Source organism: Mycobacterium conspicuum, from assembly GCF_010730195.1.
In the GTDB taxonomy this organism is placed as follows: Bacteria; Actinomycetota; Actinomycetes; order Mycobacteriales; family Mycobacteriaceae; genus Mycobacterium; species Mycobacterium conspicuum.
This window is the reverse complement of sequence record NZ_AP022613.1, coordinates 3,593,766-3,708,285: the sequence shown is the minus strand read 5'-3', so window position 1 is coordinate 3,708,285 and position 114,520 is coordinate 3,593,766. Positions and strand designations below refer to the sequence as shown.

The following is a 114,520-nucleotide window of genomic DNA, read 5'->3' as shown; positions in this document are numbered from 1 at the left end:
CGCCGCGATGCGTCCGTTCCTGCTCGTAGCCAGCTTCGTGAATCCCCATGACATCGTGCTGTTTCCGACCTGGGCGCTGCGCGGTCCGGTGCGGCCGTCACCGCTGGACCCACCGCCGGTGCCCGCCGCACCCACCGCCGACGAGGATCTGTCGACCAAGCCGGCGGCGCAGATCGCCTTCCGCGAGGCCTACTACTCGGGTTACGGCCCCGCGCCCGCGATCAACCTGACCTATGACCGCTACGCCCAGCGTTACCGCGACCTGTACTACCGGCTGCACGCCGAGGTCGATGGTCCGATCGACCGGGTGCGGCGGGCGGTCACCGACGGAGGGTCCACGAACGCGGTGCTGGTGCGCACGGCCGATCACGGCGATCTGCTCGGCGCCCACGGTGGGCTGCACCAGAAGTGGTTCAACCTGTACGACGAAGCCACCCGGGTGCCGTTCGTGATCGCGCGCATCGGCGCGCAGGCCACGACGCCCCGCGTGGTGACCGCGCCGACGTCGCACGTCGACGTGGTCCCGACGCTGCTGGGGGCCGCGGGCGTCGACGTCGACGCGGTCGCGGCGACGTTGGGGGAGTCGTTCTCCGAGGTGCACGACCTGCCCGGCCGCAACCTCATGCCGGTGGTGGACGGCGCTGATGCCGACGAGGCGCGGGCCGTCTACATCATGACTCGCGACAACATGCTCGAAGGCGATAGCGGCGCTTCGGGTCTGGCGCGCCGCCTCAAACGGACGGTGAATCCGCCTGCGCCGCTGCGTATCCGGATACCCGCGCATGTAGGCTCGAACTTCGAAGGTCTGGTGGTGCGCGTCGACGGTCACCTGTGGAAGCTGGTCCGCACGTTCGACGACCCGGGCACCTGGACCGAGCCGGGGGTGCGTCACCTGGCGGCCAACGGGCTGGGCGGCGACGCTTACCGGACGTCGCCCGTCGACGATCAGTGGGAGCTCTACGACCTGAGCCTGGACCCTGTCGAAGCCGTCAATCGCTGGACGGATCCGAATCTGGACGAGCTGCGTGGGCACCTGCTCATGCAGCTGAAGCAAGTTCGAGCCGATTGCGTGCCCGATCGAAATGTTCCGTGGCCCTACGCATCTCGCCGGACGTCGAACGCGGTGCCGTCAAGGCTGGCAGGCCTGCGGCGGCGGCGTTGACTCTGCGGCCATGGTGACAAAGTTCGAGAAGACCCCGCCCTCACCGCAGAGTCAATGCCGTTGTCGCCGAAGGCCTTATGACCGCATCCGGTCGATGAGGTTCGACAGCACGACAATGCTCTCGCTGCGCTCGATGTCGGCGCTGGCGCGGATGCGCTCCAGGGCTGCCTCCAGGTGTTGCATGTCGCGCGCGAGGACGTGCAGGATCGCGTCGGAGGTGCCCGTCACCGTCGCGGCGCTGACCACCTCGGGCATGTCCACCCACGCCGCGCGCAACTGATCGGGCGCGATCGTGCCGTGGCAGTACACCTGGACGTAGGCCTCGGTGTTCCAGCCCAGCGCGTTGCGGTCGACGACGGTGGTGAAGCCCTTGATCACGCCGGCATCGAGCATCCGGTCGACGCGGCGCTTGACGGCCGGCGCGGACAGGTTCACCTTTTCTCCGATCTCGGCGAACGTCGCGCGCGCGTGCTCGGCCAGTTCGGCGAGGATGCGCTCGTCGCTGGTGTCCAACCGGTACATCGGCCCTCCCGCTCTCTCCGCACAACAAATCGCTGGATATTCCACTGTAGCGCAATAAATCTGCCCTAGGCACGCAATAGCCGTCGTTTGCTTGTGCGATGACCGCTAAATATCGTTGATTCATGACGGATTTCTATGTCGCTGCCGTCGCCGAGGCCACGAAGCGCAGCCCCTCGCCGCGCCGGTATGCCATGACGCCGCCGACCTTCTTCGCCGTCGAATACGCGATCAACCCCTGGATGGACGTCGGCGCGTCCGTCGACCACGCCGCCGCGCGGGCGCAATGGGAAAGCCTGCGCCAGACCTACGTCGAGCTCGGCCACGCCGTCGATCTGGTCGAACCGGTGCCCGGCCTGCCCGACATGGTCTACGCGGCCAACGGCGGGTTCATCGCCAACGACATCGCCGTCGTCGCACGCTTTCGGTTCGCCGAGCGCGCCGGCGAGTCGAGGGCGTACGCCGCGTGGATGGCGTCGCGCGGGTATCGGCCGGTGACCACCCGGCATGTCAACGAGGGGCAGGGCGATCTGCTGCTCGCCGGCCAGACGGTGCTGGCGGGTTACGGCTTCCGCACCGACCCGCGCGCGCATGGCGAGATCTCGTCCATGCTGGGCATGCCGGTGGTATCCCTCGAACTGGTGGACCCGCGCTTCTACCACCTCGATACCGCACTGGCCGTTCTCGATGACCACACGATCGCGTACTACCCACCGGCATTCAGCGCGGCGGCGCAGCGACGACTGTGCGCGCTGTACCCCGACGCCATCGTGGTGGGCAGCGCCGACGCCTATGTGCTGGGACTGAATGTCGTCTCCGACGGTCTGCATGTTGTATTACCCGCCGCCGCAACGGGTTTCGCCGAGCAGCTCGCGGATGCGGGCTTCGAACCGGTCGGCGTCGATCTGTCCGAGCTGCTCAAGGGCGGCGGATCCGTCAAATGTTGCACCTTGGAGGTGTTTGCGTGACCATTCTCGGGGCTCGCCCGGCGCTCGAATCCGAAGCCGCCATCGATTTGGTGGAAAGGCATGCGGCGCACAACTATTCGCCGCTGCCGGTGGTCGCGGCGAGTGCTCAGGGCGCGTGGATCACCGACGTCGACGGTCGCCGCTACCTGGATTTTTTGGCCGCCTACTCCGCGGTCAACTTCGGCCACCGCAACCCCGAGATCACCGCGACCGCGCACGCCCAACTCGACAGCGTGACCCTGGTCAGTCGCGCGTTTCACTCCGACCGGCTCGGGCCGTTCTGCGCCGCGCTGGCGCGGTTGTGCGGAAAAGACATGGTGCTGCCGATGAATTCGGGTGCCGAAGCCGTCGAGAGCGGCCTCAAGGTCGCGCGCAAGTGGGGGGCCGACGTCAAGGGCGTGCCCGAGGGCCGGGCGAACATCGTCGTGGCGGACAACAACTTTCACGGCCGCACGATCAGCATCGTCAGCTTCTCGTCGGACCCGGTCGCGCGCGGCGGATTCGGGCCGTTCACACCGGGATTCCGCTCGGTGCCGTTCGGCGACGCCCAGGCGCTGGCCGCCGCCATCGACGAGCGCACCGTCGCCGTGCTGCTCGAGCCGATCCAGGGCGAGGCGGGCATCATCGTCCCGCCCGACGACTACCTGCCGGCCGTCCGCGCGCTGTGCCGCCAGCGCAAGGTGCTGATGATCGTCGACGAGATCCAGTCGGGGCTGGCTCGCACCGGCTATACGTTCGCGTGCGACCACTGGGGCGTGGTGCCCGACGTCTACCTACTCGGTAAGGCGCTCGGCGGCGGCGTGGTTCCGCTGTCCGCGGTGGTGGCCGACCGCGACGTCCTCGGCGTGCTGCATCCCGGCGAACACGGCTCGACGTTCGGCGGCAACCCGCTGGCCGCGGCGATCGGCACCCGCGTGGTCGCCATGTTGGAGCGCGGAGAGTTCCAGGCCCGCTCCCGTGAGTTGGGTGTGCGCCTGCACGCGCGGCTGCGGGGACTGATCGGGCACGGCGTGACGGCGGTGCGCGGGCTGGGACTGTGGGCGGGCGTCGACATCGACCCGACGCTGGCGACCGGCAAGCAGGTCAGCCTGCGCTTGGCCGAGCGGGGCGTGCTGGTGAAAGACACCCACGACTCGACGCTGCGGTTCGCGCCGCCGCTGGTGATCACCGCCGAGGAGATCGACTGGGCGATCGCCCAGTTCGCCGCCGTGCTGAGCCAGGCCTGATAATCGGCTGATGCTGAAAGAGCAGATGCTGCGGCGCCGACCCGTGTCCGACGCCGCGACGGCGCAGGAATCTTCCGAGAACCTCAAGCGCAGCATCGGCACCTTCCAGCTGACCATGTTCGGGGTCGGCTCGACCGTGGGCACCGGCATCTTCTTCGTGCTGTCGCAGGCCGTGCCGGAGGCCGGCCCGAGCGTCATCGTCTCGTTCATCATCGCCGGAGTGGCGGCCGGGCTCTCGGCCATCTGCTACGCCGAATTGGCTTCCGCCGTACCGGTTTCCGGTTCGTCCTACTCCTACGCCTACGCCACGTTGGGTGAAGCCGTCGCGATCGGCGTGGCGGCCTGCCTCCTGCTGGAATACGGGGTGTCGACGGCCGCGGTCGCGGTCGGTTGGAGCGGATACGTCAACAAGCTGCTGCACAATGTGACCGGATTCCAACTGCCGCACGCGTTGTCGGCGGCGCCGTGGGACGCCGACGCGGGCGTGGTGAACCTGCCGGCGGTCATCTTGATCGTGCTATGCGCCGTGCTGTTGATCCGCGGCACCCGCGAGTCGGCGATCGCCAACGCGATCATGGTGCTCATCAAACTCGGTGTGCTGGGCATGTTCGTGGTGATCGCGTTCACCGCCTACGACCCCGGCCACCTCAAAGACTTCGCCCCGCTCGGCGTCGCCGGAATCGGTTCGGCGGCGGGCACGATCTTCTTCTCCTTCATCGGCCTGGACGCCGTCTCGACCGCCGGCGAGGAGGTGACGAATCCGCAGAAGACCATGCCGCGCGCGTTGATCGCCGCGCTGCTGATCGTCACCGGCGTCTATGTTCTCGTCGCGCTCGCGGCGCTGGGCACCCAGTCCTGGCGGGACTTCGGCAACCAGCAGGAGGCCGGGCTGGCCACGATTCTCGACAACGTCACGCACGGCGAGTGGGCCAGCACCATTTTGGCCGCGGGCGCGGTCATCTCGATCTTCAGCGTGACGCTGGTGACCCTCTACGGGCAGACCCGCATCCTGTATGCGATGGCGCGCGACGGGCTGCTGCCGTCGCGCTTCGCGACCCTGAGCCCCCGCACGAAGACCCCGGTGACCAACACGGTGATCGTCGCGATCACCACGTCACTCCTTGCGGCGTTCATCCCCCTGCAGAATCTGGCGGACATGGTGTCCATCGGGACGCTGACGGCATTCATCGTCGTTTCCGTCGGCGTCATCATTCTGCGGGTGCGCGAGCCGGACTTGCCGCGCGGGTTCAGGGTTCCCGGTTACCCTGTCACGCCAGTGCTTTCGGTGCTGGCGTGCGGCTACATCCTCCTCAGCTTGCACTGGTACACCTGGATCGCGTTCACCGGCTGGGTGGCGGCGGCGCTGGTCTTCTATCTGATGTGGGGCCGCCACCGCAGCGTGCTCAACGATGTAGTTGACAGCCGCTAGTTCAGCGCGGCACCTGCACCAGCGGCTGGCCACCGATCTGGCCCCAGCACCCCGCCGGGTCGCGCCCGTTCTTCACCTGATCGTTCAGGCAGTTGAAGATCGCGATCCGCAGATCCGGTGGCGGTTGGTTGGCGCGCTGTTCCGCGGCCAACCGGTTTTGCTCCGCGGTCTTGACGTCCTGCTGCGCGTTGATCGTTTCCTGAACCTTCTGGTTGTAGGCGTCGATGCGCTGCTGGGTCGGCTGGTCGTAGAAGATGCGCGGGATGCGCACGTCGAGGATTTCGATCTCCGATCCCACCGCGTCCTGCAGGTCCTTCTTGACCTGAGCGGCCATCGCCGGCAGGTCGGCGCCCTGCGCCGGCGCGGGCATCTGTGGCACACCGCCTGGCGCGTTCGCCGCCGCGGCCAGCATCACCTGCGGGTTGAACGTGGCGAACACCTTCGACAGGGCGACCTGTGCCTGCCGGTCCACCAGTTGCTCCTTGATCGTCTGGAAGACGTTGGCGCCGCCGTAATCCTGGAACAGTTTCGGGGCCGCGCCCTCGCGCAGCCGCCAATTCAGGTTCTCGTCCACGTAGGCGTTGGAGTTGTTGGCCAGCCGCACGTTGATCGCGGCCGGATTGCCGTTCGCGCCCCTGCCCGCGCTGGCGTCGTCGTAACTGGTGGATTCGAACGCCTGCAGCTGTATCGCCTCCGACAGCTCACTGACCTTGCGCCACGGCGCATGCCACACGATCCCGGCACCGTGCACCCCCACCGGTTTGCCGAACTCGGTGATGATGCCGACGTTGCGGGTGTCCACGCGGTCGTAGGAGCTGATGAGAGTGAACAGCACGCCGAACAACACGGCGGCGGCCGTAATGCTCCAGAGCCTCCTCCGCCGCCCCTGATCGACGAACACGCTCCCGATGAGCACAGCGATCCCCAACAAGAAAAAGAGGATCGCGATTATCCACCATCCAGGCATGACGCTCCTTCCTTGGAAACCTGAACTAACGACGCGCAGCCGCGTTGGCCGCCGCCTGAGCCTTTCGCAGGGTGGTCGCGACGTCGCCGCGGCCGAGGAACATTTCGTTGAAATAGCTTTGCAGCGCCTCATTTCCGGCGGCGAAGCCGGCGCCGCCGGGGGCCGCTATGCGCGGGCCGTCCAGCACGGAGAAGAAGGGTGTGACGTCGACGCCTTTGGCGGCCCAGTAGCTGTGGTAGACCGGTTGCGCCGCCAGCACGGCGGGGATCGCCGCACCGTCACGGCCCAGGTAGGCGTTGCCCTCGGCGCTGCCCATCCAGGCCAACACCTTGCGCACGGCGTCAGGATGTTTGGACGCCGAATTGCCTGCGGCGGCAATGCCATTGGTGACGCTCACCCGCCCCTTCGGCCCGGTCGGCAGCATCGCCACACCCCAGTGGAAGGGGGCGTAGCGCGCCACCGGTTCCAGGTTGTAGGTGCCGGATTGGAAGAGGGCCATCCGGCCGGCCAGAAATTGGTTGCGGGAGAAGTCGCCGTTGTCGTTGGTGTCCGAGGCCGGGGGCGCGACGTGGTCGTGGTTGATCAGACCGACCAGATAGCGAAAGGCCTCGATCGCCGGCGGGTTATCGAACGCGAACTCGTCGCCGCGCTGAAAGACGCCGCCGGCCGAACCGATGTAGTTGAGGTAGATGGCCTGGGCATCGTTGCCCGCGTTGTAGGCCCATCGCCGCACTCGGCTGCCGTCGAAACCCGGTGTGTCCGCCGTCTTTCCGGCGGCATCGACGGTGAGCCGCGCCAGCATCGGGCGCAGGGTGTCGTCACCGCTCGGGCTCCACCGCAGGGTGTTCAGCTGCGCGGGATCGACCCCGGCGGCCGCGAGCAGGTCGGCGTTGTAGAACACCGCGATGCCGGCGTCGGTCAACTGCGGCACACCCCACAGCGCCCCGCCGCGGGTGAACTGGTCCACCACGGCCGGTTCCCAGGCCGAGGCCGCGTCCGGACCCAGCGTCTTGCCGATGTTCATCAGGCGGCCGCTGTCGGCGTAGGCCGCGAAATAGGCGTTGGACAGCCAGAAGATGTCGTCGGCGTTGCCGCCGGCGACGTCGGTGCGCAGGGTATTGAAGTAGGTCGAGTAGGCCACCATTCGGGTGCGCACCTCGATATCGGGATGTGCGCGGTTGAATGTGTCGAACGACTGCTGATATGCCTGCGCGATCGGTTCGGCCCAGATCCGCACGGTCACCACGATCTTCGCGCCGTGTGGCTGTCCCACCCGGTCCATGAACACCGCCGTCGCGCCCAGCAGCGCCGCGAGCAGCGCGAGCGCCGCGGCGAATAGCGTCGAATAGCGCGGCCGGCTCACGGTTTGCGTCCAGATTGCCATGAGGGTCGTGGAATGGTGAAAATTACAGCCCTGGGGGCAATCTCGGCGCACCTTGTTCTCATTTGAGCCCCGAAACCACGATCGACGCGACGATGTGCCGCTGGGACGCCACGAACAGCACGATCAGCGGGACGATCGCGATCGTCGTCGCCGCCATCACCAGCGTCCACTGGGAGTTGAAGCGCGACTGCAGATCTGCGGTCGCCACCGTAAGCACCCGCCACTTGTGGCCGCTGGTGATCACCAATGGCCACATGAAGTTGTTCCACTGCGAGACCACGGTGATCAACGTCAGGGCGGCCAGCACCGGCCGGCTCGACGGGATCACCACGTGCACGATCACATCTAGGGGGTTGGCGCCGTCGAGGTGCGCGGCGTTGATCAAGTCATCGGGGATGAGGCGAAAGTGCTCGCGCAGCAGGAAGATCGCGTACGGGGAGCCGAACATGAACGGCAGCACCAACGCCCAGAACGTGTTGCGCAGGCCCAGCTGCGCCATCATCAGATACAGCGGCACCACCGTGACCGTCCCGGGCACCATCAGCGTCGCGATGTAAACCCAAAACAGCGCGTCCCGTCCGGGAAAACTCAACCGCGCGAACGCGTACGCCGCCAGCACCGAAAAGGTCAACTGGCCCACCAGAATCACCGCCGTCATCAACGCGGTCACCGCCGCGGCACGGCCGAACCCGGCCCCACCCAGGTCGCCGTAGTTGTCCAGGGTCGGCGGTCGCGGCAGCTGCAGCGGTGTGCCCGTGATGAACTGATGCTTCGACGTGAACGAGGTGAGCAAGCCAAGTGCGAACGGCACCAAGGTGATCAGCGTACCGAGCGACAAGCCGGTGTAGACAACGGCGTTGGGCAGGCTGGTGAGGTAGCGGCTGGGGCGACTAGGTGAGGTCATAGCTGATCCGCCGTCGAAAGTACATGTGCTGGACGAGGGTGACGCCGACGAGGATGACGAACAGCACCACCGCCATCACCGACGCACGCCCGATCGCCGCCGCGCCGAACGCCTCGGCGTAGATGCGATGTGCCACCAGGTCGGTGCGGCCCCTCGGCCCGCCGTCGGTGAGCGCGTAGACGGTGTCGAAAACCTGTGCGGTGCTGACGATTCCGGTGACCAGCACGAAGAACATCGTCGGCCGCAGCATGGGCAGGGTGATGCGCCAAAACCGCTGCCAGGCGTTGGCGCCGTCGGTGCGCGCGGCCGCGTGAATCTCGTCGGGGATGGCCAGCAGGCCCGCCAAGAAGGACAAGGCGACATAGCCGACGTTGGCCCAGACGACCACCGCCGACACGACCGGCAGCGCCAGGGTGGGGTCGGAAAGCCATTCGATCCGATGGCCCAGCACGGCACTGACCGCGCCGTCGGTAGGCGCCAAGATCCAACGCCACAACACCGCGATCGCCAGCGGCGCGCAGATCCAGGGCAACACGTACAGGGTGCGAAAGACCGGGGTGCCGGGGAGTTGGCGAGCCAGCATCGAGGCGGCCAGCAGCCCCAGCACCGTCTGCGCCGGGACCACGATCGCCACGAAGATGGCCGTGACCACCAGCGAGTTGACGAAGTCGGCGTCGACCAACACCGACCGCCAGTTGTCCAGGCCGACATAGCGCAGCGGTCCGAGCAGGTCCCACCGATACAGGCTCAGCCAGATCACCACCAGGATCGGCAACAGCAGAAAGACCAGCACCCCGAACAGGCTGGGTGCCAGCAGGGCGTAGCCCAGCGCGGTGGATCGGCGTGGCGCGTCGCGCATGGGTGTATTAAAGCCGGTCATTAGGGTGGGCTGGGTGACACCAGACCGGGGGATCGATGCCGACTTCCTGGACCTGCCGCGTGGCCAGCTGGCCGAGGCCGCGTTGTCGGCGGCGACGGCGGCCGGCGCCAGCCACGCCGACCTGCGGATTCACCGGATCAGCACCGAGGTCAACCAGCTGCGCGACGGTGAGCTCGAGACGGCGGTGATCAATCGCCAGGTCGGTCTGGCGGTGCGGGTGATCGTCGACGGCACGTGGGGATTCGCCTCCCACGCCGAGTTGGCGCCGTCGGTCGCGGCCGAGACCGCGCGCCGCGCGGTGCACGTGGCCACCACGCTCGCGGCGCTGAACGCCGAACGGGTCGAGTTGGCGGACGAGCCGGTGTACGCCGACGCCACCTGGGTGTCGAACTACCGGATCGATCCGTTCGACATCTCCGGGGCCGACAAGATCGCGGTGCTGCAGGACTATTCCGGGCGGCTGCTGGCCGCCGATGGCGTCGATCACGTGTCGGCCGGGCTGACGGCCGTCAAGGAGCAGACGTTCTACGCCGACACGTTCGGATCGTCGATCACCCAGCAGCGGGTGCGGGTGCTGCCGTCGTTGGAAGCGGTGACGGTGGACTCCGCGGCGGGAAGCTTCGATTCGATGCGCACGTTGGCGCCGCCGATGGCGCGCGGTTGGGAGGTGCTGGCCGGCGACGAGGTGTGGAACTGGACCGACGAACTCGCCCAGTTGCCGTCGTTGCTGGCCGAGAAGGTGAAGGCGCCCAGCGTGACTCCCGGGCCGACGGACCTGGTGATCGACCCGACCAACCTGTGGTTGACGATTCACGAATCCATCGGCCACGCAACCGAATACGACCGTGCGATCGGCTACGAGGCGGCCTACGCCGGAACCTCGTTCGCCACCCCCGACAAACTGGGAACCATGCGCTACGGCTCTCCGGTGATGAACGTGACCGCCGACCGCACCGTCGAATTCGGCTTGGCCAGTATCGGATACGACGACGAGGGCGTGGCCGCGCAAAGCTGGGACCTGGTGCGCGACGGGGTGTTCGTCGGCTATCAGCTGGATCGGGTGTTCGCGCTCAAGCTCGGGCAGCCGCGCTCCAACGGGTGCGCGTATGCCGACTCGCCGCATCACGTGCCGATCCAGCGGATGGCCAACGTGTCGCTGCAACCTAGCCCCGAGGACATCAGCACCGCGGACCTGATCGGCCGCGTGCAGGACGGTATCTACATCGTCGGTGACAAATCGTGGTCGATTGACATGCAGCGCTACAACTTTCAGTTCACCGGCCAGCGGTTCTTCCGCATCCGTGACGGTGTGCTGGATGGTCAGCTCCGCGACGTCGCGTATCAGGCCACCACCACCGATTTCTGGAATTCGATGGAGGCCGTCGGCGGCCCGTCGACCTGGCGGCTGGGCGGCGCGTTCAACTGCGGCAAGGCCCAGCCCGGACAGATCGCCGCCGTCAGCCACGGCTGCCCGTCGGCGTTGTTCCGCGGTGTCAACGTGCTCAACACCCGAGCCGAGGGCGGCCGATGATCACCCCGCAGCACGTCGTCAACCTCATCCTGGAGGAAGCGGCCAAGGCCGGCCGGGCCGACGAGACCATGGTGCTGGTCACCGACCGGGTCGGGGCGAACGTGCGGTGGGCGGGCAATTCGATGACCACCAACGGGGTGTCGGTCAGCCGCAGCACGACCGTGATTTCGATTGTGCGCCAAGGTGGTAGCGCCTTTGTCGGGACGGTGGTGTCCGCCGAAGTCGACCCGCGCGTGATACCGGGGCTGGTGGCGGCGTCGCAGGATGCGGCCCGGTCTGCGCCGGAGGCCGGCGACGCGGCGCCGTTGCTCGCCGATGCCGGGGTGCCCGCGGACTGGGACGCGCCCGTGCCGGGCATCGGTGCCGAGGTCTTCACCGACGTGGCCTCCTCGTTGAGCCGGGGTTTTCGCGGCGCCGACCGGCTGTACGGCTTTGCGCACCATAGTGTTTCGACGACCTTCCTGGCGTCGTCGACCGGGCTGCGGCGCCGTTACACGCAGCCCACCGGCGCGGTGGAGATCAACGCGAAACGCGGCGACGCGAGCGCCTGGGCGGGTGTCGGGACGCCCGATTTCGTCGACGTGCCAACCGATTCGCTGCTCGAGGACTTGTCGATGCGACTGGGTTGGGCTTCGCGCAGTGTGGAACTGCCCGCCGGTCGCTACGAGACGATCATGCCGCCGTCGACGGTGGCCGACATGATGCTCTACATGGCGTGGTCGATGGCCGGCCGGGGCGCGCAGGAAGGGCGCAGCGCGTTCTCCGCACCCGGCGGCGGGACCCGGGTAGGGGAGCGGCTCACCGACCTGCCGCTGACGCTGTTCTCTGACCCGATGGCGCCCGGGCTGGAGTGTGGGGCGTTCGTCGCCACGAGCCACTCCTCGGAGACGGTGTCGGTGTTCGACAACGGCATGGAGGTCGGCCAGGTCGATTGGATCCGCGACGGGGTAATCAATGCGCTGGCGTATCCGCGGGCCACGGCCGCCAAGTTCGGCGAGAAGGTCGCGGTCGGGGCCGACAACCTGGTGATGACGGGCGGCTCGGCCGATCTGGCCGACATGATCGCGGCCACCGAGCGCGGGCTGCTGCTGACCACGCTGTGGTACATCCGCGAGGTCGACCCGACCACCCTGCTGCTCACCGGGCTGACCCGCGACGGCGTTTACCTCATCGAGGATGGCGAGGTGACCGCGGCGGTCAACAACTTCCGGTTCAACGAGAGTCCGCTGGATCTGTTGCGGCGGGCGACTGAAGCCGGTGTCAGTGAGAAGACGCTGCCGCGCGAATGGAGTGATTGGGCCACCCGGGCGGCCATGCCGTCGCTGCGGATACCCGATTTCTATATGTCGTCGGTGAGCCAGGCGCAATAATGCTGTGGTGCTAGATCAGCTGGTAGCTCTTTCTCCCGGTGACGGTCGTATCACCGGGTTGGTGCGCACTGTGTGCGCGCGGACGCTGTCTCTGCCGGCGTTGCCGGCCGAAATCGTGGTCGAGGAACCGGGCTCGGAGGCCGAGGCCGTCGTCGCCGAATTCGCTGAGCAGTTCAGCACCGACGTCTCGGCGATCACCGTCGATCAGCGGTCGCGGTTGTTTAAGGCGTTGGGGGACAGCACCTTTGGCGTCGTGGTCGCCATGTACATCGCCGACTTCGTGCCCCGGGTGCGGGCCGGGCTGGAAGCGTTGGGCGTCGGTTCGGAGTATCTCGGCTGGGTCTCCGGCGCGGTCGACTGGGACCACACCTCCGAGCCGTCGAGCGTGGTCTTCGACGACTTCCTGCCCGCGGTGGCCCGAATGCGCGCGCTGGACCCGGTCACGTCCGAGCTGGTCCGGCTGCGCGGAGCCGCTCAGCACAACTGCCGACTGTGCAAGTCGCTGCGGGAGAGCACCGCGCTGGACGCCGGCGGCTCGGAAACGCTGTACGGCGACATCGAGAACTTCGAGACCTCCACGCTGCTCGACGCCCGGGCAAAAGCAGCGCTGCGCTATGCGGATGGGTTAATTTGGACCCCTGCGCACCTCGTCGCCGATGACGTCGTCGGGGTGCGCTCGGGGTTCTCCGACGACGAGGCCGTCGAACTCACCCTCGACGTCATGCGTAACGCCAGCAACAAGATCGCCGTGTCGCTAGGCGGTGACGCCCCGAGGGTTGAGCACGGCACGGAGCGTTACCTGCTCGACGTCGACGGCCACACCGTCTTCAGCTGATCGTCACCATGATGCACCGGATGCAGATCACGCTCGAGGATGAGCAGTATTCGCGGCTGGTCGCGGAGTCTGCGCGGTCTGGTTTGTCGCTGGGCGAGCTCATCCGGCGCGCGATCGATCGGGCGTACGGCGACGGGTCCGCCGCCGAACGGATGCGGGCCCTTGAGATGAGTTTTCAGGCGTGGTCGGGCGAGATTGACTCGGCGGAGTACGTCCACGGGATGCGCCTCGGCCTCGGCCGCTAGATGGTCGTCCGGGACGCCTGACGCACGCCCTGCTCGACACCTCAGCCCGTCGCTGCGTGCGGTCGCATCCCGGGGTGGGGACGGCCAACTATCTCATCGCGGCGACCGTGTCCGGCCAGTTGACAATTGGGTACGTTGACTCCGTGGCTTTTCGCAGGTTCAGCCCCTACCGCGGCCGTCGTCTTCGCTGGGACGAGGCGCTCTTCGAGCGCATGGCCATGTCCCGCGCCGGCTCCTACCTGGGAAAGTTCGTGGCGCCGCGCGTCGACAAGTTTTTGATACCGCGAACCAACGGCCACCTGAGCACCATGGGGCGAGACAAGGTCGGGCTTGTCACGACCACCGGCGCCAAGTCGGGACGGCCGCGTCCGCAGCCGCTGGCGCTGCTTGACGACGGTGACGGCTCGCTCCTTGCCATCGGATCGAATTACGGCCGCGAGAAGCATCCGGGGTGGAGCGCTAACCTGCTGGCGCACCCCGAGTGCACCGTCGAACTCAACGGTCCGCCGCGGCCCTACCTGGCCGAGCTGCTGGATGGTGACGAGCGGGCGGCCGCGTGGGCGACGGCCGTTGATGTCTACGCCGGATACGAGAACTACCGCGTGAACTGCGCACCTCGGCAGATCCGAATTTTCCGGCTTCGCCCGTCGGCTGGCGACAACGGTCAGGGAACCTGACGCTAAGGTCGAACCCGGCAAGCATCAGGGGCGGTAGCTCAGTTGGTTAGAGCCGCGGACTCATAATCCGTTGGTCGCGGGTTCGAGCCCCGCCCGCCCCACTAGCCCCACTAGACCCACCCGCCCCACCCGCAAATACCAGTTCAACCTAGCGCTCTGTCAAGACCCCGAAATCAAACCTCAGGTAACGCACGGGACTGAATCGGAACGAGATGGAGCGAACATGCAGCTAAACCGGCATTTTGCCTGTTCGAGGCGGGGTTTGAATCCCCTTGCCGCCCCAAAAACCGTGCTAATTGACCGATTCAGTGCATGCTAATTGACTGATTCAAGGCCTGCTAATTGTATGATTGAGCCTATGCGGTACGCCAGACGCATCATCGACGACGAGCTGGATGAGCTGTTCGGACAGATACCGGCGATCGCAATCGATGGCCCGAAGGCAGTGGGGAAGACGACGACAGCCGAGCAGCGAGTCGTCGGCCTGCTCAGACTCGATGCAAAGCCCAACCGTGAGGCGGTGCATGCCGACCCGGGTCTTCTGTTGACTCGGCCGCGGCCACTGCTCGTCGACGAGTGGCAGAAGGTTCCCGAGGTGTGGGATGTCGTGCGGCGTGCTGTCGACGACGATCCGACCGGTGGCCAGTTTCTGCTTGCCGGGAGTGCGTCACCCCGTCAGGGGGCGACGGCCCACTCCGGCGCGGGGCGTATTGGGCGGCTGCGGATGCGTCCCATGACCTTGTCGGAGCGGGGGATCGGGTCACCGACGGTCAGTCTCGGCGAATTGCTCAGTGGGGAAAGGGTTCCGCTCGATGGGGTGGCGGAGGTCCGGTTGGCCGACTACACGCACGAGATCGTGGCATCGGGGTTCCCGGGCATGCGGTCTCTGGGTGCGCGAGCATTGAAATTCCAGCTCGATTCCTACCTGCGGAATGCCGTCGATCGCGACGTGCCCGAGCAGGGGCTCGCCGTTCGTAAGCCTGATGCCATGCTGGGCTGGTTGCGCGCCTACGCGGCGGCCACATCGACGACGGCCAGCTATACCGCAGTGCTCGACGCGGCCACAGCCGGTGTCAGTGACAAGCCGGCGCGTTCAACGACCATCGCGTACCGCGATGTGCTCACTCAGCTATGGCTGCTTGACCCGGTGCCGGCTTGGGGTCCCGCGGCAAACCCGTTGGCGCGCTTGGCCCAATCGCCGAAGCATCATTTGGCCGATCCCGCGTTGGCGGCGCGTCTACTCGGTTTGTCCGTGGATACGCTTCTCAGCGGTCAAGGCAGGCCGATCGGGCCTCAGGCTGGTGGCATGCTCGGGCATCTCTTCGAATCCTTGGTCACGCTTTGCGTACGGGTTGCCGCGCAGGCCGCGCAGGCCACTACCGGCCACCTCCGGACACGCAACGGTGATCACGAGATAGATCTGGTGGTGGTGCGCGATGACGGCAAGGTGCTCGCTGTCGAGGTGAAACTGGCTGCAACAGTCGAAGATCGAGATACCTCGCACTTGCGCTGGCTGGCCGACCACCTGCGCGCGGACCTGCTTGACGCGATCATCATCAATACCGGGCCCAACGCTTACCGTCGCCCCGACGGCATCGGCGTGGTCCCGCTGGCCCTGCTGGGTCCGTAATGGGTCGAAACACCAATGGCGGCCTTCGTTTGCGACGAGTCGATAGGACCAACGGCGGATGGCTCTTGCTGGTCTATCGCAGGGCGTGCGGCCTGGCGACAGTCAGGCACGCTACCGACGCCATCTACAAGTCAAAATTGGTTGCTGGTGCCTCCTCAGGGCCCCTGCCGCTCCTGGCAATCTCGGGACCATGTGTGCGCGGTTTCTCCGCGCAGGATAAGCGATGCATGCCATCGGATCCGAACACTGGCACGATAGGTCCGCGCGCCGCCGTCTGCACCGCAGTTGCGTCGCCAGTCCGCACACAGGCCGCAGGAGTCTCGACCACACTCTTCAATCCTCGGCACGTTTCGGCAGCGTATTCCTTTGTGCCCGTTTGTATTACCGTCGTTTGACGGCGCATATCATGAAGCATCGTCAAATCCCATTTCCCCAGGTGGGACGCTCTCATAATCCGTTGGTCGCGGGTTCGAGCCCCGCCCGCCCCACTTTTCGAGCCCCACTTTTCGAGCCCCACTTTTTCGAGCCCCACTTTCGAGCCCTTCCTTCCGAGCCCCACTCCAGAGCACCAGACACCGCACCGGGTTGCGTGCATCGAGCTGCGGATCACGGTAACGGTGCACGGACGTCCCACGGCGGTCCTTCTTGCCGTCGACGATCTGGAATCGCTTGAGGAAACGATTGCGGTGCTATCCGACTCAGCGGCGCTGCGTGCCTTCGGTGAGGCCGAGGCGGAGATCGCCCGGGGAGAGGGTGAGGACCTGGACAGCCTGACGGCAGCTATGCAAGCACGCCGAGCCAGGACGTGACCGACCGGCGATATGGGCTGATCATTGCGCCGACTGCGAGAAAGCAACTGGCCGAGCAACTTCCTGAATCGGTCGCATTCGCTACCAATGAGTTCATCATCGGCCCGCTGCTCGATACTCCGCGTCACGTGGCAAGCAGCTCCGGCGTCCCCTGAATGTTCGCTATTGCGCACGACGCGGCACCTATCGCGTCCTCTACAAAATTGACGACGAGCGCCGGCAAGTCAGCGTGATAGGCGCATTCAGCCGTGCGGATGCCTACCGTCGCCGATGACAGCAGCTGCGGCACTGCGACCCGCATCCGGGACAGCGGCCCGCACCCCTTCGCCATTCCGCAGGAGTCTCACCGATCCCTATCAATCCTCGGCACATGTCGGCAGCGTATTCCGTTGCGCTCGTTTGGATTACCTTTGCTAAGGCACACATCGTAGAACGTCGTCTAATCCCGCGTCCGCAGGTGGGACGCCCACATGGTCCGTGGTCTCACTGATGACGCGTCTCCTATCGAGTTCCTATCCAGGACCGCGGGCAAAGACGGGATCGAGGGCTAAGGCGACCAGAGCAATGTGGTCGTCGAGATTCTCCTCGCAGACGGATTCGAGCCGTTCTCGGCGGCGCCATGCGGCCCATTTCGCTTGCCCGACCGCGCCGTAACCGGCAAGGTGCGGTGCGACGGGTTCGAGAGTGATGCCGCGATGGCGTGCGATGGCTCGTGCCGAGTGGAGCAGCGCATCGGGGTCAATGCCTTTGTGGGCGAGCTGGACGATGTCGACGTAGTCACGCCAGCGGGTGCTGGTGATTCCGCGCTCGAGGATCGTGACGCCCTTCTCGGCGATGCTGGTCTCGGGCGCGTAACCCAGCAGCGTGATCGGGTCGCCGAGGATTCGTTCGACCGTCACTGCCCGGGGCGGTGGCACGATCGGGTCTCCAGCGGATACATCCCAGGCCACGGCACCCTTCCACGGTCCGATTGATACGGCGACCCGTACTCGAAGACCTGGGTAGTCGGACTGCTCGCGGATCTCCTGCACAGTGATCGTGTCGAGGTTGAACACCACCCCGTCGTCGGCGTCGGTCGCGGCGATGTCGCGGACCACCTGGGCGAGATGTTCGGCGGTGACGCTGGCATTGACGGCGTTAGCGTCGGCGTCCTTGGTCGGGCGCCGTACACCGTAGGCGGCCAGCAGGATTCCGCCTTTGAGGACGAAATCGCCGGCGTGAGAAGTGCGGGTGAGTCGGTCCAGGAATGATTCGAGCGCGTGCCGGATCAGGTATTCCTGGGTGGGTGCGCCGGTGCCACTGCTCGCCGCTGCGGAGCGGGCGACGGATTGGATTTGGCGGAACACTCTGTCGCCGGAGCTCACGCCAGCATGTCCAATGCGTGCAGGAGCGGGGACTTCGCCCGCGGGAGGTGGGACGCGACGTCGATCAGCCGAGCCGGTTTGCCGCCGCGGCGCAGCCATTCGCGCAGCGCGTCGCGTGCCAGTTCGTATCCGATCTCGCTGCGAAGCCGAAAGGCATCGGCGATTGACCGTTCAGGAGAGTAGATCCCGATTGTCTGATCCGATCCTGGGATCGCGATTTCTTCGCGTTCAATCTCGAAGCTGGCGCGGTCGAAGTGATGCCATGCGATCGCACCCGTGCTCGCCGGTGTCCGTGACCCCCGGGGGATCGCGACGTCCAGCTTGGTCGGGATCGCGTCGGTCAGGTCGTAATGGGCGAGCGCGGAGATCAGGCAGATCGTGGCGTCCGGGCGCCGGGTTGCTGCCTCGAGCAAGTCCCAGTCTGCAGAGGAGGCATCCGCAGGCAGGTAGATACCGCGTGCGATGCGGTCCAACCGACCGGCACGCGCACTCCGGTAGAGAGCGCTGCGCGACAGACCGGCCTGGCCTGCAGTGCTCGGCGTCAGGGCGTCCATCGGACCCGGCCTCCTTTCCCAAGCCCATGGCACGAAACGTTTACAGGTAATCATAGCTGTAAACGTTTTATTCCCACGGTTCTGGCGACAAGTTTGGCGGGCCCTCGCCAGAGCATCGGCCGATCCGCCCAGCCTTGGCGCAACTTCGAGTGTGTCCTAGCCGTTTTATTCGTCGCCAATGAATAAGAATCGATGGAAAACCTTGGGTTCTCTACAGGGCCACTTCGCGGCTAAATACGTTGCGGCACAAGAAGATATCGCAAGCACCGAGTTCGATCGTGAAGTGTCTTCTGGAAATCCGTTGGTCGCGGGTTCGAGCCCCGCCCGCCCCACTGTATTTCACCTGGTAGATGGGTTTTTCGGCTAATGGATCGGCTCCGCCGGCCTCCCGGCGCGGCGTCGTTCGTGGCGCGAGGGGATGGCTGTGGCGTTGGTCGGGACAGCTACGTCAGCCCGATTTGAGCCGGCTGTAACGCCTGCCCGCGATCCAACAAACGCCCTAATCACCTCGTCCTCCTAAGACAGAAACGGTCGGCCGTTCATTGAAGGGGCTGTGCGGTCGTCGGCCCAGTTCGCAAGGTCACCGCAAAAGTATCGGGACGCGGTGTAGATGCGGGCAGGTTGTCAAGGTCGTGAACCGCTATTCGCAGCCAATGCCATTGCCGTCTCGATCAAGGCCGTAGATGTCCTTGCCGACGACAGTGACAGGACCCTGGACGTAGGCCGGACCATTACCGCTACCGCCCGCGCAGTCCACGTCACTTGCGATCGGAACGCAGGCCCCGGAGTAATTGGGGTCGCATGACGAGCTCGGGTTTTGCGGTATGTGCGTTACTTCGCCGAAGGCCCGCGCAGACGACACATCGCCCGTATCGGCGTTCACTGCCGGAGTAAACGTAAGTCCCATCGCGAATGCAATTGTCAACGCTGCCAATCTGCCCATGGTGGCGGATCGTAACCTCGACCATTGCTGTCTGTTGGCATTTTCCAACGGAACTTTGCGGGCCACCTGCCTTCGCCGCTGTCACGCCAGCACCATGTAGTTGCGCAACCGCAAGCCAGGGCGTTGCCGCCCCAATCGCCCTAGCATCGCGGCTACGATTCGTCGTCACCGCGCGACAGTCAACGGAATCAACTCCGCGTGCACCGTGCGGCCGAACTTGGACCGCATGAGTCGGTGCGCCAGGGGCACCAGCACTCCATGCAGCACCGGATACTTTTGCCGTAGCAGACGTGCCGCCTTTCGATACTCAGCCCCATCCAGCAGGCGAACGTCGCCAGGTTGCGCCGATCCCGTCGGCTTTCCCGATCCGGTCGCTGGACCGAATTCGACGTTCGGATTACGTTGAATCCGGCGCACTTTGATCGCCTTCTCGAAGCTGCGGAAGTAGGCGCGGTTGCCATCCACGACAATGCTGATCGGACTGGAGCCGGGCGTGCCGTCCTTGCGAAAGGTGGTGAGGCTGATGGTCTTTTGCCGAACGAATGGTGCCAGCGTCTGATTGGCTGCGGCGCCTACGCTGCCCAGGACGTAGCCAAGTTGGCGCAGCCGCAACAGAAACGCCACGACCAGGGCCACCGACACCGCACCCAGCGCCCACGCCTGCGCGACCGAACCACCGAGGTCGAGGTCCGTGAAGTGATTCACGGTGTGCACGGTGTTGGCCACAATGAATCCGGCGAGGGCGGTGGCCAGCGCGTCCGCCCATATCAGCGCGAGCAGCAGCGTGACACCCAGGCCTAACTGGAACGCGCCGAGGTCGTGCAGGAAATGCAGGTGCGTCTCAAAGCCGACGGCACGAGCGAATGAGCCCGGTTCGATCAGACACCAGACCCCGATCCCGGCGGTGAACACCCCCGCCAGCGCCGTGACCGCGACCAGGTATCCCCGCGCCAGAGCGCCCACGCGATTCATCATCCCGCTCCTTCACAATCCGTGTTTGTCGTCCTCGATCGCTAGACGGCGTAGGGCGCCCACACGTGACATCGCGATCGACAGGGCGCTGTGTGCCCTTGGCCAGGGGGAGAACCGAGGAACGTTAGCCGCCGTGCGGCGTCCGGCCTCGAACCAGCAAACACGCTGCTTGCGAAACTGCAGTACGGGTACTTGTCAGAGCACGATGGCTGAAACGCCCTCCCGCAGCGCCGACGGCATCGACCCTTGTGTGCGCGTTTACGGGACGCGGGTTAACAATCTGCGAGGTGTCGACGTCGCCGCGCCCCGTGACGCGCTGGTCGCGTTCACCGGGATCTCCGGATCCGGCAAATCGTCGTTGGCCTTCGGGACCATCTACGCCGAGGCCCAGCGCCGCTACTTCGAGTCGGTCGCTCCCTACGCACGCCGCCTGCTACTGCCCACCGGCGCGCCAAAGGTAGACGACATCACCGGGCTGCCGCCCGCCGTCGCGTTGCAGCAGCGTCGGGGTTCGGCGACGTCGCGGTCGACGGTCGGCACCGTCACCACCCTGTCGAACCTGCTGAGGATGCTGTTCTCCCGTGCCGGGACCTACCCATCGGGGGCCACGGAACGACTGGACTCCGATGCGTTTTCCCCGAACACCGCGGTTGGCGCGTGCCCCGATTGCCACGGGCTGGGTCGAATCCATCGGGTGACCGAAGAGACATTGGTGCCAGACCCGTCGCTGACCATCCGCGAAGGCGCCGTTGCCGCGTGGCCGGGCGCGTGGCAGGGCCAAAACCTACGCGACATCCTCGTCACGCTCGGCTACGACATCGATAAGCCATGGCGGAAACTTCCTAAGCGCCAACGCAATTGGATTCTGTTCACCGATGAGCAGCCAACGGTCGAGATCAATCCGGCGCACCACCCCGTGCAGGCCGATTATTACTACAACGGCACGTTCTCCAGCGCGGAACGCCACGTCCGCCACACGCTGGCCAACTCCCATAGCGCGAAGATGCGCCGGCGCGTACTGCAATTCGTCGACACAGTCGAATGCCCCGTCTGCGACGGTTCCGGGCTGCGGCCGGAAGCGCTGCAGGTGACCTTCGCCTGGCGCACCATCGCCGACTACGCGGGCATGCCGTTGGTCGACCTCGCTGCCACGTTGCGCCCGACGGCCTCCCGCACCGATGCCGCCGCCGCGTACGCGTCGACGAAATCCGGTGAGCTTACCGAAGTGGCGACCATGATCGCCGCCGATCTCGTCGCACGGCTGCAAGTACTCATCGATCTCGGCCTGGGCTATCTCACGCTTAGTCGCCGCACGCCGACGGTGTCGCCCGGCGAGTTGCAGCGGCTGCGGCTGGCCACTCAACTGCGCGCCGGCCTGTTCGGCGTGCTTTATGTGCTCGACGAGCCCTCGGCCGGACTGCACCCGGCGGACGCCGAACCGCTACTCGACGTGCTGGATCGCCTACGGCGCGCGGGCAATTCGTTATTCGTGGTCGAGCACGACATGGATGTGGTACGCCGTGCCGACTGGATCGTCGACGTCGGACCCGGGGCGGGGGAGCTCGGCGGGAACGTGCTTTACAGCGGCCCGGTGCCGGGACTTGCCGACGCCGAGGAATCGGTCACTCGCAGATACCTTTTCGACGGCGCCAGCCCGGCGCCCCGTCAACCCCGCACCGAGTCCGGGCGGCTGCGGCTGCGCGGAATCTGCTTCCACAATCTGCGCGACCTGGACGTGGACCTGCCACTGGGTGTGTACACCGCCGTCACCGGAGTGTCCGGTTCGGGCAAGTCGACGCTCGTCGTCAAGGTCCTCGGTGATGTCGTAAACAGACACCTCGGCACGGGACGAACACCCGAGCCGACCGAATCCGACGACGACGAAACCGACACGGAGATCGTCGATCTCGATCACGACGCGAGCGTCGGCGTGACGGCCGAGGGGGTCGAGGAGATCAACCGGCTGGTCTCGGTCGACCAACGCCCGATCGGACGCACGCCCCGCTCGACGCTGGCGACCTACACCGGCTTGTTCGACGCCGTGCGCCGAGAATTCGCCGCGACCCCGAAGGCGCGGCGCCGCGGCTGGACAGCGGGCAGATTTTCGTTCAACGTGGCCGAAGGTCGCTGCCCCACCTGTCAAGGGGAGGGGTTCGTGTCGGTCGAATTGTTGTTCCTGCCAGGCACATACGCCACCTGCCCAGAATGTCAAGGAGCGCGTTACTCCGACGAGACACTCGAGGTGCGCTATCGCGGCCGTACGATCGCCGACGTGCTCGCGATGACCGTCGATGAGGCCTCGGAGTTTCTTGCCGACGTCGCCAACGCAGCGCGGAGCCTGACCACGCTGCGCGAGGTCGGACTGGGATATCTCCGTCTCGGACAGCCCGCGACCGAACTGTCCGGCGGCGAGGCGCAGCGCATCAAGCTCGCGTCCGAACTGCAAAGGCCGCGGCGAGGGCATACGCTCTACGTCCTCGACGAGCCGACCACCGGGCTGCACCCCGCGGACGTGGATCTGCTCGACCGCCAACTGCACCGCCTCGTCGACGCCGGCAATACCGTGGTGGTGGCCGAACACGACATGCGCATGGTCGCGGGTGCGGACTGGGTGATCGACCTGGGACCGGGAGCCGGTACCGACGGCGGACGGGTCGTTGCGGCCGGCACGCCTCAACAGGTGTCATGTGCCAAACACAGCCGCACGGCGCCGTATCTGGCGAAACGGTTGGCGCCATCTGCGAGTCGATAACAGCGATTCGCCGTCCATCCCGTTTGGGCGTAACAGCACGCGCAAACACTCTGGATGTATGGTCTCTCAAAGTTATTGCACTGCAAGCGCACCCAACGTTAACGTGGAGGCTGGACGTAGGCGGCGGCCCTCGGGTTCCAAAACGCTTGTAACGGTACGCTGCCCTGGGCGATACCAGGTGCCGTGGGCTTAGCCGACTGGCGCTTGCGCGGAGGCATTGGACGAGAAGGCAACCGGAATGACACAAGAGCACGATAATTCGAGCTTGGACTGCTGAAAATGGACCGGCCACTCATTGCCCTGCAAGTCGACGACTCCACACCCGGGCGTGCGCAGCGCGGACCAGCGGACCGAATAGATGCTTGACGAGCGTCGCGACGGCGCGGTGGCGTGGCTGACATTCGACCGTCCGCAGCGCCTTAACGCGTTCACTGCCAACGGATATCAGGAGCTGCGCGTCGCGCTGCAGCGCCTCGCGAGCGACGACACAGCGCGAGCCGTTGTGCTGACCGGTCGTGGACGCGCCTTCTCGGCCGGAGCCGACCGCTCACTCCTCGACCCCGCGACACCAGAAAGTGAGCGGAAGCACGCCGGGGACCAATTCTTCCAACTCCTCGATGTTCTTTCTAGCTTCGATAAACCCTTGCTCGCCGCCGTCAACGGTGTCGCGGTCGGATTCGGCTGCACCCTGCTGCTGTACTGCGACCTGGTGCTCATCGCCGAAACCGCCCGGCTGCGACTGCCTTTCACCGCACTGGGCATGGTGCCCGAGGCGGGCAGCTCGGCGCTTTTGGCTACGAGAATGCCGTGGGCAGAAGCAATGTGGTCGATGCTGTCCAGTGAATGGATCGACGCGGCCACCGCGCTTAAGACCGGCCTGGCCTGGCGCGTGGTTAGCGAGGCCGAACTCATGGAACAGACCTCTTCCGCGGCGGCATTGATCGCCAAGCATGATCCGCGGGCGGTCGCGGCTACCAAGAGACTGATGACTAGTGGACGGCGCCGGGAGGCGCGCGAAGCGATCAAGCGAGAGCTCGCGGAGATGCAAGCACTACGAAGTGATTGATAGGCCCCGATAGCTACGAGCGTGCATAAAAATGAGTCCTGTTCCGCCGCGCTTGCGTTTCATAGCTCGGGCTGTGAAGCCCGGACCATCTCGGTGTAGTTTAGAGTGACTAACGTTACGTCTGAGCTAACTGGTTGAGTAGCCTTGCCCCTGGTTAGGAAAGCGCCCATGACGACCACCGAGCCACGGAGAGAGTCGCTCGATCCTGAGGTGCGCCCAACCGCCGACGAAAAACCCGGCCCACAGCGCGCCCATAAGAAGGGGCTCCTGAGCCGTTTCTGGCTAATATTCACGATCCTGGCTGTGGTCGCGGTATCGGGCTTCGTCGTCCACCGCCTGCACGGCGTCTTCGGCGTTCACCCGGGTTCGTTCGGTGGTGGCTCACCCGGTGACGTCATCGACGAGTTCAACGCCAAGACCATCACGCTCGAGGTCTGGGGGTCACCGGGCAGCACGGCAACTATCAACTATCTCGACGAGAACTCCCACCCGCAGCAGGCCCTCAACGTTCCGCTGCCCTGGAACACGGTGTTGAAGTCGACAAAGCCTGGGATCCCGGCCAACTTGATAGCGCAAGGAGACGGCAGTTGGATTGCTTGCCAATTCGTGGTGGACAACCACGACGGGCGCGGTGCCGTCATTAAGGCCCCGAACCGCTCGCCCGCCAACGAAACGGTCAACCCCTTCGTCTATTGCTTGGACAAGTCCGCGTGAGCGAGACCACCGAGGTCGCAGCCCGCGTTGATCAGCCGCTGATCCCGCCGTTCCTGCCGCGGATGATCCATCGCCTCGCGCTGCCGATCGTCTTGATCTGGCTGGGCATCGTCTTCGTCACCAACACCATCTCCCCGCAGCTCGAAATCGTCTCCAAGAAGCAATCGGTGTCGCAGAGCCCTACAGACGCGGTGTCGTTCCAGTCGATGATGCGCGTCGGGTCGACGTTCAAGGAGTTCACTTCCGACAGCTCGGCGATGATCCTGCTGGAAGGCGACAAGCCGCTGGGGGCTGAGGCGCACCACTACTACGACGAGATCGTCCGGCGACTCGAGCAGGACAAGAAGCACGTCCAGCACGTGCAGGATTTCTGGAGTGATCCGCTGACTGCCGCGGGCTCCCAGAGCCACGATCAAAAGGCCGCGTACGTCCAGGTCTACCTCGCCGGCAACATGGGCAGCGCCGAGTCCGGCGAATCCACCGATGCCGTCCGCAAGATCGTCAATTCGGTGCCGGCGCCGCCGGGGATCAAGGCCTACGTCACCGGGGCGGGTCCGCTGTTTGCCGATCAGTCTCACGCGGGTCAAAAGGGCGTCCTGCTGGTCACTCTGGTCACGTTCGCGGTGATCATCGTGATGCTGCTGTTCGTCTACCGGTCGGTGGTCACCATGCTGATCATGCTGGCCATGGTCTTCATCGAGTTGCTCGCGGCCCGCGGTGTCGTCGCCACGCTGGGCAATTACGGCATCATGGGGCTCTCGACGTTCGCCAACAACATGCTGGTGCTGATGGCGATCGCCGCCGGAACTGACTACGCGATTTTCGTGGTCGGCCGCTACCACGAAGCCCGGGGTCTGGGGGAGACCCGCGAACAAGCGTTCTACACGATGTTCCACAGCACGGCCCACGTCGTGCTGGGTTCGGGGCTGACCATCGCCGGCGCGATGTACTGCCTGAGCTTCTGCCGGTTGCCTTATTTTGAAACGCTCGGCATACCCTGCGCCGTCGGGATGCTGGTCGCGGTCCTCGCCGCCTTGACCCTGGCGCCGGCGATCCTGACCGTGGCGTCGTTCTTCAAGCTGCTGGATCCGAAGCGAACGCTGCAGACCCGGGGCTGGCGACGCATCGGCACCGCCATCGTCCGCTGGCCCGCGCCGGTTCTCGCGGTGACCATCGCCATCGCTTTAGTCGGTCTGCTTGCGCTGCCCGGCTACAAGACGGACTACGACACTCGCCACTTCTTGCCGTCCGACACCCCGGCGAATGTCGGGTATGCGGCCGCCGACCGGCACTTTAACCAGGCTCGGCTCAACCCCGAGCTGCTGATGATCGAGACCGATCACGACATTCGTAACCCGGCTGACTTCATCGTCCTGGACAAGGTCGCCAAGGCGATCTTTCACATCCCCGGTATCGGCCGGGTGCAGACGATCACCCGCCCGTTGGGCACGCCGCTCGACCACAGCACCCTCGGTTTTCAAATGGGCGCACAAGCCGCGGGGCGGCTCCAGACCCAGCACTATCAGGACGAGCAGGCGAAAAACCTGCTGAACCAGGCCGACGAGCTCAAGAAGACGATGGCGTTGCTGCATCAGCAGATGCAGGTCACCCAGGACCTCAGCAACACGACACACGAAACCACCAGGCTCACCAAAGAAACCGTGCAGATCACCGAGCATCTGCGCGACGACATCGCCAACTTCGACGACTTCTTCCGGCCGATCCGCGCCTACTTCTACTGGGAAAAACACTGCTTCGACATTCCGATCTGCTGGACGCTACGGTCCATCTTCAATGCGCTTGACGGCATCGACCAGGTGGCGGAGAACATCGTGAACCTCAGCGCGAATCTGGACAAGCTGGACGCGATTCAGCCCAAGCTTGTGGCGCTGATACCCCCGCAGATTGAGAGTCAGCAGCGCAACCTCGACACCATCATGTCGAACTACGCGACCACCATGGGCCTCAACCAGCAGGCGCGAGCGCAGGCCGACAACGCCACGGCCGAGGGAGACGCTTTCGACAAAGCGAAGAACGACGATACGTTCTACCTTCCGCCCGAGGCATTCAAGAGCCCGGACTTTGCCCGGGGCCTCAAACAGTTCATCTCGCCGGACGGGCACGCTGTCCGGTTGATCATCTCGCATGAAGGCGACCCGGCGACTCCGGAAGGCATCAGCCACATCGGGCCGATCAAGCAGGCCGTGCACGAGGCCATCAAAGGCACGCCGTGGGAGGGCGCCAACGTCTACCTCGGCGGCACCGCCGCGACGTACAGGGACATGCACGACGGCTCCAACATGGACCTGATGATCGCCGGAATCTCCGCGGCCACACTGATTTTCATCATCATGCTGATCATCACCCGAAGCGTCGTGGCGGCCTTCGTGATCGTCGGTACGGTGTTGCTGTCGCTGGGCGCCTCGTTCGGACTCTCGGTGCTCCTATGGCAGTACATCCTGGGCATCAAGTTGCACTGGATGGTGCTGGCGATGGCGATCATCCTGCTGCTGGCGGTCGGCTCGGACTACAACCTGCTGCTGATTTCGCGGTTCAAAGAGGAGATCCACGCCGGACTCAAGACGGGGACGATCCGCGCGATGGCCGGTTCGGGCTCGGTGGTGACCGCCGCCGGCCTGGTGTTCGCCGCCACCATGGCCACGTTCATGTTCAGCCCGCTGCGGGTGATGGCCCAGGTCGGTACGACGATCGCGCTGGGCCTGTTGTTCGACACCTTGATCGTGCGGTCGTTCATGACACCGTCAATGGCCACCTTGCTCGGACGCTGGTTCTGGTGGCCGCAGCACGTGCGTCCCCGGCCGGCCAGCACCATGCTGCGACCGTACGGACCGAGGCCCGCCGTGCGCGAGCTGATCCTCAACGACGTTGACGAAAGCCCGCCGGGCGGACTGGTCAAAAGGCGATAACGGCGATGAATGCCCACACCGGCGTCGACGCGGGCAGCTAACGGTCGGCGTGGATTTGGGCGAATATGTTGGCCGCCTCAGTTTTTGGGTTCCAGCCGGCCAGATCGCCGGGGCGCAAGGTTCTTTCGCGGTCCCGCTGGGCCACGACGTAGGACCCGGTCCTCGATAGCTCAAGGATCAGACTTCTTGAAGTCGTTGCGCGCCAACGCCTTTGAGTGGCCCTTGACGGCATTCGAGGTCACGGACCACGTCGTCACGTCATTGGTGTCAGTGATCGCCAAGCTCGTTGCAGCCGGGCCCGGATAGCGGTACCAGCGTCTTGAGACCGTGGCACTCCAGGCAAAGCCACGAGTCGGCTGCCGGGGCCTTCGGCAGCTACTCAGACGAGATTCTGTGAAAGATCTGTGCAAAGCCGACCATTGGCTATACGATTTGCCCATCCGGACTGTACCGACGCTTTGTTCTCGAATCATGCGACCGGAGGGGGAAACTGTGACGTTGCTAAGCATCGCACCGGACATCATGGCAGGGGCGAGTCGAGACCTGGAGGGCTTAAGCTCCGAACTGCGCAGCGCTAACGCGGCGGCGGCGACCCAAACAACCGCGGTCGCGGCCCCAGCCGCTGATGAGGTGTCGGCGGCCTTCGCGGCACTTTTGAGTTCGCACGCTGAAGGATTCCACGCCCTCAGCGCCAAGGCGGCGGCCTTTCACGACGAGTTCGTGAAGTTGTTGAGCGGGTCGTCCGCGCAGTACATGGGCACCGAGGCCACTAGCGCGGCAAGTGTCCTCGGCATTAATCTCCCGAATCTCAATCTCCCGAGTCTCAATCTCCCGGGTCTCCACCTCCCGAGTATCAATCTTCCGGGTATCGGTCTCCCGGGCATCCCGCTGCTCACCGAGGCCCTCGGCCTAACTGGCGGCTTCAAGACCCCGTTTGGTCCGTTGAACTTTTTGACGGGGAGCGGGAGCGCAACCATCTTTTCCAACGGCAACTTGCAGGGTTCCTTGACAGCAGGTCTTTTCGGTCGTCCTTCCCTGGGCTTGACGTTCGATGGGGCCCCGGTCAGTGGGTCCCTGCTCGATCCCGCCGCGGGGTTCACGGAGGCCCTGACAAGCACTGGCACCCTCAGGACTCCGTTTGGTCCCCTGCAGGTGTTGACGGCGAACGGGACCGCAACGCTCCTTCCCAACGGCCATTTGGACGTTTCCCTAACCGCACACGTTCCGCTTTCTCCCCCGTTCTACTTGTCGGTCGCTGCGGCCCCGGTCAGTTCCACCACCGGGCTCGAGGAGGCCCTGAGCGCAACCGGCTTTATCAAGACTCCGTTTGGTGCCCTGACCTTGTTGACGGCGGACGGGACCGCAACCGTCCTTCCCAACGGGGATTTGGACGCTTCCATAGTTGCCCGCGTTCCGTTGCTTCCTGCGTTGTCGTTGTCGATCACTGGGGTTCCCTCGGGCATTCTTTGACCTTGTTGACGGCGAACCGCGGAAACGGTAGGGGCCACTGAGATCGTCACGGACTGTCCGCCATTGCTTCTTACGCGTCGCAGCCATCAGGCCTTCCTCGCTGCCGCAGCTCTGCCTATCGGGGGCAGCTGCCTAGCGAGCCATGCCCGTGTGCCGGCGACGGTCAGGCCTTGCCTAGCCACGTCGCTCAGCAACGGCTCACCCGCAGCGGCCGCGGCGCGAAGCTCGTCTTCGGTGTACTCGACGACGCGGCCGTCATTGCCGGTCCACGCGGTGACCGACTTTGCGAGTTCGGCTATCTGTTGCTCCCACGTCGCCGAGTTCCACTGGCGGCCAACGTGATCAGGCTTCGATGCGCGCACCAGGAACAGGTCGATGTCACTGCCCAGAGTCATCCGACCGGTCGCGGCTGATCCGAACACAGCCGCATACTTGGGCGGCTCGCCCCACGCCTCCAGGTGTGCTTTGAGGCGGTCCAGGAATGTTGCGGTCAGCCGCGACAGCGCCAGGATCGGCTCTGCCGCAAGATGTTCGGTGTTGAGGCGGTAGGTGTTCGTCCTGCCGACCCGATCATGGATTACCACGCCCTGGGCCGTAAGACGGGTGAGGACTTTGCGGATACCCTCGCCTGATGCGGTGGTCAGGATGCGTTGGATCTGGGTGATCGTGAACGTAACCTCGCTGGTCGCCAGAACGCCGAGTACGTCGCCGTCCAACGTCGGCGTCACCGTCGCGAACGGCCGGTTCAGCTGCATTTCGGGCACCTCCTTGTTTGCAACTAAAGTTGGAGTATCACAACTATAGTTGGGATTGTACGCCTTCGGGCGTGCGTCTTGTCCGTTGTGACCGACTGTTCGAGTGCCTGAAAGTCCCCGATCCGCAGACCGATTCCGCTCACGGTCAGGGGTCCGGCGGAATATGGTGAGGGCTCGGAGCCGCCCCAATAACTGACGGGAGCCGCAGATGTCGACCTTCCTGATCACAGCACCCGAGGTTTTGGCCGCGGCGTCGGCGGATCTGAGCCGAATCGGAGCGGCGGTCAAGGAGGTTGGCGCATCGGCGGCGCCAGCCACGACGGGGATCGCCCCGGCGGCCGCGGATGAGGTGTCGGCGGCCATCACCCGGTTGTTTGGCAACTACGCGGCGGATTTTCAGGCGCTTAGCGCGCGCACGGCAGCCTTTCATACCGGGTTCGTGCAGTCGTTGTTGCATAGTGCGAGCGCCTATGCGGCCACCGAAGCCGCCAACAATCCGTGGCTGCAGACCCTCGAGCTGGATCTGCTGGGCGTGATCAACGCGCCCGCTTACGCATTGACGGGGCGGCCGATGATCACCCTCAAGGCGCCCGCGTCCGGAGTGCCGCTGAGTGAGAACCTGTTGATCAATCCCGGCTTCGAAATCGCTGACCCGTCGACGTCCGGCTACAGCGGGGTGACCGTCCCGGGCTGGACGGTGACCGGCACCCCGACCGTGATTCCGTACGCCAGCCCGCGGCCATTTTTCCCGTCGCCATTCGGGACTCCATTCCCGGATCTGCCGAAGTTCCTAGGCTTTCCACAACACGCGCCCTCGGGCGGCGGCAACAATTTCGCCGGCGGCGGACCCGTCGCCACCTCCACCATCAGCCAAACCGTGAACCTCACCGGCGCGGCTGGAACGCCGTACGTGCTCAGTGCCGACCTCGGTGGCCGCCTCTTGAATCCGTCGTCGGCCTCGGTGCACGTCACCTTCTACAGCTCCAGCGGGGCCGTTCTGGGCACCGGCTCGACCGGTTCGGTCTCGCTGCTTGATCGCCTGGGCATGACGGGGTTTCAACAGCGTGAGATCTCCGGAACGGTTCCGACCGGCACCACCACCGCCGTGGTGACCACGACGTTCAACGACCGCTGCCCGATCCTCGGTCACTACAACGACGCCTACGTCGACAACGTGTCGCTCCGGGTCGGCGATACGAGTCTGACCCCGGGGCAACTCCAGCCACCGACGTCCACCGTCGGCCAAATCGATCACGTGCAACTGATCTACATGGAGAACAAGGGCGTCGGCAACATCATCGGCAGCCCCAACGCGCCCTTCATCAACAGCCTGATCAACAGCCAGGACTATCTGGCCAACTACTACGCGCTGAGCCATCCCAGCGATCCCAACTACTTCCGCGTCATGGGCGGATCGGACTTCGGGCTCGCCTACAACCCCGTATCGAACGTCATCGACGCACCCAGCCTCATGGAAGAAATGGATTCGCAGGGCATCTCGTGGGTCGGCTATGCGCAGGGCATGCCGGCCCCGGGCACCATCGTGTCAACGGGGGACTACGCCACCGACTCGCTGCCGTTCCTCGAATTCAAATACGTCTTCAACAACACCCCCGCCTACCAGCAGGCACATCTGCAGCCGCTGACAAGTTTGTCGAACGGTCTGTCGGATCCGAACACGGCGCCGAGGTTCGCGTGGATCGCGGCCGAGGACGCCACCAATATGGAAGGCCCTACAAGTTCTCCGAGTGACTATGCCCGCTGGGCGCTCAGCCAACTCACGAACCACCAGTACAACGTCGCCGCCGGCGACGCGTTCGTTCAGCAACAGGTGCAAACCATTCAAGCGTCGCCGACGTGGAATTCGTCGCAGAGCGACGTCATCTACATCACCATGGACGAGGACTCCAACAATCTGTCGCTCGGTCTCGGCAACGAGGGCAATCACGTTGTGATGATTGCCATCCCGAATCAGGCGGCCATCGATGCGGGGATGCAACCCGGTCCCTACGTCGTGAACGGTTACGGGGACGAGTACGGCCTGATGTCCACGATCGAATACAACATGGGCCTGCCCCCGCTCACCGCCAACGACATGTACGCGCAACCCTTCAACGGCCTCTGGAAATAGGGGCGTCGCTCTTTCACAACTGCGTCTGCTCGACGGGCCACCTCAGGTGGGGGAGTAATCGAACACTGTCGTCCCGATGCCGCCGGGGCTGTAGTCGATATACACCGGCCCCTGCCAGAAGGGCTCGAACCCGGTGTTCATCGAGTACGGCGTGTCGAAGGTGACCGACGGCGTGTTGGCCCTGGTCGTCGTGTACGAATACAGCTCCTGGTGGTCGCTGTTGTAGACGGTGATTGTCGTGCCTGGCGGCACATGAATGGCACCACCGATCAGGCCCGACGGGAGGGTCCCGAGCACGCCGCCGGAATCGATGAATGTGCCTGCGACGCTGTGCAGTTGGCCGCCGTTGACTTGGACGTAGAGGTCGCTGATCGGAGCTCCGGGAGTCGAGGCCACCGCGGGTAGCGGGTTGGGGCCGAACTGCAGATAACCCTGCTGCTCGTTGATGAGCACGCCCTGACTGAGGTCGCCTGGCAATCCGGTGACCGGCGATGTTGGGCCGGGACCGATCGCGTTCACGCCGATGCCCATGATGCCGGCCGCCCCGTCGGCGCCGGCGAAAAGGCGAAAAGCCTCGGGGAATCCGAAGAAGACGACGTCGACCGGCGTCGAGGCAACGATGCCATTGCCGAAGTTCACCGTGGTGTCGAAGGTGAGGTAGTAGTACCCCAGCCCCCCGCTGTAATGGCCGGACCCAAACCCGGTGGGTAGGCCGAGGTGATACAGCCCGATCTGCCTGATCGGGATGACCAAACCCTCGGATCCGGTGTCGACCACCACGGGCACACTCGGTCCACCGTTTACCGAGACGTCCACCACCGGCAGGGTGTTTTGGTAAGTCTGCATCGAGACGGCCCCGGTCCCAAGGGGAGTCCCCGATAGCCCGCCGGTCCCGAAGTCGCCGAACAAGCGCCCGGCTCTGCCGCCGGCCCCACCGGCCGCGTTGAGTCCGCCGGCGCCGCCGTCGCCACCCGAACCGATCAGACCGGCGCCGCCTCCGCCCCCGCCGGCACCACCGGTTCCGCCCGCCCCGCCGTTGCCGCCGTTGCCCGCGATCAGCCCGGCGTGACCGCCGTTCCCTCCGGCCTGGCCATCTGCGCCCGACCCGCCGTCGCCGCCGCGTCCGAAAATCCAGCCGGCGTTCCCGCCGGCCTGCCCGGTACCTGCCTTGCCGTCGGCGCCATCGCCGACCAAGGGGCGCCCGGTCAGGGTCTTCCAGGGCGAAAACCACTGCAGCGGCGAGGTGTTTGCAGCTTCGGCGGTGGCGTACGCGGCTTCAGCGGTGTTCAGGGCTCGTGCGAACTGGGCGTGAAATGTCGCCGCGCGCGCACTGAGGACCTGGAACTGCCGGGCGTAGTCGGAAAAGAATGATGCGATCGCGGCCGACACGTCATCGTGGGCGGGTGCCAGCACCGCGGTGATGGGCGTCGATGTCGCGGCCTCGGCCGCGTTGAGCGACGAGCCAATGCCCGCCACCTCCGTGGCGGTTGCTGCCAGCATTTCCGGTGCTGCGATTAGATACGACATCGCTGCTTCCATCCGGTCATTTCGCGCCCGTCGAGAGCGATGCGTGCGGCCATGGACTACCACCTCTTTAGTTCGGGAGCCGGCCGCGCTCCTCCACGCGGCCGACTTGGCCATAGGGTGCGTCATGCCGCTTGCGGCGGGCTTGCGGAATTCTTGCGAAATTCTTGCGTGGCTTCCGCGCGGTGATAGGAAGGCCGACGAGTAACCGGCCTCAAACCTGGCTGGTGGCAAACGGTGCGGTCTCTTGGCCCGCCAGGGCGATGAAGTTGTAGATCGGTGTCGTGTCGTAGGTGTAGTGCGCTGCATTGGGGCCGGCCGCCAAGAACATGCCGCCGTTGACGATCGCTTCGGTGATGGAAATGATCTCCTCAATCGATGTCTTCGGGTTTACCAACTTCACGGCGTCGCGAAGGATCGCGAAAATGTTTGCGGTCGTCGCATTTTGAACGATGTTGTAAATCTGTGTCTCTATCACACCCGGGCCCGCCTCGGCCGTCCACGGGTTGGGCCCGACGGGCGCATCCGCGTAGATATCGTTGCCGACTCCGATGGTGTTGACGAAATCGCCCCAAAAATGGGTCACCGGTGTGAGCAGGTGTGGCGCAACATCGGCCGGGGTCATGCAGGCCGGACCTGAAATGCCTCCCGTGATAACACCATCGACGTGCGCCGGCATCGGCCAGCCGGCGAACTGATTACCAGAGGCGAACCCAGGCAGCCGGAGCGGATTTCCCCAAACACCCACAGCAACAATACGATTCGCGATCTGAGGATTCAGCCACGCTATGGTGTGCAGGAATTTGCACACGACGATCGCGCCCTGGGAATATCCGAGCAAAATGATGGAGCTCTCCGGATATGACGGTGCGCCGCCAGGCGGATTGACTTGTGTGCAAAGCCTATTCAGCTCGGCGACACCGGCGTCAACACTGGGACCCATGGGGAAAACACTGGCCGGATAGTTACCGACCGGCTGCCAGTAGAACAGGTCAGGAAACGCCGCCGCCAGCGCAGCGGCCACCCCGGCGGGTTGCGGTGACGCGGTGTTCCACATGTCGACATTGGATCCCGACACTGTCATCACTATGTGCGGCATCATGCACCCCTCTCAAAGCTCAAAGGTGGCCATGCGGCTGGCCTTGCGAGGGATTGCTCGAGATCGTTGAGCTGGCAGTTGACCAGCGCGTCCTGGGAATCACCACGACGGACCCAACGCCGTGACCGTGCCCTTTCCACACTACGCGTCGCCGGTCCTGCGCCCGGCTAACTCAGCCAAACAGGGCAGTCGGTTCGCGGCTGGCGACGGACTAGATTTACCCGCATGCGCATTGTTCGCCTGTGCGGTCTAATCCTGGCGGTCTGCACAGCGGGACTGCTGCTGGCGGCCCCCGCCGGTGCGCAGCCGCCGGCCAAGCTCACCGCTCACATCACCGACGGCCCCGGGGTGTTGACCGACACCAGCCGGGCGACGGTCAACTCGGCCATCGACCGGCTCTCCCGCGACCGGCACATCCAACTGTGGGTGGTCTACGTCGACAACTTCTCCAAGTTCAAACCCGAAAACTGGGTCAGTAAGACGCGGGACCTCAGCGGGATGGGCGACAACGACGTGCTGCTGGCCGTGGCCACCAACACGAAGGCGTATAGGTTCGACATACCGCCGCAGGCGCAGGACCTCACACCAGCCGAGCTAAACAGTCTGCAGCGCAACAAGATTGAACCGGCGATAAACGCCAAAGACTGGAGCGGTGCCGCCGTCGCCGCAGCCGGCGGGTTGAACAAGTCGGCAAACCCGTCAAGTCCGGCAAGCTCGCCCAAGCGGACGTGGCTGTGGATCGCGATCGGCGTCGCCGTCGTCCTGGTGCTCCTCGTCGTGGTTTTACTGCTTATCCGCCGCCGCAAACGCGCCGCGCACCAGATCGGCCCCGCCGATGGCCAGCCGAACCTCGGTGGCCCCGGGGATTCCCTCGGGGCGTTGGCTATGGCCGAGGCCCGACTGCGCCAAATCTCCGACTATGCGGCCAGGCATCACGACTCCGTCGGCGCCGAGGCCAAGGCCCGGCTCGAAGAGACCAAGCGCTATGTGGCGGCCGCGCACAGCAAGCAAGCCACCAACGCCGCCGAGGCAACTGCCAACGCCAATCGGGCATCGACGCTCGCCGCGCAGGCACAGAGCCTGGCGAATGCCGACGTGCAAAAGGCGCACCGCACGCCCCGGCGTCGGGGCACCGCTTGACGGCGACCAGCTGCCCCTGCGGCAGCGGCGAAAACTATCGCGCCTGCTGCGGGCCGCTGCACGACGGCGCGGTGCAGGCACAGTCGGCCGAGGAATTGATGCGATCAAGGTATTCGGCCTACGCCAAGGGTGACGCCGACTATCTGTTCCGCACGTGGCACCCGCGCACGCGGCCGCTCGACGTGAGCGTTGATCTCCGCATCACCTGGACCGGCCTGGAAGTCATCGACACCGTCGCGGGTGGCCCCGACGACGATCGCGGCGAGGTGGAGTTCAGGGCCCGGTTCGAGTCCGCGGGGCGCGCCGATAGCCTGCATGAGCGGAGTCGCTTCGAACGCCGCGCCGGGCGATGGTTTTACCTCGATCCAAAGAGCGAGTGACGGGATTCGAACCCGTGTATACGGCTTTGCAGGCCGCTGCCTAGCCGCTCAGCCACACCCGCACGAATGGCTACCATGCCAGCGCAGGCAGGCGAAGCCCAGCGTTTTCCTCGGCCCGATCCTTTTCGGGCCGCGGGCTATCGGGGCAGCACCGCCTCGATAGCGGCGATGACCTCGGGTGCGTCCGGTTCGGTCCGGGGCCGGAATCGGTTGACCACCGCGCCGTCGGGGGAGACCAGGAATTTCTCGAAGTTCCACTGGATGTCGCCGGCCTGGCCGTCGGCATCGACGGCCTTGGTCAGCTCGGTGTAGAGCGGGTGGCGGTCGTCGCCGTTGACGTCGGTCTTCTCCAGCAACGGGAACGTCACGCCGTAGGTCGTCGAGCAGAACTCCTGGATTTCCTCGGCCGTGCCCGGTTCCTGGCCCATGAACTGATTACACGGAACGCCGACGACCGTCAGGCCCCGGCCGCCGTAATCTTTGGCCAGCTTCTCCAGCGCCGTGTACTGTGGCGTCAGTCCACACTTAGAGGCGACGTTCACGATCAGCGTTGCCCCGTCGGACAAATCCGTTAGCGTAACCGGCTTGCCGTCGAGCGTCTTCAAGGCGATGTCTTTGAGGGTCACGTCGATGACGCTAACACCGCACGAATGCGATACGCCGAGACGGCCTCCCGCATTTTGACCCAGCCGTCGCTTATGGTGTCCCTAGCCGCCTCTCATCTCGTGAGGTACGCAGCCACCGGGCCAACGAACAGAGTTGATGCGCAATCGAATTGGACTTACCGCGGACCTGTGAATCGGGTAAGCACATCTGCCGCTCGGAACCACTGAACCGTTGACCCGCGTTGACCGCCCTAAGGGAAGCACCCGCCCGCTGCGATCACGCATAGCCGTACCAAGGGTGCACAGGGAGGGAAACCATGGCGATCACTGATGTTCCGGCCTTCGCCCACTTGACCGACGCCGACATCGAGAACCTGGCCTTCGAGCTGGACGCGATCCGCCAAGACGTTGAGGACTCGCTGGGCGAGCGTGACGCCCGCTATATCCGTCGCACCATCGCCGCGCAGCGCGGCCTAGATGTGGCCGGTCGGCTCCTGCTGGCCGCAAGCGCGAAGCGCTCGACGTGGTGGGCGGGCACCCTGACGCTCGCCCTGGCCAAGATCGTCGAGAACATGGAGATCGGCCACAACGTCATGCACGGCCAGTGGAACTGGATGAACGATCCCGAGATTCACTCCACGTCGTGGGAGTGGGACATGAGCGCGGCGTCAAAACACTGGGTCTCCGCCCACAACTATCAGCACCACAAGTACACCAACATCCTCGACATGGATGACGACGTCGGCTACTTCATCCTGCGCGTCACGCGCGACCAGCCCTGGCAGCGCTACAACATCGGCAACCTGCCCTACAACCTCGTGCTCGCGCTCGCGTTCGAGTGGGCGATCGGCTTGCAGACCGTCGACCTCGAAAAGTACTTCGACGACGGCCCGGAGGGCGACATCGCCCGTCGGCGGACGCGCGAGTTCACCACCAAGGCCGCCCGGCAGATCGTCAAGGACTATGTCGCGTTCCCGGCGCTCACCTCGCTTTCGCCGGCGGCGACCTACAAGTCGACGTTGACGGCCAACGCGCTGGCCAATGTGATCCGCAGCTTCTGGGCCCACGCGGTCATCGTCTGCGGGCATTTCCCCGATGGCGCAGAGAAATTCACCAACACCGACATGGCCGGCGAAACAAAGGGCGAGTGGTATCTGCGCCAAATGCTGGGTAGCGCCAACTTCGACGCCGGTCCCGTGCTGCGGTTCCTCAGCGGCAACCTGTGCCACCAGATCGAACACCACCTGTTTCCCGACCTGCCCAGCAACCGTCTGCACCAGGTCTCGCTGCGGGTGCGCGCCGTCTGCGACAAGTACGACTTGCCTTACACCACAGCCTCTTTCGCGATGCAATACGGCAGGACCTGGCGCACCATCGCCAAGCTGTCGCTGCCGAACAGATACCTGCGCGACACCGCCGACGACGCGCCGGAAACCCGCAGCGAGCGGATGTTCACCGAACTGGGCCCCGGTTTCGCCGCGACCGACCCCGTGACGGGCCGCCACCGCGGACTCAAGACAGCGATCGCGGCCGTGCGCCACTGGCGTCGTGCGAACCGACGTCGATGCGGAAGTCGTCAACAAACGGCGCCGTCACTTTCCAACGCGCAGATCTGACGCTGGCGCCCGGCAGCGCGCATCCGCGCTGCACCGTTCCGGAAAGTTCGTTATACTGTCTAACTATCACCCCGAATGCCGATTTGGAGACTGCATGCCACGCACAGACAACGACACCTGGGACCTGGCTACCAGCGTGGGCGCCACGGCCACCATGGTGGCGGCCGCTCGCGCGATCGCGACCAAGGCGGACAACGCCGTGATAGCGGACCCATTCGCCGAGCCGCTGGTCCGTGCCGTCGGCGTGGATTTCTTCACCCGATGGGCCGACGGAGAGATCGACGCCGCGGATGTCGATCTCGACGAGTCCAGCTGGAAGCTGGGACACATGCCCGATGCGATGGCTGCCCGAACTTGCTTTTTCGACCTGTTCTTTCGCGATGCGACCGACGCCGGAATACGTCAGGCCGTGATATTGGCGTCGGGCCTCGACGCACGCGCCTACCGGCTGGCTTGGCCCGCCGACATGACGGTATTCGAGATCGACCAACCCGAGGTGATCGAGTTCAAGACCACCACTTTGGCCGGGCTCGGCGCGACCCCCACCGCCGATCTGCGCACGGTTGCCATCGATCTCCGTCAGGACTGGCCGACGGCGCTCGTCGAAGCCGGTCTGGACACGCACCGCCCGACCGCGTGGATCGCCGAGGGGCTTTTTGGCTATCTGCCGCCGGCGGCGCAGGATGCCTTGCTGGACAACATCACTGCGCTTAGCGCCGACGGCAGCCGCTTGGCCTGCGAGGCAACGCCGGACGCGCCACAGATCGATAAAGAACAGGCGCGTGAGCGCATGCGCAGGGCCAGCGCCAAATGGCGTAAGCATGGCCTCGAGCTGGACTTCACCGACCTTGGTTTCGAGGGTGACCGCACCGACGTCGGGACTCACCTGGAGAACTTGGGCTGGCGGACGGTCGGCACCCCGATGCGCCAGCTGCTCGCCGACAACGGTCTGGCGTCGATCCCGCAGAACGACGACGCGGTGTCGGTGGCCGACACGATCTACTACGGCGCCGTACTGGCCAAATGAGTCAGGGGCAGCCCTCGGCGGGCCGCCCCTGTCCGCTTATCCGTACGTGCATTGGAAGGAGCCGTGCGCGCCGGAGAAGCCGCAGTTGACGTGCCAAGGAGCGGTGTAGCTGTCGATCGTCGGCACCCATGGAGCGATCAGCGCCGGCGCGATGGCGTCGTCGGCGTGAGCCGTTGCGGCGAAGCCGAAGCCCGCCGCGACGAACCCGATGGCCAGCAGGGCGCCGGCCAGGCAGTGGCGCAGGAATCCGATTGCCGTGAAGTGCTGGGTCTGGTTGGTGTTCGTTGAAGTGTTCATGGCATTGATCGTGCGTTCCGCGCCCGCGGGGCAGTAGCGGCCGCGTCCTTGCCGGGTTACAAGTAAGTCTTGTAACGGCCCGCGGGCCTTGCGGCGACGTATCCAGGCATTTCGGCCCGAGACGGAGCCGTCGGGCGCTACCATCAGGCGTGCCGTTAAGCGCGCGGATGCCCGAGCTCTCCGCACTGGAAGTGTTGTCGGCGATCGCCAAGACGGGCAGCCTGAATGCGGCCAGCCGCGAGGTCGGCACCAGTCAACAGGCCGTTTCGGCGCGACTGACCTCCATCGAATCCCAGATCGGCGTGCGCCTGGTGACGCGCACGACGCGGGGAACCCGACTGACCGAGGCCGGCGAGGTCGTCGCCGAATGGGCGGACCAGGTGCTCGATGTCGCACAGCGCGTCGACATCGGGCTGGCCTCGTTACGCGCCGAGCGTCGCAGCCGGCTCAAGGTGGCCGCCAGCCACACGGTGGCCGAGCAATTGCTGCCCCGCTGGCTGGTGTCGTTCCAGGCGGCAGCGCAGCGGCACGGCGGCGTCGCACCCGAGATCAGCTTCACCGCAACGGACAGCGAGGGGGCGATCGCCGCCGTGCGCGAGGGCGAGGCCGAACTCGGCTTCATCGAAATCCGCGGCGTACTCCATGGGCTGCGCAGCCGGGTGATCGGGCGCGATGAACTGATCGTCGTCGTGCCGCCGGATCACAAGTGGGTGCGCCGATCCGCGCCGATCACGGTGAGGGAGCTTCGCCAAACCCCTTTGGTGTCACGCAAATCGGGCTGGCGGCTCCTGCTCGGCGCCGACGAGGCGGCGGAAAGCGAAGACGGCGATCAGCCGGAGCCCGCCGCCCATCCGCTCGAACTCGCTTCTGCCGCAGCGGTTCGCGCCGCAGTGCTGGCCGGCGCCGGTCCGGCGGTGATGAGCCGGCTGGCCGTCAGCGATGACCTCAATCATGGTCGCCTGCGCGCCATTCCGGTCGCGGGTCTGGACTTGCGACGCGATCTGCGTGCGATCTGGATGGGCGCCAACACCCCGCCGGCCGGGGCGGCGAGGGACTTACTGCACCACATTGCGACCAGCCGGTGACGCCGCCACGACGTGGCCAGACAAGGGGGACCGCATGACTCAGCCTGTTGAGGCCGGTACAGCGTTGCCGCGCAGCCAGACTGCGTTCATGGTGACGGCACTAGCGGTGTCGGTCGCCTCGTTCATGCTCAACGCGACCATGTTCTCGCCGGCGATCCGGGACATCAACGCTCACCTCGGGCCGCAAGGCTATGCGTCGATGTCGGCCTATTTCTATCTCTCCGGCGCGATCTGCAACGTCGTGTTGATCCGCTGGAGCGACTACATCGGCCGCAAGAACGTCCTGCTCGGCATCCTCGTCGTGCAATGCATCGGGACGCTGTTGTGCGTCGCAACCACGTCGCTGCCGATCGTGGTGTTGGGCCGGGTCCTGCAGGGAGGCTCCAACATCACATTCGGCCTTTCCTACCTGGTGATGCGGGAAACCCTCAGCGCGACGGCGTTCGGCGTCTGCTGCGGCGTGCTCTCGGCGGTCAACGCCGGAGTGGGCGGCTTCGACGCGCTGCTCGGCGGGTTCATGGTCGATCACTACGGCTACCGCTCGATCTTCGTGTTGACCTTGGTGGTCGGCGTCCTCGCCATCGCGCTGATCTGGAAGGCGGTGCCCGGCGCCGGCCCGGCGGGCGCGGTGTCGGGCCGGATGGACTGGGTAGGGGCGGCCCTGATCGCGCTCGGGATCGCCGGGATCAATCTGTTCCTCGGCAACGGGGGACACCAGGGTTGGCTTTCGCCGCTGGTGCTCGGATTCATCGTGGCGGCCATTGTCGCGTTGGTGGCGTTCGTGGTGGTCGAGCGGCGCGTGGAGCATCCCCTGGTGCACATCGACGAGATGGCGTCGCGCTACGCCTGGCCGGTGATCGCCTTGACCATCTTGTTCTTTGCGTCGTTCATGGTGGTGCTCGGCTTCATCATCCCGTCCATCGCCGAGGACGACCAGATCGGCTTCGGCGCCAGCGGCCAGACGACGGCGCTGCTGTTCATCACTCCCGCCTCCGCGGTCCAACTCGTCGTGGCACCATTTATCGGACGCCTCGCGGTCAAGATCGGCTTCGTCACCGTGTTGCGCGCGGGCCTGGTCTTTGCCATCGCGGACACCGCGCTGCTTGCGATCTTCGCCTTCCAGCGGGGCATGGTCCCCGTGCTGATGGGCGTGTTCGGAATAGTCCTGGCCACCTGCCTCACCCCGATCGCCGCGCTGGGTGTCCTCCAAGCACCGCGAGACGAGCCGGGCTCGCTGCCCGGAATCGCCAACTCCGCCTTCGGTATCGGCGGATCGATCGGATTCGCTTGGGCCGGAACGGTTGTCGCGCAGGGCACGAAGGCGGGGTATCAGTCCGCGTTATGGATCTGCGTGGCCATCGGCGTGGCCACCCTGGTGATGAGCCTTATCCTCAAGCCCAGGCCGCTCGTCGCGGCCGGCCCCGCCCCGCAGCTGACGCATCAGCCATGACCTCGCTGCCCAGGGAAGGGCGATCGCGGTGGATTCTGGCCGCGGTGTCGACGGCGCTTTTCTGCGTGCAGATCGATTACTTCGCGATGAACCTGTCGCTGCCGCGGATGGCGGCCGATCTGCACAGCACTACGTCTGATCTGCAATGGGTGATCAGCGTCTACATGCTGACGTTGGGCGCCTTCATGGTGCCTGCGGGCCGCATCGGCGACATCTTCGGGCGACGGCGCTCGCTGCTCGGCGGCATCGCGCTGTTCGGAGTCGCATCGGTATTCTGCGCGATCGCGCCGTCGGCCGCCGTCGTCATAATTTTTCGGGCGGTCCAAGGTATCGGGGCCGCCTTCATCTTCCCGGTGTCGGTCAGCGTCCTGACCAATGCCTTCCCGGCGGGCAAGTCGAGTCATGCCATTGGATTGGCCTACGGCATAGCCGGATTGGGCAACGCCGCGGGTCCGCTGGTGGGCGGGTTGCTCACCCAGACCGTGGGCTGGCGGTTCGTCTTCTGGATGCTGGTGCCGTTGGCGGCGGTGTCGTTGCTCGTCGGCGCGGCGACGATTCCGGAGACCTCGGACGAAACCGTGCCGCGGCGTTTGGATCTCAGCGGGCTGGCACTGATCACGACGGGAATCGGGTTGTTCACCATCGCCTTTGACCGGGCGCCGTCTTGGGGCTGGCTGTCCGCGGCGACGGTCGGTGCATTCGTGGCCTCCGTGCTGGTGCTGGCCGCGTTCGTCGTCGTCGAGCAGCGGGTGCGCTGGCCACTGGTTAACCTTGCGCTGCTGCGCAATTCGAAGTTCTCCACCCTGGTCGTGGCGGGCACGATCGCCAACATCGCCTACACGGTGACCGTGTTCCTCTCCACGATGAACCTGCAGCAGGTCCGCGGGCTGGACCCCCTCACCGCCGGCATCGCGTTCCTGGGCCCGTCGGCAGGCGCGGCGTTGGGCGGGGTGATCTCGGGACGCCTGGCCGCGCGCTATTCGCCCATCCTGGTCATGGGCATCGGCTGCGCGGTCGCCGCCGTGTCGCTGGGTGTCCTGGCGGCCTCAGCGCAGTGGGCGCTCTACCTCGTCGCGCTGACGGCGTGCGGTTTCACTATGGGTCTGGTCTACGCGTTCACCACGGTCGCGACGCAAACCGTGGTTGCACCCGAGCGGGCCGGCGAAGCCGCCGGGGTGACGTTGACGTCGTTGGTGACGATCGCCGGCGTCGGAATCGCGGTGTCGGGCACCGTGTTAGAGATGCTGCAGCGTCACGGCCTGAGCATGGGCAGCGGCATCCAATCCATCCTCGCGGTGATCGCCGCGCTGCTGCTGCCCGCGGGCCTGGCCGTGCTGCGGAGCGCACGCAGCGAGTCGGCCGCGGCCGAACCTAGCTGACCGCCTGAACCTCGGCGACGGGGTTCTCCAGCGACACCGCCTTGGTTTCGCGCATCACCAGCAGCGCGATGACGCTCAGGACCGCCGCGACGCTCAGATACATCCCGACCCACGCCACCCCGTGATTGGTGGCCAGCCAGGTAGCGATGAACGGCGCCACCGCGGCACCCAGGATGCCGGCCACGTTGTAGGCGATCCCGGAGCCGGTGTAGCGGACGTTGGTCGGGAACAGTTCGGGCAGCACCGCGCTCATCGGCCCGAAAGACAAGCCCATCAACGTCATCCCGATGACCAAAAACAGCGTCGCGGATCCCTTCGTCGCGCTGGCGGGCGCCAACAGCAGGTCGAACGACGCCCCGTAGCCGATGATCACGGTAGTGATGACCAACAACGTGATCCGCCGGCCGAACCGGTCGGCGAGTGCGCCGGCGATTGGCACCGTTGCCGCAAAGAACAGCACCGCGATCAATTGGATGTGCAGGAAGTCCGCATAGCCGAAGCCCAGGCCGGCCCCCCGCGGGGGCCGCTTCGCGGTGCCGTAGCTCAGCGTCCACGTGGTGACCGTGTAGAAGAGGGTGTACGTCGCGAGCATGACGAAGGTGCCGATGATCAGTTCACGCCAGTTCGTGCGAAACACCGCGATCAGTGGACTGCGCACGCGCTCGCCGCGCTCGAGCGCCTTGGCGAACACCGGCGTCTCGGTCAAGCGCAGCCGCACGTAGAGCCCGATCGCCACCATGACCGCACTGAGCAGGAACGGGATGCGCCACCCCCAGGTCAAAAACGCGCCGCCCAGGTCGGCTTCGACGTTGCTGTGGCCCAGCCAGCTGATCAAGATCAGGAACAGCCCGTTGGCCAGCAGGAAACCGAATGGTGCGCCCAGCTGCGGCCACATCGCGGCGCGCGCCCGCTTGTCGGGTTCGGCGGTTTCGGTGACCAGCAGCGCCGCACCGCTCCACTCGCCGCCCAACGCGAGACCCTGGGTGAACCGCATGGTCGCCAACAGCACCGGTGCCGCGATGCCCACCTGCTGGTAGGTCGGCAGCACACCGACCACGAAGGTGGCGATGCCCATGGTCAGCAGCGAGCCGACCAGCGTGGCCTTGCGCCCCACGCGATCGCCGAAATGCCCGAACAGGACCGACCCCAGCGGGCGCGCCACGAACGCCAGACCGAATGTCGCGAGCGAGGCCAGCAGCGCGGTGGTGCCGTTGCCCTTCGGGAAGAACAGATGCGGGAAGACGCTGACCGCGGCCGTGGCATAGATGTAGAAGTCGTAGAACTCGACCGTGGTGCCCACCATCGAGGCGACGGCGATACGACGCCGCGGGTGTGGGTCAGCCATCGCAATGCCTCCTGAGCGGGAAAAGAGTCACGACATCATCGCATCGATGCGGCCGCCTGTTGCCGGAATCGTGTAGGAATCGCAAGAGCTGCAACGACTTACTCGTGATCAAACCTTGTCCAAGACTTGACCGACCCGCTGGCGTGCGGTCACCGACGGCCCGTCGTGTCGCCCCTAACATCGTCAAGCGTTAGGACGACTAGTCACGTCAGAGGGTGATAACGCGATGCGGTCTGCGGTTCGATCTGTTCTGGTGATGCTGGGAATCGCCGCGGCGTTGGTCGCAGGGCCAACCGACGTGCGCCTGGCGTCCGTGAGCCTTCCGCACGGCGACTTCGCCATCGCGACCGTGCTACCCACGCGCGGCGAGCTGGTGGGTGTCGCGCACCCCGTCGTGGTGACGTTCCGCAAGCCGATCGCAGACCGGGCCGCGGCCGAGCGTGCGATCGAGGTCAACTCCACGCCCGCGATGACCGGCAAGTACGAGTGGGTGGACAACGACGTGGTGCAATGGGTGCCCGATCGATACTGGCCGGCGCACAGCACCGTGGCACTCTCGGTGGGCGGCGTACCGACGGAATTCCAAACCGGCGCAGTCGTACTCGGGGTCGCCGACATCTCGAAGCACACGTTCACCGTGAGCGTCGACGGCGTTCCGGCGGGGACGCCGTCGCAGCTGCCCGCGCCGCACCACCGGCCGAACTGGGGTGAGCCGGGCGTGATGCCGGCGTCGTTGGGCAGGCCCAATTACCCGACGCCGGTCGGCAAGTATGCGGTCCTGTCCAAAGACCGCTCGGTGACGATGGATTCGAGCAGCGTCGGCATCCCCGTGAACGATCCCGACGGGTACAACCTCACGGTGGATTACGGCGTCCGCATCGACAACCACGGCCTCTACGTGCATTCAGCTCCGTGGGCCGTCCCGGCCATGGGGGTGGAGAACGTCAGCCACGGCTGCATCAGCCTGGCCCCCGACGACGCCGAGTGGTACTTCAACAACGTCAAGGTCGGTGACCCGGTCGTCGTGCAGGAAGGAGTTCCGGTAGGAGACAAATGGGTTGAAGGCGACCCGGCGCATGCGGCCGGCTGAAATCAGGGCGTAGGCGTAGTGGCCGTGACCAAGGTCGGCTGAGCGCCTGATGCGGGCGGAGGCGTTGCCGCCGGACCGGGCCGAACCACCGGGTCCGCGGCCAGCGACGGATTGGCCGGCACGCCCTTACCGCCTATGCCGCCCTGCGTGATCAGCGGCGCAGTCACCGGCGCGACCGGGGGAGCTCCCAGGATCGGGGCGCCGCCGACCGGCAGAGGCGGAACCAGCGGCACCGGCGGAACCACCGGCACTGCCGGAATCGGACCAGGCAGGACCACCGGTGCCGGCGCTGCGAGTCCCGCCATCTGGTCCACGCACGCGGCGCCACCCGGTGCCGCCGCGGAGTGATCCACACATGCGGCACCGCCGCCGGCCGACGCGTCCGGGCTGAACGCCAAAGCGGCGCTGCACAACCCGGCGCTCGCGGCCACCGTGATGCCAAACAAATCAAAAGTCTTCAACGCAAACTCTCCGGTATTCGGTTTAGAGGGGGTATTGCCGCAACCAAAGGGTGCGTCGGAACTGTATCGCTGTCTCGGAGGCTTTCCTAGACGGGCGACCGAATTGGTTGCCCAACAGAGACATAACACGGGCCGCGCCGTAGTCACATCTTTTCCAAACGGTGACTTGCGGGATGGGCGGCCGTGGTTCTCACGCGATCTCATCGCCTTAAACGCGTTGTCTAACAGGCCCTTTAGTGGCGGCACTCGGATCGGCGGGTTTGTACCATCACAAGTTTCCCGACGGTTAGACGCTTCGGCCGCGAACAAATCAGATCCAGCAAGGCGATTCGCGCATTAAGCCAAGCATGTAATTCATTGGACGACACGGGATTCGGGGCTAGGCCGCAAAGGGGGCGAAGCTGGGTGGCCGTGTAGGCCCTGCATAGCGCGGACGAGCCGCAAGGCTTAGCATCTTTATGCTTACATATGATGCTAAGATGCCTGCATGCGCACGACAATCCGCATCGACGACGAGCTCTACCGCCAAGTGAAGGCGATGGCCGCTCGCTCCGGGCGTACCGTCGCCGCGGTCCTCGAAGACGCGATTCGGCGAGGTCTAAGCCCGTCCGAACGGCGAGCTAGCGGTCATTACGCCGTCCGTCCGACGGGGAGGGGAGGGCTTCGTTCCGGCGTAGACCTCTCATCCCGTGCCGCCATCGCTGAGGCGATGGACGAAGGCGCTCCGATCGATGCTTTGCGTTGATGTCAACGTCCTCGTTTATGCGCACCGCGCCGATCTGCCCGAGCATTCGGCCTACCGACAGCTGCTGGAACGGCTGGCGAACGGTGATGAGCCTTTAGGTCTGCCGGATCTGACCCTCGGTGGATTCGTCCGCGTGATGACCAATCGCCGGATCTTCTCCGAACCGACAAATTCAGACGAGGCATGGCTTGCGGTCAATGCGCTGCTCGAAGCGCCTGCGGCCATGCAACTTCGCGCCGGCCAACGACATTGGATGTTGTTTCGTCAACTCGCGACCGACATCGACGCACGCGGCAACGACGTCGCGGATGCTTATCTGGCTGCGTACGCGCTTGAGAACAGCGCGACGTGGTTGAGCGCAGACCGCGGCTTCGCACGCTTCCACCGACTGCGCTGGGTTCATCCACTCGATCTCTAGCTGAGCGCAAGTGGCCGAGGCCGGTCGCTTTGAGATTCAGCCCGCCGCAAACATTGACAGTGTCAATGTAACAGTGTCACTATTGGCACCATGGTGGACCAGGCGTCGTGGACGCTGGACGAGCTCGTGCAACGGGTGGCCGTTTGCCTTGCCGATCCCGCGTACCCCGGCGCACCCAACGGGCGGGTCCGGGATCTGCCCGATCGACGGGCCGTGCGCTGGTACACCACGACCGGACTCGTCGACCGGCCCGCCATGCAGGGCCGCACCGCGCTCTACAGCGCCCGGCATCTGCTGCAGGTCGTCGCGGTCAAACGCCGCCAGGCCGAGGGCCGCTCGCTGGCCGAAGTCCAGGCCGAACTGATCGGCGCCACCGACGACACCCTGCGCAAGGTCGCCGCGATTCCCGAGGACGTCATCGCGGCAGCGGAGCCCGCACCGGCGCGCCCGCCGGCGCCGCCGAGCCGCCGAAGCCGGTTCTGGGCCGAGCCGCCCGCCGTCGCGCAACCCGTGACGTCACCCAACGGCGATGACACTGTCACCAAGCTGGCCGCCGTCGGCCTGCCGGGCGGGGCGCTGCTCCTGCTGCCCGAGCGCCCGGATGCCAGTGGCCGACCCGACCAAGACGACATCGACGCCATCCACGCCGCCGCTCGGCCGCTACTGGAACTGCTGGCCCAACGCGGCTTGCTGTCCGGCCCGCTACCCCTCGATGAACGGAGCCCAGAATGACTGTCCGCATCACGTCGATGACCGACGCCGAGATGCAAAGCATCGCTTCGGAAGACACCGGGCTGGGTGCGGTGAGCACCGAACGGGGCAACCTGCCGCTCGATCGCATCGACGTGCGCGCGGACATCGCCGGGCTTACCAGTCGAGTGGAGCTGACGCAGGACTTCGTCAACGTCTTCGACGTCCCGCTGGAAGCCACCTACGTGTTTCCGCTACCGGATCGGGGTTCGGTCACCCGCATGCGGATGACCGCCGACGGGCGGGTCGTCGAGGCGAAGCTGCGCGAGCGCGAAGCCGCCCGCCAGGAGTATGACGACGCGATCGCCTCGGGCCGGCGAGCGGCCATCGCGGAGGAGGAGCGACCGGACGTCTTCACCATGCGGGTGGGCAACATCCATCCGGGCGAACGGGTCAGCATCGAACTCACGTTGGTCAACTCGCTGACCTACGCGGACGGCGAAGCGACGTTCCGCTTCCCGCTTGTCGTTGCGCCACGGTACATTCCGGGCCGCGCACTTGCCGATGTCGCGGTCGGTGACGGCCACGCGGACGACACCGACGCGGTTCCCGACGCGTCGCGCATCACCCCGCCCGTGCTGCTGCCCGGGTTCCCGCATCCGGCTCGGCTGACCATCGAGGTCGGGATCGACCCGGCCGGTCTGACCCTGTCGGAGCTGCGGTCGAGTTTTCCCGCCGTGTCCACCGACGACGGCAAGTTGCGGATACAACCCGGCGAGCGGCCCAACCGGGATTTCGTTCTGCGGTTGCGCTACGGCACCGACGACGTCACCGATTCGCTTGTCCTGGTACCCGATTCGGACGGTGACGAGGGAACCTATCAGCTCACCGTCCTGCCGCCGGCGTCCAGCGCGCCGCCGCGTCCGCGGGACCTGGTGCTGGTGCTCGACCGCTCCGGGAGCATGAGCGGATGGAAGATGGTGACCGCCCGCCGCGCCGCGGCGCGCATCATCGACACGCTTACCGGCGCCGATCGCTTCGCGGTGTTGACGTTCGACGAGGAGATCGACCGCCCCGCCGGTCTGCCCGACGGGTTAGCTGAGGCCAACGACCGCAACCGATTTCGCGCCGTCGAGCACCTCGCCCAAGTCGACGCGCGAGGCGGCACGGAGCTGCTGGCGCCGCTACGGCAGGCCCTGGCCTTGTTGAGCGGGCCACCCAACGGTGAAGCCCGCGACGCCGTCGTCATTCTCGTCACCGACGGCCAGGTCGGAAACGAGGACCAGCTGTTGCGCGAACTGTCCGGCGATCTGCAGCGGGTACGGCTGCACACGGTTGGCATCGATCAGGCCGTCAATGCCGGGTTGCTACGCCGCCTTGCCGGCGTCGGCGGCGGAAGTTGCGACCTGGTGGAAAGCGAGGACCGGCTCGACGAGGCAATGCATGGTCTGCATCGCCGTATCGGCGCCCCGCTGGTCCACTCGTTGGCCCTGCGGGCCGAGGGGTTGGCGTGCGTCGAGGACACCGTGAGCCCGGTTCGGATACCCGATCTGTTCCCAGGGGTGCCGCTGGTGATCAGTGGCCGGTATCGGGGCAGCGCGACAGGGTCGCTCGCTCTGCACGGCACCGACGGCCAGGCCGGGGATTGGTCGGTGACGGTCGCCGGGCAGCGCCGCGAGGCCCCCGCGGTGACGGCTCAGTGGGCGCGGGCCCACCTGCGCGACCTCGAAGACCGTTACGCCGCGGTTCCCACCGAAGACCTGGAGCGGCGAATCACCGCCACCTCCTTGCGGTTTGGGGTGTTGTGCAGGTTCACCGCATACGTTGCCGTCGATAGCCGGGCCGGTCGGGTCGTCGCCGACGGTGAACTGCACCGCGTCATGCAGCCCGTCGAGATGCCCGACGGCTGGGACGCCGTCGCCCTGTCGGGGGCCCCAAGCCCCGCTCGTATGGTGGCGGTCGCGTCGGCGATGCCGCCCCAGCCGGTACCGCTCGCAACGGCGTCGTCGGGGCGAACGGTCAAGCTGCGCAACGTGATCGCGGTGGCGGTGGTCAGCGCGTCCCTCATTGGCGGCGGCTGGGCTTGGTCGCTGAACCGGGGGAGTTCGCCGTCGTCGGTGAGCAACGGCGTCGTGGCGGGCAAGCTTCCGGCGTCCGAGGATGCGAGCATCCCGAACGCGACGAAAGCCGGCGTGCCCCAGGGCACGGTGTCGGCGCCGCAGGCACCCGCGCCACCACCTCGGACCCCCGAGGACGGCACTTTCAAACGCGACATCGTCACGAACGGATCGGTGCAGATGGTGGTAGCCGAGCCCAGCCAGGTGGCCGACCGGCTCGTCGCCGCGGTCGACGACGCCGGCGGACGAGTGGACTCGCGATCGGAGCGCTCCGGATCGTCCTCGCCGACAATAGATCTCGTCGTGCGCATTCCCGCGGACAAACTTGACCGGGTGCTAGCCGACGCCAAGAAGCTCGGGACCGTCGAATCGATGTCGATCAACCACACCGACGTCACCTCGCAGCGCGTCGACCTTGATGCCCGCATGGAAGCGTTGCAGACCTCGGTCAATCGACTGCTGCAACTGATGGGCAAAGCGGGCGACGTTGCGGACCTGCTCGCGGCGGAGTCGTCGCTCACCCAGCGGCAGGCCGAGCTGGACTCGCTGCGGGCACAGCGCGCAGCGCTAGGGGACCAGATCTCCTATGCGACGATCAACGTCAATCTCTCGGCCAAACCGGCCGTGCCGCATCGTGGTTTCGTTGGCGCGCTGCAACGCGGTTGGCAGTCCTTGCTCTCCGCAATCCATGGGGTCCTCGTCGCCATCGGATTCCTGATTCCATGGCTACCGGTGCTGGCCGTCGTGGTATTGGCCGGCGTCTGGATCCGACGCCGCAAGCCTTTTCGTCGAGCGGCCGCAAAGTAGTTGAAATTGCGCGAAACGGGCTCATTGAGGCCGTCGTCGGTGGGATAATCCAATACCCGTTGGACGAAAGGGGAGGTTTGCAATGAGCCGGTTTGGACGGCGTTGCGTAATCGGGGCATTCGCGCTTGCGTTGGCGGGATTGCCCGCGGTTGTGGTACCGGCGACCGGCCGCGCCGATGGCGAGTGCGCGCCCGGCTGGGGCTGGAGCGTCGAGTTGAATCAATGCGTGTTCCTGCTTCCGGCGGTAAACGGGCCGGGCGGACCGGGCGGACCCGGTGGACCGGGGGGCCCGGGCGGGCCCGGCGGCCCAGGCGGTCCGGGCGGACCCGGTGGGCCCGCGGGACCGGGAGGGCCCGGCCGCCGCTAGTCTGAGCCGATGGCGCAACCGCGACGCCGAGGGCTCAACGGCGCGATCACGCAAATGTGGAGCTTGCTGGCTCCGGTCTACGATCTGCCGGTCTTGCAGCAGTGGGTCTACCGACCCCCGCACGACGAGGTGATCGCGCAGCTGCGCGCCCACGGAGCCCGCAAAATCGCTGATATAGCTTGCGGCACAGGCATTCTCAGCGACCGAATCGAGCGCGAAATCAAGCCCGATGAGATCTACGGCGTCGACATGTCCGACGGCATGCTTGCGCAGGCGCGCGCCCGCACCGACCGGGTGAAGTTTCTCCGCGGCCCAGCCGAGCAGCTGCCCTTTGACGACGGTGCGCTTGACGCTGTGGTCACGACCTCGGCGTTTCACTTCTTCGACCAACCGGCGGCCCTGCGCGAGTTTCATCGCGTCCTCGCCCCCGGCGGACTGGCCGCGGTCTCGGCGCTGACCTCGCCGCAATGGCTGCCGCCGCTACCGAGGGACAACCGATGGAAGCCGCAGCACAACCCGTCGCCCGCGGAAATGCGCAGACTGTTCGAACGTGCGGAGTTCACCGTCAGCGATCAGCATCGCATCCGGCGGCCGCCATGGCTGTTGCTGGTGTCCGATTCGATCACCGTCGGCATCAAGAACTAATCGATCAGCACGGCGAGGGATCGGCGTCCCATTCGGTCAGTGTCCATCCGTCCGAAGGGTTTCCGGTGAGCACCACGCGGCCGACGTTCGGCAGCGGCTTGGTGCGCAGCAGCGATAGGTCCGGGTTGTGCACGTTCATCAGAACCCAGAACATGATCGCCGCGGCATGCGAAAACGCGACCGGGTTCTGCTGGCCGCTGTCGTAGATGCGTTGGACGGCCTCGTTGAACCTTGCCTCGAACTCGTTGCCGTCCACCGAGCCCGGGATCCGCGCGCTGCGGTCTCCCTGCAGCCATTTCGCGGGCGCAACGAAGTACGTCTGCGGGATGTCGGCCTCGGGTTTGCCTTCGTATTGGCCGGCCTCGATCTCGCGCAGTCCGGGCAATACGGTGACGGGTTCGCCCAGCGCCTGAGACGTCGGCGTGGCCGTCTGCTGGGTGCGCAACAAGGTCGACGCGTAGATGCCGTCGTAGTGGTTGGGGGCCAACTGGGTTGCCGCGATCGTCGCTTGACACCAGCCCTTAGAGGTGATGTCCGGGCCGGGGACCGAGGTGTCGATCAAGCCCGACGCATTGGCGGCCGATTGGGCGTGCCGCACCAGCGTCAGCGTGATGGTGCGCGGGCCGGCGGCCCGCGCCAATCCACAGCTTGCGATCAACAACGCGACGACGGCGACGGCGACGAAACGCCGTGCGTTCATGACGATTTCAGCCCGCAGATTCACGCGAGAAGTTTAAGGCGTGTGGGTGCAGCGCGCTGCACGACCCAGCACGCGACGCCCGCCTCGCCGATGGGCGAAGCGGGCGTCGGGTGAGCTGCTCTTCCTAACGGCTCCTTACAGGGTCTTTACAGGGGGATCCACACCCCGAAGAACCAGAAGCCCCATTGATTGAAGCCGGGGTCCCACACCGGGGTTTCCTGGTAGCCCCAGTAGTTGATCGGGCCGGCATCCCAGCGTCCCCCGGGCGGAGGAAGCGGGCGGCCCCAGTTGGGCCGCGGCGGCGCACCGGGTCCCCAGGGCGCGGGTCCCTCGCCCCACGGCGCCCCGTGGAAGTAGCCGCGCTGCGGATCCCCGCGCCACGGCCCGCCGGGTGCGCCCGGAGGTCCACCCGGGTGACCCGGTCCGCCGGGCCCTTCCGCGGGTCCACCCGGGTGACCGGGTCCGCCGGGCCCGCCGGGCGCGCCCGGAGGCCCACCCGGACCGCCCGGGCCGCCCGCGCCGCCGTGTCCGCCGGGTCCGCCGGGCCCGCCAGGTCCGCCGGGCCCGCCGGGCGGGGGTCCGCCCGGGCCGCCGTGTCCGCCCGGAGCCCCGCCGGGTCCGCCGGGACCGCCCGGCCCGGGACCGCCCGGGCCGCCGGGCCCACCCGGATCGCCCGGGCCGTTCTTCGCGTGGAAGTCCGCGGGCGCGCCGTGACCGCCAGCGGCGGCTGACGGTGCGGCGTTCGCCAAACCGGCGCCCACACCAATCGCCGCGGCGCTGAAGGCGCCCGCCATGGTCGCGGCCGCGACCAGTTGTTTCAGATTCATGTTCGTTCACCTATCTCTTAGTGAGCATGTGGAACAAGCCCCCCGACACAGCTCCAAGCTAAATAGCTTGTCTATGGATCTGCTATGCCGCGCTCCTGCGGTTCCTTTGGCCGCAGCGCTGGCTTTCAACCAACCGGGCCATTAACACCACCCGGCAGGGTTACCCGGTCTGCCGGAAACCATGCGGATCTGCCCCGGGCGCAAGGTGGCGGATCGTGACCGGAGCGGGCCGAACGCGGGGCAGCAAAAGCCCAGCAAATGCGATGCCATCGGCGCAAACGCACCTACGATTTGGCAATGGCGCTTGAGGTGGGTCAAGTGTTTGCCGGCTATGCGATCCTGCGGGTCCTGGGCGCGGGCGGGATGGGCAAGGTCTATCTCGCGTCGCATCCGCGATTGCCGCGCCAGGACGCGCTCAAGGTGTTGCCGGCGGATTTGACCGCCGATCCGGAGTTTCGGGCACGGTTTGCCCGCGAGGCTGAGTTGGCCGCCGGTTTGTCGCATCCGCACATCGTGGGCATCCATGACCGCGGCGAAGAAGATGGCCAGTTTTGGATCTCGATGGATTACGTCGCCGGCGCCGATCTCGCCCGGGTGCTGCGCGATGACTATCCGGGCGGGATGCCGATCGATCAAGTGGTGCCGATCATCACCGCGCTCGCCTCGGCGCTTGACTACGCGCATCATCGTGGGTTGCTGCACCGTGACGTCAAGCCGGCCAACATTTTGTTGACCGACCCCGACGAACAACAGCGCCGCCGGGTGTATCTGGCTGATTTCGGCATCGCGCGCCACGTCGATGACGGGGCGGGCCTGACGGCGACCAAGACCGCGGTGGGCACGGTGGCCTACGCGGCCCCCGAGCAGTTGAAGGCGGAGGCGGTCGACGGCCGCGCCGATCAGTATGCGTTGGCCTGCACAGCTTTTCACATGTTGACCGGTGCGCCGCCCTATGGTTCCTCCAATCCGGCCGTGGTGATCACCGGCCATGTCAGCGCCCCGCCGCCGTCGATCGGTGCGATCCATCCCGAATTGGCCGGGCTGGATTCGGTGTTCGCCACGGCGATGGCCAAAGAACCTTCCGACCGGTTCGGCAGCTGCCGTGAATTCGCCGACCAACTAAGCCAGCCTCGCGGCGCGACCTCCTCGTACGCCCAACACACCCGACTCGCGCTGGGCGCAACCGCGCCCACCCCGCCACCGCTGCAGGTACCGGTCGCGGGGAGACGCACGGGCCGGCGTCGCGGCGTGCTGATCGGCGCCCTGGCGGGCGCGGCGTTGCTGATCGCCGGCGGTGTGTTCGCGGTCGTCACACTCGTCGGCCAACCCGATTCCGGCACCAGCCCGGGGCCCTTGAGCGGCACATACCGGACCGACTTCGGCCCGATCGTGCGCCTCGAAGAGACCGCGGACCCGAATGCAGCGCCCGAGCTGAGCGCCACCTATGGCCTCCGCTCGGTGTGTCGCTCCACCGGATGCGTGGCCACGGCGTCCCGCCTGAGTGGTCCACCGGTGGCGATGCCGACCATGGTCTTCGACCAGATCAATGGGCATTGGGTCGCGGTGGCCGTCCAATCAGATCAGTGCCGAGACGCTTCCACCGAATTCTGGCAGGTGTTCACGCTGCAACCACGGCCCGACGGCTCCCTGGTCGGCGAATACACCGCGACAGCGGCCAAGGGCTGCGCCGACAAGCGCATGGTGACACTCACCCGCACCGGCGCCGTCGACGACACCAAGGTCGGCGACCCGGCACGCCAACCGGCGCGGGTGGTGTCGCCGGCAGAAGGGCTGCATGGCAGCTACCGCACCACCCGGATTTTCGCGAACGGGGGCCCGCAACAGCAGTTGACCGCGGCGGCCACCACCGCGTGCCTGCGCAGCGGCGATCGATGCATCAGCCAACTGCGCCAAGAAGTGGGCTTTGTGCCGCTGGTGTTCGGCGCGGGGAAGTGGAACCTGCAGGTCGACGACGACGGGCAGTGTCCGCAGTCCGGAGACACCACGCGGATAAAAGACACCGGCACCTACCCGTTGCCGCAGCCGGCGCAGAATCCGATCACCCTGTTGAGCGGGCGCGGCCATCATGATCAGTCGGCGCCGTGCGCGCTGAGCGTGGACTTTGACGAAAAGCTCACGCGCACCGGCGATTAGTCCCCGTCCGCGCGCGTGCGGATGAAACGCGGTCGCCGGTCGACTGAGAGGATCTACGATTTGCCCATGTCGCTTGCGAGTGGCCAGGTGTTCGCTGGATACACGATCGTGCGGGTCCTCGGCACCGGCGGGATGGGCAGCGTCTATTTGGCGACGCATCCGCGGCTGCCGCGCCAGGACGCGCTGAAGGTGTTGCCGGCGGATTTGACCGCAGACCCCGAGTTTCGAGGGCGGTTCCTGCGCGAGGCGGAGCTGGCCGCCAGTCTGTCGCATCCCAACATCATTGGGATCCACGACCGCGGCGAAGAGGACGGCCAGTTCTGGATTTCGATGGACTATGTGGCCGGCACCGACGCGGGCCACTTCCTGCGTGACCACTTTCCCGGCGGGATGCCCCTCGAGGAGGTGGCCCCGATCATCGCCGCGGTGGGCTCCGCGCTGGACTATGCCCATCAGCGAGGGTTGTTGCACCGTGATGTCAAGCCGGCCAACATCTTGTTGGCCGATCCCGATGGGCAAGAGCGGCGGGCGTTTCTGGCTGATTTCGGCATCGCGCGCAGCATCGATGACGCGGTGGGGCTGACGGCGACGAACATGACGGTGGGCACGGTGAACTACGCGGCGCCCGAGCAGTTGCGGGGTGAATCGATCGATGGGCGCGCCGATCAATATGCGTTGGCCTGCACCGCTTTTCATTTGTTGGTCGGGGTTGCGCCGTTTGACGACTCCAATCCGGCGGTGGTGATCAGCCGCCACGTCCACGCCCCGCCACCTCCGATCGGCGTGCATCGCCCGGAGTTGGCGCGCCTGGATGCGGTGTTCGCCACCGCGATGGCCAAACAGCCGTCGCGGCGGTTTGCCAGCTGCGCGGAATTCGCGGCCCAGCTGACCCAGCAACCGGATGGGGGTTCCCGCTACGACGGCGCCGTTCCGTTCCTCGACACGCAACCGTCGCTGGACGTAACCGCGCCCGCGCTGACGACGTTTACCCCCGTCAAGCGGCGGCGCACCGGCGTGCTGGTCGGCGCTTTGCTTGGCGCCGCGCTGCTGATCGTTGGTGGTGTTTTCGCCGCCGTGAAGCTGACCCGGCATCAGCCTGCGGCCGCCCCGCCGCGCCCCACCGCAGGCGCCCCCCCGACGCCCAACACCGGCCCGTTCACCGGTGTCTACCAGGCCCACTTCGGCCCGGCCACCAAACTCGACGGCGCCGTCGTCCCCGGTCAGAAGCCCCTGACGGACACCTACGCCGTGCGCTCGGTGTGCCGCCAATCCGGATGCGTGGCCACCGCGGCCCGCCTGAGCGGCGAGATGAGACTCGCGTCGAGCACGACATTCGACCAGGTGGGCGGGCGCTGGGTGGGGGTCACCCTCGCGATGGACAAGTGCCGTGACGCTCCCGACGAAACCTGGCAGGTCCTCACGCTGGAACCGAGTCCCGACGGCACCTTCACCGGAACCTACCGCGGAGCCTCACCCAATGCGTGCGCCGAAAAACGAACGGTGACCTTCACCCGCACCGGGGACGTCGACGTCAACAGCCTGCCCGACCCGAGCAGCCTGCCACCGCGGGTGGCATCCCCGGCCGAAGCGCTGCACGGCCGCTACCACATCACCCGCAAGTTCGCCAACGGCGCGCCGCCAAATCAGGACGGCCCCGCCGTCATCACCGATTGCCTCCGCACCGGCGATCGGTGCATGAGCTACTTCCACTCGGGATCATTCGACACACCAATGGTTTTCAGCGGCGGGAACTGGAACATGGACGTCGAGCACGACGAGGACGCCCCTAGCTGCGGCGGCCAGGTCGGTGTGAAAATCACCGGCCAGTATCCGCTGCCGCAGCCGACGCAAGATCCCATCACCCTGCTCACCGGGCGCGGTCACCTGATCGAGAACGGGCCCACACCGTGCGATGTCAGCGTTGACTTCGACGAAACCTACACCCGCATAGGCGATTAGACCTCTCGGCCCTACCGCTGACCTGCGACTGGAAGCGCTACTGTAATATTCACGGTTCGGTGGCTGCAAAGGAGAATCAGTTGAAAGTCGTGGTTCGGTGACCGAGCCGAAGATCCTGCCGGACGGCATTGACTTGGCCGCAGCGACGTCGTACTTCGTCCGCGACCAAAATCGCTACGTACCAACCGAAGTCGCTCGCGGCGGATGGGGACCAAAGCTCAGCGGCCACGTCATCGGCGGGCTGTTGGCCTGGGCGGTCGAGCGGACGGTCGACGACCCGGAGCTGCTTCCGGCGAAACTCAGCGTCGATCTTCCCGCACCGGCTGCGCTGGAACCCGTCGAGCTGCACACCCGGGTGGAGCATGAGCGGCGTCGCCTGCGCCTCGTCGAAGCGGTGATGACACAGCAGGGCGAACCGGTGGCCCGGGCGAGCGTACTGTTTCTGCGGCGCGGCCCCCAGCCCGACGGGACAGTGTGGTCACAACCAGTTCAGATGCCGCCGCTGCCCACCGAGTTCGACGCTGGCCCGACGCTTTTCATGCGGACCTACGGCTGGGGCGGCGCGGTGCAAAATCCCGATCCCGATTGGGACACGTCCGGTCCGAAATACACCTGGTTGCACGAAACACGGCCGTTGATCGAGGACGAACCGTTGACCCCATTCAGTCGCACGGCCATGTGCGCCGACGTGACGGCCGCCATCGCCAACTGGGGCACCGAGGCGTTGCAGTTCATCAACGTCGACTACACCCTGACGCTGAGCAGACTGCCCGAAGGGCCACACATTGGGCTGGCCGCCCTTACTCACTACAGCGACGACGGCGTGGCCAACGGGTCGGCCGTCGTCCTGGACCACAAGGGGCCCGTCGGCAGCACGGTGGCGGTCTCGATCGCGCACGCGGGATTTCGTCCACCGCACGTGGGTTAAGGATCGCGACCGTGTCGGACGTTAAGACGTTCTGGTCGTTGATCGCCGACGCGGCCCAACGCGATCGTCGGCTGCTCGCCGATGAGCATGGCCGCAGCTTTAGCGCACGCCAATTCCACGACGCCGCCTGCGCGACGGCCGCGGCGTTCGCCCAACGCGGGATTCGCGCAGGCACCGTCGTGTCCTGGCAACTGCCCACCACGCTCGAGACCATGGTCGTGATGGCAGCGCTGGCTCGGCTCGGCGCGGTGCAAAACCCGATCATCCCGCTGCTGCGGGAACTCGAGGTCGACTTCATCACCGGCCAGCTGTCAACGGAATTTCTTGTGGTGCCTGAATTTTGGCGCGGATTCGACCACGGCGGCCTCGCCCGCGCGCTGTCGGTGGAAAAGGGTTTCGAGGTCATCACCGTTGACCTGGCGACACCGCCGGTCGCCGGCGAGCTTCGGCTGCCCGGCGCGGACATCGATGACCTCCCGGCCCCCGCCGAACCGACCGGCGACACCCGATGGATCTACTATTCGTCGGGGACCACCGCGGCCCCCAAGGGGATCCGCCACAGCGACGCGTCGGTGATCGCCGGCTCGGCGGGCGTGCGCAAGATGCTCGGCACGCCGAGCAGCGACGTGAATCCGATCGCGTTTCCGGTCGCCCATATCGGCGGGGCCGCGATGCTGGCCGCCGCGCTGCTGACCGGCATGAGGTTGGTGCTGTTCGAGGCGTTCGATCCGGCCACCACACCGCTGTCCGTCGCCGCGCACAACCCGACGTTGTTGGGCATGGCGACCCCGTTTTTCGTCGCCTACCTCGAAGCCCAACGCGCCCACGGTGATCGGCCGCTGTTTCCGTCGGTGCGCGCCTGCCTGGCGGGAGGGGCACCCATCACCGCCGAACTCGGACGCCAGGTCCGCGAAACCTTCGGCGTCGCCGGCATCGCCAACTCCTGGGGCCTCACCGAGTTTCCGGTGGCGACGTCACCGGCCTTCACGGCCGCGCCCGAGGTGCTCGACTACACCGTCGGTCCGCCGGTGCCGGGGGTCAGCGTCCGCGTGACGGACAACTCGGACAACGAATTGCCCGCCGGGCGGGAGGGCGAGTTACGGCTCAAGGGGCCCCAGTGCTTCCTCGGCTACGCCGACGCCACGCTGGACGCGGACGCGTTCGACAACGGCGGCTGGCTGCGCACGGGAGATCTCGGGATGGTCGATGCGGACGGCAACGTCCGGGTCACCGGTCGGATCAAGGATGCCATCATCCGCAACGCGGAGAACGTCTCGGCGCTCGAGGTCGAGAACGTGCTGGCGACCCATCCCGCTGTCGCCGATGTCGCGGTCATCGGGGTGCCCGATCCGAGCGCGGGCGAGCGGGTTTGCGCCGTGGTGGTACCCGCCTCGGCCGCCGGTGTGTCACTGGAATCCCTTGTGCAGCACTGCCAATCGCAAGGACTGAGCCGCTACAAGCACCCCGAGCGCCTGGTGATTGTGGATGCGCTGCCGCGCAATCAGGTCGGGAAGGTGATCAAGAAGGATCTTCGCCTGGCTTTCGGTTGAACCCCAGGCGCGCTCTGGTTGCCAGAATGGACATATATGCGCCGTTGTCCGCCTCCGAGCGACAAATATTCCGTCGCGCGGCGATTGTCGCTCAGAGGCGGACAAAAGACACATGCCTTCCCCGCGGAGGCACCTGTCACAGATGGGACATGCGTCAGGCCCGGACGCTCTTGGCCGTCAGCGTTGTCCCCCACGCGCGCAACGCACCTCGCCGCATCGCCCCAGGGTCGCCGGTGGTGAGGAACACCCGCGAACTGAGCCGGGCGCTGCCGCGGGCGTGCGGATGCCGCTCGGCGATGGCGGAGGCCAGTCGCTCGGCCGGGTCGATCAACACGGCGTGCGGCAGGGCGGCAGCAAACCAATCGCGCGCGGCCGGATAGTGCGTGCACGCCAACACCAGCGCGTCGACGCGGCGCAGCGGCGCCAGAATGTGGGCCAGGTCCTTCCGAAACTGCGACGAGCCGGTGCGACCCGCCTCGATGTGCGCGGACAGCGGCTGCGCCACCCGCGACAACACCACCCGGCCGCGCCGGGCCAGACCGCGCCGGTAGTGACCCGCGGCGATGGTGCGCCGCCCGCCCACCACGCCGACCCGACCGGTGAGCTCCTCGGGAACCGAGGCGACCCCGTACTCGATGATGCCCTCCACCGGGATCGCCGCCGCCCCAAGCCTTCCCACCACGGTGCTGGCCGCGTTGCAGGCCAGAACCACCTCGGTGGCCCCACGCGCGGCGAGCGCGTCGACCACCGCGCTGAGGCGGCCGGTCAACTCGTCGACCCGCATCCGGCCGTAGGGGGTAGCGCCGGCGTCCGACCAATACAGCACGGGCAGCCCGGGTGCGGCGTGGTCGAGGGCCTGTACCAGCCCGAGCCCGCCGATGCCCCAGTCGATCACTCCCAAGCAAGGGTTCGTGTTCATGCGCATCACGGGTAGGAGAGTGGGGCGGTGCGGCCCTTGGGCAGGGGCCCGGAGTCGAACGCCACCACGCGGGCGGCCATCGTCGTGGTGAGCGTCTTCAGGCCGGCGCCGGGGAAGCGGCTTTCGAAGTACCAGCGGTACTCGTGCTCGGCACGGATTGGGTTGTGCCGCAACATCTCCTGCCAGTCCGGGTGACTGGTCAAGGCGGCCAGGTCTTTGGCGAACTGTGGATGGCTGCGCCGTGACCACAGGTGCGCCAGGGCCGATCGGGCAAGCACCCCGAACTCGCGCACACGCACCGGGTGTTCGACCATGTCGACGACCCACAGCCGTCCGCCCGGGGCGAGCACGCGGCGGATCTCGGCCATCACCGGGTCCCAATCCAGGTACCGGAACGACAGAAACGAGATCACCACGTCGACGTGGTTGTCCGGTATGTCCAGCGCCGGCCCGTTGACTTTGAGGAACCGCAGCCGGTTGCGGTCGCGGTTGCGTTCCCTGGCCCGGTCGAGCATGCCGGCGGAGCTGTCCGCCCCGATGCCGAAGTCGATGACGCCGTTGTCATCCAGCGCGCGCAGCAAAGCGCCGTTGCCGCAACCGATTTCCAGCACCCGCAGTGGGCGTCCGAGAGCGGCGCGGGCGCGCGCGGCCCGCTCGGCGACCCACTCCCACTCGTCGGCGCGGACGCGGATGTCGGTGTAGGCGCGGTCGTAGAGTTCGGCCACCCGATCATAAGAGCGTTCCGTGTGCGCGGCCGCGGGAGCGCATTGCACCATCGGCTCCGCCGCGCGCCCGACGTACTTGCGGACGCTGCCGGACAGGCCGTGTGATTTCTTGCCGGGCGCCGCGATCATGTACAGACTCCTACGGTTCGTCGGATTGCGGCCCGCCCAGGCGAACCGGTCTTTGCGGGCGGACACGGTGGTGTAGTTGTAGTTGCCGTAGGTGACGACGCCGAACACTTCGGCGAAGAAGGGCGCAAACCAGCGGGCCGTCCGGCAGGCGTGGAAATACGCTCGCCCGTCAACAGCGAAAGGTATTGCCATTTCCCGCCATTCGTGCGGGGAGAACTGCTCGGGCCAGTCCGTCGAGCCGAACATCGGCCCGTACATGCCGGCATGGCTGATCAGGTGCAATTCGCGAAGCGGTCGGCCGGAGTCGGCGAACCCGGCCAGCGCGGCGCTGAAGTCGGCCTTGTGTTGCAGGGCCGAGACGACCACGTCGGCGTCGGGATGCGCCGCGGCCAGCTCGCGGGCCATGGTGTCCGCCGCGATCGCGAACTCGGCCGAACCGCCGCGGTAGTGGGTGGTGTGAGCCACCCAGATCACCGGTCGCGCTAGGGTTTTGGGCGCGACGCGGGCGAACGGAACGCGGGGGTGGTCTCCCGCCGGGATCCATGCGCCGTAGTTACCCACCAGCTCCAGTACCTCGGCGCGCTGCAGGTCGAAGACCCGCATGCTCGACGCCGGCGGGGTGTAGAAGTGCAGCGTCAGTCCACGCTCGCCGGCGGTCATGTCATGGATGTCCTCGGACGCCACGCGAATCGGCACGCCCTCGGGCCGATTGGCCAGTTCGGCCACGATGAGTTCCTCCCCATTCCAGCCGTACCGGCGCTCCACGAAGGTGCCCTCGACGGGGATCACGAACCCGCCCGCTCCGCCGTGGTCGTGGGGGGCGCAACTGTGTCCCGGACGCCAGCGAGCGAGCATGATCTCGACCTCGTCGTCAGCACGCAGGATGGAGCGGGAGTACGGCTCCCCGGGATTGGGGGATGGTGCCACCTCGGCGAGCGCCGGCCCAGCCTGGGCGACGCGCGCCAGCAACTCGGGACCGGGCACCTCGCCACGCAGGGCCACTGCGGCCAGCATGTCGAGCAGCGGGGTCAGCCCCGCGAGCGCGTCGCGGATCGTGGGCGCCGGGTGGTGGGCGGTGTTGGTCATCTCGGTGTCCTCTGTCGTGAAGATGGTCGCGTCGCGGCCAATAACCACACGCTTTCGCCGATGGCTGTAAGGATCCTTGAAGCATTCTTGGAATTGCCACACCAGTAACTTCGGTCACTACAGTCACCTGAGGAGGGGTGGCGGCAACCGTATTTCTAGGCAGTCGCTATTTTTTCGCGGGGCTCGCGAAGTTGCGGAATCCCTAGTGCGTGCGTTTCGGCCGGTGCCACGATATGAAACTGGGGCAAACCCGAACGGTCACGGCGGCGGGCTGACCGCTACCCAGTCCCTGTGGTGTATGGGATTACCCCTAGTCGTCTGAAAATGTTCATCTGGCCTGTTCGAGTTCCATTCGGGTTTGGTCGATTTGGTCGAATGCATAGTTCGCCATGGCGGCGGTGGTCATCTGAGCGCCGGCCTGAGCGAGCGTTTCGTAAGCGGCGTTGCCCAAAACGTCGCGGAGGTGCGTGATCGTGCTGCTGAGTTCAGGGAACGATGACATGGTGACTGGACCGAACGCGAAACCGGCGATGGTGGCCGCAGCCTCGCGGCGTCCGAGTTGATCAAAAAATGCGGTCAGCACGGCCAGTGGCGTGCTGATCAGCGTGGTGTTGCCCGACTCGTAATGGTTGTTGATGGCCAATCTGAAGTAATCGAGGGCAGCTAGCGGGTTCCCGTGTTCGGCCTCGACGCGGCACAGGACGGCGGCTAGCTGGGACTCAATGAAGTGGTTACCGCTGTTTTGCGCGAGCATCAGCCCCTGGTGCAGTGCCGTGAGAGAGCGGGCGGGGTCCACGTCACGGAACACGAAGCCATCCGCCAGCAGCGCCAAACAGAGCGCAGCAGGATTGTTGGTGGCTTCCGCCCTCTCAACGAGGCCGTCGGTCAGGGCGACAGCCTCATCAGTGGGAACCCCAAAGGCCAACGGCAAGATCAGGCACACCCTGGTGAAGTTGTGGGTGTCACGGCCACGTCGCAGTTGGGCTCGGCAAAACTCGATCGATCGTTCGGGTTGCCCGCTGGTCGTGTAAGCACTGCACGGCCAGCCTTCGACGCCGTACGGCAGCTGATCGTAGCTGTCGAGCATCCGCACCGCGATGTCGGCGTATCGGACGGCATCTGTGATTCGTCCGGCCATGCAGCACTGCGACGCCATCACATACAGAAATGTGAGGTGCGGATGGTTGGCCGCCCGGGCGCGCTCGAGAAGCTCTTCGGACCAGGCCACGGGCTCAAACTTGTCGACCATGTAGCCCAGGAAGGACGCGTCCGTGGCGATGGTGGTGGCGGTGTCGAGGTCGTCATGGTCGGACGCCCAGCGGAAGGCGGTGCGCAGATTGGCGAGTTCGGCGTTGAGCCACGCGTAAGCCTCGCGCTGGTTGGGATTGTCCCAGTCGGCCATGACTTGGGTGATTTTGCGAGCGAAGTGGTGGGCGTGTGCGGCCCGGACCGTCGTTGCCTCCCCGCGCGCGACGAGTTGTTCCTCGGCAAACTCGCGAATGGTCTCGAGCATCGAATACCGAGTGCGCCCCGAAATCCGGTTGACGACGAGCAGCGACTTGCGTACCAGGGCGTCCAGTAGGTCCAGGACCTCAAAATCATCGCCGTGGTCAAGCCCAGCTGCCGCGCAAGCACTTTGGAGATCAAAGCCGCCGGCGTGTACCGAACACCGGTCCAGCAGCTGCTTTTCGGCGGCATCGAGGTGGTCGTAGGACCACGCCACGGCGTGCCGCAGCGTTTGATGGCGCCCCAAGCCGCGCCGTGACCCGACCAGCAGCCGGAACCGGTGATCGAGTCGGTCACGCACCTCAATTGGCGTCATCGATGCCATGCGTGAAGCCGCCAGCTCGATGGCCAAGGGGATTCCGTCCAGACGTCGGCAGATCTCGGCGATGGCGGTCGCATCGCCGGCCTCGGTCACGGAAAACCCCGACGAAACCCTTTGGGCGCGATCGACGAAAAGGTTCGCGGCCGCAGAGTTGATGCCGCCGACGACGTCCAGCGAAGGCACCGACCACAACTGCTCGTCGGGGACCTCCAAGCGCTCGCGGCTGGTGGCCAGGATCCGTGCGGTCGCCGAACCGGTCAGAATGGCCTCGATAAGGTCGGCCGCGGCATCGCGTACGTGCTCGCAGTTGTCGAAGATTAGCAACCGCACCCTGCCTTCCAACGCAGTCGCCACGCTCTCGGTGACGGTCTTGCCCACTTGCTGGGTAACACCCAGCGCCGCGGCCACGGCGTCGGGCACCGCCGCCGGATCGGTAACCGCCGCCAGTTCGAAAAGCCAGGCCCCGTCAGGGAATTCGTCGATCAGGCGTGCGGCGACCTCCAGCGCTAGCCGGGTTTTACCTACGCCGCCCACCCCGGTCAGCGTCACGAGCCGGTGGACTTTGAGCGTCGCCTGCAGGTTGTCCACTTGGGATTCGCGACCGACGAAGCTGGTTAGTGGAGGGCGCAGGTTTCCCGGGCCCGTGTCTAGTGCGCGCAACGCGGGAAACTCGGTGCGTAGCCCCGGAGCCCGCACCTGGAACACCCCAACCGCGGTCGGTAGATCTCGCAGCCGGTGCGGCCCGAGATCCATCAATTCGACCCCGCTGACCATGACGGCCGTCGAATCCGTCAGCAAGATCTGGCCGCCATGCCCGGCCGCCATCACCCGTGCAGCGCGATTCAGCGCGGTACCGAAGTAGTCGCCGTCGCGCGACTCGGCCTCGCCGGTCGCCAGACCCATCCGCACCGGCAGTTCCAGTGCAAGCTGGGCGGCCACCGCGGCATCAACCGCGGACCTCGGCGAGGCGAACGCTGCGCACACCCCATCTCCGGTATGTTTGAACAACCGACCGCCGTGCGACTGGATCGCTTGCCGCAGTACCTGGTCATGGGCGGCGATGGCCGCTCGCATGCCGTGCGGGTCCGCCTCCCAGCGCCGGGTCGAGCCTTCGACGTCGGTGAACAGAAACGTCACAATCCCCGAAGGCAAGTTCCCCGCGTCAGCGGACACCCGCGCATGATCCCACAGCAACCGGGTTCGATCCGGAACTTGGCAGCAATGCTTGCTTAACGCTTATTTGCCAGTGGCGTGCCGACTGAGAAAGTCCAGGACGGCCGTGGCAAAGATGTCGTTGCGGTCGCCGGCGACCATGTGCCCCGCGCCGTGCACATCGACGAACTCCACCTTGGGGAAGCGCGCCAGGAATGCGTCCGCCCGGTCCTGACTGACCAGGTCGCTCACCTGGCCACGCACCAGCAGCATGGGCACGCCGTCGCGCAGAATCGCGTCAACGGCGGCGTGCATGCGATCGGTTTCGGTGACCTCCATCGGCGGGAGAGGTGAAGTGCCGCTGATGAATTTCGGGTCCCAGTGCCAATACCAGCGATCCCCGCGCCGCCGCAGATTGGTGCGCAGGCCGTCGAGATCGGTGGGGCGGGGCCGATGCGGGTTGTACTCCGCGATCGCGTCCGCGACCTCATCGAGGGATTCGAACCCCGACGCCATGCGGTCGGCCATGAAGTTGTGGATGCGGTTCGCCCCGGACGGGTCCATGTCGGGCACGATGTCCACCAAGACCACTGCGCTGGCGATGCCCGGCGAGATCTCGCCCGCGAGAAGCATCGAGGTGAAGCCGCCCAGCGACGCGCCCACCAGCACCGGGCGCGGCGGCAGTTGACGCAGCACTTCCTGGACGTCGGCGGCGAAGCTGACGACGCGGTAGTCGCCCTCGTCCGACCAGTCCGATTCCCCGTGGCCGCGGAAGTCGACGGTGACTGCCTGCCAGCCCCGCTCGGCGACGGCCGCGGCGGCGCGGCCCCACGAACGACGGGTCTGACCGCCGCCGTGCAGGAACACCACCGCCCGCGCGCCGGGATCGCCCTGGCGGTCGGAAACGATGCGAACGCCGCCAGGCCCCGAGGTCACGAATGTTTCAGGCGCTTCACGCATCCTGGGATCGTACTGGCTCGGGCTACGAACACCAGGTGAAGCCGATGAACTCGGCATCGCCGTGGGCGTCGGCGGAATAGTTCTCGTAGTGCACCGCCGGCATGCCGTTGTACCGGGTGGTCATTTTCTGTGCGTCTCCCGGGGGCACCCCCTTGGGGAAGGCCAAGATCATGTCGGCAAAAACGTCGAGACCGATGGGACAGCCGGAGTCGTTTCGCGGCGGCCGTGGATTCCAGGCATGCACGACGACCGGCTCGGTGACTTGAGAACCCAACGCACAGTTCGGTTCGCACATCTTGAAAACGGCGGTCCCGGTCCCGTCGGCGCCCTGCGGTCCCCATGAACTCCACGACATGTCTTGCAGCGCAACGGCTACGCTGGCGCAGCCCAGGATGTTGAGTTTCGCCGGGCGGGCAGCGGGTTGTACCCATCGGCTGTAGCAGCCCGGAATGGCGAAGCTCGTCGCCGGTGCGGGCGCCCTGGTCGACGACGACGGCTGTGCGGTGGGCCGAGCCGGCGTGCCGTGGGTGTGCCTGACTCCGACAAAGGCGAACGCGCCGATCAGCAGCACGGCGAGGACGACGCCCAGGGCGAGTTGGGGGAGGTGCCGACCCCGGACACCGCCTTCGCCCCTCACGCTCACCACATTTACAGATTATGGCGTGGAGCGCACCCGGGACCCGAACGGAACGCGGCGCCGCGACGCGGTAAATTTGGGCCCAATTTGGTCAGAGCGACCAACTATTCACAGAAGGCGTCGGGAGCCACCGAATGGATGATCACGCATTGGCCGCGCGGTTGGCCACCGAGGCCGGCCACTTGCTGCTCGATGTCCGCAAGGAATTCGCCGACGCCGAGGCAAGCGAGCGGAAAGCGGCGGGGGACAAGCGATCCCACGACTTTCTGAAGGCCGCGCTCGCCGACGAGCGGCCCGACGATGCGGTGCTGTCCGAGGAGGGCGCCGACGATCCGGTGCGATTGCGCTCGCAGCGCGTCTGGATTGTCGATCCCCTCGATGGCACCCGCGAGTTCTCCGAGCTGGAGCGCGACGACTGGGCCGTGCACGTCGCGCTCTGGCAGGACGGCGAACTCGTCGCCGGGGCCGTGGCGTTGCCGGCGCAGGGAATCACACTGGCCACCCCCGACGTCAGCGCTCCGCCCAGTGCGCCGGACAAGCCGCGCATCGTGGTCTCCCGCACCCGTCCGCCCGCTATCGCGCTCGCGGTTCGTGACGCCCTGGACGGCACGCTGGTTGAAATGGGTTCTGCCGGAGCCAAAGTGGCCTCGGTCGTGCAAGGCCTGTCCGATGTCTACGTGCACGCCGGAGGCCAGTTTGAATGGGATTCGGCCGCGCCGGTGGCGGTCGCCCGGGCGGCCGGTTTGCACACCTCGCGTATCGACGGGTCGGCGTTGGCCTACAACCAACCCGACCCGAAGCTGCCGGACGTACTGGTATGCCGGCCCGAGCTAGCGGTAGCGGTACTCGCCGTTACGGCTGAGTGACCACTGCGCCAGGACCCGAGTTGGGCCCCGCCCGCAGCTTTTCGACGACGAAGTCCGCTGCCTGGTTGACCATGCCCGAGGAGATGTATGCGCCGGCCTGGTGTTCCGGCCAGTTCGCCTCCCACGTGTGCGGGTCGGCGGGGTTGCAGATGGGGTCGGCGCCGTGACACAGGTCGATGGTTCTGTCGTTGTAGGCCGGATTGAAGTTCGTGATGGGACCGACCCACTGAGTTCCGTTGCCGAACAGCGCAACCGCGGCGACGTGCTGATCGGCGCCCGGCGGTAGGGGATTGTTGAAGTTGAAGACTTGCATGGGGACGGCAAGCACGACGTCGGTGACCGCCGCGCCGAGCGAGTAGCCACCGAGCACGATGCGGGTGTTCGGGCAGCTATTGATCGTGTTCTGGACGTGCTGGCTCATGTCGTTGGCGCCCACGTCGATCTCGGTGTCGGCGGGGTATTTCACCGCGTAGCTGCTGACGTACTTGCCGTACTTCGAACGCACGGCGCTGATGAACGAGTTGCCGACCTGTCCCGGCCCGGGAGATTCCATGCGCCCACGCGCGAACACCACCTCGGCGTCGGAGCAGGACGCCGCCGCGGGTGCCACCGCACCGGGGCGGCCGGCGGGGATCACGACGGGGGCGGTCAACAGCACTGCCGCGGACAGCGCCGCGGCGGTGAGGGAGGGGATTCGACGGCTCGATAAGGCGCTCACGATCTCCGATGTTAGCGATCCGCGGCGACCAACGCGCGGTGACTTTCGCCAATATGGTTTAGCCCGCCCGCTGCGCGGGTACGCGTGCGAAACCTTGGTGCTTACGGTGTGGTGGGGGCCCGGGCCAGGTTCTTCAAGCAACTAGTCAAGCAGGCGGCTATGGAGCGGTTAAGTGGGCTCGACGCGTTCTTTCTCTATCTAGAGACTCCAACACAGCCGCTGAATGTGTGCTGCGTTCTCGAGTTGGACACCTCGACGATGCCGGGGGGCTACTCGTACAGCCGGTTTCGCGGCGAAGTGGTCAACCGCGTGAGCGCGGTGCGCGAATTTCGGATGAAGCTGGCCGACAACCAGTTGAACCTGGATCATCCGGTGTGGGTCGACGACGAGAATTTTCAGCTGCGGCACCATCTGCGCCGCATCGGTGTGCCGTCGCCGGGCGGGCGGCGCGAGCTGGCCGAGATCTGTGGCTACATCGCCGGGCTGCCGCTGGACCGCGACCGCCCGCTGTGGGAGATGTGGGTGATCGAGGGCGGGGCCCGCGCGGATGCGGTGACCGTGATGCTCAAGGTGCACCACGCCGTGGTCGACGGCGTGGCCGGGGCGAACCTCCTCGCCCAGTTGTGCAGCCCGCAGGCCGACGCGCCGGCACCGCAGGCCGTGGCCGGGGCGGGCGGCGGCCACCCGCTGCAGATCGCGGCGAGCGGGCTGATGGGCTTTGCGAAACGGCCGCTGCGATTGGCGACGGTGTTGCCGGCGACGATGGTGACGCTGGCGCAAACGCTGCTGCGCGCCCGCGACGGCCGAACGATGGCCGCGCCGTTCTCGGCGCCGCCGACGTCGTTCAACGGCGCCTTGAGCAAGCACCGCAACATCGCCTTTACCCAACTCGACATGCGCGACGTAAAGAGGGTGAAGGACCGGTTCGGCGTGACGGTCAACGACGTGGTGGTGGCGTTGTGCGCAGGGGTGCTGCGGCGGTTCCTGCTCGAGCGCGACGAGCTGCCCGAGGCCCCGCTGGTGGCCACCGTCCCGGTGTCGGTGCACGCGAAGAGCGACCGCCCCGGCCGCAACCAGACCACCTGGATGTTCTGCCGGTTGGCAACCCACATCGGCGATCCCGCCGAGCGCATCCGCGCCATCGCGGCCGGCAACACCGCCGCCAAGGACCACACCGCCGCCATGGGCCCCACCCTGCTGCACGACTGGACCGAATTCGGCGGCCCGACGGTGTTTGGCGCGGCGATGCGAATCCTGCCGCGCATTCCGGTGAGCCTCAGCCCGGTGTTCAACCTGATCCTGTCGAATGTGCCGGGCCCGCAGGGTGAGCTGTATTTCCTGGGCTGCCGGATGGAGTCGATGTATCCGCTCGGCCCGCTGCTCGGCGGCGCGGGGCTCAACATCACGGTGATGTCCTACAACGGACAGCTGGGCATCGGCATCATCGCCTGCCCCGATCTGCTACCCGACCTTTGGGGCATCGCGGACGCGTTCTCCGACGCGCTCAAAGAGCTGCTGGAGTGCTGACTTTCAGTCGGATCGATCGTTCGCTGGAAGACACCGATTCCGGAGTTCACGCTTGAGCACCTTGCCGTAGCTGTTCTTCGGCAATTCGTCGACGAACAGATAGCGTTTGGGCCGCTTGAACCGGGCGATGCGTTGCAGCAGGTGCGCGTCCAGCTCGCCGGCTTCGGCTGAGCCGACGATGAACGCCACCACCACCTCGCCCCATTCGGCGTCGGGTGCGCCGACCACACAAGCCTCCGACACCCCGGGGTGCTCGAGGAGCACTTCTTCGACCTCGCGCGGATAGATGTTGCTGCCACCGCTGATCACCACGTCCTTGGAGCGGTCGCGCAGCGTGAGGTAGCCGCGTGCGTCGAACGATCCCATGTCGCCGGTGTACATCCAGCCGTCTTTGAGCGTGTCCTGGGTGGCGGCCGGGTTGTTCCAGTAGCCCGACATGAGAGCGTCACCGCGGCAAACGATTTCGCCGACTTCGTCGACGGCCGCCGGTGTTCCGTCGCTGCGCAGGACGGCCACCTCCATGCCCGAGCGTGCGTAGCCGACGGAGCCCAGGATGGCGTCGTCGGCGCGTTCGTGGTCGGCGCGCCGAAGACCGGTGATCGTCATCGGCGACTCGCCCTGGCCGTAGATTTGGGCGAATATTGGACCGAACGCGGCCATCGCCTTCTTCAGGCTCTCGACGTACATCGGGCCGCCGCCGTAGACGATCGTGCGGAGATTGCCCGGGCGGGCGCGACCGGTTTCGACGAGCCGCTGCACCATGGTCGGCGCAAGGAACGCGCTCGAGCCGGGGTGGTGTCCGCACAGATCCAGGAATTCGTCGGGGTCGAACGCGCCGGATGTGGGTATGACCTGCCGCGCGCCGCGCAGCACGTAGGGCAGAACGTAGAGCCCCGAACCGTGGGACATCGGGGCGCCGTGGATCAGGCTGCAGTCCTCGTCCGGGCTGTCGATGTCGGCGAGATGGGCGACCGTCATCGCGGTCAGGCTGCGGTGGCTCAGCATCGCGCCCTTCGATCGCCCGGTCGTCCCGCTGGTATAGAACAGCCAGGCCAATGTCGACGCATCGGTGCACGGCGGAACGGCCTCGGGTGCCGCACGCCAGCGCGAAAGGCATTCGGCGGTCAGAATTTCGATCGGGATGGTTGTCAGGTCGGCCAGGCCCGGTGCAATCTTCTCCGAGGCGAACACCAGCGAGACGTCCGCGTCGTCGAGGATCTGCACCATCTCCCTGGGATGAAGCTTGAAATTGATCGGGACGAGCACGCACTCGGCGGCCCAGACCGAGAACATCAACTCCACGATCTCGGGACAGTTCTCGCTGGCGATGGCGATGCGCGTCCCCGCGGCGTGCTGCGTGCGGATGGCCGTGGCGATGCGCAGCGCGCGTTCACGCAACTCGAGCCACGTGCACAGCCGGCGCTCACCGTCGTAGAGGGCGCCGCGCTCGGGAAACCGCGCGGCGGCCTGGTCCAGTATCGCGAACAGATTCAATGCGCATCCCATTCAAAGTCGGCCCGTCCGAACATCCGTCGACCACGATGACACACGACGACGTGCGCCGCCTACGCTTAGCCGAACACTCACGACGCCGGAAGCGGAAGGGAAAGACGGTGTGACTGAGAGGAAGCGCCACGCGGTGCTCACCTTCGCCGGCTCGTGGGCCGATCCCGGGACCGGCTACCCGTCCGACGTGGTCGGCGCCGCCGATCCCGATCTCGTGTTCGAAGTGCCCGTCGACGCGCCCTGGTCGTTTGGGCCGACACCGGCCGACGCGCCGGCGTCGCCGAGCTACGCGGAATCGGTCGAGATCGCGGTCGCCAATGCGACGGCGTGGATCGATGCCAACCCGCACCAGACCTTCGCGCTCGGCGGCTACGGGCATGGCGCGGAGGCCGCGTCGCGCCTTCTCGCCGAGATCATGACCGGGTCGTTGCAGTCGGCGCGGCCAAACCTGATCGGCGGCTACACCTTCGGCAATCCATGGCGGCTCAGCGCCCACACGTTCCCCGGCGGCGAAGACCCGGGCGGCCGCGGTATCGCCGCCACGAACCTGACGGCCGAGCAGATCCCGAAGGACGCCAACGGCGTTGACACGTGGTGGGATTTCGCCAATCCCGGCGATCTCTACGCCACAACGCCGAATGACACGGCGGGAGCCGACATCACCGCGGTGTACAAGTCAGCGATTCAGATCGGCATCGATATCAACGTGATGGTGGCGGTGATCGCCGGGCTCACGGGTCGCGGGAGCCTGGCGCAGCAGGTGCTGACCATGGTGACCGATCCGATCGTCGGCGGCGCGGCGCTCGTCGAGGCGATCGACCTCGCGGTCACCTTCTATGGATCCACCCCGCCGGCCTTGCCCCACATCAGCTACCAGAGCGTTCCTGTCCTCGCCGGGCAGAGCGCGGTTGAGGTCGCCACCGCGCATTTGAACAACATCGCCGGGGCGACCCTGGCACGCGCGCCAGTCTAGGTCCCGCGCGCAGCGAGACGCCGGGAGCGCGATTGAAATTCGATCGGCGGGGATAATCACTCTCGCATGGTTGCGTTCAGGGTGATCGATCCGCACGGCAAGGTCGTCGCGACCAGGGATTTAGACAGCGCCGAGGGCGCGCACGCGTGGTTTGCCGACTCCGTTGACACCGCCGAACCGGGCTGGCGCATCGAGGTGAACGACGACGGGCGCTGGGCCCATTTCGACGACACCGGGGGCATTCAGCTGCGCCCCGGGCGCCGATGACGCCGCGCGCTGGCAGCCGTTACCAGCGTTTATGCGACCCCAGCACGGGTAGTCGAGAAGGATCGCGAAGCGAAGGGAGGCGCTGATGGACGTGCAGCACCGCGACACAACCGGGCCGACCTCCGACACGGGGATCCAACCACCGCCCGGCAACGAGCCGGCGCATCGGCGGCCACGGGTCTGGGTGAACTGGGCATTGGCGTTGCTGACGGTGCCCGCGGCGGCGCTGGTGATGATCTTCGACCTAGGCGCCGCGATGAGCACCGCATCGTGCAGCGGCGCGCGGTGTCCCGCGCTGGGGCCACACGGTCTGGTGTATGGCGTGCTTCTCTACGGCGCACCGGTGATAGCCGCCTTGACCATCGTCGCGTCGTTGTTCACCGCGACCCGCCGACGCGGCTTTTTCGTTCCGCTGTGGGGTTTGGCGCTGCTGCTCGGCGACGTCGCCCTCACGTCGATGTTGTTCAGCAAATAGCGATGGCGGACAACGAAATTGGCGGGCCGCCTCCGGCCGTCCTGTTCGACATCGATGGCACCCTGGTTGACTCGAACTACCTGCACATCCACGCGTGGCAGCGCGCGTTCGCCGAGATCGGCATCGAGGTGGAAACGTGGCGGATTCACCGCTCGATAGGGATGGACGGGTCGACCCTGGTGCGTTCGTTCTCCGACGACGCGCCCGATTCGACGCAAAAGCGGCTGAAGGACTTGCACTCTCAGTTCTATGCCGAGATGGCGCCGTTGCTGCGTCCGCTTCCGGGCGCGCGCACGCTGCTGCACCGGGTGGCGGACCTTGGTCTGCAGGTGGTCTTCGCCACGTCGGCCCCCGACGACGAATTGGCCTTGCTGCGAAAGGTTCTCGACAGCGATGACCTGGTTTCGGCGATCACCTCGGCCGCCGACGTGGATACCGCCAAGCCGAAGCCCGACATCATCCACGTCGCGTTGGAGCGCGCGGGAGTGTCCGCCGACCGGGCCGTCTTCGTCGGTGATGCGGTTTGGGATGCCGAGGCGTGTGCGCGCGCGCACGTGACAAGCATCGGGGTGCTCAGTGGCGGGGTATCGCGAGGCGAGCTCGAAAAGGCCGGTGCAGTCATGGTTTTCGAGAATGCCGACGACCTGCTGAAGCATATTGACGACACCCCGATCGCGCGCTTGCTGACGAAAGAGAAGGGGCCCAGCCCGATCTCGGACTGAGCCCCTCGCCCTGACGAGCTACTGATTGGCCTTTTGGCGTTCTTCTGACGCACTGGCAGCACCGCGCGCGGATTCGGCCTCCGCCTCCTTCTTCGCGGCGTCGCGTTGCGCGTCGCCCTTGTCCTGCTGAGCCTCGCCCTCACGCTTGACGTCATCGCGGCCCGTTACGGCGCCGAAAACTTCCTTTGCCTTGCCTTTCGCGCCCTCGACGACACCTTCGACGGCCTCTTGGGGACCACCTTTCTCCGCCATGAATTCCTCCCGTCTCGGTTGTTTCGCAGGGATACCTGCGAACGAAGGGGTTTCCGGTTTCTCCCGGCTCAAACGCGTGGCATCCGTCACGGATTGGTATGTCCGCGTTCTCGGTCGATGAGCCCGAGCCGGCCGGCCAGCACGAGGAACGCGACGGCGAAATCGTTGTCCGCGGTCTCGGCGTCGATCAGGTCCCAGTCCAGCCGCTCGCGGATCGCCCGCACCGCGGGTAGCAGCGACGCGAAGTCGCAGTGATGCTCGCCCAGCGAGCGCAGCTTTTGGACCAGGACGATCGTCGGCGGCAGCACCGGCATCCCGATCGCCAGCACGTCGCGCTGTTCGGCCCGGTCCAGGGTGGCGTCTTGCACGGGCACGCCGTTGATGCGGTGTAGCACGTCGACCACCGCCTCACCTGCGCGCGCCTTGAACAGCCAGTCCTCGGGGGGATGCTCAATCGCAAATCCGGCGTCGCGCAGCGTGGCGGCGGCCGCAGCCGCGTCAGTTTCGGTGACCACGATGTCCGCGTCGTGGCTGGGTTCGGGCGCGCCGTACGCCCACAATGCGTAGCTACCGGCCAATGCGAACCGCGGGCCGTGCTCTTTGAGGGCTGATGCAGCGTTGCGCAGCGCCTCCCGCAACGAATTTTCTTGGGTCGTCATTGCCAAGAGGCATACCCGCATGAGGATTGGACACGCGCTCAAGTGGGCAACCAAAGATTTATGTCAATCCTGGGAGCTTGCGAGTGACGGCAGGCTTGGTACGGCATTGGCTCGAGTCCGGACGATTGGAACTGCCGCTGCCCGCATCGGGGCGCACCGCCGAACGCTGGCGCCGTCTCGGGTTACTGGCCGAGGAGGACATCGTCGCGGCACGCATTGCCGAGGCGCACGTCGACGCGGTGGCGATACTCGACGAGCTAGGCGGCAAGCCGCCGGACCCGGACCAACTCTGGGGCGTCTGGGCCGCCGAATCATCCGACGCCGTATTGACCGCCACCCACCTCGGTGACGATGTGTTCAGCCTGAACGGCACGAAGGTGTGGTGTTCGGGCGCCGGGTTCTGCACCCACGCGCTGGTGACCGCGCGCCTCAAGGACGGACGCCGCGGGCTGTTTGCGGTGCCGGTGGTCGACCCGATCGTCAGACCGCTGCCCAGCACGTGGTGGAACCCCGGGATGGCCGGCAGCGACACCCGGTCCGTGCAGTTCACCAATGCGCACGCCGTCGCCGTCGGGGAACCCGGCGACTACCTGAATCGACCCGGCTTCTGGCATGGCGCGATCGGCGTGGCTGCCTGCTGGCTCGGCGGCGCACGCAGGGTTGCCGACCCGTTGTACCGTTGCGCGGGAAGCGAATCGGCCGATGCCTACGCGCTGGCGCACCTGGGCGCCGTGGACGCCGCCCTTGCCGCCAGCGATGCGATGCTTGCCTCGGCGGCCGCCCAGATCGACGCCGATCCGTTCGATCGGAGCGGCATCGCCGAACTGCTGGCCCGGCGGACCCGCAGCATTGTGGAACACGCGGTGGACGAGGCCATCACCCGCACCGGCCGGGCATTGGGCCCGGGCCCCCTCTGCCAGGACGGACGGCACGCCCAGCGGGTCGCCGACCTGTCGATCTACATCCGGCAAAGCCACGCCGAGCGCGACCTCGCCGAACTCGGCCGTCTCGCCGGGCGCATCTGCGAGCGCAACGGCGTCCGATAATCCTTGCGCGGCAACGCATTACGGTGCTGCATTCGTAAACCGTTCGCGCAGCGTATCGGTGAGGAAGCGCGTTGTCGACACCGGGCGGAACGCGCGCGCCGCCGCGGTGAGCGCGTCGCGCGAGGTCGCACTCAGCTCGATTTCGGCTGCGGCCACGTTGAACTCGAGCTGCTCGACGCTGGACGCCCCGGGAATGGCGACCACGCCCGGCAAGCTGATCAGCCAGGCCAGCGCCACCTGGGCCGGCTTGGCGTCGGCTTCCGCGGCGACGTCGCGCAGCGTCTGGAGCAGCGGCTCGATGCGGCGCAGGTTCTCCGTGCCGAACAAGGAGTTCACCGCGCGGACACCGCCCGACCGGTTGTTCAGACCATATTTGCCGCCCAATAGTCCTTGCGCGAGTGGGCTGTACGCGATCACGATGCGGTTCTCGCGCTCGGCGAACGGGACGAGGTCCTCGAGCGCACCGGGGCGCGCGAGCGAGAAGTCGACCTGGTTGCTGATGACCGGGCGGCCCAGGGCGGCATCGGCCCGCTGCCACCGTTCGAGCGAGTAGTTCGAAACGCCGGCCGCGCCGATCTCGCCGCCGTCGAGCAGGCTGCGCATTCCGGGCATGATCACCGAGTCGGGGACCACCGGGTTGGGCTGGTGTATCTGGTAAAGCGGGATGCGGTCCAGTCGCAGCCGCCGGGCACTGGCGCGGGCGCGCTGCTTGATCACCGCCGGAAACGGCGCGATCGGCATGATTTTGCTGGCCACCGCGACGTCGGCGCGCCGATCGCCGAGCGCCTCGCCGAGGATCCGCTCGCTCTTGCCCAGGCCGTATACCTCGGCGGTGTCGAACAGGGTGATCCCCAGGTCGAGGGCGCGCTTGACGATCTCGCGCGCGGTGCCGGCGGCGTAGCTGTCGCCGTAGCCCCATTCGCGGGAGCCGAATTGCCAGGTGCCCAGCCCGATCCGGCTTACTTTGCCGATTCCGCCGACGTCGATATATTTCATGGTTGCCACCGTACGCGGATGCGCTCGGCCGGCTGAAAACAAGACGGCAACGTCCCGGCCATCCGGCGTACACGCCGCCGTCCTACGGTACGGCGTTACAAACGGTCAGCCGAAAGGCCGCTGTGACGGATTTTTTGGTCGCTCCGCCAGAGGTCAATTCGCTGCGCCTGCACAGCGGTGCCGGGGCGGGTTCGATGCTGGCGGCGGCGACGGCGTGGGATGGCCTGGCCGCCGAGTTGCCTTCGGCGGCGTCCTCGTTCGCATCCGTGACGTCGAACCTGTCGGGGTGGTGGCGAGGCGCGTCGTCCGCTTCGATGAGGGGTTTGGCCGCCGCGTACGTGTCGTGGCTGCATCTTGCGGCCATCCACGCCAAGCAAGCGGCCGCCCAGGCCACGGCGGTGGCCGCGGCGTTCGACGCGGCGTTTGCCGCGACGGTGCACCCGGCGGTGGTCGCGGCCAATCGCGCACGGCTGCGGTCCCTGGCGGGCGCCAACGTCTTCGGGCAGAACGCGTCGGCGATCGCGGCGGTCGAGGCCGAGTACGAGCAGATGTGGGCCCAGGATGTGGCCGCGATGGTGGGCTATCACGCGGAGGCTTCGGTGGCCGTCGGGCAGCTGATGCCGTGGCAGCAGGTGGCGGCAGGTTCGCCCAGCGGGATCGTTATCGCTGTCCCGGGTGCGGCCCCGGGTCGTCTCACCGGCGCCGAGACGTCCTGGCAATACGCGGCGCTGAACGGGATGATTGGTAAGAATTGGTTGCCCGGTATCACGCCAAGGGTGGTGAACTATCCTGCGGCCGCCGGCTTGATCAGCGGCTTGTTCAAGCCCACCGCAAACGAGTCCTTCGCGATCGGTCAGCGGGCGCTGAACACCGCCATTCTCGATGCCGTGAGCAGCGGCCAATCGGTGGTGGTGACGGGCCTATCGGAGGGCGCGATCGTCATCGACCGCGAGGAAGCCTATTTGGCCCACGCCCCGAACGCCCCATCGCCGAGCATGCTGACGTTCGTCGAGTTCGCCAATCCCGAGCGCGGCCTGGCCGAGACCTTCCTGCGCGTCGGGATGCACATCGGGGGCGTGGGGTACACCCTGGGGGCTGCGCCCGTAAGCCAATACAACACGACCGTCGTGTATACCCAGTACGACGGCTGGGCCGATTTCCCCGACCGTCCCTGGCATCTGCTGGCCGACGTGAACGCACTGGCAGGAGTGCCGTACTTGCACACACCGACCGCGTTCGCCTCGCCGGCTGACGCGGTGGAGGTGTCCTCGGTGACCAACGCGCTGGGCGGGACCACGACCACCTACATGATCCCCACGACCACTCTTCCGCTGCTGATGCCGCTTGAGCAGCTCGGTGTTCCGGCCCCAATTATCAACGGCCTGAACAACTTCCTCACACCGATCGTCAACCAGGGCTACTCGCAGTACGACCCGAACGGTGGCCCATATCTCAGTCGAGGCGTGCTGTGGTGACGCGTCGTTGCCCTGCGTCGTGGCCGGCCGAGTCCGGTATTCACTTTTCGTTTGTCGAACGTAACGCCCCCTGGCTGTGAGCCAGAGCCACCGTCGCCGCCGCCATCACCGCGACCGACACGCTGACCGCGACCCAGCCGACGGTGTCGGTGTTGAGCGTCTCGCCCAACACGGCGACGCCGAGGACCGATCCCACGATGGGCTCGGAGACGGTGACCGCCGGTAGTGACGCGGTCAGCGGGCCGGCCCGAAACGCGGACTGCTCCCACGCCGTGGCGGCAATCGCCACCACCACCCACACGTAGATCTCGGGTGTGCGCAGCAGCGCCGGGATGCCGCGGCCGATCTGGTCCACCACGCCCTTGGTCAGCACCGAGAACAGACCCCAGAGCGAACCCGAGATCAGCCCCAGCAACAGCGCCTTGACCGAACTCGAGAAGATACGAGCACCAATCAGGCACAGGATTATCGCCGAGCCCAGCACCGCGGCCACCACGGCCCAGGCGCGCAGCGACCCGCGCGGGGTTCCCTGCTGAGGGTCACCGACGGTGACCACCACCGCGACGGCGGCCGTCAGGAGAACGGCCCAAATCCCTTGCACGCGAGTGATTCTGCGGTGCCGTGTGCCCGCGTTGATCAGCAGCGCGAACAACAGCGAGGTCACCAACAGCGCCTGGACCAGCACCACCGACCCCAGACCGAGCGCGGCGGCCTGTAGTCCGAACCCGGCGCCGGCCACCAAGGTGCCCGCCCACCACCGGCGATCGCGCAGCAGCCGGCCGAACAGCGCCAACGTGCCGACCGGTTGGTCCGTGACCTGTTGGGCTGACCGCTGCTCGAGGACGTCACCGATGGCGACCATCAAACCAGCCGCGAGCGCGAGCAGTGCGGCGACGGCCGTGCTGGTCACGTTAACTGTTGCGTCTGACCTTGAGCGCCGCGGTGATCATCGGAATCTGCAACGGCAGCCGGGCCAGCGCAACGATCCGCATTGGCCAGGGCTTGTCCCACCACAACCGGCACATGTTGACGTTCGCCGGGAAGACCCCTAAGAACAGTGCGACGGCCGCCAGCGCGCCGAACCGCCGGGTGCCGCGGGCCAGCAGCAGCGCGCCGATGCCTACCTCGGCTACTCCCGAGACGTAGGTGTAGAGCCGGGGGCTGCCGGGCAGCTCGGCGGGGACGATCTCGTCGAATGGTTTGGGGGCCAAGAAGTGGACGGTGCCCACGCCGATCAGCAACGCCGCGATTCGGTAGGCGAGCGTCTGGTTGGGGTCGCGGGGAAGTGCTGGGGTGCTGGTCATGGCCTCATTGTGCCGGGTGCCCACGAGACGCCTGGCGGCGGTCCGCCGGCCCGTCATGGTGCGAAATGATAGGGAAATCCCTGATGCATCGCCACTTCCACACCGCCAGCGTCAACTCCGCAGCGAATTCCATTGGATGGAAGCCGATTTGGGTGCGCTGGACGGTCGCATCACGCTGAACGATCAGACCTACACCGCGCAGGGCTGGACCATCGTGCCCGCAGCGGACGGCACAACGTTCACCAACGGCGGTAGCGGACACGGGATGTCCGTGAGCGATCAAAGTGTGCGGCCGTTTTGAATCAGCAGTCGCGTGACCATCCCACGGCCGTGCTGATGCGTTCCGCCGGGGCGCCCGCATCGGCACACAATTGCGCGACGGCCTCTGCCGATTCGGCGGCGAACACGCCGAACGCGTAGTCGTCCGCCGGGACGGCCAACGCCATCAGCAACCGAACCTGGATACCCAGTGCCGAGACGGATGCGGCGCCGTCATTGATACGCCCGGCCGTTTCCTCGATGAACCGCACGGGTGTCCGCGGTCCATACCACTCGACGAGAAATCGCTGCAAGCCCGCGTCAGTGCCGTCCATCGCCCCACGGTAACGATTTGAGACCGGTCTCAAATCAGGGTTTTTCCTACTCTTTGGCGGTTGCGAGGGCTTTGTAGAGCTCGATGCGGGAGCGGACGTTGAGTTTGCGGTAGATGCGACTGAGGTTGACTTCGACGGTTTTGGGGCTGATGAACAGCGTTGCGGCGATGTCGCGGTTGGTCAGGCCGGCGACGGCGAGTTCGGCGACGCGTTGTTCGGAGTCAGTGAGCCCTTCGGCGCGGCGTCGGCCCGAGGTTCCTCGGGTGAGTTCGGTGGTGGCGCGTTGCGCCCACAGTGTGGTGCCGAGTTGTTGGAAGGTGCGGTGTGCTTCGCGCAGGGTGGTGGTGGCGGTGTCGCGGTGCCGTTGTCGGCGTTGAAGTTGGCCGAGCAGCAGTTGGGTGCGGGCTCGTTCGAAGGGCATGGGGAGGCGTTGGTGTTGGGCCATCGCGTGTTCGGCGGTGGTGGTGGCGGTGTCCAGGTCGCCGCGTGCGGCGTGCAGCATGGCGCGGCAGCGCAGGCCCACGGCCAGCATCCAGGGGCGGTCGAGTCGGTGACCGTTGCGTTCGAGGGTGTCGATCAGCGGTTCGGCCTCGTCGAGGCGACCCAACTGGATCATGGCCTCCACGGCGTCGGGCACAAATGAGGCGCCGATGATTTCGGTGCCCTGTGGCGCGGCGTGGATGCGCGACACCTCTGACTGCAGTGTCGCCAATGCCGCCGCGTAGTTGCCCAGCGATACGTCGAGAAAGCCCAAGACCGTGACCGGCCATTGAGACAAGCTGCGCGAGTTGCTGCGCTGCCCGGCGGCCAGGGCATCGGTGACGTCGCTGCGCGCCTCGTCGACCCGTCCCAGGTAGGCGGCGACCAATGCCCGCGCCGTCAGGCCCACACACAGCGGCAGATCGCCCCCCAACTGCAGGGCCCTCTCCATCAGGTCGTCGGCGAGCGAGCCCGCTTCGCTGAATTCACCCCGCCAGACATTCAGTAGCGCGCTGTGGAAATCGATGAAGAGTAGTTCGCTCTCTTCGCCGCGGTCGACGTAATGCCGCCGCATCGCGCCCATCTCGGCGTGGGCCGTGTCGAGCTGGCCGGTGCAGGCCAGCAGCAAGCCGTTTTGCACGCTGGGACGGAATACCGACGGCACCGGCGCTTCGCGGTTCTCCAATTCGAGGGCGCGTCGCATCCCGTCGACATCGAAACCGTGGCCGTATAGGAAGCGCAGCATCACCCGCATGCCCAATGCCTGACTCAGCAGGTTCGACTCTTCGAGCCCGGCGGCGGCAGTTACGGCCTCGTCAACGCTGCCGACGGCGTCGGGGAGTTGGCCCGCGTTAAAGCGGGCGAACGACAGCGTGATCAACATCTGCACTCGCAGTGCGATATCGTCACCCGTCTCGGCCAAGCCACGCTCCAGTAAGCTCGCGGCCTGGGCGAAACTGTCGCCGGAAACGCGGACCACGACCAGCTGGTGGAGTGCCTCGGCACGGAGTGGACCCGCCGGCAGTTCGGCAACCACGGCCTCGAGCATCTGGCGTGCGCGTCCGGGGTCACTGGCGGCGAAATAGTATGCGGCGCAGCGGATTCTGCGATCCGGCTCCCCGCCGCCCAAGCTGATCGCCAGCTCGAGCAGTTCAGCGGCCGCGGCGGGCGCTCCTCTGCTGCGCGTGATCTCGGCAGCCGTGTCGAGGGCTCGAATTGTGCTTGGTTCGCCGGTGGTGTCGGACAAGGCGAGGTGGCGGGCGCGCAACTCGGGTTCGGTGACGAGTTCGGCTAGCCGCCGGTGCACTTCGCGGCGCCGAGCCGGGCCCGCGCCGCTGTAGACCCCGTGCGCCAGGATCGGATGGGTGAAGTGGATCCGGTTTCCGTCGATCGCCACGACGGCTTCGGTCTCGGCGGCACCGAGCAACTCGATGAGGCGTTCCGGTGTGGTGTCGCTGGCCTGGGCCACCATCTGCACGGTCGGATCGGGCAGGCAGGCCATGGCGAGCAGCGCATCCTCGGCACCACCGGCGACCTGCCTGATTCGTGCGCTGACCAACTCGTTGAGACTGCCCGGCAGGCTCAATTCCCCGGGACGGCGGTTGATGTCGATGTCGCGGGCCAGCTCCAACGCGAAAAACGGGTTGCCCCCAGAGATTTCGTGGATGCGCAGCAACATCGGGCGCGCGATTGAGATGCCCAGCCGAAGTGCCAGAACTTGATGCAATTCTCCAATCGCAAAGGGCTGCACCAGTATTCGCTGCACCGCGTCGGGCCTGGGCGGCTGTAACCGCAACACCGCTTCTTCGGTGCGGGTCGTGCACAACAACGCCGCGCCGGTCGGCAGCCGTCGTGCGGCGAACGACACGACGTTGGCGCTGGAGGAATCCAGCCATTGCAGGTCGTCGATGGCGATCAACACCGGACCCTCGGCGGTGAGTTTTTCAAGGACTGCGACGAACGCCGCCGCCACCGCGCGCTCGTCGGTGGCATGGGCGTCGTCCCGGCGACGCAGCAGTGCGGCGTCCAGACCCTGCCGCTGGGGGGCGGGCAGGTCCGCCCATGTCGCGTCGTCGACGCTGCCTAACAGGTCGGTCAGTGCGCTGTAGGCCAGGACCGATTCGGCCGCGGCCGCGCGGCTGGCCAGCACCCGAAAGCCCCGTTCACGCGCCCGGCTCAGTGCATCCAGCCACAGTGTCGTCTTGCCCATGCCGGGCTCGCCGGCAACGACGGCGACGCACGGCCGGTTGGGCACCGAGTCCAGAAAGCCGGCGAGAACACCCTCTTCTGACCGTCGACTGACGATTTGCTGTGCCACCGGCGAGCCCTGCCCTCGCCTGTCAGTCGATCTGCCTAAGCAAAGATCGCTCCGGTCTGCTCATGTATGCCTCGTGTACGAAGTCTGTGAACAACCATTGAGCGTATTGCAGCTGGAAAAAGACCGCAGCGTTAGGCCTAAATTGGACGGTTCGCTTTGGTGTTGTCGGCGACCATGCGCAAAGCCGAGTCGTAGACGGCGGTGAAGTGGATCTCGAAAAGTGCCACTAGATCAACCGAGTCGCCGTCGATTCCCTGGGCCAGAAATGCCCCGTCGGCGCCGGCGATTCCATAGCTGGCCAACCGCTGGACCTGCGCGTCGGTCAGGCCGGGAATCAGCGCGCGAATAGTGCCGGCGAGCATGTCGAACGCCTGGGCGCGGACAGAGATGAACATGGCCCGCGCCCGCGGTTCGACGGGTCGACGCTCCAGGGCGAGCATCAGGCCCAGGCGCAGGAAATCGGGGGAGTCGAGCAGCGCCTTGGCGACCTGCTGTGCCAACCCGATCAGTCGCTCGCGCGGCGTGCCGTCGACCGGCATCTCCCACGCCGAAAGCCATTGCGCGAAGCTGCGTTCGATGACCGCGGCAAGCAAATCGTCCTTGTCCTTGAAGTGCCAGTAGATCGAACTGGCCGGAAGGCCGCACTTGGTGCTGACCAGCCCGATGCTGGTGCCCTCGTAGCCGCGCTCGCTGGCGATCTCGGTGGCCGCATCGAGGATGCGGGTCCGGGACGCCTCGCCGTCGACGCGGCGGCGCCTCTTTGGCTCTTGCGACTCGACCACGGAAAAACTCCTTGACTCTGTAGTGATCACTACACTAGCGTAGCGATCGTTACAGAATCAAGTCTGACACGAAGGCGAGACAGCGGTGACCGAGGATCCGATCTACGACGTGGCGATCGTCGGTTACGGGCCGACGGGCGCGACCGCCGCCAATCTTCTTGGGCGCCTTGGCCTGCAGGTTGTCGTCATCGAACGTGACCCCGACATCTACGGCCGGGCGCGGGCCATCTCCACCGACGAGGAGGTGATGCGGATCTGGCAGTCCGTCGGCCTGGCCGACCGGCTGCAGCGGGACATGCTGCCGGGCCGACCGCTGACCTGGGTTGACGCCGACGGGGTGCCGTTTATCGAAACCAAGATGACGTCCCGCGGCTGTGGGCATCCGCCGCAGCAGTTCATCTATCAACCGGCGGTCGACCAGGTGCTGCGCGAGGGGGTCGCCCGGTTCGACAACGTGCGGCTCCTCCTCGAGCACGAATGTCTACGCGTCGCCGATCAGGACTCATGCGTTGAACTCGTGCTGGCCGATTTGCGCTCCGACACCCTCAGGCGGCTACGTGCGTCCTACGTCATCGCGGCCGACGGCGGATCGTCGCCGACCCGCGGCCTGTTGGGCGTCGGCTACGCCGGACGCACCTACACCGAGCGTTGGGTCGTCATCGACACCGAGGTGATCCGCGAGTGGGACCGCCACGACTGGCTGCGGTTCCACTGCAACCCCGAGCGCCCGACGGTCGACTGCCCGACGCCGCTGGGGCATCACCGCTGGGAGTACCCCGCCCGCGCCGGCGAGGACGAGAAGAAACTCGTCACCGACGAGGCCGTGTGGCAGGTCCTGCACGATCAAGGCATCACCGAGGAGCACGTAAAGATCCTGCGCGCGGTCATCTACAGCCACCACGTGCGCGTCGCCGACCGGTGGCGCGTCGGCCGGGTCTTTTTGGCCGGCGACGCCGCCCACGCGATGCCACCGTGGATCGGCCAGGGCATGTCGGCGGGCGTACGCGACGCGGCCAATCTGTGCTGGAAGCTGGCGGCTGTGATCCGCGGACAGGCGCCCGATTCGCTGCTCGACACCTATCAGGTCGAACGCAAACCACACGTCGTCGAGGTCACCCGCCGCGCGGTACGCACCGGCCGGTTGATCACGGAGCGCCGAAAGTGGTTGGCGTGGTTGCGAAATCACCTGTTACGCAATTTGACGCGGCTGCCCGGTGTCCTCGAGATCGCGGAGAAGCTGATCTGGATCCCCGATGCGCGTTACCCCGTTGGCTTTTTCGCCGCTGATGCACACGCCGCGGTGGGTTGGCAACTGCCGCAGCCGTGGGTCACCAACTCCGACGGCGAGAAGGTGCGGCTGGACGACGTGATCGGCGGGCGTTGGGCGGTAATCCATTTGGGCGAGGTGCCACCCGGAGCCGAGCTGTGGGAAAAGCTGGGCGCTCTGACGCTATCCGTGTCCGATCTCGGCGACGACGACGGCGCGCTGACCCGGTGGCTGCGCGCCAAGAAGGCCGCCGCGGTGGTGCTGCGCCCCGACGGGTTCGTCTACGCCGCCGCGTCAGCCGGCGGACCGTTGCCGGCACCGCCGTTCGCCACGCCGGTTCACGCAGGAGTCACCGCATGACCGCCAGCACACTGACCGAACACACCGTCACTGTTGATGGCAAACCGATCTTCGTCGCCGAAGCCGGCACCGGCGAGCCTGTTGTCATGCTGCACGGCGGAGGCCCCGGCGCGTCCGGCGTGTCGAACTACTCGCGGAACATCGACGCCCTCGCCGCGCACTACCGGGTGATCGTGCCCGACATGCCGGGCTACGGAAGGTCGGCCAAGGGTGTCGATCAGCACGATCCGTTCGGGTACCTCGCCGACATGATTCGCGGCCTGCTCGACGAACTCGGCGTTAGCACAGCGCATCTCGTCGGCAACTCGTACGGTGGCGCGGCCGCACTGCGGCTTGCGCTGGACACGCCGCATCGCGTCGACACGCTGATCTTGATGGGTCCCGGCGGCATCGGCACGACCCGGGGCCTTCCGACGGCTGGGTTGCAAAGCCTGCTGTCCTACTACGGCGGAGAGGGCCCGAGCCGCGACAAGCTCGCCACGTTCATCCGCACCTATTTGGTGTACGACGGCGCCGCGGTGCCCGACGATCTTATCGACGTGCGCTACCGGGCATCCATCGACCCGGAGGTGATCGCGCACCCGCCGCTGCGCCGCCCGTCGGGCCTGCGCACGTTGTGGCGGATGGACCTGACCCGCGACCGACGGCTGAAGGAGCTCACCACACCGACGCTGGTGCTGTGGGGGCGCGAAGACAAGGTCAACCGCCCGGCAGGTGGCCCGATGTTGTTCAACCTGCTGCCGAATGCGCGGTTGGTGATGACCCCGCATACCGGGCACTGGATGCAGTGGGAGCGTGCCGAATTGTTCAATCGGTTGGTCATCGAGTTCTTGGAGGATCAGCGATGAACCCGTCAGTTTTTGGGAAGGTCCATCTCGGCTACATCGTGATCGAGTCCGAAAAGTTCAGCGATTGGCGGCGATTCGGCCGCGACGCCATCGGCATGCACTGCGACGACCTGTCATCCGGGGTGATGCGGTTTCGCCTCGACGACCACGAGTGCCGCTTCCTGTTGCGACGCGGCCGCGCTGAGGACGTCACGACGCTGGGCTGGCAGCTAGACGACCACGAGGCGTTCGACGCCGTCCTGGCCCGCGTCGCACAGCACGGAGTGCCCACCGTCGAAGGCACCGACGAGGAGGCGGCGCTGCGGGGCGTCGAGCGGTTGGTCCGGTTCCCCGGACCCAACGGCCTGACCCAAGAGGTATTCACCCGCGCCCGTGCCGGCTTGGCGCCGTTGCACATGGCGGCGCGCGGCGGATTCGTCACTGGCGCAGCGGGTATGGGGCACGTCGCCGTCACCACCACACGGCCGCATCAAGTGCGCGGGTACTTTACTAGAGTGTTCGACGCACGGCTGTCCGACTTCATCGACGAGACGATCAGCGGCCTCAAGTTCAAGATCCGGTTTTTGCGGGTCAACCAGCGCCATCACTCGGTGGCGATCGCCGCGGTCAACCGGATGCCGCTGAACCCGATCCGCACCCGGGTGCAGCACCTCAACATCCAGGTCGCCGATCTCGACGACATGACCGCCGCCTATCAACGGGTCAGGGAACTCGGCTTTCGCATCGCGCTGGGCGTCGGCCAACACACCAACGACAAGGAACTGTCCTTCTACGCGGTCACCCCGTCGGGATTCGAGTGGGAGGTCGGCTGGAATCCGGTCGTGGTCGATGAAAAGACTTGGCAGCCAACGACGTATCGGGGTATCAGCATCTGGGGGCACTCCCGGGAGGGCCAGACGATCGTCGACAAATTCGCTCAATTCAAGACCGGAGCCACCTCCTTGCTCCGCGACGAGGACGTCGTTCCCGCGCTTGCGGGCGCGGGAATTCCCGACCATCGATAGGAGCAGCAATGCAACGCATCGACACCCATCACCACGCCGTCCCCGACGACTACCTAAAACTATTGCGCAAGTCGGGAATTGATGCTGCCGGCGGGCGCGCCGTACCGGAGTGGAGTCCGGAGGGCTCACTCGAGGTCATGTCCGAAGTCGGCATCGCAACCGCGATCCTGTCGGTGTCGGCGCCCGGCACCACGTTCCTGCCGAACCCGGCCGACGCCGCCGCGCTGGCTCGCGATCTCAACGATCACGTCGCCGGCGTGGTCGCCGCCGATCCCGCGCGGTTCGGTTTCTTCGCCACCGTGCCGATGCCACACGTCGACGAGTCCGTCGCCGAGGTGGTGCGGTCCCTGGACGAACTGCACGCCGACGGCGTCGTGCTGCTGGCCAACGCGGCGGGCGTCTATCTCGGCCAGGACGGTCAGGACGACTTGTTCGCGGCGCTGGACGCGCGTTCGGCCGTGGCATTCATCCATCCCGCCGAGCTACCCGGCCCCGCCGTCGAGGGCGTCGTACCGTTCGCGGCCGACTTCCTGCTCGACACCACCCGCGCGGCGTATCTGCTGGTGCGCAACGGGATTCGCCGCAAATACCCGAACATCCGGTTCATCCTCAGCCATGCCGGCGGGTTCGTGCCGTACGCCGCGTATCGGCTGGCGATGGCCATCGTCGGCGACACCGGCCGCAACCCGACCGACGTTCTCGACGACTTCGCCGGCTTCTACTTCGACACCGCGTTGTCGTCGAGCGCCGCGGCCCTGCCCAGCCTGCTCGCCTTCGCCAAGCCCGGGCACGTCACCTTCGGCTCCGACACGCCGTTCGCTCCGCTTGAGGTCTCCAAGCTGTTCGCCGCCGGGTTGGAGGCCTACCCCGGACTCGACGCGGACACCCGCGCGGCGATCGACCGGACCAACGCGCTGGCCCTGTTCCCGCGCCTCGCCACTTAACCGCGAGCCTGCGCGTCTGTACGTCGACACGCCGTAACAAGCGTGCATCTGCGCACGCTCGTGCCGAGGCTAGTCAGCCACCGGCGGCAGCCAGGCGAGGATGCGGTCGGCCAACTCCGGCCCGCTGTCCTCCTGAATGAAGTGGCTGGCATTGATGCGGGCGTGCGGCTGACCCGCGGCGCCGGGGATGTGCTCGATCAGCGGGCGATCCGCCCTACCGAGGATCGGATCGCGATGCCCAAAGATGGCCAGGCAGGGCTTCTCCCAGCGGCCCAGGGCCGCCCAGGCGGCCCTATTGGCCGGGATCGCCGGATCGTTGGGCGAGGTCGGCACCAATTGCGGGAACGCACGGGCCCCGGCTTGATACCTCTTGTCGGGGAACGGCGCGTCGTAGCCCGCACGGACCTTGGCCCGCACCCGCCGCACGGTGCCGACGGCAACGATCCGGCCCGCCGGCAGCACGGGGGAGTAGCGCGCAAACGCGCGCCAAACGTGGAAGGCGGGCGGGGTGGGTCGCTGCGCGGTTGGCAGGAAACCGTTCGCCACCACCAGCCGCCCCACCCGGGCGTCCTGTTCGGCCGCGATTCGCAAACCGATCAGCGAGCCCCAGTCCTGCACCACCAGCGTCACGTCCTTGAGCTTGAGGCGCTCGAACCACGATGTCACCCACTCGACGTGCCGCAGGTACGTGTAATCCTGCATCTGACTGGGCTTGTCGGAGCGGCCGAAGCCGATCAGGTCGGGCGCGAGCACGCGGTAGCCGCCGTCAGCGAGCGGCGGAACCATCTTGCGGTACAGGTAACTCCACGTGGGTTCGCCGTGCAGCAACACGATCGGCGGGCCCTCGGGAGGCCCTTCGTCGAGGTAGTGCATGCGCAGCGGCTCGGTGTCGCTCGCCGCCACGTCGACGTAATTCGCTGAGAACGGGTAATCCTCAAGGTTTTCGAACCTCGAGTCCGGGGTTCTCAGGACATCCATGATCAGCTCCTCTGGTGGACCTGCCATTGGCGGCGTCCCGGACAGCCTGCCTCGGCGGGCGTGACTTCGTCCAGTACGAAATGTCTTGAAGGTACAACCATGTCGCAATCAGCGGAGGCGCGGCCACCAAAATCCCTGTTCATGCCCAGCAGCTAGATGAATTTGACTCACGCGCAATTGACGGTGGCGCGGCTGTCGGGCTTCAGCATCCTGGGCCGCGATGTTGCAGGGCCTGGCCCATCCGCGACAACGCCTCGCGGAGGATCGCTTGGGAGGTGGCGAAGTTCACCCGCACATGCCCGGCTCCGCCGCTGCCGAAGGCGTGCCCGGACGTGAGCGCGACCCGGGCCTGGTCCAGGAAAAAGCGGGCCGGCCCGGACAGGTCCGACACCACCGCCGGGCCTTCGGCGGCTTGCTCGCCAAACCCCAGGTCCCGACAGTCCAGCCACGCCAGATACGTGCCCTGCGGCCGTTGGTAGCTCACCCCCGGCAGCAGCTCGGCGACCAGCTCATCCAGTAGCGTGCGGTTCGCGTCCAGGCCGCGCAACAACGCGTCGAGCCAATCGTCGGCGCTGCGGAACGCCGCGGCGTGGGCGATGGCGCCCAGGTGGCTCGGCCCGTGGCTGACCTCTTCGGGCATGCGCCGAAGGTCGCCGACGGCCTCGGGGCCCGCGATCGCCAGCGCCGCCTTCACCCCGCACAGATTCCACGCCTTGGTGGCCGACGTCAGGGCCAGGGCGTCCTCCGCGCCCGGCACGCTGAGATACGGCGTGAATCGCGCCCCAGGCAGCACCAGGGGGCCGTGAATCTCGTCCGACACCACCCGGACCCCGAAGCGGCGGGCACGGTCGGCGACACCGCTGAGTTCGTCCCTGGTGTGCACCGACCCCGTCGGGTTGTGCGGATTGCACAACAGATACGCCACGCCGCCGCTGGGCCCGGCCGCCGCGCGGGCCCGGGCAAACGTTTCCTCCAGCACGCCCAGATCGATCCGGCCGTCCCAGCCCAGCGGCGCTTCGATCACCCGACGCCCGTCGTGGGACACAAACGCATAGAACGGGGGATACACCGGCGAGTTGACGACGACGGTGTTGCCGCGCTCGGTGACCAGTCGAAGCATCTCGACGACGCCGAGCATGACGTCGGGAACGATCGCCGTGTGGTCGACCTCCACGGTGTGCCATTGCCAACGCCGCGAAGCGAATTCGCTGACCGCCTCGGCGAACGCGGTCCCGTAGGGATATCCGGTGTCGCCGATGTCGACGGCGCGATGGAGGGCGTCGGCCACCGTCGGTGCGAGCTTGACGTCCATCTCGGCGACCCACAGCGGCAGGACATCGGGCGGCCGGGCCCGCCATTTCATGCTGGTGCGCGCGCGTAGCTGCTCGACCGTGAGTTCTTCGAGCGGATTGGGTGTCACGTGGGCAGACTAGGCCGCCGCCGCCCGATCAACCACTGATTAGTGCGGGAACAAATGTTAGGTTAGCCGCATGTTCACGCTCAGGTTCGACATGCGGGCGCCGGATTGGGCTGGGCCGCCCGCCGACCTTTACGGCGCGGCCATCGACATGTGCGCGTGGGCGGAGACGCGAGGTGCGGCGCTGGCCGTGTTGTCGGAGCACCACGGCGCCGCCGACGGCCATCTGCCCGCGCCGCTGATGCTGGCCTCGGCGATCGCGGGGCGCACGCGCACGTTGGCGATACTGCTGGCCGCCGTGGCGATTCCGTTGTGGGACCCCGTCCGGCTCGCCGAGGAGATGAGCGTGCTGGACCTGATCAGCAGGGGACGGGTGTGGTACGCGTTCGGCGTCGGGCATCGGCGCGAGGAGTTTGAGCATTTCGGCGTCGACATGACCACGCGCGGGCGGGTGGCCGACGAGATGCTGGCGGTGCTCGGCCCGTTGGTGCGTGGCGAGGTGGTCTCCTATCGCGGCCGGCAGGTTCGGGTCACCCCGGCATGCGCGACGGCCGGCGGGCCCATGGTGCTGATCGCCGGCGGCAGCAAGGCGGCGGCCCGTCGCGCCGGCACCCACGGGTTCGGCTTCGTCTCCCAGACCGCCCTGCCGGGCCTGAAGGAGCTGTACGAGTCGGAGTGCCGCGCCCACGGGCACGAGCCCGGAATGATTCAGTTTCCCGTCGAAGGCGCTCCCACAACGGTTTTCGTCGCCGAAGATGTCGACGAGGCATGGGACGTGTTGGGGCCGCACCTGCTGCATGATGCGATCATGGCGGCGTCCTACCGGCCCGGAGACGATTCGGTCGCGAGCATCAGTCGCGCCGACAGCGTCGCGGCGTTGCGCGCGGAGAGCGGCGGACCGTACCGCATTTTCACGCCCAACGAGGCGGTCGACTACATCCGCGGCGGGCGCCTGCTGCCGTTGCATCCGCTGTGTGGCGGCGTGGCGCCCGACGTGGCGTGGCCGTATCTGCGCTGTGCGGTAGCCGCCGCCGCGCGGGCCCAAGGTTGAGGAGACATATGCGCGTTGTGGTGTGGTCCACCGGCGGAGTGGGAAGGAACGCCATCGACGCCATCAGGCGCCGGCCGGATCTGGAACTTGTTGGCGTATGGGTGCATTCGGCGGACAAGGTCGGCAAGGACGCCGGCGAGTTGGCCGGTGGTGAGCCGCTGGGGGTGGCCGCCACCAACGACGCCGCGGCGCTGATCGCGTTAAAGCCTGACTGCGTGGTCTATGCCGCCAGCGGTCCCGAACGCGACGGGGCCGCGGTGCCCGACTACATCCGGTTGTTGCGGGCCGGGATCAACGTCGTGTCGACGTCGTCGACGAGCCTGGTGTACCCGCCGTCGTACTTCGCGCCGAACTGGCGCGACGACCTCGAAGCGGCGGCCAAGGCCGGCGGCGCGTCGTTGTACGTGTCGGGCATCTTCCCGGGCTTCGCCTCCGACCAGCTGGCGCTGCTGATGACGACGCAGTCGAAGCACATCCGCTGCATCACCGCCAGCGAGGTCGCGCTCAACGATCACTACCCGGTGGCCGACGTGATGATGGATGGCTTGGGTTTCGGCCGCCCGCTGGAGTTCGAACCCATGATGACGACGCCCGGGTTCATCGAGATGGCTTGGAAGGCACCGATATACCTGATCGCCAGCGGCCTCGGGGTGGAGGTGGAGCAGGTGCGCGGTTACTTCGACCGCGAGCTGACCGAGCGGGATATCAGCGTGGCATTCGGCACGATCGCGGCGGGCACCTGCGGGGCGGTGCGGACCCGGGCCGCGGGTGTGGTCCACGGCCGCGAGGCCATCGTGATCGAACACGTCATCCGGATGGCCCGCGACGTCGCACCCTCGTGGCCGACGTCCGATTGCGACGCGACGTACCGGGTCGACATCGAAGGCGATCCCGAAGTTCACTGCGTGATGACGATGGGGGCGGCCGTCGGCCACGGTGCCGGGCACGCCGCGATGATGTCGACGGCCATGCGGGTGGTGAACGCGGTTTCCTACGTCGTCGACGCCGCGCCCGGCCTGCTCAGTTCGCTGGACATCCCGACGACCCTGCCGCGACATGTCTTTGACTGATCGTTGACGCCGATCTTGGGCCCCACGTAGCGTACGTGAGACAAACCTTAGGTTATCTAGGAGTCGCCGTGTTCACGATGCGCTTCGACATGCGGGACCCGGCGTGGGGAGCGCCCCCGGTTGAGCTGTATGCCGCCGTGCCCGAGATGTGCGCGTGGGCCGAGGATCACGGCGGCCTCGCGGCCGTGCTGTGTGAGCACCACGGCTCCGAGGACGGCTATCTACCGTCACCGATGATGCTGGCTCCCGCGATCGCCGCGCGCACTCAGCGCCTGGGTCTGAGCCTGATCCTGATTCTTCCGTTCTACGACCCGGTACGCCTCGCCGAGGACATGGCGGTCCTCGACATCATCAGCAATGGCCGGGCGTCGTACATCCTGGCCCTGGGGTATCGGCCCGAGGAGTTCGAGCACTTCGGTTTGGCGGTGCGTGATCGCGGGCGGCTCTGCGACGAGAAGCTCACGTTGCTGCGGCGGCTGCTCGCCGGTGAGACGGTGGACCTCGACGGACGACGGATCACGGTGACACCGCAGCCGCTGACCCCCGGCGGACCCGGATTGATGTGGGGCGGCGGCACCGTCGCGGCCGCACGCCGGGCCGGCAGGTACGGCCTGGGGATGTTGGGGAACGCGAACGAGCCCGGGATGCGGGAGGCCTACGAGGCCGCCTGCGCCAAGCACGGCCACGCGCCCGGCGCGACGTTTTTTCCCGAGCGCAACACCCCCTCGGTCACCTTCGTCGCCGACGACATCGACCAGGCGTGGTCGGAGCTCGGCGACTACCTGCTGCACGACGTGCAGACGTACGCGGCCTGGAACCCCGGCGACGAGACGACGGCGGGGTTCTCCCACGTTCGCAACGTTGACGAGCTGCGTGAGGCGGCCGCGTCGCACGTGATTATCCCGGTCTCCGAGGCGGTCTCGCGGATTCGCGCCGGCCAGGTGTTGAACCTCTCGCCGCTGTGCGGCGGGCTGCCACCGGAGATCGCGTGGACCTATCTCAAGCGCGTCGGCGAGGTCGTGTTACCCGAGGCGCTGTCGAAGGAGGCGTCACTATGACCACGACCGAGTTGTACTACGACCCATTCGATTTCGACATCGACGACGACCCGTATCCCATTTGGAAACGGCTGCGCGACGAAGCCCCGCTGTATCACAACGACAAGTACAACTTCTACGCGCTGAGCCGGTATGAAGACGTCGCCCCCGAGCTGACCAACTGGGAGGTCTACCGCTCGGGCCATGGCACCACCATGGACATCATCATGAGCAACATCGACTTTCCGCCCGGTGTCATCCTTTTCGAAGACCCACCCATTCATGATCACCATCGCCGGTTGCTCTCAAGGGTTTTCACCCCGCGCCGGATGGAGGCGATCGAGCCCCTTACCCGCGACTTCTGTGTGCGTGCGCTCGACCCGCTGATGGGCACGGGGCGGTTCGACTTCATCGAGAACATCGGCGCGATGGTGCCGATGCGCACGATCGGCTACCTGCTGGGCATCCCCGAGGAAAACCAGGAGGAGATCCGGGACCGTGGCGGCCGCCAAATCACGCTCCAAGAAGGCACATTCAGGCCGGTGCCCAAGGATTTTCTCGAGCACAGCCATGAGATGTTCGCCGACTACGTCGACTGGCGGGTCGACCATCCCTCCGACGACCTGATGACGCAGCTGCTCAATGCCGAGCTCGAGGACGAAAACGGGACCCGGCGGCTGACGCGCAGCGAGGTGTTGCTCTACGTCAGCATGATCGCCGGCGCCGGCAACGAGACCACCACGCGCCTGATCGGTTTCATGGGCCAACTGCTCTCCGAGCACCGCGACCAACGTCGAGAGCTCGTGCAGAACCCCGGGCTCATTCCGATGGCGATCGAGGAGGTCTTGCGCTACGAAGCGCCCTCGCCGGTGCAGGCGCGCTACGTCGCGCGTGACGCCGAATGCCGCGGGGAAACGATTCCGGAGGGCTCGATCATGTTGTTGCTCAACGGATCAGCCAATCGCGACGAGCGCAAGTATCCCGATCCGGACACCTTCGACATTCACCGCGGCGCCGGGCATCTCAGCTTCGGGCACGGCCTGCACTTCTGTTTGGGCTCGGCGCTGGCGCGCATGCAGGCGCGGGTGGTGCTGGAAGAGGTCATCAAGCGCTGGCCGGATTGGGAAGTCGACTACGCCAACGCCACCAAGGCCCACACCACCAGCGTGCGGGGTTGGTCGAAGCTGCCCGTCTTCACCGGCTAGGTCACCCACTCGGGTTGTTCCGACGTTTCCACCGTGCTGAAGTCCTTGTGCGCCAACCCTGCCGTGTTGCCGCCGTCGACGATGAATTCCGAGCCCGTCGAGTAGCTGGAGTCGTCGCTGGCCAGATAGATCACCAGGTTGGACACCTCTTGCGGCTGCCCGATCCGGCCCAGCGCGGTCTGGAAGATGTCGTCGGGAACCCAGTCGGTCATCGGCGTCTTGATCAGCCCCGGGTGAATCGAGTTGACCCGAATTCCGCTGGGCCCCAACTCCAATGCCGCGGACTTGGTCAGTCCGCGAACGGCGAACTTGGTCGCGGTGTAGCCGTGGCACGCGATGGTGCCGGCGATACCCTCGATGGACGAGATGTTGATGATCGAGCCGCGGCCGGCCTCCTTCATCGGTTTCACCGCGGCCCGGATGCCGAGGTAGACGCCGGTGAGGTTGATGTCGATGATCCGTTGCCACTCGGACAGCGCGTAGTCCTCGATGGTCCCGACGTTGATGATGCCGGCGTTGTTGACCAGGACATGCAGCCCGCCGAATTCGCGGACCGCGGTCGCGACCGCGGCGTCCCAGTCGTCGGGCTGGGTGACGTCGAGGTGGACGTAGCGGACGCTGTCGCCGATCTCCTTGGCGACCACCTCGCCCTCGTCGTCCAGGATGTCGCCGAACACGACCTTGGCGCCCTCGGCCACCATCGCGCGCACGTGCGATGCGCCCATGCCGCGCGCCCCGCCGCTGACCAATGCGACTCTGCCCGTCAACCGATCCGCCATGCACTTCTCCCGTTCACTCGAGTGACTTCGTCACCATACACATGGTGATAACCGTCTAGCCAGGGGTGCTTTGATCCACCAGAACCGCGCCGTCGGGCTGGTTCCCCAGTGTCTGCAGCGCGATGTCCTCGCCCTGGGCCGTGAGGCGAACGATCTGGGCCAGTTGGGCGGGCGCGTCGCATTGCAGATAGTGGTCGGCGCCCGGGACGATCCAGTACCGGTTACGACCGGGCTTGTGCTTGAGGTATGTCTGCCACACATAGTTCGGGACGCGCACCGGCGCGACGTTGTCATGCAGGCCCCACACCACCGTGGTGTTGACCTCGCTCTCGGAAAGCGTTTCCAGCCAACGGGTTTCATCCGCGGCGCGTTCGTTCAGGTATTGGATGACGTCCGGCATCACCCGGACGCCGTCGTTGTGCGCGAAGCCCTTGGCCAGCGCGGCGATCTCCGGGTCGTCCGGCGTGCGCCGCGGCATGAACGTCGTCATCCCCATGCCGGCCGCCAGCGTCTCCGGGGTCGTGGCCGCCGCGGTGGGCCGCGCGGTCGCCGGATCGAGCAGCGCGGTTTGCCACACCGTGAGGTTGGCCAGCGGCAGGTAGATGTTGGCGTTGGTGAAGATGACGTCGAGCGGTTGGTGCTCGGCGCCCAGCAGGCCCAGCGCGATCATGCCGACGCTGCTGCCGCGGTCATGGGTGAGCATCCGGAAGTCCGTCAGCTTCCACTCCGCGGTGATCGCGTGGACCAGCAGGCGGGCATCGTCGTAGAGCGAATAGACGTAGGGCGCGGTTGGCTTGTCGGACAGCCCGTGGCCGGGAAAGTCGAGCAGGAAGATGTCGAACTCGGCTTCGAGTTCCCGCGTCAGCGCGTAGTAGTCGACGCTCGACGTCGGAAAGCCGTGCACCAACACCAGAGCGGGGGCGCCGGGTGTGCCGCAGCGGCGGCTGAACACGGTGATTTCCCGGCCGTCGTTGGCCGGGGTCGTCGAGCGCCACCGCAGTTGGGTGCCGCCGCTTTGCCACTCCGCGAAGATGTCCATGCCTACATCCAAGCTTCCCAACTGATCATGCTCCGCAGCGGTCCAGCGAAGGCCGGTCGCACCGCGCCGGATCGCCACCGCTCTTCGACGAGCGGCGCCAGGGTGTCGGTGGTGGCCAGCGGGTCCTCGTCGAGGTAGACGACGGTGATGTAGTGCGGCTCGGTGCGCCATCCCTGTTGGGCGCGCCACGCCCCGGTCGATCCGAATGTCCACGCGCCGGCCGTGCCCGGGGTGGCCAGCAGCGCGGGATAGTGTTCGGCGTGCAGCCATTGCAGCCATTGGCTGGGGCGGCCGCCGTCGGCCTCCTCGACGATCAGCAGGACGCCACGATGCGGCCGGAAGGGCACCACCTCGGCCGAGATCAGCGCGCGCGGGGATGATTGCCAGTCCAGCAGCCGCAGGCCGGAAATCTGCAGCGACGGTCGGGTGACCGGGAAGCGGCCCTGCTCTCGCAACGTGCGGCCGAGCGTGACGAAGTCATCGAAGGTTTGTTCCACGGGATCGCCGACGAGGTAGTGCACGACGTTGCCGAGCTGTTCCAGCGGTCCGCGCGCCGCCAGGCGCCGCTGGGCGTAGTCGCCGTCGGCGATCCAGCGCAACCCGTACACGATGCCGGGCAGTTGGTATTGCTCCGGCATGTGATCGAGCAGATGCCACCGCAGATAGCTGCGGTCCTGCTCGGACGGGTCGGAGGGCGGCGTCAGGCTGAAAAAGCCTGCCTTGACACGGTTCACTACGGAGCACCGATCACGAAGCAACGGCCGCCGCTGGTGTTCAGCAACACCTCTTGAACGGCGGATGCATCGATGGTCGCGAATTCGAAGCGATGCGTCTGTTGCCCGGCGTCGATGCTGGCGTCCTGAGAGTCGTTGGTGCCGTCCTTCTTACGCACCACAGCCGTGATTTTGTCGGGCTTGCCCATGTTCTGCGGCTCGTGAAAGTACCACACCTCGATCCCCGGGCCACCGGAATTCGCGCGCCAGCCATCGGCGTAGTAACACGCCGGATTCCCTTCGGCGTCCGGCGGCGGCGTCGGACAGATGGACAATCCGACGCACTCTGACGTGCTGGTGGGCGCGGCTTGCGACGCGACTGTGGTGGTGTTTGTGGGTGCTTTCGTCGTGCTGGAAACAGTGGCTTGTGGCGGCTGCTTGGACGCGCACCCCGCGGCGGCCACGCATGCCGCCGCGATGACGACAATGGATCTAATCGCCTTCGACATGGGTGCCGATCTTAGCCGCGGATGGTTCGGAAATCGGCGGTATGGTGATGCGCGGTGAAGTGACCGTGAATTCGAGCGAACCGCGCATCTTGGTGTTGGCGGCCTTTCCGGCCGAATGCGATGCGGTGTTGTCTCACACCACGCTGGACCCGGACCCGGTGGTTGTCTGCGGCCGTAGGTATTTCTACCTGGGGGCGATCGGCGGCCGGAAGGTGATCGTCGCGATGACCGGGATCGGTCTGGTGAACGCGGCCAATGCCACCGAGGCCGCGTTCGCCCGGTTCAATTGCATCGGCGCAGTGGTGTTTTCGGGCGTTGCCGGTGGTGGTTCGCGGCCCATGATCGGGGACGTCGCGATACCGGCGCAATGGACCCTGGACGGCGGGACGACGTTTCGTCCCGTCGACGCGGGCATGCTCGAGACGGCTCAAACGCTTTCTGTCGCACTGGATAACACCAAGTTGCGGCGCCAACCGCGACTGGTCGTCGGAGGAGACGGCGCCAGCAGCGACAACAACAACGGCACCGCGTTCCCGGCCATCCCGTTCGGGGGAAGCGTATTTGGCTGCCGGCCGCGCAGGGCACCGAACCGGTCTCCGTTCTATACCGGAAACTTCGTCGAGGCGATAGGGCCCTGGCTGGCCAGGGGGCTGATCGGCAATGTGCGTCTTGCACAGCAGAATCCGGCGTTTGACGCCATGGACATGGAAACCGCGGCCGCCCAGGCCGTCGCCGATGCGCACGGCGTGCCGTTCCTCGGCATCCGTGGCATCTCGGACGGACAAGGCGATCCGCTACACCTGCCGGGTTTTCCGATTACGTTCTTTTACTACAAGCGGATAGCGGCGGACAACGCCGCTCGCACGGTGGCGAAGTTCTTGCGAAACTGGCACTGACTCGGCGCCCCGGCGGTCCCATGCGTCACTTCTATCACCGGGGGGACGGTATGTGTCTGTTGTCCACCTCACAGCGACAATCGGATGTCGCGGGCTGTTGCGAATTGTCCGCACACCGAAAGCCCTGAGTTCACACGCAAATGTTCCGACGCCTTGTCGGCTTCCCTCGGCCCGCCTTTATGGGCGGGCGAGGGATTTGAGTGTGCGCGTAGGGATTTCAGTGTGCGCGTATGGCGGCGAACCTCGGCGTGTCGCCGCCATAGGCGCACACTCATTGCAAGGGCTATCCTCGCTCAACCGGGCGATCGGGATCCGAACACCACTCTGACCACGAACCCGGAAAGAGTGCCGCGTCGCGGCCCAGGGCGGCGAGCGCCGCGACGACCACCGTCGCGCTGACGCCGGAGCCGCAGTAGGCGCCCACGGCGGGGCCATGGCCGTCGAACAACCGCGCCAGCGCGGCGTTTTCGAGAAAGGTGCCGTCGTCGGCCAACACCGCCGTGCTGGGCAGGTTCTTGGCGCCGGGGATGTGTCCGGCAACCGGGTCGACGGGTTCGACGTCGCCGCGGAAGCGTTCGGGCGCACGCGCGTCGAGCAGCGTCACGGTTCCGGACTGCTCGGCCGTCAGCGTCGGCCGGCCGCCGGCATACAAATCATCATGGGACACAGTCACATTCCCCGGCTCCGCGACCACCGGACCCTCCTCAATGTCCCCGCCGAACGACCGCCACGCGGACAGGCCGCCGTCCAGGATAAGGACATCGTCCAGCCCGGCGGCGGTGAGCACCCACCACGCGCGCGCCGAGCCGGCGCGATTCCAGTCGTCGTAGGCGACCACCACGCTGTCCTGCCGAATGCCCCATCGCCGTGCGGCCTCCTGCAGGGCGCGCCCCGACGGCAGTGGGTGGCGACCCCGGCCGGTGATCGTGTGGTCGCTGAGTTCGTCCTCGAGTGACACGTGCACCGCGCCAGGAACGTGGCCCCGCAAGTAGGCCGCACGCCCGTCGGGTTCGTCGAGCCGCCATCGCACATCCAAAACGGTGATCGGGTCGCCGCCCTGCAAAAGACCGGCCAGCTCCGCGGCGCTGATCAGCACCCGTGCGCGTGAATCCACGCAACCGAGCCTAACCGCGACTTACGATCCTGGACCATGGGCAGCAGGTATCGACGGCCGAGATCCTCAGCTCGCCGAATCTTCTTGTCCCCGCGGGCTGACGGCGCTACGCCAACGTGGTGAGCATGCCCGCGCCCGCCTGGCGCCAGGTGAACATCTCGGCGCGGCGGCGGGCACAGAACCGCCGGTCGTATTCGGGCCGGCTGATGATCGTGCCGACCGCCCGGGCGATGGCCTCCGGGTCGTTGTCGGCCAAGGCGCCGCTGTCCGGGGTGACGATCTCGCCCAGCGCGGACGTGCGCGACACCACGGCCGGCGTTCCGCAGGCCAACGATTCCAGCGCGGCCAGCCCGAACGTCTCGTGCGGTCCCGGCGCCAGCGTGACGTCGGCGGAGGCCAATAGCCCGGCGACGGTGTGCCGGTCGGCGATGAAGCCGGTGAAGTCGACCGGCAACCGGGCGGCCTGGCGTTGCAGCCTGGCCCGCAGCGGCCCCTCGCCGGCGACGACCAGGCGGGCGTCGACGCCGAGGTCGCACAGCGCGGCCAGCGCGTCGATGCTGCGGTCGGCGCGCTTTTCGACCGATAGCCGGCCGCAGTGCACCAGCAGAAGCTGTGCGGGTGTGGCCCATTGGCGCCGCACCGCGGGAGAGTGGCGACGGGGATGGAAGGTTTGCAGGTCCACGCCGAGCGGAACGGTGACGACATTGGTGGCGCCGATCCGGTCGAATTCTTCGCGCGCGAATCCGGTGGTGCAGACCACGGTGTCATATTCTGCGGCCGTGCGCGCGTTAGCGAAGTCGGCGAGGCTCCGCGCCGTGCGCGGCGGAAGCACTTGGCCCGCAAGGCGATCCAGGCGTTCGTGCGAAATCATCACCGTCCGTGCGCCGTGTTCGCGGCCCCAACGGCCCAGCGACCTCAGGGTGAGCCGGTCCGAGACCTCCAGCGCATCGGGTTGCAGCGCGGCCAAGAGCGCGCGCACCGGTGCCGGCATCACCGCGCGGTAGCCACCGGTGAACGGAATCAGTCTGGCGGGCAGGGTGATCCGCACGACACCGGTGGGCAGGCGGCGACGGTCGGCGTGTGAACCCGGGACGATGAGAAAGACTTCGTGGCCGGCCGCGCAGTACTCGGCGCCGAGCCGGTCGACCGCGGTGCGTAGGCCGCCGGAGCGCGGGCCATAGAAATTGGCGACCTGAACAACACGCATAAGGTGAGAACATCCGGCGCTTGTGGACGGTCAACGATATGACGCCGACGATTGCCTGAATTGTCTATGAACTCCCCACATCACTGTGGGTTGTCGGAAGAGTTGAGCAACTGCACTTCGATCAAGTCGAGCTCGTTCTGCAACTCGCGCAGCACGATGTCGTCGATGCGGTTTTGGTTTCGAAGCGTCGTGACGGCCCGCCGTTGATGCGCCAGCACGCCAAGGCGCACCTGTCGCACCAATTCGTTGCGCTCGACCAGATCGTGCGCCTTCGGATCGTCGTCGTTGGCCATCACCACCGCGGCGTGCTCTTGGTATTCCTTTTGCAGACGACCCAGCAGCGTCGGGCCGACGCCGAGTTCGCCGGCCACCACCGGTAGCGCCTCCAGCGCGGCTTCGGCGCCGATGCTGCGGGCCAGTTGCAGTTCGTTGCAGCGCGCCACGTCCTCCGGCATGTTGGCCCAGCGCACGACCGCGGGCAGCGAGATCCCTTGCACGATCACGGTCACCAGAATGACGACGACCACGACGAAGATGAGCAGGCTGCGCTCCGGAAAAGGCGCGCCGCTGAGCGTGGTCAACGGCACGGCCAGCGCGGCGGCCAGCGACACCGCGCCGCGGAATCCGGCCCAGCTGGTGACGCAGCGCTGACGAAAGTTCACGGCCCGGCTGGGCCGCCCCATGCTGCGGTCCACCGCGCGACCCAACACGGTGCTGAATTCCACCCAGACGAATCGGGTCACGACGGTGACGGCGGTGACGGCCAGCGCCAGGTGGACCGCGTGGCGAATGCCGCCGTCGATGTGGTTGACGCCGTGCAGCGCGCCCGGGATCTGTGTCCCGACGAACACCCACAGCGCGCCGTTGATCATGAAGGTCGAGATGTCCCAGAACCCGAAGGTCAGCAGCCGGGAGCGAGCCCCGATCACCACCGGCCCGAAGTAGGCCAGCATGAGCGCCGAAACCATGACCGCGACCACCCCGCTGCAATCGAAGGCCTGGGCCAACAGGAACGCCGCGAACGGTGTGAGCAGGCTCATCGCGCCTTCCTCGAGCGGCGCGTCGATGCCGCGGCGCAAGAGGCTCACCGCACCCCCGACCAGCAGCCCGGCGGCGATGCCACCGAGGTAGGAGACGACGAACCGGACGGTCAAGTCGGCCGGGCCGACCTCGGCCCCACCGACGGCGACGTGGACCGTGACGGCGAACAAAACCAGCGCGGTGCCGTCGTTGATGATGCTCTCGCCGCGCAGCACGGTCAGCGCCCGGCGCGGCAGTTTTTTCGCCAGGCCGGCCACGGCGGCGGCGTCGGTGGGGGACAGCACGGCGCCGAGGACGGCCGCCGCGTGCGATTCCATCCCCATCGCGCGCGCGGTCCACGAGATCGCGACCGCGGTCACGATCACCAGGGCGATGGCGGACATGAAGATGACGCGCAGGTTCTTGCGGATCTCGCGGAAGCTGGTGTTCAGGCTCTCCCAGTACAGGATTGCCGGCAGGAACAGCAGCAGCACGATCTCCCCGTTGATCCGCAGATTGCCGAAGACCGGGATCAGGCCCAGCAGCGAGCCGAGCAGGATGAGCAGAACCGGGGGACCCACGCGATAGCGCCGGCCCAGGACCGTACCCAAGACGACGGTGCTGACCAGCGCAACGATGACCTCAAGCCCAAACACCAGCCCATAGTGCCGTACGGGCGGCCGTTATGAGCAGTCGCAGCAGCAGTCGTCGCAGTCGCAGCAGCAATCGCAGTCACAGCAGCCATCACAGCCATCGCAGCAGCAGACGGAGCTCGAGCTGGCGCCGCGTCGCCGCCCCTGCGTGGCCGGATCCGCGCCCTCGTCCTGCGGGACGTCGGCGCCGGGCCCGAAGTTGATCGGCTCCTGCTGGCCGTGTGGGGTTCCGCTGTGTGCAAAGGTGCGCGACACCGCGCGCCGCAGCTCGCGGGTCAGCAGCCGCTGCGGCAGCCGGCCGTCGGTGAATTCCACGTCGGCCAAGGCCAATTCGATGCCCAGCACCGCATCGTCGCACAGCGTGCGGACCTCGGCGACGGGAGTTCCGGTGGCGGCCAACGGGTTCCACTTGCCGCGCGCCACGTCGTCGCGGTAGTCCTCGACGGCGTCGAGCAGGTGCGCGACCCGCCCGAACAGCCGACCGACCTCACGCAGCGGCTCCGAGTTGGCGGGGCGACCGGCCAGCACGGCGGTGTGCGCGAACGCCTCGGCCACCGCCGTCTCGGTGGGCTCGGTCACCGCCAGCAGCGAGCTGCCCGGGCCCGCCGCGGCCTCGAGGTCGGCCTGCCGATCCATCGCGGCCACCAGGACCCCGGTGTCGAAGCCCAGGGTGTGGCCGGCGTCGGTGCCCTGGTGCAGCCACCGCTCGGCGATGCGACGGGCGGCCGGGCGCACGCCGGGTGCTCCGATCAGGCCGTCGCGGTCGTCGACGTGATCGCGCACCCGCGCCGCGGCCAGCGCCAGCGACACCACCGCGGCCAGCCGCACACACTCGCCGGTGGCCACGTCGGCGCGCCGCATGCCCCGCAGCGGACACGGCCCGGCGGTGCGGCGGGTGGGTTGGGCGGTCTGCTGGGCTTCGACGAGCACCGAGACGACGAGCCCGTCGTAGTTGGTGGCGATGCGCGCGCTTTGCCCGTAGTCGTCGCGCAGCGCCAGGCACAGCCCGCACAACTGGGCCCTCCACGCGGCCGCGAGCTCGCCGCCGAGCCGATGACGGCAGGGCCGAATGATGCCAAACATGCCGGAGAAGTTACCGCACCAGCAACGCCCACGGGGGCGGAAACGCCGGGATTTAGACCGCTCCAGCGAACCAGGCGCTGGTCACCGCGCGGGTCTGCGGCGGGCTCGCGGTCTGTGCGCCGAGTTGGCCGACCTTCACCGTCCACACCGCCGCCGAGCGGTCGATGCACGTCCCGGCGCCCTGGCTGGGCAGCCACAGCACCGCGACGTCGCCGCAGTCGTAGACGCCGATGTAGCCGTCGGCGCGCCCGCCCCAGGCGCCGCCATTGCGGAACAGGCAGCGCGCGCCGCCGTCGAGCAGCAGCGCGAACGGGTCGGGTGAGGCGGTGGGGTGGACGGGCGGGAGCGCGCCGCCGTAGGTCACCCGGTGCAGCCGCTTGTCCCACGGATTGTCAACGCACAGTAGCGATCCCGGGGTCGACGGCCAGCAGGTGCCCGCGCCGGCCGCGGTGGGGGAGCAATAGTAGACGTTGTCCGCGATCGCCGAGGGCGAGGGCGTGGTGCAGTCGTCGACCGTGGTGACGTTGCTTCTCGACGGCGCCTCGACGTAGCCGTTGATCGGCTGGCCGCCGGGCCCCACGGCGACCGTGGTGATTCTGCTGGGTGGGCGGCGGATCGGCACGCGCCGGTGCGGCCGATGAAACGGCCGTCATCGCGATCAGGGCGGCGACAAGTCGGGCCAGCATGCCCACTGCGCCAGGGTATGCGACGGCCAACGGCTTCGGCTACGGTCTGGCTTGTGTTCGGCTTCCTCCGCATCTGGTCGCAGTTGGGCAATCTGCCCGCAGAGCTTCACGAACAACTCGAGGCCGAAGGGGCCATCTTCGAGGCGGGCCGTGTCGGCGTGAATCGCCACTTCAGCGGGCATGTCCCGGGGGTGTTTTCGGCCTCGGGTGTGTCCCGCTACGTGGGTGGCATCGGTTTCAGCGCCGCCCGGATCGTCGCGACGTTTCCCACCCGCGGTGACGCGAATCTGCGGTCCATCGACTGCCACTGGGACATCGATCACGGGCCGGGGCGGGCGACGATCACCGAGAAAGGCCTCGTGATCGACATCGACCTGCATGCCGTCGATAGCGCCTTCAGCGGCAGCATGAAACTCAACTACAAGAAAAAGATCCCCGACGACGTGCTCGGCCAGCTACCCACCACCACGCTGCGCTTTCCGGTGACCCCGAACTTCGTCTACCGCGCCGCGGGGGTGCGCCCCAAGACATAAACACTTGGTAAACGGCGGCTGAATGGGTATCCGCGTGCCGTGGGGTGGTTCGCATGACGGGTATCGAAGCCGACGCAGCCCTGGTGGGGGACCGGGTCGGCAGTTTCAGGTTCTCGGTCGACGGTGAACGCTGGGAATGGTCGGACGAGGTCGCGCGGATGCACGGCTACGAACCGGGATCCGTCGTGCCGACCACCGAGCTGGTGCTGGCGCACAAGCACGCCGACGATAAGCCGGCCGTTACCGCGTTAGTCGACAACATGATTCGTCACGGGCAGCCGTTCAGCAGCCGTCATCGCATCATCGACACGCAGGGCCGGGTCCGCGTCGTTGTCGTGGTGGGTAGTCGCCGTTTCGACGAAGCGGGCGAGGTGATCGGCACTTCCGGGTTCTATATCGACATCACCGATTCCGACGAGAACGACGTGCGACATCGGGTCGGGCAGGCCGCGAAAAGCATTGCCGCCGACCGCGCCGTCATCGAACGTGCCCGCGGCATTTTGATGTACGTCTATCAGTTCTCCGCCGCAGATGCGTTGAGCGCGTTGAAATGGCGCTCGCAGGAGACCGGGCTGAGCCTGCGCGAATTCTGCGAGCGGTTTGCGCGCGAGGTGGTGGCGGCCAACATGATTCCCGACCACGTGCGCAGGGAGGTCGACCGCGTGCTGCTGGGTGTGCACGGCCCGTAGACTGTGCCGGCGTGGCTGATGTTCGGCTGGACGCGCTGGAGCGCCGCGAGCTGTGCGATCTGTTGCTTCGGCTCGGTCCGTCGGCTCCCACCCTGCTCGACGGCTGGACCGCTCACGATCTGGCCGCGCATCTGGTGCAGCGAGAACACGATCCGGTCGCCGGGCCATGCCTCGTTCTGCCCGGGCCCTTCGCGCGGTTCGCCGAGCGGCGCAGGGCGGGATTGGCGTGGCGGACGGACTTTGCGCGGCTCGTCGAGGAGATTCGGTCCGGGCCGCCGATCGGATTCTTCCGCCTCGAGTGGGTGCGCGCGATGGCGAATCTCAACGAGTTCTTCGTGCACCACGAGGACGTTCGACGAGCGAATGGCCAAGGGCCGCGCAGTCTTACGGTGGCGATGGATGCCGCGTTGTGGCGAAACGTGCGGCGCGGCGGGCGGTTTCTGAGCCGGCGGTTGCGCGCTTGCGGGCTTGAGCTGGAATGGGCGGGCACCAGCGAGCGCGTGAGGGTTCGGCCAGGTGAGCCGGTGGCTCGGCTCAGCGGGTCGCCGGGTGAAGTTTTGTTGTATCTCTTTGGGCGCCAATCCGCGGCGGTAGTCTCGCTGAACGGGCCACCGGAGGCGGTGGTGGCGGTGCAGCGTACGCATTTCGGGATGTGAGAGTCACATTCGCCACACCTGTCACTGGCGGGGAAGCGATGTGCTTTTTGTCCACCTCTGAGCGACAAATCGAATGTCGCGGGCTGTTGCGGGTCGTCCGCCGTCCTTGCAACCGAAAGCCCTGAGTTCACACTCAATCTTCCGACGCCCTGCGCGCACACTGCGAAACCGCAATTGTCGCTCAGAGGTGGACAAAAATCACTATGCCCGGCTTCTTGTTACGGAAGTGACTCCGCCGCGAAGACGACATCGGGGTTCAAAATGCCCGCCGGGTCGAAGCTCTGCTTGATCCGGCGCATCAGGGCGACCTTGGCGGGATCCTCGAGCTCGACAAAATACGGGGTCTTCGCGCGGCCCAGGCCGTGTTCGCCGGAGATGGCACCGCCCAATTCCATTGCCAGCGCCAAGATATCGGTGATCAGCCGGTGCCTCGCCGAGGGATCCTTGCACAGGATCGCCAGGTGAACGTTGCCGTCACCGGCATGCCCGCAGCCGACCGCGGCGCCGCCGGCGGCCGCCGCCAGACCGCGTGCGGTGGAGATGAACTTGGGCATCGAGCCGCGCGGCACCACGGTGTCGATAAGGTCATCGGCACCAACGGCTTTCAGCGTCCAAAACGCTTTCTCCCGCGCCTCGATCAGCTTGCGCGCCGACGCCCCTTCAAGCACGTAGGCGTCGACGGCACCCAGTTCGGCCAGCAGCTCACCGGTCTTCTCGACATCCTCGTCGAGCCGGTCTGCGGTGCGGTTCTCAAGGGCCACAACAAGATACGCCTCGCAGCTGTCGCGGATCTGGTCCGGAATTCCCAACTCCAGGTTCTGGGTGTGGATGAGCGCGGCCATCGTCATGTTGTCGATGTACTCGAGGATGTAGGGCGTGAGCCCGGTGGCCAGGACGCGGGGCACCGCCTCCATGACCTGATCGAAGTCGGCGAACGGCGCCAGCACGGTGGCGCTGTGGTCCAGCCGCGGATGCAGCTTGACGATCACCTCGGTGGCCAGGGCCAGCGTGCCCTCGGAGCCGACGATCAGCTGGGTGAGGTCGTAGCCGGTGGACACCTTGGCGATCTTGCCGCCGGTGCGGATGATCTCACCGGTCGGCAGCACCGCCTGCAGTCCGAGCACGTTGTGCCGGGCCACGCCGTATTTGACCGCGCGCATCCCGCCGGCGTTGGTGCCGACGTTGCCGCCGACGCTGGAGGACAGCTCGCCGGGGTGGACCATGTACCGCAGGCCGGTGTCGGCGGTGGCGTCGTCGAGTTCGGTCAACGTGACGCCGGGCTGGACGACGGCGACCTGGTTGGTGGTGTCGACCTCCAGGACCGCGTTCATCCGCTCAAACGAGATCAGCAGCCCGTCCGCCCGGGGACGCGCCGCGCCCGACAGGCCGCTTCCCGAACCCCGGGCGGTGACCGGCACTCCATGTGCGGAGGCCGCCATCAACAGCCGCGAAACCTCTTCTGCGCTAGCCGGCTTGGCGACATACGCCGGCCGCTGCGGCGGGTGCGTCAGCTCCTCGTCGTGCCCGTAGTCCTCGGGGATCGTGTCGCCGGTCAGCAGATAAGCGCTCCCGACGATTTCGGCGAACCGCGCCGCCATGTCGCTCATCGACTCACTGTATCCCCGGGTCACGCGCGCAACTAGACTTGCACTTTGGCGCTACTGGCGCCAAAATGGCGCTATGCCTAGCGTGCAGATCAAAGACGTACCCGATGACACCCACCGTGTCCTACGGGAGCGGGCCGCGCGCGCGCATCAGTCCCTGCAGGAATACCTTCGCAGCCGGCTGATCGCCGACGCGAACCAACCAACTCTGGATGAAGTCTTCGACCGCGTCGCGGCGCGCCGCGGGGGCCGGGTGCCGTTTTCGGCCGCCGTCGATCAGGTTCGCGCAGACCGTGATCGTCGTTGACGCGAGCGTGCTGGCCGTTGCGCTGGGCGATGATGGGACAGACGGGCAGCAGGCCCGCGAACGTCTAGCGGACGACACCTTGGCCGCTCCCGAACTCATCGACCTTGAGGTGGTCTCGGTGTGGCGCCGACAGGTCGCTGCAAAACAAATGCCCGCCCGCAGGGCCGAAAGCGCGATTGCAGACCTGGCGGTTTTGCCGTTGAGCCGGTCCTCGCACCAACCAATGCTGCACCGCATATGGGAACTGCGGCATGCCATCACGCCATACGACGCGGCCTACGTCGCACTGGCCGAGGCCCTGGACGTTGTGCTGGTCACCGCTGATATGCGCCTGTCGCGGGCTGCAGGCGTTCGTTGCGAGATCGAGGCCTTGAGAACACATCGCTGAGGGCGTGGATGGTCCCCGGCGAACTCGCCATCTTCGGCCTCGACGAGCTCGACCGCGCGAAGGTTGGGCCGCCAGCTAAGGGGCCTCGACGCCGTCACGAGGATGGCGGGCGGGGCGGCTGCCGATCTCCAGACCCGCGATCGTGCTGGTTCCGTCGAACACCACTCGGCCGAATCTGCGCACGCTGCAATGCAGTCGGCCCGCAAGGTGCTCGAAATCGGTGTGGATGTTGCGCCGCTCGGCTGGCAGCGGCACCGGCAAGACGTGCGGGTTGACGTTGGTGCCGTCGCCGTCCAGGTCGATCTGGTAGCGCGGCGTGCGGGCGTGCACGGTCCAGCGTCCGTCGCTGAGCTGTGCTCGCACCCGCGCCGGCGGCGTCACCCGGATCACGCGGTCGTCGAGTCGCACCACCACGCCGGTGACCTCCTGGCGCAGCGGGCCGAGCTCAAGGAGGCCACCGGAGAACGCGACCGAGACGTCAGCGTCGTCGAAGTCGTGCGCCTGGCCCCACCACCAGCGTTCGGGAAACCCTGCGCCCCAGTTCCTTTCGGCGTAGAGCCGAGCGTCGTCGAACGTCCACACCGTTCCGTCGAATTCGACTGTGCCGCTGGCCTTTCCGCCCAGCCGGTAGGGATGCCAGTACTGGTTGAGGAACGGGACCGAGGACGCAATGCCACCACCGCCCAGGATCTTGGGCCAGGCGAACGGATCGGTGAAACGCAGGTTCACGGCGACGTCTTCGAGTTCGATGTGCAGGCCATCGGGGCTCGCGGCAATGCGCCCGCTCGAATCGATTCCGGCGTCGACGGTGAAGTGCGACAGCCTGGTTTCGGCATAGTCGAGGGCCGCGGAGTGCACGATACCGCCGGGGTGAACCGCGACCGCGACCGTCGCCCAGCTGCCGTCGGGGTGTTGGTTGACGCTGCACAGCGCGACGACGACCCGGCCCGTGGCGGTGTCGGTGAGGCGCCAGAACCAGCCCTCCATTTCGCGCCCATGTGACGGCACCGGGTCGCCGAAGGGGATATCGGCGCCGGTGCGCCGGTAGGCATGGACCAGCGGTCTGGCGGCCCCCTCGGCCATCCATCGCACGTAGGCGGCGGTCATAGGTGGTGCGCCTGGTAGATCTCGGCCAGGAATTGCTCGACGGCGACCGCGGTGTGCGCGGCGCGCGCCGAGCCGAAGATGTCGAAAGCGTGTTGGGTGAACGGCAATTCGGCATACACGACGGGCTGGCGGCTGATTTCGCGTAGTCGCCCCACGAAGCTGCGGGCCTGCTCGATGGGAACCAGGGAATCATTGGTGCCGTGCAGCACGAAGAACGGGGGAGCGTCAGCCGAGACGTGATTGATCGGTGAGGCGGCGAGGAACGGCTGCGGGTTGGTCGAGGGGCGTTGCTTGACAATCGATTTCACCAGCAGCCCGGGCATCATGGGGTGCATGTCGTCGAAGCGGGTGAAGTCGTAGACGCCGTAGAAGGGCACCGCGGCCTGTACCCGGGTGTCGGCGTCCTCGAACCCCGGCTGGAACTGCGGGTCATTGGGCGTCAGCGCCGCCAGCGAGGACAGATGACCGCCGGCCGAACCGCCGGTGATGGCGATGAAGTCGGGGTCGCCGCCGTACTCGGCGATGTGCTGTTTGACCCAGGCGAGGGCGCGCTTGACGTCGACGATGTGGTCGGGCCAGGTGTTGCGCGGGCTGTGCCGGTAATTGATCGCGACGCAGATCCAGCCCAGCTCGGCGAGGTGGCTCATCAGCGGATGGGCTTGTCCGCGTTTATTTCCCGTCGTCCACGCACCACCCGGAATCTGGAACAGCACCGGCGCCTTTCCGGCGCGATCCAGGTCGGGTCGTCGCCAGATGTCCAGGCGGTTGGCGCTGCCGTATTCGCCGTAGCTGATGTTCGAGTCGTGGGCGTAGTCGCGATAGACCCGCAACATCCGCAGCACTCCCGGCGTCTTGGCGGTGCCGGCGCCGTCCGGGCGGCGCCACAGGCCCGCGGAGTCGGTGCGCCGCGCGGCGCCCAGTCCGGTGTCCAACGCCGTCGTCAGCGGCACGTTAGCGCGATGGCCGGCGCGGCTGAAGTTGAGCAACCCCAGCGCCGATACGCCGGCCACCAGCCAGGCGATCGTGCGCACCGGCCGGGTCAGTTGCCGGGCCGTCAACGCCAGCCCGCCGAGCTGACTCGCCAGCGTCTGCAGCGGCAACTCGGTGACCACCAGGCCGAACATCCACGAGTAAATGGATAGCCGGGACTTGTTCACCACCGGCCGATACGCGTTGAGCGTGGAGGCGGCGGTCACGGCCGTGACCAGCAACGACCCGATCTGCCGGAGGATATGGACGAATCGAGAGCTCCCCATCGCGACCAGCTTACGATGCGCCCCTCAGCGCGGCGCGGCCACGGCGTCGGCGTTTTGCGTGAACAGCAGGCGTCACGTCGGCTCCATGTGGCGGGGCCTACCGGACGGCGATGACGGTCAAACTGTGGTGAATACCCGTGAAATCAGTTTCATTCCGCGTGATGAGCGGCACGCCCAAGGCGACCGCGACTGCGGCAATGAGTAGATCGAATCGGCGCGGCTTCGGGTCTCGACCAACGGCTCGAACCGCCGCGCAGAGGGCTCCGTAGACCCGCGCAGCTTGGGTGTCGAACGGGATCGGATCGAAGGTGCGGGTTATCCAGTGATAGCGCTGCTCGCGGGCCGCGTTCAGGAGTGGGTCGGCGGTGTGCAGGCCGTACGCCAGCTCAGCGAGCGTGATGGTGCTGATCGCGGCCGTGGACGCGTGCGCGGCAACGGCATCGGCCGGGAAGTCGATGACGACGGAGGTGTCGAGCAGCGCCCGCTCGTGTGGTGAGCTCATTTGGTGGCGTGCCACTTGTCGGCATCGCTGTCGTCGACGACACCGTCGAGCTCTTCGAGCTCACGAGCAAACCGCGCGGTGTCCCAACCGGGGAGTTCGCTTGTGCCTGTGGCTATTTGCGCCACCGGAACGAAGCGCGGGGGTCGTTCGGCTTCGGCTTCACCGTGTGGCACGAGGTCTGCGACAGGCACACCGTTTCGGGTAACCGTAAACCGTTCCCCCTGTTGTACGCGGCGCATGATCGCGCCGCTGTCGTTTCGCAATTCCCGTTGACTGAGCGGTGTGGCCATATCGCAGCGTAGCACAATGGTGCTACATCGTGTAGCCGCGGTGGGACCACGCGGCGGCGACGCAGTTTCGCTTGCCCGAATCCGGCTATCTCGCGCAGCAGGGAATGCGATTCGGGATCGCAGTGTTGCCTGGAGTCGACACGAACAGCCAGCTTTGCGATAGGCGGGATCGAGACGCGGTACCGACTGATTACACCGGGCGAGGTCCTCGGCGGGGGTCGCTACATGCTGGGCGGCGTGCTGGGGAGCGGTGCGACGTCGCGCGTGCACGACGGGTGGGACCTGCAGCTGAGTCGTCGTGTGGCCATCAAGCTGCTTCAGCGCGGGATCCATGGCCGCCCGCCGGAGCTGACCGGTCGCCACGTCGTGGGGGTGCACGACGTCGGCGAGCATGACGGCGTGCCGTTCATCGTGATGGAGCGCCTACCGGGAGTGTCGCTGGCCGACTCCATCGCCCGCGGCCCGCTGGAACCGGCATTCGTTGAGGCCGCGCTCGACGGCGTGCTGGACGCCCTGGCCGAGGCGCACAGCGTCGGCGTCCTGCACCGAAACATCAAGCCGGGCAACATCTTGCTGACCGCCAGGGCCGAGGCCAAACTCGCCGACTTCGGGGCTGGCGTCAGCCTGCCCTACCTGAGCCCCGACCGGCTGGCTGCCAAGGCGGCGACGGCGCTCGACGATCTGTACGCCGTCGGCGTGGTCGGCTACGAGGCACTGACGGGCCGGCGGCCGTTCCCGCAGCAGGACCCGGGCGCCCTGGCCCACGCGATCCTGCACGAGGATCCACCGCCGCTTGCCTCGCTGCGCCCCGACGTGCCCGCCGGGCTTGTCACCGTGATCGAACAAGCGATGACGCGCGATCCCACACAGCGGTTCGACCACGCCGACGCGATGCGAGCGGCGCTGACCGGCGCACAGCCTGCGCCAATTTCCTTGCATCCGAACGGTGTTGGCCGATCGGAGAATTCACACGCCTACGCCGCTCATTCGTCGTAGGTCAAGAACTCAGCGAGCATCTCGGCGCGGGGGAGCAGGGACCGAGCCGAAGGGCCGGCGGTGCATGCGTGCCAGTCGGCGTCGTCGAGCAGGTCGAGCCCACGCATGATGCTGGACTGCTTGGCAATTGCCATCCGCACGTCGTGCAGGGTGAGGGGTTGCCCGTCGCGCTGCCAGCCATGCCCGAGCAGTCGATGGACGCGCTCCGCGAGCTTCAGTTCGTCAAGGGGGCCGTGCGCCGCCAGTACCGCAATCGTCAGTTCGATGATTTCGGTGCCAAACGTGTTGGGGCTGAACGCCGATCGCAGCCGGCGCATCACGGCCTGATC

The 114,520-nt window shown here is 66.6% G+C and carries 108 protein-coding genes and 2 tRNA genes (2 of these 110 only partly in view); 59 read left to right on the top strand and 51 right to left on the bottom strand.

What is annotated here, in order from left to right; genetic code table 11:
* Positions 1-1,162 carry the 3' portion of a sulfatase-like hydrolase/transferase gene (locus G6N66_RS17175; protein ID WP_085231320.1) on the top strand. 617 nt of this gene lie to the left of the window's left edge, so only the last 1,162 of its 1,779 coding nucleotides appear in the window; the start codon falls outside the window, past its left edge; its stop codon occupies positions 1,160-1,162.
* A 75-nt stretch (positions 1,163-1,237) separates the two neighbouring features.
* Here G6N66_RS17175 and G6N66_RS17170 read toward each other — a convergent pair whose 3' ends face one another.
* Positions 1,238-1,684 (bottom strand): Lrp/AsnC family transcriptional regulator, encoded by a 447-nt coding sequence (locus tag G6N66_RS17170; protein ID WP_085231321.1) that lies wholly within the window; start codon positions 1,682-1,684, stop codon positions 1,238-1,240.
* A 122-nt stretch (positions 1,685-1,806) separates the two neighbouring features.
* Here G6N66_RS17170 and ddaH point away from each other — a divergent pair, with 122 nt between their 5' ends.
* The 3 genes from ddaH to G6N66_RS17155 are packed head-to-tail and all read left to right on the top strand — an operon-like array spanning position 1,807 to position 5,304.
* Positions 1,807-2,649 carry a dimethylargininase gene (ddaH, locus tag G6N66_RS17165; protein ID WP_085231322.1) on the top strand — a complete coding sequence of 281 codons (843 nt, stop codon included), beginning with the start codon at positions 1,807-1,809 and terminating at the stop codon, positions 2,647-2,649.
* Positions 2,646-3,875, top strand: coding sequence for an ornithine--oxo-acid transaminase (rocD, locus tag G6N66_RS17160; RefSeq protein ID WP_085231323.1), 1,230 nt, complete (start codon positions 2,646-2,648; stop codon positions 3,873-3,875). Before ddaH ends, rocD begins: the two co-directional genes overlap by 4 nt.
* Before the next feature lie 10 nt (positions 3,876-3,885).
* Positions 3,886-5,304 carry an APC family permease gene (locus tag G6N66_RS17155; RefSeq protein WP_232079341.1) on the top strand — a complete coding sequence of 473 codons (1,419 nt, stop codon included), beginning with the start codon at positions 3,886-3,888 and terminating at the stop codon, positions 5,302-5,304.
* A 1-nt stretch (position 5,305) separates the two neighbouring features.
* Here the strand turns inward: G6N66_RS17155 and G6N66_RS17150 are convergent, their stop codons facing one another.
* The 4 genes from G6N66_RS17150 to G6N66_RS17135 all read right to left on the bottom strand — a co-directional run bounded on the left by G6N66_RS17150 (position 5,306) and on the right by G6N66_RS17135 (position 9,418).
* On the bottom strand, positions 5,306-6,271 hold the full coding sequence (locus tag G6N66_RS17150) for an SPFH domain-containing protein (protein ID WP_163645864.1): 966 nt from the start codon (positions 6,269-6,271) through the stop codon (positions 5,306-5,308).
* A 25-nt stretch (positions 6,272-6,296) separates the two neighbouring features.
* A complete protein-coding gene (locus G6N66_RS17145; protein WP_085231338.1) occupies positions 6,297-7,634 on the bottom strand; it encodes an ABC transporter substrate-binding protein in 1,338 nt (445 codons plus the stop codon).
* Between the two features lie 79 nt (positions 7,635-7,713).
* The gene (locus G6N66_RS17140; RefSeq protein ID WP_085231325.1) at positions 7,714-8,559 is read right to left on the bottom strand and encodes a carbohydrate ABC transporter permease; all 846 of its coding nucleotides are present in this window, start codon (positions 8,557-8,559) and stop codon (positions 7,714-7,716) included.
* A complete protein-coding gene (locus G6N66_RS17135) occupies positions 8,546-9,418 on the bottom strand; it encodes a carbohydrate ABC transporter permease (RefSeq protein ID WP_085231326.1) in 873 nt (290 codons plus the stop codon). The genes G6N66_RS17140 and G6N66_RS17135 overlap by 14 nt, the downstream gene beginning before the upstream one ends.
* A gap of 34 nt (positions 9,419-9,452) precedes the next feature.
* Here G6N66_RS17135 and G6N66_RS17130 point away from each other — a divergent pair, with 34 nt between their 5' ends.
* The 8 genes from G6N66_RS17130 to G6N66_RS30460 all read left to right on the top strand — a co-directional run bounded on the left by G6N66_RS17130 (position 9,453) and on the right by G6N66_RS30460 (position 16,536).
* Positions 9,453-10,970, top strand: a complete 1,518-nt coding sequence (locus G6N66_RS17130; protein WP_085231339.1) for a TldD/PmbA family protein — start codon at positions 9,453-9,455, stop codon at positions 10,968-10,970.
* Entirely contained in the window at positions 10,967-12,340 is a 1,374-nt protein-coding gene (locus tag G6N66_RS17125) for a TldD/PmbA family protein (protein WP_085231327.1), read from the top strand. Before G6N66_RS17130 ends, G6N66_RS17125 begins: the two co-directional genes overlap by 4 nt.
* A gap of 4 nt (positions 12,341-12,344) precedes the next feature.
* The gene (locus G6N66_RS17120) at positions 12,345-13,175 is read left to right on the top strand and encodes a carboxymuconolactone decarboxylase family protein (RefSeq protein WP_085231328.1); all 831 of its coding nucleotides are present in this window, start codon (positions 12,345-12,347) and stop codon (positions 13,173-13,175) included.
* Positions 13,176-13,195: 20 nt separating this feature from the next.
* On the top strand, positions 13,196-13,420 hold the full coding sequence (locus tag G6N66_RS17115) for a ribbon-helix-helix protein, CopG family (RefSeq protein WP_139825043.1): 225 nt from the start codon (positions 13,196-13,198) through the stop codon (positions 13,418-13,420).
* Positions 13,421-13,563: 143 nt separating this feature from the next.
* Entirely contained in the window at positions 13,564-14,097 is a 534-nt protein-coding gene (locus tag G6N66_RS17110) for a nitroreductase family deazaflavin-dependent oxidoreductase (RefSeq protein WP_232079340.1), read from the top strand.
* 27 nt (positions 14,098-14,124) lie between these two features.
* A tRNA-Ile gene (locus tag G6N66_RS17105) sits at positions 14,125-14,198 on the top strand.
* Positions 14,199-14,455: 257 nt separating this feature from the next.
* Positions 14,456-15,727: an ATP-binding protein gene (locus tag G6N66_RS17100; protein WP_085231256.1), complete on the top strand. Its 1,272-nt coding sequence runs from the start codon at positions 14,456-14,458 to the stop codon at positions 15,725-15,727.
* A gap of 413 nt (positions 15,728-16,140) precedes the next feature.
* A complete protein-coding gene (locus G6N66_RS30460) occupies positions 16,141-16,536 on the top strand; it encodes a type II toxin-antitoxin system Phd/YefM family antitoxin (protein WP_372515608.1) in 396 nt (131 codons plus the stop codon).
* A gap of 512 nt (positions 16,537-17,048) precedes the next feature.
* Here G6N66_RS30460 and G6N66_RS17090 read toward each other — a convergent pair.
* The 4 genes from G6N66_RS17090 to G6N66_RS17075 form a co-directional block, all read right to left on the bottom strand.
* Positions 17,049-17,900: a nucleotidyl transferase AbiEii/AbiGii toxin family protein gene (locus G6N66_RS17090; protein WP_179968283.1), complete on the bottom strand. Its 852-nt coding sequence runs from the start codon at positions 17,898-17,900 to the stop codon at positions 17,049-17,051.
* Positions 17,897-18,454 (bottom strand): type IV toxin-antitoxin system AbiEi family antitoxin domain-containing protein, encoded by a 558-nt coding sequence (locus tag G6N66_RS17085; protein ID WP_139825028.1) that lies wholly within the window; start codon positions 18,452-18,454, stop codon positions 17,897-17,899. Before G6N66_RS17085 ends, G6N66_RS17090 begins: the two co-directional genes overlap by 4 nt.
* 640 nt (positions 18,455-19,094) lie before the next feature.
* A complete protein-coding gene (locus G6N66_RS30455) occupies positions 19,095-19,361 on the bottom strand; it encodes a hypothetical protein (protein ID WP_139825033.1) in 267 nt (88 codons plus the stop codon).
* 201 nt (positions 19,362-19,562) lie between these two features.
* On the bottom strand, positions 19,563-20,369 hold the full coding sequence (locus G6N66_RS17075; RefSeq protein WP_232079339.1) for a PPOX class F420-dependent oxidoreductase: 807 nt from the start codon (positions 20,367-20,369) through the stop codon (positions 19,563-19,565).
* 205 nt (positions 20,370-20,574) lie between these two features.
* Between G6N66_RS17075 and G6N66_RS17070 the strand changes: the two genes are divergently transcribed.
* From G6N66_RS17070 to G6N66_RS17050, 5 genes are all read left to right on the top strand, one after another.
* The gene (locus G6N66_RS17070) at positions 20,575-23,121 is read left to right on the top strand and encodes an excinuclease ABC subunit UvrA (RefSeq protein WP_085231251.1); all 2,547 of its coding nucleotides are present in this window, start codon (positions 20,575-20,577) and stop codon (positions 23,119-23,121) included.
* A gap of 358 nt (positions 23,122-23,479) precedes the next feature.
* On the top strand, positions 23,480-24,187 hold the full coding sequence (locus tag G6N66_RS17065) for an enoyl-CoA hydratase/isomerase family protein (RefSeq protein WP_085231250.1): 708 nt from the start codon (positions 23,480-23,482) through the stop codon (positions 24,185-24,187).
* Positions 24,188-24,355: 168 nt separating this feature from the next.
* A complete protein-coding gene (locus tag G6N66_RS17060; RefSeq protein WP_085231249.1) occupies positions 24,356-24,901 on the top strand; it encodes an MmpS family transport accessory protein in 546 nt (181 codons plus the stop codon).
* Positions 24,898-27,828, top strand: coding sequence for an MMPL/RND family transporter (locus G6N66_RS17055; protein WP_085231248.1), 2,931 nt, complete (start codon positions 24,898-24,900; stop codon positions 27,826-27,828). The genes G6N66_RS17060 and G6N66_RS17055 overlap by 4 nt, the downstream gene beginning before the upstream one ends.
* A 492-nt stretch (positions 27,829-28,320) precedes the next feature.
* Positions 28,321-29,298 (top strand): PE family protein, encoded by a 978-nt coding sequence (locus tag G6N66_RS17050; RefSeq protein WP_163645863.1) that lies wholly within the window; start codon positions 28,321-28,323, stop codon positions 29,296-29,298.
* Positions 29,299-29,384: 86 nt separating this feature from the next.
* Here G6N66_RS17050 and G6N66_RS17045 read toward each other — a convergent pair whose 3' ends face one another.
* Positions 29,385-30,053: a nucleotidyltransferase domain-containing protein gene (locus tag G6N66_RS17045; protein WP_085231246.1), complete on the bottom strand. Its 669-nt coding sequence runs from the start codon at positions 30,051-30,053 to the stop codon at positions 29,385-29,387.
* 208 nt (positions 30,054-30,261) lie between these two features.
* Between G6N66_RS17045 and G6N66_RS30105 the strand changes: the two genes are divergently transcribed.
* Positions 30,262-32,184: a PE domain-containing protein gene (locus G6N66_RS30105; RefSeq protein WP_085231245.1), complete on the top strand. Its 1,923-nt coding sequence runs from the start codon at positions 30,262-30,264 to the stop codon at positions 32,182-32,184.
* 42 nt (positions 32,185-32,226) lie between these two features.
* On the opposite strand, the gene G6N66_RS17035 is transcribed toward G6N66_RS30105, so the two are convergent.
* Both G6N66_RS17035 and G6N66_RS17030 read right to left on the bottom strand, forming a co-directional pair.
* Entirely contained in the window at positions 32,227-33,711 is a 1,485-nt protein-coding gene (locus tag G6N66_RS17035; protein WP_085231289.1) for a PecA family PE domain-processing aspartic protease, read from the bottom strand.
* A 211-nt stretch (positions 33,712-33,922) separates the two neighbouring features.
* A complete protein-coding gene (locus G6N66_RS17030; RefSeq protein WP_163645862.1) occupies positions 33,923-34,786 on the bottom strand; it encodes a cutinase family protein in 864 nt (287 codons plus the stop codon).
* 246 nt (positions 34,787-35,032) lie between these two features.
* Here G6N66_RS17030 and G6N66_RS17025 point away from each other — a divergent pair, with 246 nt between their 5' ends.
* Positions 35,033-35,947 (top strand): TPM domain-containing protein, encoded by a 915-nt coding sequence (locus tag G6N66_RS17025; RefSeq protein WP_085231243.1) that lies wholly within the window; start codon positions 35,033-35,035, stop codon positions 35,945-35,947.
* On the top strand, positions 35,944-36,327 hold the full coding sequence (locus G6N66_RS17020; RefSeq protein WP_085231242.1) for a YchJ family protein: 384 nt from the start codon (positions 35,944-35,946) through the stop codon (positions 36,325-36,327). Before G6N66_RS17025 ends, G6N66_RS17020 begins: the two co-directional genes overlap by 4 nt.
* On the opposite strand, the gene G6N66_RS17015 is transcribed toward G6N66_RS17020, so the two are convergent.
* Together G6N66_RS17015 and G6N66_RS17010 are read right to left on the bottom strand one after the other, a co-directional pair.
* Positions 36,319-36,389: transfer RNA gene (locus G6N66_RS17015), tRNA-Cys, on the bottom strand. The genes G6N66_RS17020 and G6N66_RS17015 overlap by 9 nt on opposite strands.
* A gap of 75 nt (positions 36,390-36,464) precedes the next feature.
* The gene (locus G6N66_RS17010) at positions 36,465-36,953 is read right to left on the bottom strand and encodes a glutathione peroxidase (protein ID WP_085231241.1); all 489 of its coding nucleotides are present in this window, start codon (positions 36,951-36,953) and stop codon (positions 36,465-36,467) included.
* Positions 36,954-37,249: 296 nt separating this feature from the next.
* On the opposite strand from G6N66_RS17010, the gene G6N66_RS17005 reads away from it, so the two are divergent.
* Complete coding sequence (locus G6N66_RS17005) at positions 37,250-38,548, top strand: fatty acid desaturase family protein (protein ID WP_085231240.1); 1,299 nt, start codon at positions 37,250-37,252, stop codon at positions 38,546-38,548.
* Between the two features lie 94 nt (positions 38,549-38,642).
* Positions 38,643-39,575: an SAM-dependent methyltransferase gene (locus tag G6N66_RS17000; RefSeq protein ID WP_085231239.1), complete on the top strand. Its 933-nt coding sequence runs from the start codon at positions 38,643-38,645 to the stop codon at positions 39,573-39,575.
* Positions 39,576-39,611: 36 nt separating this feature from the next.
* Here the strand turns inward: G6N66_RS17000 and G6N66_RS16995 are convergent, their stop codons facing one another.
* Positions 39,612-39,872 carry a hypothetical protein gene (locus G6N66_RS16995; protein WP_085231238.1) on the bottom strand — a complete coding sequence of 87 codons (261 nt, stop codon included), beginning with the start codon at positions 39,870-39,872 and terminating at the stop codon, positions 39,612-39,614.
* Positions 39,873-40,021: 149 nt separating this feature from the next.
* Between G6N66_RS16995 and G6N66_RS16990 the strand changes: the two genes are divergently transcribed.
* The 3 genes from G6N66_RS16990 to G6N66_RS16980 are packed head-to-tail and all read left to right on the top strand — an operon-like array spanning position 40,022 to position 43,786.
* Positions 40,022-40,957, top strand: a complete 936-nt coding sequence (locus G6N66_RS16990; RefSeq protein ID WP_085231237.1) for a LysR family transcriptional regulator — start codon at positions 40,022-40,024, stop codon at positions 40,955-40,957.
* A gap of 34 nt (positions 40,958-40,991) precedes the next feature.
* Positions 40,992-42,407 carry an MFS transporter gene (locus tag G6N66_RS16985; RefSeq protein WP_085231236.1) on the top strand — a complete coding sequence of 472 codons (1,416 nt, stop codon included), beginning with the start codon at positions 40,992-40,994 and terminating at the stop codon, positions 42,405-42,407.
* Positions 42,404-43,786: an MFS transporter gene (locus tag G6N66_RS16980; RefSeq protein WP_085231235.1), complete on the top strand. Its 1,383-nt coding sequence runs from the start codon at positions 42,404-42,406 to the stop codon at positions 43,784-43,786. The genes G6N66_RS16985 and G6N66_RS16980 overlap by 4 nt, the downstream gene beginning before the upstream one ends.
* Here the strand turns inward: G6N66_RS16980 and G6N66_RS16975 are convergent.
* The gene (locus tag G6N66_RS16975; RefSeq protein WP_085231234.1) at positions 43,779-45,131 is read right to left on the bottom strand and encodes an MFS transporter; all 1,353 of its coding nucleotides are present in this window, start codon (positions 45,129-45,131) and stop codon (positions 43,779-43,781) included. The genes G6N66_RS16980 and G6N66_RS16975 overlap by 8 nt on opposite strands.
* 226 nt (positions 45,132-45,357) lie before the next feature.
* On the opposite strand from G6N66_RS16975, the gene G6N66_RS16970 reads away from it, so the two are divergent.
* Positions 45,358-46,221: a L,D-transpeptidase gene (locus G6N66_RS16970; RefSeq protein WP_085231233.1), complete on the top strand. Its 864-nt coding sequence runs from the start codon at positions 45,358-45,360 to the stop codon at positions 46,219-46,221.
* Between the two features lie 2 nt (positions 46,222-46,223).
* Here G6N66_RS16970 and G6N66_RS16965 read toward each other — a convergent pair whose 3' ends face one another.
* Positions 46,224-46,682, bottom strand: coding sequence for a hypothetical protein (locus tag G6N66_RS16965; protein ID WP_085231232.1), 459 nt, complete (start codon positions 46,680-46,682; stop codon positions 46,224-46,226).
* A 487-nt stretch (positions 46,683-47,169) separates the two neighbouring features.
* Here G6N66_RS16965 and G6N66_RS16960 point away from each other — a divergent pair, with 487 nt between their 5' ends.
* The 5 genes from G6N66_RS16960 to G6N66_RS16935 all read left to right on the top strand — a co-directional run bounded on the left by G6N66_RS16960 (position 47,170) and on the right by G6N66_RS16935 (position 52,471).
* Entirely contained in the window at positions 47,170-47,427 is a 258-nt protein-coding gene (locus tag G6N66_RS16960) for a ribbon-helix-helix protein, CopG family (protein ID WP_085231231.1), read from the top strand.
* Entirely contained in the window at positions 47,414-47,845 is a 432-nt protein-coding gene (locus G6N66_RS16955) for a type II toxin-antitoxin system VapC family toxin (protein ID WP_085231230.1), read from the top strand. The genes G6N66_RS16960 and G6N66_RS16955 overlap by 14 nt, the downstream gene beginning before the upstream one ends.
* Positions 47,846-47,935: 90 nt before the next feature.
* On the top strand, positions 47,936-48,577 hold the full coding sequence (locus tag G6N66_RS16950; RefSeq protein WP_085231229.1) for a MerR family transcriptional regulator: 642 nt from the start codon (positions 47,936-47,938) through the stop codon (positions 48,575-48,577).
* Positions 48,574-51,459, top strand: a complete 2,886-nt coding sequence (locus tag G6N66_RS16945) for a DUF4349 domain-containing protein (protein WP_085231228.1) — start codon at positions 48,574-48,576, stop codon at positions 51,457-51,459. Before G6N66_RS16950 ends, G6N66_RS16945 begins: the two co-directional genes overlap by 4 nt.
* Positions 51,460-51,835: 376 nt before the next feature.
* Positions 51,836-52,471 carry a class I SAM-dependent methyltransferase gene (locus tag G6N66_RS16935; RefSeq protein WP_085231227.1) on the top strand — a complete coding sequence of 212 codons (636 nt, stop codon included), beginning with the start codon at positions 51,836-51,838 and terminating at the stop codon, positions 52,469-52,471.
* A gap of 4 nt (positions 52,472-52,475) precedes the next feature.
* On the opposite strand, the gene G6N66_RS16930 is transcribed toward G6N66_RS16935, so the two are convergent.
* On the bottom strand, positions 52,476-53,171 hold the full coding sequence (locus G6N66_RS16930) for a histidine phosphatase family protein (protein WP_085231226.1): 696 nt from the start codon (positions 53,169-53,171) through the stop codon (positions 52,476-52,478).
* Between the two features lie 146 nt (positions 53,172-53,317).
* Positions 53,318-53,998, bottom strand: a complete 681-nt coding sequence (locus G6N66_RS16925; protein ID WP_085231225.1) for a chitin-binding protein — start codon at positions 53,996-53,998, stop codon at positions 53,318-53,320.
* A gap of 297 nt (positions 53,999-54,295) precedes the next feature.
* On the opposite strand from G6N66_RS16925, the gene G6N66_RS30100 reads away from it, so the two are divergent.
* From G6N66_RS30100 to G6N66_RS16905, 4 genes are all read left to right on the top strand, one after another.
* Positions 54,296-56,152 (top strand): serine/threonine-protein kinase, encoded by a 1,857-nt coding sequence (locus tag G6N66_RS30100; protein WP_085231224.1) that lies wholly within the window; start codon positions 54,296-54,298, stop codon positions 56,150-56,152.
* A gap of 66 nt (positions 56,153-56,218) precedes the next feature.
* Complete coding sequence (locus G6N66_RS30095; protein WP_085231223.1) at positions 56,219-58,111, top strand: serine/threonine-protein kinase; 1,893 nt, start codon at positions 56,219-56,221, stop codon at positions 58,109-58,111.
* A gap of 97 nt (positions 58,112-58,208) precedes the next feature.
* Complete coding sequence (locus tag G6N66_RS16910) at positions 58,209-59,039, top strand: acyl-CoA thioesterase domain-containing protein (protein WP_085231222.1); 831 nt, start codon at positions 58,209-58,211, stop codon at positions 59,037-59,039.
* 2 nt (positions 59,040-59,041) lie between these two features.
* Positions 59,042-60,589: a class I adenylate-forming enzyme family protein gene (locus G6N66_RS16905; RefSeq protein ID WP_372515755.1), complete on the top strand. Its 1,548-nt coding sequence runs from the start codon at positions 59,042-59,044 to the stop codon at positions 60,587-60,589.
* Between the two features lie 154 nt (positions 60,590-60,743).
* On the opposite strand, the gene G6N66_RS16900 is transcribed toward G6N66_RS16905, so the two are convergent.
* The 5 genes from G6N66_RS16900 to G6N66_RS16880 all read right to left on the bottom strand — a co-directional run bounded on the left by G6N66_RS16900 (position 60,744) and on the right by G6N66_RS16880 (position 68,031).
* On the bottom strand, positions 60,744-61,508 hold the full coding sequence (locus tag G6N66_RS16900; RefSeq protein ID WP_163645861.1) for a glutamate racemase: 765 nt from the start codon (positions 61,506-61,508) through the stop codon (positions 60,744-60,746).
* 5 nt (positions 61,509-61,513) lie between these two features.
* Positions 61,514-63,448 carry a methyltransferase domain-containing protein gene (locus G6N66_RS16895; RefSeq protein ID WP_139825027.1) on the bottom strand — a complete coding sequence of 645 codons (1,935 nt, stop codon included), beginning with the start codon at positions 63,446-63,448 and terminating at the stop codon, positions 61,514-61,516.
* A gap of 328 nt (positions 63,449-63,776) precedes the next feature.
* Positions 63,777-66,449 (bottom strand): ATP-binding protein, encoded by a 2,673-nt coding sequence (locus tag G6N66_RS16890; protein WP_232079338.1) that lies wholly within the window; start codon positions 66,447-66,449, stop codon positions 63,777-63,779.
* A 63-nt stretch (positions 66,450-66,512) separates the two neighbouring features.
* A complete protein-coding gene (locus G6N66_RS16885; protein ID WP_179968282.1) occupies positions 66,513-67,388 on the bottom strand; it encodes an alpha/beta fold hydrolase in 876 nt (291 codons plus the stop codon).
* A 22-nt stretch (positions 67,389-67,410) separates the two neighbouring features.
* Positions 67,411-68,031: a hypothetical protein gene (locus G6N66_RS16880; protein WP_232079525.1), complete on the bottom strand. Its 621-nt coding sequence runs from the start codon at positions 68,029-68,031 to the stop codon at positions 67,411-67,413.
* Positions 68,032-68,159: 128 nt separating this feature from the next.
* Here G6N66_RS16880 and G6N66_RS16875 point away from each other — a divergent pair, with 128 nt between their 5' ends.
* Positions 68,160-68,891, top strand: coding sequence for a 3'(2'),5'-bisphosphate nucleotidase CysQ (locus G6N66_RS16875; protein ID WP_085231217.1), 732 nt, complete (start codon positions 68,160-68,162; stop codon positions 68,889-68,891).
* Here the strand turns inward: G6N66_RS16875 and G6N66_RS16870 are convergent.
* Complete coding sequence (locus G6N66_RS16870) at positions 68,878-69,612, bottom strand: cutinase family protein (RefSeq protein WP_372515754.1); 735 nt, start codon at positions 69,610-69,612, stop codon at positions 68,878-68,880. The genes G6N66_RS16875 and G6N66_RS16870 overlap by 14 nt on opposite strands.
* A gap of 156 nt (positions 69,613-69,768) precedes the next feature.
* Here G6N66_RS16870 and G6N66_RS16865 point away from each other — a divergent pair, with 156 nt between their 5' ends.
* Positions 69,769-71,136 (top strand): WS/DGAT/MGAT family O-acyltransferase, encoded by a 1,368-nt coding sequence (locus G6N66_RS16865; protein ID WP_085231215.1) that lies wholly within the window; start codon positions 69,769-69,771, stop codon positions 71,134-71,136.
* A 3-nt stretch (positions 71,137-71,139) separates the two neighbouring features.
* Here G6N66_RS16865 and G6N66_RS16860 read toward each other — a convergent pair whose 3' ends face one another.
* The gene (locus G6N66_RS16860) at positions 71,140-72,642 is read right to left on the bottom strand and encodes an acyl-CoA synthetase (protein WP_085231214.1); all 1,503 of its coding nucleotides are present in this window, start codon (positions 72,640-72,642) and stop codon (positions 71,140-71,142) included.
* Positions 72,643-72,751: 109 nt separating this feature from the next.
* On the opposite strand from G6N66_RS16860, the gene G6N66_RS16855 reads away from it, so the two are divergent.
* The 4 genes from G6N66_RS16855 to G6N66_RS16840 all read left to right on the top strand — a co-directional run bounded on the left by G6N66_RS16855 (position 72,752) and on the right by G6N66_RS16840 (position 75,079).
* Complete coding sequence (locus G6N66_RS16855; RefSeq protein WP_085231213.1) at positions 72,752-73,615, top strand: hypothetical protein; 864 nt, start codon at positions 72,752-72,754, stop codon at positions 73,613-73,615.
* Between the two features lie 66 nt (positions 73,616-73,681).
* Positions 73,682-73,882, top strand: a complete 201-nt coding sequence (locus G6N66_RS16850; RefSeq protein ID WP_085231212.1) for a hypothetical protein — start codon at positions 73,682-73,684, stop codon at positions 73,880-73,882.
* Between the two features lie 85 nt (positions 73,883-73,967).
* Positions 73,968-74,357, top strand: coding sequence for a hypothetical protein (locus G6N66_RS16845; RefSeq protein ID WP_085231211.1), 390 nt, complete (start codon positions 73,968-73,970; stop codon positions 74,355-74,357).
* Between the two features lie 2 nt (positions 74,358-74,359).
* The gene (locus tag G6N66_RS16840) at positions 74,360-75,079 is read left to right on the top strand and encodes an HAD family hydrolase (RefSeq protein WP_085231210.1); all 720 of its coding nucleotides are present in this window, start codon (positions 74,360-74,362) and stop codon (positions 75,077-75,079) included.
* Between the two features lie 18 nt (positions 75,080-75,097).
* On the opposite strand, the gene mbp1 is transcribed toward G6N66_RS16840, so the two are convergent.
* Positions 75,098-75,331: a microaggregate-binding protein 1 gene (mbp1, locus tag G6N66_RS16835; RefSeq protein WP_085231209.1), complete on the bottom strand. Its 234-nt coding sequence runs from the start codon at positions 75,329-75,331 to the stop codon at positions 75,098-75,100.
* Positions 75,332-75,417: 86 nt separating this feature from the next.
* Complete coding sequence (locus tag G6N66_RS16830; RefSeq protein WP_179968281.1) at positions 75,418-75,990, bottom strand: nucleotidyltransferase; 573 nt, start codon at positions 75,988-75,990, stop codon at positions 75,418-75,420.
* Positions 75,991-76,073: 83 nt separating this feature from the next.
* On the opposite strand from G6N66_RS16830, the gene G6N66_RS16825 reads away from it, so the two are divergent.
* The gene (locus G6N66_RS16825) at positions 76,074-77,036 is read left to right on the top strand and encodes an acyl-CoA dehydrogenase family protein (RefSeq protein WP_085231207.1); all 963 of its coding nucleotides are present in this window, start codon (positions 76,074-76,076) and stop codon (positions 77,034-77,036) included.
* 18 nt (positions 77,037-77,054) lie between these two features.
* On the opposite strand, the gene G6N66_RS16820 is transcribed toward G6N66_RS16825, so the two are convergent.
* Entirely contained in the window at positions 77,055-78,032 is a 978-nt protein-coding gene (locus tag G6N66_RS16820; protein WP_085231206.1) for an aldo/keto reductase, read from the bottom strand.
* Between the two features lie 122 nt (positions 78,033-78,154).
* Here G6N66_RS16820 and G6N66_RS16815 point away from each other — a divergent pair, with 122 nt between their 5' ends.
* Positions 78,155-79,507 (top strand): PPE family protein, encoded by a 1,353-nt coding sequence (locus tag G6N66_RS16815; protein ID WP_085231205.1) that lies wholly within the window; start codon positions 78,155-78,157, stop codon positions 79,505-79,507.
* Between the two features lie 40 nt (positions 79,508-79,547).
* Here the strand turns inward: G6N66_RS16815 and G6N66_RS16810 are convergent, their stop codons facing one another.
* Complete coding sequence (locus tag G6N66_RS16810; protein ID WP_139825026.1) at positions 79,548-80,417, bottom strand: DMT family transporter; 870 nt, start codon at positions 80,415-80,417, stop codon at positions 79,548-79,550.
* A gap of 1 nt (position 80,418) precedes the next feature.
* Positions 80,419-80,811, bottom strand: coding sequence for a DoxX family protein (locus tag G6N66_RS16805; RefSeq protein WP_085231285.1), 393 nt, complete (start codon positions 80,809-80,811; stop codon positions 80,419-80,421).
* Positions 80,812-80,947: 136 nt separating this feature from the next.
* Here G6N66_RS16805 and G6N66_RS16800 point away from each other — a divergent pair, with 136 nt between their 5' ends.
* The gene (locus G6N66_RS16800) at positions 80,948-81,112 is read left to right on the top strand and encodes a hypothetical protein (RefSeq protein ID WP_163645860.1); all 165 of its coding nucleotides are present in this window, start codon (positions 80,948-80,950) and stop codon (positions 81,110-81,112) included.
* A 1-nt stretch (position 81,113) separates the two neighbouring features.
* On the opposite strand, the gene G6N66_RS16795 is transcribed toward G6N66_RS16800, so the two are convergent.
* The 3 genes from G6N66_RS16795 to G6N66_RS16785 all read right to left on the bottom strand — a co-directional run bounded on the left by G6N66_RS16795 (position 81,114) and on the right by G6N66_RS16785 (position 84,983).
* Positions 81,114-81,404: a hypothetical protein gene (locus G6N66_RS16795; RefSeq protein WP_085231204.1), complete on the bottom strand. Its 291-nt coding sequence runs from the start codon at positions 81,402-81,404 to the stop codon at positions 81,114-81,116.
* Between the two features lie 46 nt (positions 81,405-81,450).
* Entirely contained in the window at positions 81,451-84,201 is a 2,751-nt protein-coding gene (locus tag G6N66_RS16790; protein ID WP_085231203.1) for a helix-turn-helix transcriptional regulator, read from the bottom strand.
* A 137-nt stretch (positions 84,202-84,338) separates the two neighbouring features.
* Positions 84,339-84,983: a TetR/AcrR family transcriptional regulator gene (locus tag G6N66_RS16785; protein WP_085231202.1), complete on the bottom strand. Its 645-nt coding sequence runs from the start codon at positions 84,981-84,983 to the stop codon at positions 84,339-84,341.
* 85 nt (positions 84,984-85,068) lie between these two features.
* Here G6N66_RS16785 and mhpA point away from each other — a divergent pair, with 85 nt between their 5' ends.
* The 4 genes from mhpA to G6N66_RS16765 are packed head-to-tail and all read left to right on the top strand — an operon-like array spanning position 85,069 to position 89,406.
* Complete coding sequence (gene mhpA, locus G6N66_RS16780; protein ID WP_085231201.1) at positions 85,069-86,610, top strand: bifunctional 3-(3-hydroxy-phenyl)propionate/3-hydroxycinnamic acid hydroxylase MhpA; 1,542 nt, start codon at positions 85,069-85,071, stop codon at positions 86,608-86,610.
* On the top strand, positions 86,607-87,458 hold the full coding sequence (locus G6N66_RS16775) for an alpha/beta fold hydrolase (protein ID WP_085231200.1): 852 nt from the start codon (positions 86,607-86,609) through the stop codon (positions 87,456-87,458). The genes mhpA and G6N66_RS16775 overlap by 4 nt, the downstream gene beginning before the upstream one ends.
* Entirely contained in the window at positions 87,455-88,462 is a 1,008-nt protein-coding gene (locus G6N66_RS16770) for a VOC family protein (protein ID WP_085231199.1), read from the top strand. Before G6N66_RS16775 ends, G6N66_RS16770 begins: the two co-directional genes overlap by 4 nt.
* A gap of 8 nt (positions 88,463-88,470) precedes the next feature.
* Entirely contained in the window at positions 88,471-89,406 is a 936-nt protein-coding gene (locus G6N66_RS16765) for an amidohydrolase family protein (RefSeq protein ID WP_085231198.1), read from the top strand.
* A gap of 69 nt (positions 89,407-89,475) precedes the next feature.
* On the opposite strand, the gene G6N66_RS16760 is transcribed toward G6N66_RS16765, so the two are convergent.
* A complete protein-coding gene (locus G6N66_RS16760; protein ID WP_085231284.1) occupies positions 89,476-90,384 on the bottom strand; it encodes a haloalkane dehalogenase in 909 nt (302 codons plus the stop codon).
* A 202-nt stretch (positions 90,385-90,586) separates the two neighbouring features.
* Positions 90,587-91,804 (bottom strand): MalY/PatB family protein, encoded by a 1,218-nt coding sequence (locus G6N66_RS16755; RefSeq protein ID WP_085231197.1) that lies wholly within the window; start codon positions 91,802-91,804, stop codon positions 90,587-90,589.
* Positions 91,805-91,874: 70 nt separating this feature from the next.
* On the opposite strand from G6N66_RS16755, the gene G6N66_RS16750 reads away from it, so the two are divergent.
* The 4 genes from G6N66_RS16750 to G6N66_RS16735 all read left to right on the top strand — a co-directional run bounded on the left by G6N66_RS16750 (position 91,875) and on the right by G6N66_RS16735 (position 96,164).
* Positions 91,875-92,852, top strand: a complete 978-nt coding sequence (locus tag G6N66_RS16750) for an LLM class flavin-dependent oxidoreductase (protein WP_085231196.1) — start codon at positions 91,875-91,877, stop codon at positions 92,850-92,852.
* An 8-nt stretch (positions 92,853-92,860) separates the two neighbouring features.
* The gene (locus G6N66_RS16745) at positions 92,861-93,922 is read left to right on the top strand and encodes an NAD(P)H-dependent amine dehydrogenase family protein (RefSeq protein ID WP_139825025.1); all 1,062 of its coding nucleotides are present in this window, start codon (positions 92,861-92,863) and stop codon (positions 93,920-93,922) included.
* A 68-nt stretch (positions 93,923-93,990) separates the two neighbouring features.
* Complete coding sequence (locus G6N66_RS16740; protein WP_085231194.1) at positions 93,991-94,980, top strand: LLM class flavin-dependent oxidoreductase; 990 nt, start codon at positions 93,991-93,993, stop codon at positions 94,978-94,980.
* Positions 94,977-96,164 (top strand): cytochrome P450, encoded by a 1,188-nt coding sequence (locus G6N66_RS16735; RefSeq protein WP_085231193.1) that lies wholly within the window; start codon positions 94,977-94,979, stop codon positions 96,162-96,164. Before G6N66_RS16740 ends, G6N66_RS16735 begins: the two co-directional genes overlap by 4 nt.
* On the opposite strand, the gene G6N66_RS16730 is transcribed toward G6N66_RS16735, so the two are convergent.
* From G6N66_RS16730 to G6N66_RS16715, 4 genes are read right to left on the bottom strand one after another with little or no spacing between them, the layout of a single operon-like run.
* Positions 96,161-96,943, bottom strand: a complete 783-nt coding sequence (locus G6N66_RS16730; protein ID WP_085231192.1) for an SDR family oxidoreductase — start codon at positions 96,941-96,943, stop codon at positions 96,161-96,163. The two genes, G6N66_RS16735 and G6N66_RS16730, sit on opposite strands and share 4 nt — an antisense overlap.
* A 55-nt stretch (positions 96,944-96,998) precedes the next feature.
* Entirely contained in the window at positions 96,999-97,982 is a 984-nt protein-coding gene (locus G6N66_RS16725; protein WP_085231191.1) for an alpha/beta fold hydrolase, read from the bottom strand.
* Between the two features lie 2 nt (positions 97,983-97,984).
* On the bottom strand, positions 97,985-98,716 hold the full coding sequence (locus G6N66_RS16720; RefSeq protein ID WP_085231190.1) for a hypothetical protein: 732 nt from the start codon (positions 98,714-98,716) through the stop codon (positions 97,985-97,987).
* Positions 98,716-99,204, bottom strand: coding sequence for a hypothetical protein (locus G6N66_RS16715; protein ID WP_085231189.1), 489 nt, complete (start codon positions 99,202-99,204; stop codon positions 98,716-98,718). The genes G6N66_RS16720 and G6N66_RS16715 overlap by 1 nt, the downstream gene beginning before the upstream one ends.
* A gap of 65 nt (positions 99,205-99,269) precedes the next feature.
* Between G6N66_RS16715 and G6N66_RS16710 the strand changes: the two genes are divergently transcribed.
* The gene (locus G6N66_RS16710) at positions 99,270-100,100 is read left to right on the top strand and encodes a 5'-methylthioadenosine/S-adenosylhomocysteine nucleosidase family protein (RefSeq protein ID WP_232079336.1); all 831 of its coding nucleotides are present in this window, start codon (positions 99,270-99,272) and stop codon (positions 100,098-100,100) included.
* Between the two features lie 283 nt (positions 100,101-100,383).
* On the opposite strand, the gene G6N66_RS16705 is transcribed toward G6N66_RS16710, so the two are convergent.
* The 5 genes from G6N66_RS16705 to G6N66_RS16685 all read right to left on the bottom strand — a co-directional run bounded on the left by G6N66_RS16705 (position 100,384) and on the right by G6N66_RS16685 (position 105,799).
* Entirely contained in the window at positions 100,384-101,214 is an 831-nt protein-coding gene (locus G6N66_RS16705; protein WP_085231188.1) for a sulfurtransferase, read from the bottom strand.
* Positions 101,215-101,320: 106 nt separating this feature from the next.
* Positions 101,321-102,421, bottom strand: a complete 1,101-nt coding sequence (locus G6N66_RS16700; RefSeq protein WP_085231187.1) for a glycosyltransferase — start codon at positions 102,419-102,421, stop codon at positions 101,321-101,323.
* 80 nt (positions 102,422-102,501) lie between these two features.
* Positions 102,502-104,097, bottom strand: coding sequence for a Na+/H+ antiporter (locus tag G6N66_RS16695; RefSeq protein WP_085231186.1), 1,596 nt, complete (start codon positions 104,095-104,097; stop codon positions 102,502-102,504).
* A 27-nt stretch (positions 104,098-104,124) separates the two neighbouring features.
* Complete coding sequence (locus tag G6N66_RS16690; protein WP_085231185.1) at positions 104,125-105,177, bottom strand: DUF5685 family protein; 1,053 nt, start codon at positions 105,175-105,177, stop codon at positions 104,125-104,127.
* A gap of 52 nt (positions 105,178-105,229) precedes the next feature.
* Entirely contained in the window at positions 105,230-105,799 is a 570-nt protein-coding gene (locus tag G6N66_RS16685) for a hypothetical protein (RefSeq protein WP_232079335.1), read from the bottom strand.
* A 117-nt stretch (positions 105,800-105,916) separates the two neighbouring features.
* Between G6N66_RS16685 and G6N66_RS16680 the strand changes: the two genes are divergently transcribed.
* Genes G6N66_RS16680 through G6N66_RS16670 form a run of 3 tightly spaced genes read left to right on the top strand, consistent with a single transcriptional unit; the run spans position 105,917 to position 107,741 of the window.
* The gene (locus G6N66_RS16680; protein WP_085231184.1) at positions 105,917-106,396 is read left to right on the top strand and encodes a hypothetical protein; all 480 of its coding nucleotides are present in this window, start codon (positions 105,917-105,919) and stop codon (positions 106,394-106,396) included.
* 53 nt (positions 106,397-106,449) lie between these two features.
* Positions 106,450-107,085 (top strand): PAS and ANTAR domain-containing protein, encoded by a 636-nt coding sequence (locus G6N66_RS16675; protein ID WP_085231183.1) that lies wholly within the window; start codon positions 106,450-106,452, stop codon positions 107,083-107,085.
* 11 nt (positions 107,086-107,096) lie between these two features.
* Positions 107,097-107,741 carry a TIGR03085 family metal-binding protein gene (locus G6N66_RS16670; protein WP_085231182.1) on the top strand — a complete coding sequence of 215 codons (645 nt, stop codon included), beginning with the start codon at positions 107,097-107,099 and terminating at the stop codon, positions 107,739-107,741.
* A gap of 218 nt (positions 107,742-107,959) precedes the next feature.
* On the opposite strand, the gene G6N66_RS16665 is transcribed toward G6N66_RS16670, so the two are convergent.
* Entirely contained in the window at positions 107,960-109,348 is a 1,389-nt protein-coding gene (locus tag G6N66_RS16665) for an FAD-binding oxidoreductase (protein ID WP_085231181.1), read from the bottom strand.
* A 73-nt stretch (positions 109,349-109,421) separates the two neighbouring features.
* Between G6N66_RS16665 and G6N66_RS16660 the strand changes: the two genes are divergently transcribed.
* Together G6N66_RS16660 and G6N66_RS16655 are read left to right on the top strand one after the other, a co-directional pair.
* Positions 109,422-109,652, top strand: coding sequence for a FitA-like ribbon-helix-helix domain-containing protein (locus G6N66_RS16660; protein ID WP_085231180.1), 231 nt, complete (start codon positions 109,422-109,424; stop codon positions 109,650-109,652).
* Positions 109,639-110,040 (top strand): type II toxin-antitoxin system VapC family toxin, encoded by a 402-nt coding sequence (locus tag G6N66_RS16655; protein WP_085231179.1) that lies wholly within the window; start codon positions 109,639-109,641, stop codon positions 110,038-110,040. The genes G6N66_RS16660 and G6N66_RS16655 overlap by 14 nt, the downstream gene beginning before the upstream one ends.
* 75 nt (positions 110,041-110,115) lie before the next feature.
* Here G6N66_RS16655 and G6N66_RS16650 read toward each other — a convergent pair whose 3' ends face one another.
* The 4 genes from G6N66_RS16650 to G6N66_RS16635 form a co-directional block, all read right to left on the bottom strand.
* Complete coding sequence (locus G6N66_RS16650; RefSeq protein ID WP_085231178.1) at positions 110,116-111,147, bottom strand: tocopherol cyclase family protein; 1,032 nt, start codon at positions 111,145-111,147, stop codon at positions 110,116-110,118.
* Entirely contained in the window at positions 111,144-112,403 is a 1,260-nt protein-coding gene (locus tag G6N66_RS16645; protein ID WP_085231177.1) for an alpha/beta hydrolase, read from the bottom strand. Before G6N66_RS16645 ends, G6N66_RS16650 begins: the two co-directional genes overlap by 4 nt.
* Before the next feature lie 97 nt (positions 112,404-112,500).
* Entirely contained in the window at positions 112,501-112,905 is a 405-nt protein-coding gene (locus G6N66_RS16640; RefSeq protein WP_085231176.1) for a type II toxin-antitoxin system VapC family toxin, read from the bottom strand.
* A complete protein-coding gene (locus G6N66_RS16635) occupies positions 112,902-113,195 on the bottom strand; it encodes a type II toxin-antitoxin system Phd/YefM family antitoxin (protein ID WP_085231175.1) in 294 nt (97 codons plus the stop codon). Before G6N66_RS16635 ends, G6N66_RS16640 begins: the two co-directional genes overlap by 4 nt.
* A 237-nt stretch (positions 113,196-113,432) precedes the next feature.
* Here G6N66_RS16635 and G6N66_RS16630 point away from each other — a divergent pair, with 237 nt between their 5' ends.
* Positions 113,433-114,191 carry a serine/threonine-protein kinase gene (locus tag G6N66_RS16630; protein WP_085231282.1) on the top strand — a complete coding sequence of 253 codons (759 nt, stop codon included), beginning with the start codon at positions 113,433-113,435 and terminating at the stop codon, positions 114,189-114,191.
* Here the strand turns inward: G6N66_RS16630 and G6N66_RS16625 are convergent.
* Positions 114,179-114,520, bottom strand: partial view of a plasmid pRiA4b ORF-3 family protein gene (locus G6N66_RS16625; RefSeq protein ID WP_085231174.1) — the 3' portion only. 771 nt of this gene lie beyond the right edge of the window; 342 of the gene's 1,113 nt are visible here — the last part of the coding sequence; its start codon lies off the right edge, out of view; it ends in the stop codon at positions 114,179-114,181. The two genes, G6N66_RS16630 and G6N66_RS16625, sit on opposite strands and share 13 nt — an antisense overlap.

Excerpts from the sequence above, each read along its gene's own strand:
- G6N66_RS16745 (WP_139825025.1), top strand. The coding sequence starts at position 92,861 with ATGCGCGTTGTGGTGTGGTCCACCGGCGGAGTGGGAAGGAACGCCATC.
- G6N66_RS16925 (WP_085231225.1), bottom strand. The coding sequence starts at position 53,998 with ATGAATCTGAAACAACTGGTCGCGGCCGCGACCATGGCGGGCGCCTTC.
- G6N66_RS16775 (WP_085231200.1), top strand. The coding sequence starts at position 86,607 with ATGACCGCCAGCACACTGACCGAACACACCGTCACTGTTGATGGCAAA.
- G6N66_RS16950 (WP_085231229.1), top strand. The coding sequence starts at position 47,936 with ATGGTGGACCAGGCGTCGTGGACGCTGGACGAGCTCGTGCAACGGGTG.
- G6N66_RS30455 (WP_139825033.1), bottom strand. The coding sequence starts at position 19,361 with ATGGGACTTACGTTTACTCCGGCAGTGAACGCCGATACGGGCGATGTG.
- ddaH (WP_085231322.1), top strand. The coding sequence starts at position 1,807 with ATGACGGATTTCTATGTCGCTGCCGTCGCCGAGGCCACGAAGCGCAGC.
- G6N66_RS17115 (WP_139825043.1), top strand. The coding sequence starts at position 13,196 with ATGCAGATCACGCTCGAGGATGAGCAGTATTCGCGGCTGGTCGCGGAG.
- G6N66_RS16650 (WP_085231178.1), bottom strand. The coding sequence starts at position 111,147 with ATGACCGCCGCCTACGTGCGATGGATGGCCGAGGGGGCCGCCAGACCG.
- G6N66_RS16885 (WP_179968282.1), bottom strand. The coding sequence starts at position 67,388 with ATGCGTGAAGCGCCTGAAACATTCGTGACCTCGGGGCCTGGCGGCGTT.
- G6N66_RS16895 (WP_139825027.1), bottom strand. The coding sequence starts at position 63,448 with ATGACCAACACCGCCCACCACCCGGCGCCCACGATCCGCGACGCGCTC.
- G6N66_RS16980 (WP_085231235.1), top strand. The coding sequence starts at position 42,404 with ATGACCTCGCTGCCCAGGGAAGGGCGATCGCGGTGGATTCTGGCCGCG.
- G6N66_RS16875 (WP_085231217.1), top strand. The coding sequence starts at position 68,160 with ATGGATGATCACGCATTGGCCGCGCGGTTGGCCACCGAGGCCGGCCAC.
- G6N66_RS16660 (WP_085231180.1), top strand. The coding sequence starts at position 109,422 with ATGCCTAGCGTGCAGATCAAAGACGTACCCGATGACACCCACCGTGTC.
- G6N66_RS16760 (WP_085231284.1), bottom strand. The coding sequence starts at position 90,384 with ATGGATGTCCTGAGAACCCCGGACTCGAGGTTCGAAAACCTTGAGGAT.
- G6N66_RS16725 (WP_085231191.1), bottom strand. The coding sequence starts at position 97,982 with ATGGACATCTTCGCGGAGTGGCAAAGCGGCGGCACCCAACTGCGGTGG.
- G6N66_RS16765 (WP_085231198.1), top strand. The coding sequence starts at position 88,471 with ATGCAACGCATCGACACCCATCACCACGCCGTCCCCGACGACTACCTA.
- G6N66_RS17155 (WP_232079341.1), top strand. The coding sequence starts at position 3,886 with ATGCTGAAAGAGCAGATGCTGCGGCGCCGACCCGTGTCCGACGCCGCG.
- G6N66_RS17170 (WP_085231321.1), bottom strand. The coding sequence starts at position 1,684 with ATGTACCGGTTGGACACCAGCGACGAGCGCATCCTCGCCGAACTGGCC.
- G6N66_RS16865 (WP_085231215.1), top strand. The coding sequence starts at position 69,769 with ATGGAGCGGTTAAGTGGGCTCGACGCGTTCTTTCTCTATCTAGAGACT.
- G6N66_RS17065 (WP_085231250.1), top strand. The coding sequence starts at position 23,480 with ATGCTTGACGAGCGTCGCGACGGCGCGGTGGCGTGGCTGACATTCGAC.
- G6N66_RS16840 (WP_085231210.1), top strand. The coding sequence starts at position 74,360 with ATGGCGGACAACGAAATTGGCGGGCCGCCTCCGGCCGTCCTGTTCGAC.
- G6N66_RS16975 (WP_085231234.1), bottom strand. The coding sequence starts at position 45,131 with ATGGCTGACCCACACCCGCGGCGTCGTATCGCCGTCGCCTCGATGGTG.
- G6N66_RS16955 (WP_085231230.1), top strand. The coding sequence starts at position 47,414 with ATGCTTTGCGTTGATGTCAACGTCCTCGTTTATGCGCACCGCGCCGAT.
- G6N66_RS16820 (WP_085231206.1), bottom strand. The coding sequence starts at position 78,032 with ATGAAATATATCGACGTCGGCGGAATCGGCAAAGTAAGCCGGATCGGG.
- G6N66_RS16735 (WP_085231193.1), top strand. The coding sequence starts at position 94,977 with ATGACCACGACCGAGTTGTACTACGACCCATTCGATTTCGACATCGAC.
- G6N66_RS16635 (WP_085231175.1), bottom strand. The coding sequence starts at position 113,195 with ATGGCCACACCGCTCAGTCAACGGGAATTGCGAAACGACAGCGGCGCG.
- G6N66_RS17085 (WP_139825028.1), bottom strand. The coding sequence starts at position 18,454 with ATGGACGCCCTGACGCCGAGCACTGCAGGCCAGGCCGGTCTGTCGCGC.
- G6N66_RS16970 (WP_085231233.1), top strand. The coding sequence starts at position 45,358 with ATGCGGTCTGCGGTTCGATCTGTTCTGGTGATGCTGGGAATCGCCGCG.
- G6N66_RS17045 (WP_085231246.1), bottom strand. The coding sequence starts at position 30,053 with ATGCAGCTGAACCGGCCGTTCGCGACGGTGACGCCGACGTTGGACGGC.
- G6N66_RS16995 (WP_085231238.1), bottom strand. The coding sequence starts at position 39,872 with ATGAACACTTCAACGAACACCAACCAGACCCAGCACTTCACGGCAATC.
- G6N66_RS16960 (WP_085231231.1), top strand. The coding sequence starts at position 47,170 with ATGCGCACGACAATCCGCATCGACGACGAGCTCTACCGCCAAGTGAAG.
- G6N66_RS16645 (WP_085231177.1), bottom strand. The coding sequence starts at position 112,403 with ATGGGGAGCTCTCGATTCGTCCATATCCTCCGGCAGATCGGGTCGTTG.
- G6N66_RS17135 (WP_085231326.1), bottom strand. The coding sequence starts at position 9,418 with ATGCGCGACGCGCCACGCCGATCCACCGCGCTGGGCTACGCCCTGCTG.
- G6N66_RS16900 (WP_163645861.1), bottom strand. The coding sequence starts at position 61,508 with ATGAACACGAACCCTTGCTTGGGAGTGATCGACTGGGGCATCGGCGGG.
- G6N66_RS17150 (WP_163645864.1), bottom strand. The coding sequence starts at position 6,271 with ATGCCTGGATGGTGGATAATCGCGATCCTCTTTTTCTTGTTGGGGATC.
- G6N66_RS16845 (WP_085231211.1), top strand. The coding sequence starts at position 73,968 with ATGGACGTGCAGCACCGCGACACAACCGGGCCGACCTCCGACACGGGG.
- G6N66_RS16675 (WP_085231183.1), top strand. The coding sequence starts at position 106,450 with ATGACGGGTATCGAAGCCGACGCAGCCCTGGTGGGGGACCGGGTCGGC.
- G6N66_RS16930 (WP_085231226.1), bottom strand. The coding sequence starts at position 53,171 with ATGAACGCACGGCGTTTCGTCGCCGTCGCCGTCGTCGCGTTGTTGATC.
- G6N66_RS17075 (WP_232079339.1), bottom strand. The coding sequence starts at position 20,369 with ATGAATCGCGTGGGCGCTCTGGCGCGGGGATACCTGGTCGCGGTCACG.
- G6N66_RS16750 (WP_085231196.1), top strand. The coding sequence starts at position 91,875 with ATGTTCACGCTCAGGTTCGACATGCGGGCGCCGGATTGGGCTGGGCCG.
- G6N66_RS16700 (WP_085231187.1), bottom strand. The coding sequence starts at position 102,421 with ATGCGTGTTGTTCAGGTCGCCAATTTCTATGGCCCGCGCTCCGGCGGC.
- G6N66_RS16690 (WP_085231185.1), bottom strand. The coding sequence starts at position 105,177 with ATGTTTGGCATCATTCGGCCCTGCCGTCATCGGCTCGGCGGCGAGCTC.
- G6N66_RS16800 (WP_163645860.1), top strand. The coding sequence starts at position 80,948 with ATGGAAGCCGATTTGGGTGCGCTGGACGGTCGCATCACGCTGAACGAT.
- G6N66_RS16805 (WP_085231285.1), bottom strand. The coding sequence starts at position 80,811 with ATGACCAGCACCCCAGCACTTCCCCGCGACCCCAACCAGACGCTCGCC.
- G6N66_RS17070 (WP_085231251.1), top strand. The coding sequence starts at position 20,575 with ATGGCTGAAACGCCCTCCCGCAGCGCCGACGGCATCGACCCTTGTGTG.
- G6N66_RS16935 (WP_085231227.1), top strand. The coding sequence starts at position 51,836 with ATGGCGCAACCGCGACGCCGAGGGCTCAACGGCGCGATCACGCAAATG.
- G6N66_RS30105 (WP_085231245.1), top strand. The coding sequence starts at position 30,262 with ATGTCGACCTTCCTGATCACAGCACCCGAGGTTTTGGCCGCGGCGTCG.
- G6N66_RS16795 (WP_085231204.1), bottom strand. The coding sequence starts at position 81,404 with ATGGACGGCACTGACGCGGGCTTGCAGCGATTTCTCGTCGAGTGGTAT.
- mbp1 (WP_085231209.1), bottom strand. The coding sequence starts at position 75,331 with ATGGCGGAGAAAGGTGGTCCCCAAGAGGCCGTCGAAGGTGTCGTCGAG.
- G6N66_RS17140 (WP_085231325.1), bottom strand. The coding sequence starts at position 8,559 with ATGACCTCACCTAGTCGCCCCAGCCGCTACCTCACCAGCCTGCCCAAC.
- G6N66_RS16665 (WP_085231181.1), bottom strand. The coding sequence starts at position 109,348 with ATGAGCGACATGGCGGCGCGGTTCGCCGAAATCGTCGGGAGCGCTTAT.
- G6N66_RS17100 (WP_085231256.1), top strand. The coding sequence starts at position 14,456 with ATGCGGTACGCCAGACGCATCATCGACGACGAGCTGGATGAGCTGTTC.
- G6N66_RS16770 (WP_085231199.1), top strand. The coding sequence starts at position 87,455 with ATGAACCCGTCAGTTTTTGGGAAGGTCCATCTCGGCTACATCGTGATC.
- G6N66_RS17060 (WP_085231249.1), top strand. The coding sequence starts at position 24,356 with ATGACGACCACCGAGCCACGGAGAGAGTCGCTCGATCCTGAGGTGCGC.
- G6N66_RS30095 (WP_085231223.1), top strand. The coding sequence starts at position 56,219 with ATGTCGCTTGCGAGTGGCCAGGTGTTCGCTGGATACACGATCGTGCGG.
- G6N66_RS16945 (WP_085231228.1), top strand. The coding sequence starts at position 48,574 with ATGACTGTCCGCATCACGTCGATGACCGACGCCGAGATGCAAAGCATC.
- G6N66_RS17000 (WP_085231239.1), top strand. The coding sequence starts at position 38,643 with ATGCCACGCACAGACAACGACACCTGGGACCTGGCTACCAGCGTGGGC.
- G6N66_RS16985 (WP_085231236.1), top strand. The coding sequence starts at position 40,992 with ATGACTCAGCCTGTTGAGGCCGGTACAGCGTTGCCGCGCAGCCAGACT.
- G6N66_RS17035 (WP_085231289.1), bottom strand. The coding sequence starts at position 33,711 with ATGTCGTATCTAATCGCAGCACCGGAAATGCTGGCAGCAACCGCCACG.
- G6N66_RS16715 (WP_085231189.1), bottom strand. The coding sequence starts at position 99,204 with ATGTCGAAGGCGATTAGATCCATTGTCGTCATCGCGGCGGCATGCGTG.
- G6N66_RS16830 (WP_179968281.1), bottom strand. The coding sequence starts at position 75,990 with ATGACGACCCAAGAAAATTCGTTGCGGGAGGCGCTGCGCAACGCTGCA.
- G6N66_RS17125 (WP_085231327.1), top strand. The coding sequence starts at position 10,967 with ATGATCACCCCGCAGCACGTCGTCAACCTCATCCTGGAGGAAGCGGCC.
- G6N66_RS17005 (WP_085231240.1), top strand. The coding sequence starts at position 37,250 with ATGGCGATCACTGATGTTCCGGCCTTCGCCCACTTGACCGACGCCGAC.
- G6N66_RS16850 (WP_085231212.1), top strand. The coding sequence starts at position 73,682 with ATGGTTGCGTTCAGGGTGATCGATCCGCACGGCAAGGTCGTCGCGACC.
- G6N66_RS30100 (WP_085231224.1), top strand. The coding sequence starts at position 54,296 with ATGGCGCTTGAGGTGGGTCAAGTGTTTGCCGGCTATGCGATCCTGCGG.
- G6N66_RS16640 (WP_085231176.1), bottom strand. The coding sequence starts at position 112,905 with ATGAGCTCACCACACGAGCGGGCGCTGCTCGACACCTCCGTCGTCATC.
- G6N66_RS17025 (WP_085231243.1), top strand. The coding sequence starts at position 35,033 with ATGCGCATTGTTCGCCTGTGCGGTCTAATCCTGGCGGTCTGCACAGCG.
- G6N66_RS16730 (WP_085231192.1), bottom strand. The coding sequence starts at position 96,943 with ATGGCGGATCGGTTGACGGGCAGAGTCGCATTGGTCAGCGGCGGGGCG.
- G6N66_RS16860 (WP_085231214.1), bottom strand. The coding sequence starts at position 72,642 with ATGGGATGCGCATTGAATCTGTTCGCGATACTGGACCAGGCCGCCGCG.